Consider the following 115,343-nt stretch of genomic DNA (forward strand, 5'->3'; position numbering starts at 1 on the left):
TTGGTTTTGCCATTAATGCCCAGATTCTTGCACAAGCTATTATAAATAGGGACCAGGGCAAAACCAAAAGCAAACATTCCTAATACTAATAATGTTAATATAGTAAGGAGTTTTTTCTGTTTTTTTTCTTCAATCATCAAACCCCACCTTTATTTAATCTCAGGTGGAGTGGTAAACGTATGGTAAGGCGGTGGAGATGGCAAAGTCCATTCCAATCCATGTGACCCTTCCCAAACCCTGCTCGTCGCTACATCCTTATTAGTGCCTCTCTTTCTTACTGTTGCTATCACATTGTATAGAAACAACAATTGTGACAAGCCGAAAGCAAAAGCTGCCACTGTTACAATCATATTAAAATTGGCAAACTGCAAGGCATAGTCAGGGATTCGCCTTGGCATACCAGCCAATCCCAGAAAATGCATGGGGAAAAAGGTCAAATTAACTGAAATAACAGAAAGCCAAAAATGCCATTTACCCAAACGCTCATTGTACATGTGTCCTGTCCACTTGGGTAACCAATAATAAGTCGCTGCTATCAGAGCAAAAATAACCCCTGGCACCAGAACGTAATGGAAATGAGCCACAACAAAATAGCTGTCCTGATATTGAAAATCAGCAGGTACCAATGCCAGCATCAAGCCTGTAAATCCACCTATAGTAAATAAAAATACAAACGCTATGGCAAACAGCATTGGGGTTTCAAAGGTCATAGCACCTTTGAACATGGTACTCACCCAGTTGAATACCTTGATACCGGTCGGTACCGCAATCAGCATGGTGGTGTACATAAAGAATAATTCAGCCCCCAGAGGAATTCCTGTAGTGAACATATGGTGAGCCCAAACTATAAAGGATAATACAGCGATGCTCACAGTGGCATAAACCATGAAATGATAACCAAATAATGGTTTACGGCTGAAAGTAGGAATGATTTCTGAAATAACCCCAAAAGCTGGCAACACTAAGACATACACTTCAGGGTGACCAAAGAACCAAAACACGTGTTGAAACAGGATGGGATCTCCTCCACCTGCTGCATTAAAGAAAGAAGTGCCAAAGTGTCTATCGGCTAACATCATAGTGACAGCACCCGCCAGAACAGGCATGATGGCAATCAGAAGGAATGCTGTAATAAGCCAGGTCCAGACGAATAAGGGCATCTTCATCAAGGTCATGCCTGGGGCCCTTAAGTTTAAAATCGTGGCTATGATGTTAATTGACCCCATGATTGACGAGAGTCCCATCATATGAATGGAAAAAATCATGAAGTCAGTACTGGGTGGCGCATAAGTTGTAGAGAGAGGCGCGTACATGGTCCAGCCAAAATTTGGGCCACCACCGGCATGAAACATGGTAGAAAACAATAGACAAAAGGCAAACGGTAAAATCCAGAAGCTCCAGTTGTTTAGTCTTGGTAAAGCCATATCGGGAGCGCCTATCATCATGGGAACTTGCCAGTTTGCCATACCGGTAAACGCGGGCATGACGACACCAAACAGCATGACCAACCCATGCAATGTTGTCATTTGATTAAAGAAATTAGGATCGACAAATCGATGGCCAGGTTGAAATAACTCAAGTCTGATAACCAATGCCATTGCTCCTGCAACAAAGAAGCTTATCAATGCTAACCATAAATACAGAGTACCTATGTCTTTGTGGTTGGTTGTAAATAGCCACCTTTTGACAAATCCCATAAAGCCTTTGCCTTGTTCGGGACCATGATCTTCATGAGAATCTTCTGAATGCGCTATTGCGTATTTCATTGCAAACCTCCAGCTTTAGCTTTATTAACCATGGTAGGTTTAATATCGGTACCATGTCGCAGTGCCGCAACATCTGCGGGTTGAATTAAATCATTAGTATTATTTCCCCAGGCGTTACGCTCATACGTAACAATTGCTGCTATTTCCTCATCAGTCAATTGATCTTTATAAGACTGCATTGCTGATCCAGGAACACCATTGAGGAGTAATTCAATGTGGCGTGAAATTGGTTTTCCAACGGCAACAGAACTTCCCTTGAGGGGAGGGTACATCGGGGGCAATCCGGTACCATTAGGCTGATGACAAGCTGAACAAATGAGATCGTATTTTTGCTTGCCAAGCGTCATTAACTCATCACGGGTCATTGTTTTTTGTTCACGGGGTTTTTCTGACTTTTCAGCATAGATATCTTCTACTTTGGTTTGCTCACTAACCCATCGATCGAATTCTTCTTCACTAACTGCTTTCACAACGATAGGCATAAAACCATGATTAATCCCACAAAGCTCAGCACACTGTCCTCTGTATACACCTGGCTTTTCAATTCTGGCCCATGCCTCATGCATAAATCCCGGGATAGCGTCTCGCTTGACGCCGAGCTCAGGGACCCACCATGAGTGGACTACATCATTCGATGTCACTAAGAAGCGAATTTTTTTGTTGACTGGTACTACTAAAGGGTTGTCTACTTCGAGCAAGTACCACTGATTTTTCTTTTGCTTGTTTTCAATTTGCTCATAGGGTGTTGATAAGCTACTGAAGTAACTAATGCCCTGATCAAGATACTGATATTGCCATTTCCATTGATAGCCTACTACCTTCACCGTCACATCGGACATCTGTGTATCATCCATACGGATTAACACTCTGGTTGCTGGAACTGCAAGCCCGACAAGAATTAAAAATGGGATAATAGTCCAGATGATTTCCAATTTTGGATTATCATGAAAAGACGCTGGCTGGTACCCTTTTGATTTCCTGTGATGAATTAATGAGTAGATCATTACTCCAAAAACAACCACTCCTATTACTGCACAAACAGCCATAGCGACCATGTGAAGGTAATACATGTCGTTGCTTAAAGGAGTTACCCCTTTGTACATGTTTAACTGCCACTCATCTGCAGAAGCCCACAGCGACTGCGCAGAAGTCAAGGCACTAAATAACGCAATTAATTTACAGATATTTAACCTGTTTAACATCCCAATCCCTCATCTCTTCAAGTAGCCGGGAAACCGACTAAAGTTTAAGCTAGTTCACTTATTCTCATTTTGCTGGTAACCCTACCACAAAGAATAATTACCCTCTGTTTTAGATTGACTGACCATGTATTTGATCGCTTCAATTACCTCATCTGTCGAACAATGACTGCAACCACCATTTTTCAAATGATTTTTTCCGTTAATTGTGTTTTCGATCAAAACATCCATATTTTGTGCTATCAACGGTTTCCAAGTCGCTTTATCGCCTATTTTGGGAGCACCCAACTTACCCTCATTATGGCAAACCGCGCAATTTTCATTATAAACAGCCTTTCCACTGGCAGGGTATTTTTTAACACCACCAGACGCCAAATCTTGCCACTGAGACCGGGTTAGGGACGCGTTGAGCAAATAATCAACCGCTGAAATAATGTCATTGTCGGAACAAGTCACGCAAGCGCCTTTAACCGGCATTTGGTTATAGCCATAAATGGCATGTCGATATAAGCCAGTTAAACCGCTGTTTTTCAAGCGTGTATACCAGCTGGCTGAATCACCAATCACTGGAGCACCCATTTTATTGTCCTTATGACAAATCAAACAGGCCTTCAGATAAACTTGTCTTCCACGTGCAACGCTAGGAGGCAAATCTGAAGGAGAAACACCGAGGTATTCTTCACTCTCTACTGTCTTGAGATAAGTTGCAATAGCCAACCTGTCTTCTTCCGTCAAGTGGCTCAAGCTGTTATGATTCACTTCAGCCATAGGGCCAGCTACAGGACCCGCTTTGTTAATTAATTCGCCAGCCTTAAATACATCAGCCACCTCTTGATGGCTCGCTGATTCCAATCCATATTTGGTGATATTAGGAGCCCAATATCCATCGATAAAACTGCCTGTTAAATAATATCTGTTTTTTGCTGATCCAAATATATTCATAGGGGTATGGCACATGCTGCAATGCCCCAAAGTATCGACTATATACCTTCCACGATTCCATTCAGGGGATTTATCCGGATCATATTCAATTGAATTTTCTTCAGGGAAGAAAAATAACAGATTCCATCCCCATAGCGCAAAACGAGCACCGGGAACACCAAAAGGAAATGGCAATGATTTGTTCTTTAATTTAACCGGAGGAATGCTCATAAAATAAGCATACAGAGCACGAGCATCATCGTCCGTTATCTTGGAAAAATAAACATATGGGAATACTGGAAAATAATTTCTGCCTTTAGGATCACGACCATCTTTAAGAGCACGAATAAAATCTTTTTCTGTCCAATTTCCTATACCTGTTTCTTTATCAGGAGTAATGTTAGGGCTATAGAATAAGCCAAAAGGAGTATTAATGGGCAAACCGCCAGCAAAAGCGGGAGTACCCCCTTCAACATCGGTATGGCAGGCAATGCAATCACCCATCTTTGCCAGATACTCACCGCGTTTAATCAACTCTGCTTGCTCACCTGTAGCTGGTTTGGTCGGGGGGTATTTGGGATAAAAAGGATTCATGATTTGCTCTACGGGAGAAAACAAATCAGTTTCTGTTTTTTCGGCCTGAACTTTTTCTGCCTGTACTTTTTCAGATTGTAACTTTTCATCTTGTACTGATTCAGCTTGTACAGACTGTCCTGCAATACCCAGTGCAACAACTAGCGCCGCAATAATAGATTTTTTTATAACCAAAGAGCCCACGCTCCCTCCTATTTGTTCTTATTTTTCACGACTCTCATGAGGAGACAGAATAATTGTCGCATTGTATACTCCCCGCTTATCAAGTTGCAACGTTATTCGACCGTTTAACTTCAGCCCTGTTTAAAAATTATAATTATGGCAAATCACCTGTCACCTGTCTTATATCCCTTAATCTTTTCTCGAGATTTCATCATTTTTAAAACTTCATAAACAGAGTCAAAGCCATCATTCAAGCATGACCACTGATGGACTCCCTAAATTAACTCAGCAAAAATAAGGGATTTTGATAACACAACTAATTTATTATCAGTCCTCTACTAACAGATTAAATTCATCACTGATATAATCTTCTGATTTTCAATATAGAGGTAATTAACGTGTCTTTCAAACCTGCCGTAGAATTAGTCAAGTTGCAGCAAAATAACAGAGAAGTCGCTGTGATTGATGGTCAAAAAATACTGATTATCTGGCATGATAATCAAGTTCATGCCATCCAGTCACAGTGCCCGCATTTAAAGTTGCCGCTGGCCAAAGGAAAGATTACAGAATCCTGTTCTATCATTTGCCCTTTTCATAAAAGCGAATTTGATTTAAAAACCGGCGAAGCGAAATGCTGGTCTCCCTGGCCTCCTGTTGTTGGCAACCTTTTAGGCAAAATCTCCTCCCGGAAAAACTTAAAAATATACCCAACCCAGATAGTAAATGGACAAGTTTTGGTTGATGTAGGCTAGCCATCCCTTTGCTAACCCGTCTCTATGATTAATAGAGAAACAGTTCTAAATGAGGAAGATTTACGGTGAAAATATTTAATGCAATGTTCTCCAAGGTAAATGGAGGTCTGGAACAAGTATTTTTAAACTATATTCCTGCTTTAAGTTCTCAAGGCAATCTGGTCATTCCAATTATTCACCCCAAAGCGGAAATAAAGAACAGTTGCCCCCAAGACCATTTAATAACTGTGCATAATTTCAATCAACATGATTTTTTTGCAATTCATCGACTAAAAAAATTAATTGAAATCCACCAACCGGATTGCATCATTACCCATAGTTACAGGGCAGCCTATTTGTTCAAAAAAACCAGAACCAAAGTCCCGAAGATAGCTGTATGCCATGTCAAAGGCCACTATGACTTCGGTACTGATGCGATTATTGCTCTCACAGAACAAATGCGTCAGGATATTATCAATTCTGGGATAGAGGAACACCGGGTATTTACCATTCCTAATCTGATTCATATTCCAGGCGATATACAATATAGAGAGCCGAAAAACAACAAGATCCCGACAATTGGCGTTTGTGCCCGGTTTGCTGCTATTAAAGGGGTTGATGTCTTTATAAACGCTTTGGCAGAACTAAAAAGGAGAGGTATTGCTTTTCAAGCAAAAATTGCTGGTGACGGCAAGGAGAAGCAACAATATATCGAATTAATTCGCCATCATGACTTGGATCATGAAATCAGTTTACTTGGGTGGATTGTGGATAAAGAGTCATTTTATCAAAGCATTGATATTTTCTGTTTGCCTTCTCGAGAAGAATCTTTTGGCTTGGTTGTACTGGAAAGCATGATGCACTCCTTACCCATGGTGCTCACTCGTTTATCTGGCCCACTTGAAATTGCTGGTAACTCAGACTGTGCTCTTTTTGTTCCCCCAGAAGATCCAGTCAGCATGGCGGATGGGTTGGAACGTCTCTTGCTGGATAAAGACCTGTCAAAACAACTTGCGCTCAAAGCGTTCCAGAGAGTGCAACATTACTCCAGCACCAAAGTCGCTCCCATGCTGCATAAAGTATTGGAGAAAATATGCGACATCAATCAAGAATAAAACATCTTGCACAATATTATGATATAATCGCCTTTTTTTTTACTATCCTGATGCAATTATGTTGATTTATTTTAATGGATTACTCTTAGGGTTATCATTAATAATGGCCTTAGGGCCACAAAATGTCTTTCTTATCAGGCAAGGGGCGCGAAAAAATCATGCGGCTCTCTCAGCCGTCATTTGCTTTTTCTGCGATGTCATTTTGGTGTGCGGTAGTGTCGCTGGATTACATCAATTGCTTTTGGCACATCCAAACCTGCAAATCTGGATGGTATGGCTAGGTTCTGCTTTTTTGATTTATTATGCAATAAAAAATTTAAAAAGCGCACTGTCCAAAAACAAACAAACCGTTGAAGAAACGCACCAATCTCATACAAGAATGCAAATCATTTTATTCGCTTTGGGATTTAGCTTGCTTAATCCTCACGCTATTATTGATACCCTGGTGATTGTTGGCAGCGGCAGCAGTCAATATCCTGACCATAAACTGGCTTTTTTAGCAGGGGTAATTACTGCCAGCATGATTTGGTTCAGTTCATTAACGATGACTACTCGTTATTTTTCAAACCTCTTAACCCAAAATAAAGTATGGCAAAAAATAGAGTTTCTGAGCGGTATTTTAATGGCTTATATTGCGATGAAACTAATCACAAGCAGCTTATAAATTAAGCCATAGAGAGTTCTTATCAGAGTTTCTGGATAATAGAAAGGGCCAATCAGTGTGTCGCCAATTGACCCAGTGGAATGACACATAGCAAGTCCAACCTCGCAGAATAAATATCTCATACTCCACTAATTAATGTCAACATTTTTACCATATTTGCCAGGGCAGCAAGATTTATAGACAGTTATTTTTTAAAATAGTTATTCCCTGCTGATTTCCGAATAAGCCATTCCCATGCACAAGTCCAAACTTCGCCTTATTTGATGAGATTAGCCTCTCCCACATCACAATAAGCGCATTAAGAGACGTCAAACTCCAGGGAGCTTTCCCGAGATTCAGACCTCCAGTTACTGTTACTTCATAAGAATTAAGTAAGTCAGGAATTTCAGTCAAAGAGTTAACTAGCCCCAGGCGATAGAGGAGGGCCATGGGTACGATCGGATAGCAGGTGTAGGAATCAAGTAAAGCTTCTTCATTCATAAATTTGTCTTTAAAATTGATCTTGGCTTGAGCAATGGCTATGTTGATGGCTCTTTTAAGATGATGGTATGTGGCGATCTTAGGCAATGATGCTACGCCTTTGAGATTAATTTTTACAAACGAGTTACCTAAAATTTCAACACGTGCTTTTTGAGGAATGTTTAAGACATCAGCTGCTTTTTCCGTTGATAGTATGAGCTGACCTGAAAAATCAATATTGGGATTAGCACAGTCAACTCCCCGAAAATACTCAGTGAGAGGTTGATACCATTTTTCATGGGGCATGCTGTTCGCTGGATTAATTTTCTTCCAGGTCTTCGTGTAGTTTTCAAACAAAGCATCACGAATCCTGAAATATTCTTTCTCATCGAGTTTGTATTTTTGCAAAAAATGAGGAACCAGTTCGTTATATCCTTGAAGTGGAGTGCAATTCTCATGATAAAATTTCATGAATTCTTTCCGTTCATTAGGGTCATATCCGGTTTTCAAAAAATCCTGACCTTTAATAAGCACAATATCTGCTTTTTTGATGGAGAGAATATTACGAGCCCTCTCAATAGCTGCCATGGCGGATGCACCACTTTTAAACTCATGAGGTTTCTTTTTATCCTTCGCCCCCTGAGCCAGGCTTAAGATTTCTAAAGCTGCGACAATAAGTTTTTTCTTCCTGGCCTGATTAAGAGTATTATTAGTGTCTTGATGAGCGCCAACAGAATCAATAATCCTATCCGCTGCAATGATGAAGGTTTTCATAATTAAAATTTACCTATACACACATTTGAGTAAGCCAAAAGTACCTCGCCCTTAACTTTATTAATTCTTGGTGCCGTTGGTTTCGATGATATAGTCTACTTAACATCGATGATAAGTAAGGGCAATTTTTCTAAGCGCCTATGCTGACAGAAACTACTACGAAATGCTATTTACACAGCTTCGATTATAGGCCATTGCCTTTGCTATATCATTTTTTAGTTTAATTTATCGAAATCTTGAAGAGGTAATGTTGCTTATGGTTTGATTGCAGGTTCAGAAAATACAATCGAAACCAGGCATTCATCCTCCGGAATCAAACTGCTGCATAAATTCTTTGCGTCTAAAATTGATTGACGAGAGCTAACTACCCATTCCATAATCCTATGTGATCCCTTTGCTTGCTAGAAGAATTTATTTTTTAACCAGGATTCAACCTAAAAAAGGTATCATCAATATATTTGTGAATTATTTAGGTGAGCAACTACCAGACGGGTCTAACAGGATAGCTTTGAAGCCCGAAGCAACAATCAATATAGATAATTTAAGGGAGTAAAATAGTCATGAGAGAATTTCTTGGTATTAGATTCAATGGATGTCCTAATTTTGCAGCGATTGTTAACTTTCGTAAGAAAAAGCCTATTGTAAGCACCTGTCTTGCCGCCGCCTCACTCTTTCTTATGGCATCCACAGCGTTAGCAATGCCAAAAACATCGAATATGTCTTTGTTAAGTTCTCTTTTTATCAAGCCTAACAATTCTGATAGCAAAAATTTGGCAGCACCCTCACCATCTTGCTTCTCTCGATCAGCCTGCATTGCTGACGCTAACTTTCAGCAAGAGTTTATGGGTTTTGTGAATTTCATTCACAGTCGATATCCGTCTGCCCAAGTACCCTCTGCTGAACGGTTACAACGGCATGCCTGCAATATGCTCTCACCAGGAGGCTCACACAGCGCAGGCGATCTTGAGCCAAAACATCTTCAAGCAGTGAAAATGGAGCAATGGTTGGCAACTTATCTTAGCTACAGCTTCTGGATAACGCAGTCTGGAATGAATCCTTACCAAACATCCCCTGTTTGGTGGTGCTTTCTTGATAATTCCAGCCGTTATGTTGTAACGGATACCATCGAAGTCGATGGGGCCAGCAACATTATTGCCAATTTTGATGGTCTTGGAAAACCGGCAGCGAATGGCGGCGCAGGTTTTTACGTAAGCCAAGCACTCCTAACAGATGCTTATCCTGGAACTTCCCTGGAACCAGGATTTTACGTCGCACAGACTTACACAAATAAGGAGCTCGTGGCAATTGATTTGGCAGCACCCGGGACCACCAAACCATTAGCACAATATCAGTCGCTTATGAAAATTCAGGTGCATGAGACTTATCCACGTAGAACGATCTCTTTAATCCAGGAGACCGTAAATAGGCTTGCAACGGTTGAATGGTTAGGTTTATGCTCCTTTGCATGCACAAACTGTGCGCCTGGGACTATCTGTCCACAATCTTAAGAAAAATTCTTTTTCTAAGTTGCATTAAACCCGATGAGGTAACTCCGGTCGGGTTTAATGCAAAGAATGATTCCTTGTACTTAGATACTAAGTAATCAATAGAACAGCCAGATGACTTAAAACAACTATGTATTAGTATGTTCATGCCAATTCTAAAAATTCAAAACTGATTCATTATGGTAAAAGCTTCTTCTGTAATATTTGCAAATCAACATTGTTGTTATTTTTTTATTCAGTTAAAATGGAGCATTTTATATCAATCGGGTCACTATGTTTTACGGCGATACAGTACAAGAAACTCGACAGCTATTTTTTATCAGTTGGAATAAGTACCAGAATAAAAAAGAGCTTTCTCCATTGGAAAAAGAAATTGCCCAAGTAATTCTTGATCATCCGGAATACCATAAAGTCATTGAACAAAGTCAGTCTTTTCCTGAACATACTTATTATCCTGAATTAGGTGAAACCAATCCCTTTCTTCATATGGGACTTCACCTTGCCGTTCGCGAACAAATTGCTACCGATAGACCACAAGGTATAAGTACTATTTACACCAAGTTAATAGAAAAACATCAGGATCCCTTGATGGTTGAGCATTTAATCATGGATCAATTGGCAGAATGTTTATGGCTTTCCCAAAAAAACAATAGGCCGCCAGACGAAAATACTTATTTAATTACCTTGCAAAATTTGTAGTTTGTATCCTGGAAATACCCGCTGTTTTCATCTGTACATGGATAAAAAAAAGTATACAATTTTTAATTGGGTATCTTAATGATTATCGGTTAAGATGAACACTTTAATGATACTACCCGGCAAATATGACAAATCAAAAACAAACCACCCATTTTGGTTTTAAATCAGTAGACTGGAATGAGAAAGAAAAGAAAGTAGCAGAAGTATTTCATTCTGTTGCTAAAAATTATGATCGTATGAATGATCTGATGTCCTTGGGAATTCATCACCTCTGGAAACGCTATACCATTGAATTAAGCCACGTTCGACCTGGACAGGCCGTATTGGACTTGGCGGGGGGCAGCGGCGATTTAACCCGATTATTATCGCAAAAAGTGGGTGACTCCGGACAGGTTATTCTTACCGACATCAACGCAGCCATGCTTCATGTTGGCCGCGATCGCCTGCTTGATGAGGGATTATTTAAAAACATTCATTATGTTCAGGGTAATGCACAATGCCTCCCTTTTGCGAATAACAGTTTTCATTGTATCACTATGGGATTTGGGCTTAGAAATGTTACTGATAAAGACGAAGCGCTGCACTCCATGTATAGAGTATGCAAACCGGGAGGGAAATTAATGGTGCTTGAATTTTCAACACCTGTTTTTCCTGGATTGAAGCCGGTTTATGATTGGTATTCATTTAATATTTTGCCAAAAATCGGAAAATTTGTTGCTAACGATGAAGCCAGCTATCAATACCTTGCAGAATCAATCAGAATGCATCCTGATCAGGAAACATTAAAAGCCATGATTGAACGGGTTGGATTTGAAGATTGTCATTATCACAATTTAAGTGGCGGTATAGTCGCTCTGCATATTGCCTACAAATATTGAGTTGATCATGTTAAAAGAATACTCGCTGAAAGCATTACAAACAGCCATTAATCAGGCAATGAAGCTCGATGAGCAGATGCCGCAAAAACTTCAAAAACTTGATGGCAAAACGCTTGAAATGGTCATTACCCCTTTAAATGTTAATTTTTACATTCGGTTTAAAGGGTGTGAAATGCAATTACTCCATCGCATTGATGGGCGTCCTGATACGATAATTCACAGCAATCCGATAGGATTGATTCGCTTGAGCTTATTACCCACATCCAAAGCCCGCTCTTTATTTAATGACAAGATACGCATCTCAGGTGACATTGAATTGGGGCAACATGTAAAGAAACTGTTTGACGAAATAGATATTGATTGGGAAGGGCACCTGGCTCACTTCACAGGTGATGTGGTGGCTCATCAAATTGGCTCCTTTGTACGTAAAGGACTGCAATTTAAAAATCAATTCAGCACCTCCATGCAGCAAAATATCACTGAATTTCTTCAGGAAGAATTACGCATTTTCCCATCAAGAAATGAATTGGAAGATTTTTTTGCCGAGGTAGATGAATTAGTGTTAAGTGTTGACCGTCTTCAAGCCCATATCAATCATTTAATGAGCCATGATGAAGGTAATTAAACGATTCACCCGCCTTTTTTATAAAACTTACCTCTTCGTAAGGCATAGTTTATTGAAAGGTCTGGAGTTCAAAAACCAAATCAGTGAAAGTATGCAGTTCAATTTTGCAAAACATCAGTGTGAAGAATTGCAAGGTTTTACATCTCCAAAACTATTCGATGATTTTATTCAGGATCTGGATGGATTATCATTGCACATTGAGCGTCTGGAAGCTCGAATTCAACAACTGATGAGCTGTCATGAAATCAATTAAACAACTTATTCGTCTTATACATATCAATTATATTTTAGCCAAAAATGGTCTCGATAATGTTGTTGTGTCTATAAAATTGTTTGCTCCTTTACGTTTTATAGTTTATTTAAACCCGTGGAACTGGCTTCGTAAAGAGAAATTAACGCGTGGGGAAGCACTGCGCAAATCACTGGAGGAACTTGGCCCTATCTTCATTAAATTTGGACAAGCCCTTTCCACACGCCCAGATATCCTTCCAGAAGACATTGCAAAAGAATTAAGTAAACTGCAAGACAAAGTTCCTCCTTTCCCCAGCCATGTCGCCATGAATATCATTGAACAGGCATATAAAAAATCGGCCTATGATGTTTTTGCCCAATTTGATCCGGTCGCCCTTGCCTCCGCGTCCATGGCACAAGTGCATGCAGCGACTCTGAAGACAGGGGAAAATGTCGTTATAAAAATACTCAGGCCCAATATGCGCCGGATTATAGAGCAAGATTTAAGTATCATGTACACCATCGCCACATTAGCGGACCGCTATTGGCCAGAGGGAAAGCGCTTCAAACCCAAAGAGATAGTCAAGGAATTTGAACATACCTTACTGGACGAACTGGATTTAATGAGAGAAGCGGCAAATGCCGCTCAATTAAGAAGAAATTTCAATCAATCTCCAATGTTATATATACCTGAAATCTATTGGGACTATTGCCATAACAATATCCTGGTGATTGAACGCATTCATGGCATACCCGTGACCGATATAACCAGCCTCAGGGATCACGGCATCGATATTAAAAAACTGGCCGAGCGCGGTGTAGAAATTTTCTTTACTCAAGTCTTCCGTGATTGCTTTTTTCATGCAGACATGCACCCGGGAAATATCTTTGTCTCCTATCAAAACCCCAAAGACCCTCAGTACATTTGTGTTGATTTTGGTATCATTGGGACTCTAACAGATAATGACAAGCGTTATCTGGCTGAAAACCTGGTTGCTTTTTTTAACCGTGACTACAAGCGCGTAGCCGAATTACATGTGGAATCTGGATGGGTAGCGCGTGATACCCCAGTTGCAGAGTTTGAAAGCAGCATAAGAACCGTTTGTGAGCCTATTTTTGAAAAGCCATTAAAAGACATTTCTTTTGGGCAAGTAGTTTTCCGTTTATTCCAGGTCGCCAGAAGATTTCATATGGAAGTGCAACCCCAACTGATTTTGCTGCAAAAAACCCTGTTGGCGATAGAGGGTTTGGGCAGACAACTCTACCCCGAACTGGATTTATGGGCTACAGCAAAACCATTCCTTGAAAAATGGGTGCGCGAACAGATGGGGCCAAAAGCATTCATTAAACGTTTAAAGCAAAATCTGCCATTTTTTACGGAGCAACTCCCCCATATGCCTAAACTGATTTTTGATATACTGGAGATGAAAAAGGATCAGTTATTAACAGTCAATGAACTCTCACGCTTGCAATCTGAAAATAAAAATCAGACTATCCAATGGAAGAGTTTGGGCATGGGTGTCTTTTTCTCATTTTTATCAATAGGTGTCATTAGCTATTTTGATTTGCTGGATTATAATCATCTGACAACCATAACGATAGCTGGTTCTGTTTTAGCTGGAATTTTTGTACTCATCAACCGCAAGATAAGGAACTAACATGGGATTAAGTGGAATAAGTCCGTTATCACTCTTATTAATTCTGGCCATTATTGTAGCCTTGTTTGGCACTTCCAAATTAAAAACAATAGGCTCTGACCTTGGAGAAGCGATTAAGAATTTCCGCAAAGCCATGAATAGTGAGGAAACGAATGACACTCAAAAAGACGATCATAAACCATCATGAGTCTTGGTGAATTATTACTTATTTTCATTGTTGCTATCATTGTGTTTGGGCCATCAAAACTCCCCATGCTGGCAACCCACCTTGGCCTGTTCGTACGAAAAGTCAATCAATTAAAAGAACATGCTTCCTCCTTTTGGCAGCAACAACTCAATGAAATTCAGCTGCATGAAAACCAACGCAAGGCAGAAAAGGCTGATCAGCACTATCAACTGACAGACTCTGAAAATAAAAATTCTGATAACATGGAAAATAGACGCCCGAGCTAAATCAGCAAATGCTTGTTTGATTTAACTCGGACAAAAGAGTACTTATTCACCCTGTTGGTTTGGTGAAGTTGTAGTATCTGTTTGATTAGGTTGTACTTCAACCGATTGGATATTGGCCAGATTCTGTTGCAATTTATCAAGATCGGCTTGAGCAGCATAAACTTGAATTTGCGAATCATCTTGAAAAGTAATGACCCCTTTCACCAAATTATGCTCTGCCATCCATTGTGTATCATCAGCGGATAGTGGCGTTGAAAATGCCAAAACGATTGCCAGAACTGATGAATTGACTAATATTTTCATCATGCACTCCTTGCATACGCTTACATCCGTTATGCAGTTAAAAAATAATATACACTACAAATTATAGATTGGTTTGTTATTAAAATGCGTTTCATAGAGTGTAACTTCATGAATCTGTCCCAGAGACAAAGAAGGCGATTGAATAATAGGAAAACATTTCATATAATAAAAATACAAAATGATTGGGGTTTTTATATGGCCTTTAGCAAATCAGAAACATCCGTAGATAAATTTTCTTTAGATGACTTTCCTCCATTTTCCGCACACGATTTGGAAATGGCCTTTAGCTTAAAAAAAAAATATCGGGAATCAAAGAAATCAGCTTATCCATTTACCGGTTTTGTGTGCGATTATGAACGCCGTGAAAAGCTTTATGATTTTATTTATGGCAGTTGTCATTTACCCAAATTATTTGAAAACAATTTCAAGGTACAAATAGCCTATCTGGATAGGGAAAAATCCGGCGTACGCCATTGGTCATTAATTGAACTACAATATTCCATTGAAAAAGGCAATAATACTTTAAAAATCCTGGTACTTGACAGTTTAGGGGCACAATTGTCCTATAACACAGCACAGGTATTAGCGAATGAAGTTGGATTTGAGGATTTGCTTGAAGAAATTGAAGGACTTTCAATAAAAACCTACATCCCTGATGTTAAATTACAGCACTCGCGTGCAGGGTGCGCTACCTTTACTATGGATTGCGCCAGCATGTTGTCTGACCAGGATAAATATGAAAATATTTATGACTTTATGGATAAACAACCAGACGCCAGCAGCACAGCAAAAGTTGCAAAACTTGAGGATGATTTTCCGGTGCATTGTGCCAGCTTACCCCCTCGAATATTACGCGTCGCACAAAGCCGAGCCATCATCACGGATGATAAAGTACTGAACTCTACTTCATCTATTAATTCTAAAAAGGAAACCGTCAAGCAATCCATTCTAAAGCATTGTAGTTTTTTTGAAGACCAACCCCAAACACCAGAAAACATAAAGCGCAATGAAAGAATCATGAAAAAAGCGCTCAAATGGAGAAACACAATAGACCTGGAAATGCAGAGAAGCAGTTCAGAAAGGCTTGAAACAACCTGTGCAATCGATGATATCGAAGAATATGCCAGTAGTAGCCTGCCTTCCAAATCAATACTGCTATGATGAGATTAAATATTCCGAAACAACTAGCCAAAACGATCGACTGACTTATGGCAATAAGGGATTTTGTGATGTTTAAAATAGTAATCCTGATGATAGTCTTCAGCAGGCCAAAAGGGTTGTGCTTGCAATAATTGGGTTACAACCTGATACCCCCTTTTCTTTAATAGCTGGATCAATAACTCCGCTTCCTGTCGTTGCTCCTGATTAAAATAAAACACGGCACTTAAATATTGCTGCCCCAAATCAGGACCTTGGCCATCTGCCTGAGTGGGGTCGTGAATTTCAAAAAAACGCTTTACAATGTCATGATAACTGGTTTTAGCAGAATCGTAGACGACGCGCACAGCCTCATAATGCCCAGTAGTACCAGTGCATACTTGCTCATAAGCTGGTTCTGAAACATGGCCACCTGTATAGCCTGACTCGACTTTTAACACCCCGGGAATGCGTTTTAAATAATATTCCACCCCCCAAAAACACCCCCCGGCAAGGATGGCTTCTTCTGTATCCAGTACATCATTATCCGCGACAAAATCCAATGAAGCGGAATTAACGCAATGACGTAAGTTCTTATGAGTCATGTATTCCCCGGTGAACACATGCCCCAAGTGCGCATCGCAACGGGCGCATAATATCTCGGTGCGCTGACCATCCGCGTCCGGTTTCCTTGCCACAGCATTGGCCATTTCATCGTCAAAACTGGGCCAGCCACAGCCTGAGCTAAACTGACTCACACCGCGAAACAGTGCCAAGCCACAACGCCTGCATAAATACGTCCCATGAGTCGCAACTTGATTATAAGAGCCAGTATGAGGATATTCAGTGGCTTTATCACACACGATTCTTTTAGTAGCTGGAGTTAAGCTTGCGGTTTTATCGAGGTAGTCACTCATTTCATGCTCCTTTGAAAACTCGACTCATGGGAAAATCTTCTGAACACCCTCAGCGGCATCGGCCACAGAAACTGTCAGTGAACTGTTTAAAGGGAAAAATCCTGCCAACAGGAGCCCACCTTTGCTCTAAAATTATAGCAATATTCGCTGTTTTTGTATTGCAATTACTCCTAATGCCAACCTACTCAAATCTTTTTGGAGTAAAAAATTGTGCCAGTCAAGACTGTTTTTTTATTTTTTTTTTGTTATCATAATGAGCGTCTCATACCTTATCCATGACCTCCCTTTCTGTGGATAACTTGTCTTTATTATTCCATCTCACTACCATTTGACACCATGCTCTTTTTATAAAACCTCTTGCCCAGCAAAGGCTTATTAAATATTAATACATAAATTGCATTGATTACTTATCCCCATTTTCTGTGGATAACTCTGTGAATACACACTGGTTATACACTAAAATCCGGCACTTAAAAGGATGCTTGTTCTTTTTGCAAAGCATCATAAAAAATAATAATGAAAATACTATCTTACGCCAGCCTTTTACACCCTCAATAGGTATACTTTCATACCACTCCACCTTGATGGATTTGTGTGTTTAGATGATTTGCCTCTGCATTATGCGCTATAGTATAAACAAGCGTTAATAACAGAGAGTGCTATGGCAGATGTCATTAATCTTAATAAAAAAAGAAAAGCCAAAGTTCGTTTGGAAAAAGAAAAAAAGGCTTCTGAAAATCGCATAAAATTTGGAAGAACAAAAAAAGAAAAGCAACTAGAGAAACAAGACAATGAACGCAACGAGCGACATCTGGACGGTCACAAGCTGGATAAAAAGGAGGAAAATAAAGACAAGGAGTCTTTTGATAGAGGCTTTGATTTTTAAGACTTTAACAAATTCATAGAGAATTTGGAGAATAATGCTGATTGATTTTTTCTCAGGGACTTTAAAATAATCAGCAAGCAATTTTTTGTAGGTCGTTCAGGAGAAAATCAGCATTATTGACAACAATTTTTTTGTTGTTAAACTCCATTCCTGCTCGTCTTAGTGCTAGCCATTAGCATCATGAGCTCACGATTATATACATCATCTAGGGTGAGGTTGCTCTTTTCATTCAGTAGATAAAGGCTAAATCCTAACTTTGCATTTTGTCCAAGTTTCTTTTCAATTTCTCTTAAATCCATTTCAGGTACTCTTAACTGTTACAGAAAGTTGAGTCACCTCAGAATTTACATTACTTTTGCTCATATTATCGTCTTCTCTCTTGGGGGATTTATAGAAACCCAATAGCCTGCAAGCTTCCTTTAGTTGCGTAGATTGAAAAAGGGCTGGTATTACACGTTCTTCAAATTGCTTTTTGGTTTTTATACGTTTAGCAATTATCATTTTTATGGTATCGACAAATTCATTTTCTATTTTGGGGTAAATTTCACTAAGGAAATCATATATATATTCAGGAGTAGTAATGGGTCTTGCCTTTAGATTTGCTGCATGATCTGCCTCCAGAGCATTTCGAATAATAGACTTTAAGATCCGTTTAATCTTTGAAACTTCAGGTACAGTGTCTATTGGAGTAGGGCCAATCTTGGGTACATAATATTTAGAAGAAAAATCATAAAGAAATAATCTAACTGTAGATGATTGACCATCTTTTGCAGGCATGAAGGCCAGGTTAAAAGAATCTTGTTCATTAACTTCAAATCCTAAATATAATAACAAAGCAAGATCATCCAAGACATCTAGGAATATTTTTCTATTGATATTGATATCAAAACATTCTTCATCTGAACTGTATAATTTGTATTTTGATCCAAATCTATACCTGTTTTTTGTATCATAAATTTCGATATTTTTTTGGAGACTTAAAGTCGAAAATGAATCAGCAACCATGCATGGATAATCATAATAATTTTGGTCACCTGGGTCATATATGGAAATGTAATCTTTATTCAATGTCTGCGTACAAAGACCAAGTAATGCCATTTGATGGGAAATTGAGACTTCCTCGTCAATAATTTGCTCAAGGCGGTTGATATCATGGCATGGAATTAAAAAAACTGCTTGACTCTGTATATGATATACTCTTTTCATACCTCCATACCCCAACAACTGGCCATCTTGAATTGGCTGGTCGGTGATAAAACGCCTAGGATTTATATTTGTATTAAGCAAGTTTATTTTTTCTTTATGAAAAACAATCGGTAATGTTGTGGTTTTATCATCTTCATCTGAATCAAAAAAGCAGCGAAGTAGAGTACATTGCTTTTCAATATTTTTCGTTTTTCCCATTTATACCTCACAATAGGCAAGCAATATTGCTTATTTTTTAAATCATCTGCCCCAATATAAGACGCAACCACAATATTACTGTTCAAAATTCAACTCATTATAATTCATCTAATCTCAAATAACTCAACAACAGAAAAGCACCTTCTTCAGAAGAAGGTGCTTAGTTTCAATCCCATTAATAAGTTAATGAAGAACAACAGGAGTCGCCTTTTTCTTGTACTTTGCCTTGAGGAAGATCCATGGCTGGGTTTCTCTTAAAAAACCCAAAGGGCTGAAGCTTGGCACAAATTGTCGTGGTAGGCATGACAGGAAAATCTTCCGGTCTGGGAAAATGGGTAGAACCCAGCGTTACCCACAAGACCAGATTTTCATTGTCAATTTTCCGGTTCTGCTTAATATAAGCAGGCAAACCACAACCCCCGGAACTCTGATTGGGATAATCTCCTGCCGCGTATTTTTCTTGAGGGTCATATTGTGTTACCCATACCTGCTTACTGGCAAATCCCCCGCGCTTATAAATATAACTCTCTTCATCTGCCAGCAATAAGGGGGTTTCCGGCAACTCCAGTTTATAAGCTGGCGCAGTGCCAATGCTATTGACGCAATTGGGATTGAATATCTTCCAGGTTCTCTGGGTTTGAGCACAAGCCGAGCGGGCTGCGTCACCTTCCTGTTCAAATATTTTCTGGCTGCTGCCAAAGGCATTGCCATAAGGATTTTTTCCACCCATGGTCATAGGATAAAACTCATGTTCACTAAATGAGTTCTTTTCACCATCAACCATCATATGAAGACGGGCATTGAAAAAATGTTGATGTGTAGGGGCTGCCAGCTCAGGGGTCAATTTCCCGCCCCATTCATAAGGGGTATCAGGAAATATTGCTGCCGTTTGCACAATACCTGTCAGTTTTATCTCCAGTTTGAGGCTGCCGTCCTGGCCAAAACGCCAATAAAAACCATAATCATAGTTACCTATCGTAGTAAAAAAGCTGACAACCAGCTCACGAGCACGGCGAACCTCGAAGGTACTGTTACGAACTTCATAATGCTTCCACAGTGTGCCTGCGTCTTCTTCATGCATGCAAATCGCATTTTTAATCAATCTCGCATTGCCGGAATCATCCACCGTGGGAACGTCAAAATAATAAATATTTCCCAAACAATCACATCCGAGCTTTAATTCATTTGCCAATTTGCCAAGACCATATTCACCCGCATCAAAAGCGCTTTTCCAGTAATGACTGACGGAAGGATCCGCATAGGGGACGATCATATCCGTCACACTGGCTCGGTAAATAATTGGCCGTTCCTTCCCTTCATCCAGGTATTTGATCTGATGCAAAACCAAACCCTCGCGTGGGGTAAATCCAACATGAAATGACCAGTTTTGCCAATTGACTTCCCAACCTTCCACTTTAAAACTGGGTCCTTCTGCCTGAATAATATCCAGCGGTTTTAAATCCTTGCGTTTCTCCGGGTAAGAATCGGAATCGTAATTGATTTTTTCTTTAGGAATGGGAACGTTGCGGCCGTCATCAATAACACGCAATACCTTCTCATTGCCGAGATCTACTATCGCGACAACCCCCTCAATGGGACGGGCATAGCCATTATCCTTTAAATCATCACGATAAAAACTTATCCCTTTAACAATACGTTTTTCCCTCTCTTCCTCTTCATCGAAATAGCCCGCAGAAAACGCATCAACTTGAATTTTGTCAATTTGCTCATCATTAAGCCCACGCTTTTCCATAGCGGCTCTCCAGGTCGGATCGGCTTTAACAATTTGCTCACATTTTTGAAAATCCTCAATTAAAATAGGCGGCTTACCATAAGGCGGGGCTTCGAGGACGATCTGTTTCCATTCCACGACTTTTTTGCTGCTGAGGTTGACAACGGCTTCAAAGGTTTCATTCGTTTTTTTATTAAAAACAGAGAGAAAAGCACAGCGGTCGAAATCAGTATCGCTTGAATGCAAAACTTCTTGTTGAGGCGGTTCATAAGTCATCACCCAGGCAAATCGATAACTGTCGGACAGCTCTTTTTCTCGTTTTAAAATATCACAACTTTCTTGAATTTCCTCAAGAGTTAATGGATCTAACACATGCATATTGACATCCTTTACCTATTAAAAAACTAATATTGCTCTTTAAAAATTAACTAAAGAGACAGTGCGTTGAAATAATTAGATAGAAATAAAAATAGCGGGATATCGCTAAGAGTAGTCGGATAAGCGGTGGGCAGTATGGTATTTTTTAATCAGTGAATACAACATAAGCTTTTCAAATTAAAAGTCTGGCCTTTTAAAAGTGGTACATTATTTAACCTTCTGGTGCTCGCACCAGGGGCTGCAACCATTAAGGGTGCACTTTATATCATTCTAATCAATTTGAATCAAATAATTGTCCAGTCACTAGTCATATTGAGTCAGTCAGCAATATCAATAAAATAACCGGCCACTTTTTTAATTAACTTTTAACCATGAGTTTTTGCAAAAAATTGACTTAGTCAAGACTGTTTTTTTATTTTTTTTTTTGTTACGATGGAAATCGCTTAACATCTTAATTGCATCCCCCTTTCTGTGAATAACTATTTCCGTATTTCAATCCCATAACCAGACCCCACCAGGCTCTTTTTATAAAACCCCTTGTCCTGCAAGGACTTATCAAGTATTGATGTATAGATTGCCTTGATCACTTATCCCCATTTTCTGTAGATAACTCTGTGAATACACTCTGGTTATTCGCTAAAATACGGCACTTGAAAGGATGCTTGTTCTTTTTGCAAAGCGTTCTAAAGAATAATTAAGGGATTGGGGTTAAAATAGATACTATTTAAGTATTTTGTAATATAGGTTGCTGAATACTATAAATGCTATTTAGTTTAGGGTCTGTTGACAATTCACCTACCGCCTATGTGTCACGACTTGTTCGCGGCATCCAGTTGATGGTCAAATTAAATTTACCCTATATAATTCTTTGATTAATAAGAGAAAATTCATAATATGACGGTTTTGACACCAAATATAAACCGAGTTTGCAATGTTTAGAATAATGCTCAATGATGAGCTATAGTTCAAGCTAAGGGAGATCATGCTAAACATGGAATTTATGACAAGCCTAATCTTCGTACGATCGTTGAGGCAATGTTATATCGTATGCGTGTAGGCTATTGTTGGCGAGACCTACCGGCAGATTCTGTATGCTCGAATTCAATTTATCAACAATTAAATCGTTGACATTCAAAAAGAAAGTGATGAAATTGTTCTAAGAACCTAATCTTGAATGGGAGCTCATAGAGGGGTGAATTATTTGTACTCAGCTACATGGTACAGGTGCGTGCGATGCTAGAAACGAGACTATTAATAAATCCACAATAAAAATACAACCAAAACTCATGTGGCTGTAATTCATACCGGTTACCAATTGAACCTCCATTAACCTGAAGCAAATTACATGACTCAAAAGCTACACCGGAATTGATTTTAAGTTTACCAAAATCTTTATATATTATTGCGTTAGTTATCATTAAGATAGCTGCTAAGAAAATAAACCAATTTAATTTTTGGTCAATGCGTCGAAATAACACTTCTGAGCTTTTTAAAGGTTTTTCGATTTTAATAGATCTACTGCTTTTTTCCATTTTTATCTTTAATAAATTAAACGCTATTGCACATTAATTATGTAGATATCATACAAATTCTTAAATGGCTTAATTCCATTTAAAAGAAGTTTGTCAACCGACCTATTAAATAATAACATTGTCGGTATTACTTTACATCCACATTACATTTTTTGTCTTTATCTTAATTAAATAACCGCATCCCCCCTACTCTAGCGGTATAAAGTTTATAAACGGGAATGCTGTTAATCAGACAATATAATATATAGAAATAATCTTGTTTGATCCTATATTAAATAAGATACCTGTGCGGCAGTGAACCTAATACCAAATTACCTTCTATATCCTTGTGTCTTCTAAGCTGCCTGTGCGGCAGTGAACTCGGACAAATTCGCTCCGGACAAATCCGCATTCTTCTAAGCTGCCTGTGCGGCAGTGAACTCGGACAAATTCGCTTCGGACAAATTCGCTTCCTTCTAAGCTGCCTGTGCGGCAGTGAACTTTGATAATCTTCGTAAGGGTCGTTTTCTTGTACTTCTAAGCTGCCTGTGCGGCAGTGAACCTGCAGCAAGCGGTGCTTTAACAGCAGCTACTCTTCTAAGCTGCCTGTGCGGCAGTGAACTTTAGAGAGAATAATACTCCTGAACGTTTAGACTTCTAAGCTGCCTGTGCGGCAGTGAACTGGCTGCGGCTTCAAATACCAATTTGTATACACTTCTAAGCTGCCTGTGCGGCAGTGAACGCTCGTTTGGCTACTCCTTTGTTTCCTTTTATCTTCTAAGCTGCCTGTGCGGCAGTGAACAAATAAACTATAGCTAAATGAAACTGCTTGTTCTTCTAAGCTGCCTGTGCGGCAGTGAACCTTTACTGGTGTTGATGAGGACGTTTGGAAAGCTTCTAAGCTGCCTGTGCGGCAGTGAACTTAACCAGACCCACTGTGAGAGAAATTCGTTACTTCTAAGCTGCCTGTGCGGCAGTGAACAATTTCATTACCCATCGGCTCGAATGAGAAAACTTCTAAGCTGCCTGTGCGGCAGTGAACAAGTGTATACATTTTAGACACTACCTGTAATTCTTCTAAGCTGCCTGTGCGGCAGTGAACCATACCTGCCCACGCTAATTGTAGATGTACATCTTCTAAGCTGCCTGTGCGGCAGTGAACTAAAAAGAAATGCGCAGAGGATCAGCCTTTGCCTTCTAAGCTGCCTGTGCGGCAGTGAACTCCATATAAAATAGTGGGTCGCTTTCGCCATCCTTCTAAGCTGCCTGTGCGGCAGTGAACAACTAGTTTGAGGAACAGGCGTAACCATAATACTTCTAAGCTGCCTGTGCGGCAGTGAACGAATGAGGTTAATATGTACGATGTGGTAGATTCTTCTAAGCTGCCTGTGCGGCAGTGAACGAAGCCAGAGGGCTATTATAAAATAATTTTTTCTTCTAAGCTGCCTGTGCGGCAGTGAACATTATTTTTGTCTTTTCGCTATGCTCTTGGTACTTCTAAGCTGCCTGTGCGGCAGTGAACTTATGACGCTCAGTACGAACAATCAATTTACTCTTCTAAGCTGCCTGTGCGGCAGTGAACAGCTAGAAATTTGGATTTTGGCGTGGCTTTCTCTTCTAAGCTGCCTGTGCGGCAGTGAACATTTAAATTGAAAACTGCTAGATTATTTTGCACTTCTAAGCTGCCTGTGCGGCAGTGAACTTCCCATATTATTAATTATGGGAATTTTAATTCTTCTAAGCTGCCTGTGCGGCAGTGAACTATACCAATCAACGGAAACACTTGTTGCAGAACTTCTAAGCTGCCTGTGCGGCAGTGAACATTAAATGCTTCTAATTTAGTAACTTCCTTAACTTCTAAGCTGCCTGTGCGGCAGTGAACTTCGCAACGCCTCTAATTTCTTGGTATAACTTCTTCTAAGCTGCCTGTGCGGCAGTGAACCTGAATATTATTTTGTAAGAGTTATGAGTTCTCTTCTAAGCTGCCTGTGCGGCAGTGAACGAACAAATCCATCAAGATTGGCAAAAATAAAACTTCTAAGCTGCCTGTGCGGCAGTGAACAAATATCAGTAGGCTTTCCGATGTACTGTTTTGCTTCTAAGCTGCCTGTGCGGCAGTGAACATTCTGAGTTCCCGATTAAAAAAGGAGTTTTACTTCTAAGCTGCCTGTGCGGCAGTGAACATCTCATAACATCGTCTGGATTTTCAGCAATGCTTCTAAGCTGCCTGTGCGGCAGTGAACAGAAATTATGCTAGAAGCTATTAACAAAGATACTTCTAAGCTGCCTGTGCGGCAGTGAACTTTTATATAAATGCCACACCATTGTCGCTATTCTTCTAAGCTGCCTGTGCGGCAGTGAACATGGCTGGGTATATGGCAATGGCCGGATATCTCTTCTAAGCTGCCTGTGCGGCAGTGAACTTGTCCAGGCATATGTGACCCCAAGCCAGCTTCTTCTAAGCTGCCTGTGCGGCAGTGAACTAAGCACTAAGGCTACTGAAATGGCTATGAATCTTCTAAGCTGCCTGTGCGGCAGTGAACTGCTCAGGACTCAGGGTAGTAAGTATGGATTTCTTCTAAGCTGCCTGTGCGGCAGTGAACATTTTTTGTCTTATATTCGTATTGCCTATTTACTTCTAAGCTGCCTGTGCGGCAGTGAACGAGCCTTTCAATTTCTCTAATTTAGGCTTCGCCTTCTAAGCTGCCTGTGCGGCAGTGAACTCGATTATAAACTATAAAAAAACAGAAAAAACAGTAAGTTATATACAAACTACTCTGTCACCCAATGTATTTCAATCAAGTTATAATCATCTGATTTTAAAACAAATTTTTAAGGAACCAAAATTATTAGTATTTGGAAGTTTAGAATAGCCAAGCCTAGACTATTTTTTATTTTAATTCTATAAAAGGCTAAAATATTTGACTTAGCTAAAATTCTCTTCTTAAACTGATCAAATTCAATAGATTTGTCAATTTCTCTTTTCTAATCAAACCAAGGAACTGTAGCAGTTTTGGAAAGACCAAACTGATCAAACTCGCCAGAAATTGGTTTATCGAGCAGCTCTCCAAATTCAATATATCGGCGGTATTTTTTTCCGTTTGAATTACTAACTAGTTCAGCATATGGATAATCCAAACCATTGGAAAACATTTTAATTTTATATTGTCGAAACTCACTTTCCGTTATAGAACCACGTTTAACTAATCTCCTCATTTTGGATTGACTCATGGTAGATTGCTTGCGTGAAATAATTCGAAATTTACAATCGGTAGGAATTGGTTTAACTTGCCCTACACTACAGGTGGTGTTCGAAATATTGATCAGAATTAAATTCAGAAGCTTTTGCAAAACAGATCTTTCCCCATGAAGACGCAAAACATTTCCCAAACAAACATTGTACTTCGGAAAGCTAATTCCAATATTTTTTGAACCCAGATCGTACAAAATTTTATGTAGTTTTGTGTAAACCGTATTCAATAGAACATTCAAACGCACTTCTGAATCTGGCTTGATAAGAATATCAACATAATAATCCATACTTTTCTCCTTAACGGACATCGATACGAGAAACATATGCCAAACCCTTTTTCCCCAAGTAAAATGAGGAAACACCAGCATAATCGATCATATTTTTTAGCTCAATTGCCCTTTCAAGATTGACATCCAGGTATATATCTATTTGGCCGCTTGCTTTCCTTAAAGCGCGCTTAATTTTCCCCTCACCTTTGACATACTCCTCTCTAACATAGGGGTTACCATAGATCAATTTTTTAGGTCCGGTTGTATACTTATCCATAAAATCTTTTGCCGTAAATCCATTATTAGATATTCCGCTTATCATACCCATTTTAGATTTTACACCTGACATATCATGATGTGCCTCCAATCGATTAAGTTGAAGATAGAGTGATGAACAGTACATTGGAAGAATTTTTATCTGGCCTTTATGATCTAAAGGATTATATTTATCAAAAATTGAAGCCAGTTTTGCAGAGGCTAATTTTGCATGTTCAGTATTTTCTACAGACTTCATTTTTTTAATATACTCCAAGCGATTTAAAATGCTTATTGGATTAAGCTCAATAGTACTCTCTAGTTTTATGTTATGAAGTATGAATTGGCACAACTGATTAAAATCAAGCCAAAGAACGCCCCACAACAACTGTGAGAAGTCAGATTGGAAAATTGGATCTTTCACCTTAATCATTCCTGTAAATGCATTTCGATCCGTGTTACCACTCATATTTCTTACATAAACGATTTCCTGACATTGTATTTTTGGTCTATCCTCAAACCGAATAACTTGGACAATATCTTCAAAATAATGATTATGATTACCATAGCCCGCTCTAATCTGATAAAGTTTCCGTTGATCACCAATTAATCTATTTAGAACACCAAGCACAGTATCAAGTGTAATTTCTCTAGATTTATAGTTTTCCTCCACCTCTAATTTTGACATTGAACCTATAAAATTCCGTCCTTTTTTAGGGAGTGGCTCATTATTCGAGCCATCAAGAAAAGAGTTGCGCCAAGACGCCTCATAATCAATGGTTATTTTCATTTTCTATTCCTCTTTCGCCTCGAAATAAATAGCATATTCTTCTTCTGGTGTATGAGAAATTTGATTAGGTGAACGCTTAATTCGCATCATTTGATTACTATTATTAAAGTCAACATTAACCTCATCGACGTACATGTAAGCTTTTGCTTGGCGGATACAAAGATTTTTTATCAAATCTATAGTTGTCTCTACAAGGGCTTGTATTGCATCCTGGTTCAAAAGAATTCCAGCCTCACCAATTTCAAAAATAGTGCCCTTACGAACATAATTCGGATGGAATATTACCTTCGGGTTCAATGATGGCTTCAGAGACTGTATATATTCTTCAACGACTTTAGCTACATTATCTCCTTGAGAATCTTCAATATTCATTGCAGCACGATCAAATTTATTATCTAGTGAGATAAACTGGAGTTGCTCTACACTAATGGAACCATAGGAGATATACTGAGTATCACCAAACGTGGTTTTGGAAAAAAAAGAAGAGCTATCTCTTTTTCCCGACCTAGTAAACTGCTCAAAATTTCCATTACCCAGTTGATCAACAAAATCCTCTAATAATAAAGGGCTAGTTCGCTTATATTGACTAGCAGGTACCACATAACCTCTAATAAGACCCGTTATAGAGGCAAGTACTTTTTCAATATTTTTTTCCTCTGCATAATGCAAATCAAATGCCTGTGCTCTAAAGAGGTGATGACGAATACAATTTTGGCTGATATATAAGGGGGTTTTTCTAAAGTCAACATCAGTAGGTTCTTTCACGTGTTTATAGCCTTTTTCACTGATTTCACCTGTTAAATTGGTATATCCTCTAAGTTTAGGCATTGTGTGATTGCTCTTACCTAGCTTACTATCTTCCTGAACTTTTAAAGTAGTTGGGCCATTCCAATTGACTACCCCATGACCAAAAGCAGTTATTTTAAAATCAACGCTTTTAATGCCTGTAATTTTCTCCATAGTAGGTTTCCTCTTTTGGATTGAGTTGGTCTTAAGTTTCGGTTTTTTGAAAATGTTGTTTGAGTTTGTCAATCGACATGGCTCCTACAGGCTGTTTATCACTGATTACGTAATAGATAGCTTGTGGGTGTGCTGCATTCATTCCACCGATATGATCTAGATCCTTTGGAGTATAACTAAGATAAATTGGTGTCTCTGGAGAACGAGCCTCTTTAATTAAATCCCATTCATTGCGTGCCTGCTTGTAGCCAGTGCTGTATTTAATATTATGGTGTTTTTTTCGCATATACTGAACAAGATTATTATTATCCTCACCATAACCTCTCATACTTTCAACTGACGCAGTCAGGTGTGTTTGTAACAATGTGGAATCAAATTCCTCTCTATAGGCATAATCATTGGTAAATTCATAGTGTAGTGTTTCTGTCACCCTGCAAATAGCCATTTGTACAAAGCGATTATCGCTTCTAAGTGAGTTAGCAGATATTTTAATTACTTCATCAGTCCTTTTCGTTTTTTGTGGAATAGAGATAGGGTCAATAACTTTTTCATTGATTAAATCTACACTTTTTTTAAGAGCCTTTAGGAAGTCCTCTTTGACAGCTTTCTGTGATGCTGGGGTTGAATAAAATTCCCTATAATATTTATATAGTTGATTGATACTTACTTCACTATTATCTTTCAATTTATCTTTTAAAAACTTAAGCCAAGCTTTAGTGCTTTGCCAAATGCAAAGTTGGTTTAAAAATCTAGCGCAATGGCTCGTTTGTTTGCCCTCCTTATCAATACTTTCAGGTAATACAGTAATATAGTGATTAGCTTCTGAATTAACACCAAAGCGATCTAAGCGCCCTAGCCGCTGTAGCCAGTTTTCTGCACAAGTCAATTCCGTCAACATACGATCACAACTGATATTTAGAGATGCCTGAATAATAGGACCACTTCTAAGCACATCAAAGCGTTGGTTACCATTACGTTTAAAACTTTCAAATACCTGATTAAACCAGTATGCCTTATCCTGCTTGGTATATTTCGAATGCAGTAAAACACTGTTTTCTGTGGTGTAGTGTTTTAGATAACCAATCTGTGCATCTTGAGCTGTATTGCTAATAATAAAAGTATTACTTTGTTGATATTCAGTGATAAGAGGACTTAACGCCTCTTTTTCATTATAAGTTTTAAATTCAATTAGATAGCGCGAGCTATTAAAGCTATCGATGGCTACAATATCTTCGCCAGGAATATCAAGAAATTCTTTCAGAAAAAAGTAATGTGGTGTAGCAGAGACCAATAGGGTATTCGCTTGCGAGCCCCTTTTTTTCTTGACCTCAAGCAACTCACCAAAAAGAAGATTAAAGGCAGGCATATGAATAAGTTCATGAAATTCATCAAACACTACATGTGCCTGCATTAAATCAATTAACGCCACAACTTTATGATGTGTAATAACAGTATTCACAACCTGATCAATCGTGGTTATAACAATATCTCCAGAAAAATAAGCTTCTTCATTAGTTTCAGGTGCATCATCAAAAGTCATACCACTACTTAATATTTTCTTATATTCACCAGTAAAGATTTCAATCTGGCAATCCGGAAGATAATCTGATGCTGTTAAGTCATTCAGTAAACCAAGACAAACCTGTACTCGAGGGCAAATCCATATAATTTTTTTTGCTTCTGTGAGTAATGCCCATTCCAGAGATATTTTTGTTTTACCACATCCAGCAGGCCCCTCAAGGACACTAATGTTAGGAAGCTCATTAATTTTGGCAATTTTTTGTAAATTAGATAACTTTTTAGCTACTTCACTTTGCACACGATTTTGATCACTTGCAGGGAAACGCTTCTCAAAACCTTCGAGACAACTACGGATTCCATTAAGCAATTGACTATCTTCTTGCATGAGATTATCCACTAACTCCTTTAATGAGCCTTCAGCAAGATACTCTTCAAGATCCTCCGCAGAGCATGATGATACCAAACGATCAGCGCTAATAACTGCTGAGCGAATTAGATTATTTAGAGCGTTATGTCTTATATCATTTTTATATCTTTCTAAATCATCTAATATGTTGTCATATTTTTTGAATTTTGGCAGGCTATTATCTGTTAATACAAAGGTTTTTGCAAAATCTGGCATTAAACTTGGGATATTAAATTTACTTGCAAATATGGAAACATCTTTCAAAACTACCTTAGCTTGAAAGTAAATATCGTTAATATTCATACTACCTAATGATGCATTAAAAATGGTGAATATCTTTTCTGCATCAATAAATTTATCATCCTTTCTAAAAGGCTTAGTATGGTGCCAGTAAATTCCATGAGCAATATAGATTCGCTGATGTTTCGAAAGACTTTGTGATTCAACAAGCAATGCCTCACTTAGTAACCATGAAAGCTCGTGATGTCTTGGATAACTTTCGAAGGAGAATCTCTTAGGCGCATCAATATGTACCCCATCCTCAGGGACTATATTTTCTGAAAGTTTATTGTTTTTTTTACAAACCCAACTCTGAAACGCTGGATCTATTTTTCCAATATCATGCAATATTCCAGATATAAAAGCGGATTGTCTTAATTTGTTATCATCGACACCCATTTTTTCCAGCAAATAGTAAGCAACATAACCTACCGAAAAAAGGTGATGGCTTAGAGACTGTGCTTTAGTGTTAGCAATTAAATGACCAGTTTCAATGGGCAATTTATCCATTATGACTTCCTTTGATGTAAAATTAACAGGTACAACACCAAGATGGTTAAAAGCTTGTCTCCGACCAACCACCCAAACCAGCTCGGTTTTCGATCTTGTTCTAATCCAATGACAACAAACTGCTGTGTTTTTACTGGCAGTTTTACTCAGCAGCTTCTTAACTGCCAACAATCCTTCTTGGGTTATTACTGTCCGCCAAGTTTTATCACCGATGCGATCTGCAAAAGCATCCAAAACACGACGAGTTCTAGCAAGCGCTTTCTTTTCACATTGAGAAATGAAGACAACCATCATAGAGTGTTTTCTCCAATATTTTCTAATTCCCAGTCTGTTTTTAAAGCCACTGATTTCACTTGATTAAACATAAAATCCAGAGAATTATGATCTACAAAAGCCTGCAAACACTGCTGGCGAAACTCTTGCTCACTAGCATTTTCTTTAGCACAGATAAAAGCCCATGGTAAAATTATGGCATCTTTGATCAAATCAGCCACATCAAACACCAATGCTCCCCGTCTCGTTTTACCATGCATAACAGCAAAGCCATGAGGAATACCTAGCGACCAAAGTGTTGTTGCGCCTAACCCATAAGCAAGATAGTTACCATGGTTTAAAAATATGTTGGCCTTATCCACTGCTTCTCTTTGACGGCTAAATTTGCCATAGTTAGTTCTACTTGCAGCGTAAATGTAAAGTTGTTTTGTTAACTCCGCTTCACATTGCATAAGTTTGTTAACATCACATGCGCTTATGATTTTAGTTTCACAAATTAATAATTTTTCTTGCAAGTCATTGTAATTAAATCCTTCTGCAGCAAGATCGCGGCTTTTTTTCCATTGAGTTTTCAAATACTCAATGCGGGATAATTGAAATTGTTTTGCGGCCTGTAAGCGCTTTTTCTCATCAAACCAGAATTTCATCCACCCCTGCATATATTCCGTAGGGCGATATTCACTTTGAGGAGTAAGCCACTCTATTTCGGTAGCCATTAGCAAAGGTGTTCCTCCTCCTCCACAAAAACCGACGACTACTCCTGCTTGAGCCAACATACGCATAGCAGCTTGAGTAATAGATGTTCCCGTCCCTAGTAATAAGCATGTTGTATTAGCAATTGGAATATTCCAATATTGGTTTTCGTCTTTTTCTTCTGTAAGATAAAGTATGCGCCCATCCTTTTGCATAATTCGGCATTTTTCTAAGTAATAAATATTGGCGCGTTTTGAATGTAAAATTGCTTTTAAATCTGTTAAAATTTCCATTAAAAATCCTGGCAATTTAGTTGTAGAAATCCATTTTCTTATGAATCATGGGTCAGAATGGTGAAATTATCAAACTATTTGTCAGAAAATAAATTGTTGGGACTTTAATCTTTTTTGCATAGTAATTCATTGCAGTTAACAAAGAAAAAACCAAATTGGTAAACCCTATGTTTTCATTCTTTTAGATATTAGTTCAATTTTCATTGCTGACTCTCTTAACTACAAATTCTTCCAGCATTTTTCCTAATAATTATTTATTGATATATTTATTAAGCTTTTAATATAAACTAATTCTCATTAGATGATCTTTATTTGATCAAGTAGGCAATATTACAACAATTCTAGAGTAGATACTACTTTTCACTGATATTTTAGTTTGGTGCCAAAATAAATAAGATGAAACTTATTTTTATGAACTTTTCCAGCTTGTCCTAGCACCCTTCTTTTGGAAGGCAAAACCAACAAAGAAAGGCCAGATGAGATTTTGATGAAAAGACCGTTTGATATAATATTCATTTAAAATTCAATTTCAACTTATCAATTAAGTAAAGAGAAACTTTTATTCTTTTGTCATAACCATTTACCAGCCTAACCACCAAAATCTTTATTAGCTTAATAAGACAACATTACTTTTGATTCTAAAAATTTATCCGTTAACAGTTCTGAAAAATTAATATTCTTTAACTCAACGCTTACAAAGATACATATCTACCAGAAGACTTATCACTAAAAAATCAAATTCGTTTCAGTAGTTCAAGGCATAACTCTTGGAATCAAGCCTTTCTCTCCTCCTTTTGCAAGCTTATAACGCTTCGACAAATTTTTTAAGTAAATCTCCATTGATAACTTCCCTATAAAAATTGACCCTTACCACTTTTCTTCTTAGGTGCATTTTATTTGAGGCAACTTGGACACTCTCTGCTTGTTCAAATAAGAGCGCGTTTATTAGCAAAAATAGAACAAGAAACATGGAGTTCATTCAGGACTCCTTCAATTCTCTATAATCGCTCACAGAGCTTTAAGGTAGCCACGAATAGCCTATCGCGACTAATCAACACTTTTGTTTTCATGAATTATCTTTTTGAGAATGGCCTGTTTATTTGGCCATTGTTCAATGAAAGACTTATTCAATTGTGCACAATTTTGAGCAAGCCAGGGGCCAAATTGAATCAGAATCAAAGGAATTCTCGGTTTGATGCATTCTTCCAATTCCTTTTGTACTTCTTTTTTACATAGATTCTTGTTTTCGATGCAGTTTTTTATAATATCGTCGCTTAATTGCTGCCAGTTTTCGGGCGGGCTTACTCCTAAAAATGTTTCTGTCATAATTTGGGGCAGGATATTGTGACTAATAGAAGCAAATTTTTGGGGATTGATGTTTTCCTCGCAAAACTCATGCTGTAAAAGCTTATTGATTTGTTTTCCAATGCGCTCTGCTTGCTCCATGTTAAAACAAGGGACCAGGTTAGTAGAGTCCAATTGCGACAATGGTTTCGCAATGAGTAAGTTGCTGCTTAAAAACAGTCCTAAGTAAATGACTATCTTTATCATTTTTTATCCTTGATGTTCCATGTTCAATGCAAATACAACAAAGCCTTGCGAGTCTGTAGAAACCTAACCGATGAAGAGTGGGCGCATGATGAATTATCATCTCACAACTCTAGGCAGGGTATTTAAACCAGACAGGCAGCACTTTACACAAATACACCATGAACTTCCATAATCCCACCTGATGCTCAACTGTCCCAAACGGATCGACACTGAGTTCAGGATAGGCTATGCCTAAGCCAAATAAGCCGGGCCCTATAATGCCCACATGAGGATTGGGAGTAACGTGTTCATAATTATCAATGATCATGTTTTTACGTCTTTCAAAACCAACGGCGTAAATCACTTTGTCGCATTCTGGAAGATGGCGCGCAATATTTAATTCGCTTGGGTAGTAGCGGACAAGATTGGCAGGCAAAACACCGTCGATGTGTTTCCTCGCCCATGCGGCCGTTTCACCTTTCAGGCCTGTGTTGTCGAATAAAATCCAGTTGCCCATATTGATGGCATAACGACAAGGGGAACGATAAAAGTTGATCACTTTCTTTACCCCTAATTCGATAAGAGCGCGTAAAATCATAATGGCTGAATGAGAAGAGCCAAAAACCCCGTAAGTCTCATTCGTATCTACAAAACCGGCAAGGCGCTGCTTATCGATTGCAATTTCAAACGGTACCACATTAACGCCGGGGTAATTGAGGCTGGATGGGACAGCCCCTGTTGCTAAAATAACATTCTTAGCCTGATATTGTTGTGTATCAGAACATAAAGTCCAACAACCTCCTGAGAGAAACATGCTGTGGATGACAGCCTCTTCTGCAACAACCTGATTCAGCAGAACGGTGGTAACCCATTGCAAAGGCTCCGCAACGTCACTCAACAGGCAGGTATTATCCGGATCCAGGTTGTTTAAACGAAATTGGGCGGATGCTTTTTTATAGGAGAATGAATTTGCGGCATGCAGAAAGCTTGAGAAGAGCTTGACTGTAGTATTACTGGAAACGTGTCGCCAAAGCTGACCAAAATCGCCCACTTTAAAATGAGGATCAATCCACAATATTTCAGAAGCCGCTATGCCATAGTCCAACAGCTTGCCTACTGCAGCAATTCCGGCAGGCCCCGCGCCAACCACTGACCACTGAAAGGATTTTTGCTTCATTTTAATACCTAACGTGAGTTATGGATAAAGAGGATATAACAGCCCGTCGATACCCAGGGTACGTTCGGGCTGAGGAGATGCCTAAGCATCGTCTCGAAGCCTTGGCATGAAACATAAAATCCGATACTAGGCTTCGAGACGGCATAAATGCCTCCTCAGCCCGAGCGGTTCCAGATAACAACTGATTTTATCCATAACTCACGTTACCTATGATTTATAAAGCTTAAAAGCTTGGCGTAGGTTAACTCCACTGAACGCCTGGCCCAGTGGAGTTCATCAGTAGATATCTATGTCTCCAGCAAATAATTGCGGTGAATCATTGACCCTGGCAAATTTTATCTGCCATATAGCCAATCGCTCCGGCATAATAAATGGAGTTATTATAACGCAGTATCATCTTGTAGTTAGGAAACGCCAGGAAGGTCGGGCCACCATAAGGCTGGACAATACTGGCCTGCAAATTTTGATAGGGCAATGGTTCGCCGCTTTCAGTGCGGACACCTAATGCATTCCATTCGCTGACTGGTTTAACTATCCCTTTCCCTTCCAGTTTCATATCAAACTTAGCAGGAAGCTTCACTTGAATAGCCCAAGGCTCACCTGCTTGCCAGCCGTTTTGTTTCATGTAATTCGCTATGGAGGCAAAAACGTCGGGTTTGCTCTTCCATATGTCTTTTCGTCCATCCCCATCGTAGTCTACAGCGTATTTGACCCAGCTGGATGGTAAAAATTGAGGTTGACCAGAAGCGCCAGCCCATTCGCCCTTGAAATCAGCCAGGCTGACATGCCCGCCTTTCAGGATGTGTAAAGCGAGAAACAATTCCTTGCGGAAAAAGTCTTTACGGTTTGAATCATAGGCTAAAGTAGCCAGCGCGTTGATGACCGGGAAGTTTCCCATGTAGGAGCCGTAACTGGTTTCCATACCCCAAAAAGACACGATAAAACAAGGATTAACCCCGTATTGTTGGGCAATCTCTTCCAATATTTCCTTGTTTTTCTTGTACTCTTTCCGCCCAATCACAATTCGGTAATTGTCCGCTCTGGTATTACGATATTTCATGAACGTTAACCTGTGCTCAGGTTGTGAACGTAAAAATCCTTTTATTTTTCGACTTGGTTCATGAATGCCGGCAAACGCTTCATCAAATAAACTGGGTGGTATCCCTTGTTGTAAAGCTTCCTCCCTCACTCCTGCAACCCATTGATTCCAGCTTTGACTGGCATAGGCCATCTGGTTGAATAACATCAATGCAACGATAGTGAGCCCCCACTTTTTCATAGCTCTTCCCCTCAGTTATATTTATTGTTTGATAACATGTATTTCGCCCAGCGTTTCTTTCTCTTTAATTGTTATAAAAAACAATTTGCTCAAATCATACTGGTATTCTTAAAAGATAGCTCATTTATTAAAAATTGGCCTGTCTATTCGTAATTCTCTTGCAATACAACGACAAAGCTTGAACCAGAAAGTCAGACCCAACAATAAGTATTGTACAGAAAGTAATCTTTCATGGAAATCTATAATTAGAACCCACTCATTAGAAGAAAGTGGAGCTATAAACTAGTCTTGGCCTGCAAAGATTGTTATGGGATTTTTTCGCATCTTTTTCCATTCTATTTTTTGTCAACATGATAACTCCATTGATAACAAAATAGATTTTAGGATGCCGTATTGCAAAAAGGCAAAGAGGCCGTATGGGGTCCAGCGTCTTGAACTTACAGAGATTAAATATCATAAGTCAGGGGCTGATGTATTTGTATGTAAGTAAACTAGAATAAAAAGAAATTAGTGTTCATAGTATTACTGAGGATTTGATCCACAGGAGTTAAATATGCATATCAAAAATATATTCACATGGAGTTTAATGGGAGCAGTAGTTCTGTCTATGCCCCTATTTGCGAGCGAGCCATTTAAACTGAAATCAATTGACTCATTAATCGATAAATACATTGAGAAATATAACAATGAAGAGCTAGTTACAGGTGTGGGCGCGACTTTTTTAAGCGGAACTGAAATAATATCAACAGCTCATGGTTTTGAGAATAATAAAAGGAAAAAACGCCTTACAAACAACGCATATTTTCAAATTGGCAGTATAACCAAATCATTTACAGCCGCGTTAATCTTAAAGCTTGAGGCGGAAGGGAAATTAAACATCAACCAAACAATTGGAGATTGGTTGCCAGAATATTATGGTTGGAAAGACATTACTATAAAGCAATTACTAAATATGACAAGTACAATTCCAGGTTATGCAACAATTCCAACGCTTGCAGATTCGATTACTGATAATCCTAAAAAACAGTGGACTAGTAAAGAACTGGTAGATTTAGCATATGGATATAAACACCCCACCTCAGGTTATAATTACTCTGATACCAACTACTTAATTCTGGGTATGATTATAGAAAAAGTCACTCACGATTCCTTTCATAATCAATTACAGGAAAAAATTTTAAAGCCCTTACAATTAAAAGAGACTTATTATATTACTGATTCTTATACCCTACATTTTTTAGAAAAAATGCCGGAAAGTTACTATTATGGTAGAACAGTGGAAAACTTAAAGCATGGTCAAACGGCAACTAATGAGAATTTATCAATGGCGGGGCCTGCTGGCGCCATGGTTGCAACGACATCTGATGTTGCTAAATGGATAAGAGCTTTATTTTTATCGGATTTTTTACTGCCCAAACAGCAAATGGAGTTAAAATCACTCATTTCGATGAAAACGGGTACTCCAATCTCCCATGTTGATTCAGAAGATCCTAATGGTTTTGGTTTAGGTGTTGTTCAAGGCTATAAGCCGCAATTAGGCAAATATTGGTATTATGAGGGTGATACAATGGGATTTAGAGTCCTTTATATTTATCATCCTTGTAATGAAAAAATAGTAGTTATTGCATTAAATAGTTCACCTTTTGTCGATGAAGCAGCCGGAGATCATAGTGGTGATTTGTTGTTAGCATTGTACAAAAACGCTTTTGGTATATTGCAGAAATGTGAGTAAAATGGGGTAACATTTAGGTATAGCACCAAAACGAATTGGAAAAGTCCCCGGTTATTGAAAAAGCTGCTGGTGGTATTTCGATTGGAATATCACCTTGTGTTGTTATGGTCCCACTTTTTTTACCGGCATCTGTGGACTGAGATTCACTTTCCATTTTGACTTTATTATACGTAGCAAATTCTTGTTCAGATTTCTTTTATCAGCATTCTCAAGTTCAGCCCGCCTCTCTTCTTCGCAACCTTTCAAAAAGAGGCGAATCATGCAAGAGGGGTATAGGTTATGGCCTTAAAGTACTTGTAAATCCGGTGCAAAAAACCTATTTAGATAAAAAAACGCTTCTGGAATACCTCGTGTTTTTCATTATAAAATGAGTTTTTATAATTTGATAAAGTCGCTTCATTAAATTAACCGGTACAACCTCAAAATCTGGAGTAAGTAAGTTATGACCAATATCGATGTTCGCTGGCAACAACGGTTAAATAATTATGCAAGAGCACTTCAACAATTATCACTTGCCGTCAACCTGGCGCAAACAAGACCTTTATCCGACTTGGAAAAGCAGGGCTTAATCCAAGCCTTTGAATTTACCCATGAGCTGGCTTGGAATGTGATGAAAGATTATTTCTTTTTCCAGGGAAATTCTGCAATTACTGGTTCTCGTGATGCAACACGCGAATCATTTAACAAGGGATTAATTAAAGAAGGTGAAATCTGGATGGAAATGATTAAAAGTCGTAACCAAACCTCTCATACCTACAACCAATCCGTTGCCGATGAAATTGTCAAAAATATTATTAATTCCTACCACTCCTCTTTTCAGGCATTCCTGGAAAAAATGCAAGGTCTGAAAAAGCATGAATGAGCAATTAAACCATCTGTATGGCTTGCCCAGCCATGCTATTGAAGCATTGAAATGTGTCTTTAAAGAGTATCCTCAAATTGATAATGCGATTCTCTACGGATCTCGTGCCAAAGGAACATATCATCACGGCTCAGACATTGATCTTTGCCTTACCGGAAACTTATTAGGGATCACTGAATTACTTGCTATTGAAAATAAAATTGATGATTTACTGTTACCCTGGAAGGTTGATATATCCCTGAAACACACCATAGACAATCCCGATTTGCTTGAACACATTGAGCGAGCGGGTATCTTGTTTTATACAAAAGAATCGTAGGACTTTAGGGTCTGTTGACATTTCGCTCGCTTGAGTCGAAAAGCCTTGATTTTCGAGCACCGTAGCGGAGCATACATAGAAGTATGTGAGTAACGGAGCACAGAAAATCAAGGCTTTTCGGCCAAGATAGTAGAAATGTCAACAGACCCTAATAAACTATTCACTGCGTAAAGAAACCATCGGCTCCAGTTTCGAGGCCCGTCGGGCCGGATAAAATCCGAAAAATATTCCAGTGGCGGCGGAAACGAGAAAGCCGGCAATTGGGGGGAGTAAGTAGATAGTAAAAGTCCAGTCACTGAAATAAGCGACTATTCTGGTAAAAATCAATCCTAAAATAACTCCGAGCACACCCCCTAGCAAAGACAGCATGACAGACTCCACCAAAAACAGGGCCTGGATTTCTCTGTTTTTCGCACCCACTGCTTTGCGAATCCCAATTTCTTTCTTGCGCTCGCTGACCGAAACCAGCATCACATTCATGACACCGATGCCGCCAACCAGCAAGGATATTCCACCAATGACCGCTAACAGCAAGGTAAAAATACGGCCCTGATTTTCCATGCTGGCTATAATTTGCTTGGCGCTGCGCGGAAAAACACTGAGCTTTGGCGCCAGGGAATTAATCATTTCCTTTATTTCATTAATGACTTCATCAATGGGGCTGTCTGGCTTGAGAAGCAATACCGCATTATTGATTTTGGCGTCCTTGCTGACCAGACTCATTCCAGCCAGGGGAATAATGACAGCCTGGTTGATGTCCTCGTTAAAAAAGCCATTTTCTCTCCAACGCTCGGCAACACCGATAATGGTATACAAGGATTGCCCTATACGTAATTGCTTGCCAATGGGATCATCCAGGGTAATTTCCTTGATTTGTTGTGCCAGGCTATCGCCAATAACACAAAAATGCTCAAAAGAATCCAAAAAAGAAACAAAATGCCCCTGCGCCAAGGTCACATGAATGATATCAGCAAGGCTTTCATCGGCGCCAATCACCGCCCCTTGCATCACTTTACCATTAAAACTTAGGGTTTGGTAAGCAGTGCTGTATGGCGCGATTTTTAATACATAAGGAATACGTTCGGCTATCTGCTGCCATTGACCTATCGTTAACGAGTCGGATTCACTATGGGATTTGCTGGGCACCTTTTGATAAACGGAAACAGCCAACAAATCGGTACCCAATGCCTTGAATTGCTCCAACGCCTTCTCGGTAGCCAATTGCCCACAACTAATCAGGGCAACGACAGCAGCAGTCCCTACCAGTATTCCCAGTACAGCCAAAAGTGAGCGGAGTTTGGAGGCTGTTAAATTAACCAACGCTTGTTGACAATGATTAAGAAAGTTCATTGCCCAGACTCCGCTATAATGGCTCCATCGGCTAGAGTAATTTGGCGTTTGCATTGCGCAGCCACGTGTTCATCATGGGTCACCATGATAATAGTCCGCCCTTCCTGATGTAAGGCCAAAAACAAATTCATTACCTCAGTACCTGTTCTTGAATCCAGCGCACCGGTCGGCTCATCGGCCAGGATAACCTGTGGATCAGTCACTAACGCTCTGGCGATAGCGACTCGCTGTTGCTGACCACCAGATAATTGGGTTGGTCTGTGACGGATGTATTGGCGCATTCCCACTTTCTCCAGTGCCTGCTCCACTTTTTCTTTTATCACAGCGGGATTGACCCCTCGGTACGTCAAAGGCAAAGCTACATTTTGCAGCGCTGTAAAGCGAGGAAGCAAATTAAATTGCTGAAAAACAAAGCCAATGTTTTGATTACGTAATTCAGCCGCCTCATCATCGCTTAAACTGGCTACATTTCTATTGTTTAAAATGTAAGTTCCTGCATCCGGTTTATCTAATAAACCTATGATGTTCATCAATGTGGATTTGCCAGAACCTGATGCGCCGACAATAGCGAGTAAATCACCTTCGTATACGGTCAAAGACACTTCTTTTAATACCGTGGTACTAATGCCTTCAAGATGATAAGTTTTCACCAAATCAGAAAGTTGGATTAAAGGTTTGTCAATCATAAACCACGACATCCCCTGATTTAAGACCACTTTCAACCACTACAGAATCAGCCTGGGCAGCACCGGTAGTAATCATCCGTTTCTGAATTTTCCCCTTGGCTAATTGGACCTGAACAACGCTACTGCCTTTTTCCCTTTTAACCGCCGCTATAGGGATTAACAATTGATTATTCGATTCGACATTCAACTCTATAGAGGCACTCATACCGACTTTAATCCATGACTGTTGCTCGGGAGTTAAGGAATTAACCTCTACTACTGCAGTAAAGGAAGGTAATCCTCCAGTGCTGGTGTTCGATGCCTGTGCATTGACTGCAACCAATTTACCTTTCAACTGATGCCGGCCAAATGCAACGCCACTAATTGTGGCATCCATCCCAGGGCGAATTTTATCAATGTCTATTTCTGGAACATCAATTTCCACACTGATTCCATGCAAATCACCTATCAAGGCGATGACTTGCCCTGACTTTATGGTTGATCCTACGGTCACTCGATTGTTTTTATCCTCTCCTGATTTGGGAGGATACAACATGATCCCATCACTGGGGGCCTTCAAATGAATCAAATTATGATTTGACGTAAGAATTTTCCTCACCTTGTCAAAATCAGCCAAGCTGAGATTGGATATATTCTGAGTGTTTTTATCATCCATTTTTTCCAGCATTTCAGAAAGCTTGCGGGTGGCCTGCATTAAAGTGACGCGCGCCGTATCCAAGCCTGATTTTTCACTTAAATAATTGTTTTTAGAGATTAATCCCGAATTCCAGAGCTCTTCTGTTCCTACAAATTTTGCCTTGGCAATGGAATAACTGTCTTTCGCCTTTAAGTAATCAGTTAAGGTATCGTTATACTGTTTTTGCAATTCATTGGAATTTAAAGTTAAAACAATCTCTCCCTTTTTAACCATCTGACCATAATGGAAATGCATCGTTTCAACAACGGCTTCCATTGGACTGGTCAGGCTGCTTTCCCTCAAGGGTTGCACGGTCCCGGTAAAATGCAGGGTTTTGTGTAAGGGCTGGGGTTTCACTTCATACGTTTTTAATGACGTGGTTTGCGGCTTATCAGAGCTGCCACAAGAAACCAAAGTTAAAATAAAGAATGTTATTGAGAATATTTTCAGATAGTTGTTCATCCGCCATACCTTAATTTAATCTGCCAGTAATCCAGCGTGGTCCCTAAAATCCTTTGCAACGCGGATAACTGATTGAGATACGCAATTTTTGCTCCTATCAATCCTGACTGTGCCTGAATCAATTGATTCTGAGTATTGTTGACATCCAGGGCACTGGATATTCCTGCCTGTTGTTTTTTCTTTTCCAGAGCATAAGACTGCTCTGCCAATTTGACTTGCTTTTGTGCCAGCTCATAACGCTTGGCCAAGCTCTGAATATTATTGATGGTATTGGTTACACTGGTAATTAAAGCTCTTTTGGCTGCAATTAGATTAATTTTGTCTTTTTCCAGCTGGACTTTGGCATTAATTAATTGACTGCGCCGGCCAATATCGTTCAATGGAATGGTCAAAGTGACCCGGGCTGATTCCGTGACATTATTACCATTGTAAATGCTGCTTAAACCCGTACTGGTTCCGGTAACATCATTGACTGCTCCCCCTTGCACAGTGCCTGCCAAATCAAGCTGCCAAAGTTGCTGATTTTTTGCAACGGTATAAGCCCGCTCATCAGCGCGCAATGCCATTTTCTGTGCCAGATACTGCGTATTGTGATTCAATGCGATGGTAATGGACTCTTGCAAGTCAGGCACTATAATTTCCTTTATCGTCACATCACTGGGAACTGAAATATGCAAATCCGGATCAAGCCCAATCATTTGCAATAATTCCTGAGAAGCCAGTTTAAAATCATTTTCACCTTGTTCTACCATCAAACTCAACGATTCTATCTGATAGGATTGCTGGATATTTCCAGTAGGTTCTAATTGTCCTGCTGCAATCTTTTTTTCATTAATTTGATAGGATTTTCTCGCTTCCTCCAGTTGCAAACGCTGATTCTCTAAATTGTTACCACTTAAAATCAATGCCCTGTATGCCGTAATGACCTGGGTAATCTGATCCATCACCGATTGCTGCAAACTTAATTTATTTAACCACTCTTTATCAATCGCATCCAACAGTTTTGCTTCATTCACTGACTTGCCAAATCCTCGCAGCAAGGGCTGGGTAATGGATAAATTCAACACAGGATTATAGCTGTTGTTGGTGGAAACGTTGTTATCGATGGATAAGGACGCTTTCGTCCCTAATTTGGTTTTCAAATCCAATTCAGGACTGGCCAGGAATGAATGATTTGTCGCGCTGCCTATCCCTTCAAAAGTACTTTTCTGCACAACGCCTGAAGCACCAAGGGCATATTGCAATTCAAACTCATTATTAGCTAAACGCAATTGATAGCGTTGAATAATGCGGTCTAATTCCGCATTTTGGATATTAGGATTATAACGCAAGGCTAAAAGAATGGCTTCTCGTATCGTCAATTGATGCCTTGTTTTCTTTTTTGATGCAGGCGAGGTAGGCAACTCTATCCAATTTTTCAACATGTATTCCGGGTTGGCAATGGCTGCCTTTAACCTTTCCTCCGCCTGCTCCACTCGCTGTGCTTCAGTGGAAGGATTTTCTGTCCAGGAGTAGAGTGAATTGCCAGTATTTGAAGAAGTCTTGGCGCTTGCGGCATGAAAACCAATCAGGCCCGATAAAATAAATACCGGTAACAATGCTGTGCTTTTACTTAAAAATTTCACCTTTGTTATCGCCTGTGTTTATAAAAATGCATCTCTGTTAAGGTCATTCAAAACGGCTAACCCCATACCCAGGTACCGAAAAACGCTGCCTGTCCTGCAGGCGTAATGCCGTTAATTGCCCTCCCCAAAGACATCCGGTATCTATCGCATGAATATGTGGATCCGAGCTTCGCCCCATGAGTGCAGCCCAATGACCAAAAACGATATCCATTTCAATTTTTTTCCGGCATGGCACCGCAAACCAGGGGTACAGATGATTGGGGGCTTTGGACAGTGTCCCTTTATAACCCAACTCTAATCGTCCTTGAGCATCACAAAATCGCATCCGGGTAAAATAATTGGTAATGACTCGTAATCTATCGATCCCAGCCAAATCATCTGACCAAATATCCGGCTTATTGCCATACATCTGCGCTAAAAATTTCTTATACGAATCCCCAGAAAGCACCGCTTCCAGTTCATTAGCCAGGCTTACGGCCTTGGACAAATCCCATAAAGGGGCTATACCGGCATGACACATGACTATGTTTAGCTCAGATGACATGCAAAGAAGAGATTGCTTTCGCAACCAATGCCCAAGCTCCTCTCCATCATCAGCCAGCATAACTTCTTCAAGCGTATCATCATGCCCTTTCCAGGGTTGCCCACCGAATAATAAGCCTAATAAATGCAAATCATGATTACCCAAAGTCACCTTGGGTTTAACAGGCAAGGAATAAATAAACCGTAATACGGCCAATGAATCAGGGCCTCGGTTTACCAAGTCCCCAACAAACCATAAACAATCTTCCTTCTCATTAAAATCGATTAATTCAAGCAAACGTTGTAAAGGATCATAACAGCCCTGTACATCCCCTATTGCATAATCAGGCACCGCGTTTTGCTCCAAACGTCAATTGGGACAGATCCTGCTCAATATTCTGCCATTGGCCATTCGCTGCCAATCGTTGCAAAGGAGTTATTGCAATAGCACTTGGTTGCTGTGTGAACTGACTGGTGTATTGTGATTTATGAATTAACTCGAGTGCAGACATGGGTTCTATTTTGCCTGTATTCAAATGATGCACCTGGACAGAATTGGGCAAAGCAACCCCATATCCTGCAAAAACGACTCCGGTATACATTTGCTGAGTATGGGCCTGTTCAAAACGACTGGTTACATTGCCCCCCGCATCTCGGCTATGCAGTCCTAATGACAAAAATCCATTCTGTATGGCTTGCCAATTTTTATATTCAGGATGCTCACGGACAAACAATTGAAACATTTCAGGGCACATCAACATGCCCCCGGGAACCATAAATAATGGCGCCTTGTTCACCATAATTCGACCGTCATCCAATGATTTGATAAGCCATTGAATGAATTCTACCCCTATTGCCTGCTCTTTTTCTGTTATGGATTCCGGTACACCACCGGTAAAGGTCACCGCTCTGCCATAACGGCCGCTTCGCCTCGCTCCACTTCGTGCCATAAACGCCAGAAAATAACGCTGTATCGCAATGGCATCGGCCCGAATTAAAATAGCGCCCAAAGTACCCGCAGAACGATAATCTTCATTCAGCAAGGCTAACCAAACAGACAAAACTTCTGGATTGGAGGCAATCCAGGCAAAACCACTGGCCGGCATCAAAGTTCTGGCCAGCAACAGGTTCAGCCGGCGGCGGAACTCCACATCCGCTTCTTTTTCAAACTGGTAATCATAATAACTTCCAATTTGAATTAAGCTTTCTAATAGAGGGTTCCATTGTTTTAACAATTGACCATTGCTATCGAACAAATTAATGCGAAACTCATCAAATAATTTGCCAATGCCTTGTAAAATTGCCGCAGAGTAAAGCGCATATTGCCAAAGCTTCTGTTCCTCGGAAAGCAAGTCTGGCTGTTCCTGAACGGTAAATTCCTTGAACAGACTCAATGCAGCTTCTGTTCTATTTAAAGCATGATCGACCATACCACCAGGCTGAGAATAATAACTGTTCGCAGTTTCTGGCAAATTTTGACAATAGTTGACCAGGTTCTCGATAAGAACAGAACATAAACTCTCATAGCGAGAGGCTTCCAACCCACTCAATGCTCTCATTTTCTGGAGTAATACCTGACGTTTCTCTTCACTCAGAAACTGCTCTGCGGTCACCATGCGAATTAAATCTTTTAACGACTTGGAATGAGCAGATAAAGAGCTTTTACGCTGACGATGAAACAAGACAACCTCCACAATAACTTATCATATAATTTTACACTAATTGGAAATAAATTTCGCTAGTTGAACATATTCCGCAACGGAAATTTGTTCTGGCCTCTTGCCTCCATCAATTCCTAAATCATCGAGTTGAGATAATGAGATGATCCCTTTCAAATTATTAGTAAGAGTTTTGCGCCTCATAGCAAATGCTTTAGCAACAATATTTTCCAGTTTCTCAGTGCTTACAGACTCAAATGGTGAAACACGATAAGGTGTTAATCGAACTATTGCTGAGTCTACCTTGGGTTTGGGCTCAAAAGCTTCTGGAGGAACATCAAACAAATACTCTACCTCACAATGATACTGCAACATCACGCTTAATCGCCCATAAGCTTTTGTCCCGTGGACTGCTGCTATTCGCTCTACAACTTCTTTTTGTAACATAAAATGCATGTCATCAATACAAGTTATAAATTTCAATAAATAGATCAGCAAAGGAGTAGAGATATTATAAGGCAGATTACCCACTACCCTTAAATGGGAACCGAATTGACAAAAATCAACGGTTAATGCATCAGCAGGAATTAAATTCAATTTACCTTGAGACACTGGCAAGTGGGTTAAGTAGGTTTGTAAATCCGTATCGATTTCAATGGCTGTTAACTGATTCAGTTTTTGCAGTAATGGCTGTGTTAAAGCGCCTAGACCAGGGCCAATTTCCAGCATATTATCATCCGCCACAGGATTGATAGCTCGCAGAATCTCATTAATAATATATTTGTCTTGTAAGAAATTTTGACCAAAACGTTTACGTGGGCTATGCCTCACTTTCTATCACCTATGTTAGGATAAAATTAATTCAGTAATCTTGTTGACTGCACAAGGTATACCCCATCAGGTAAAACTTGTTAATTTTACCGTAGGTTAGTGCCAAGTGCCAGCAAACCCCGGCAATACTCATCTAATCAAATCCATCTCTCTTAATTTTACAAATTTATATAGCGTAAACTCCAGAATATGGGGTAAAATTCAACCACAATGACCAAGGTTGATATTATCTGTCAGGACTTACGAAAAATCCCAAGGTCAAGGCAAAAATGTTTTTAATGAGGGAGTTTAGATAAACTAAATGACCGAATTAAAAACTTTTTTAACAAAGAGACTGTTGGTTTTCGTAAGTCCTGTCTGTTTTTTAGTTATTTCAATCTGGAAAAAGCCTTGAACAAGTAGACTCAGTCGTATTGAATCAATTGCTTTTTCCAGGCTCAAATTTAGGAAAGTAAATAATGGCTTATAGAAAAATGCTTAAATCAAAAATTCATCGTGCCTGCGTCACGCAAGCAGACCTGGATTATGAAGGGAGTATCACTATTGCACCCGAGCTTTTAAAAGCAGCAAATATATTGCACTATGAAGCTGTTAATGTTTGGAATATCACTGCCGGAACTCGATTTGAAACCTATGCCATTACAGGCGAAAAAGGTTCAACGGATATCTGTGTCAATGGAGCGGCAGCTCATTTAGTAACCCCTGGCGATTTGGTTATCATTGCCTCTTTTACGCAAATTCTGGAAGAGGATTGCGCAGCACATGAACCTACTGTTGTTTTTGTTGATCAATTCAATCGTCTGAAAGAAATCAGACCTGAAAGAATCGGTGTTAAAAGCAGAATACCTGTCCCGGCTTGAGCTTGCCCCCATATTAATCTGATTCCTCTATACCTCTCTGAAAATCGAGTACTGTACTGTCTTCGACGTCCCGTGACTTGTCCACTGGGCGTCGATAGAGATGTGATCAAGAGGCAGCCTATAAACCGAGGTGTATCCTGTTCGTCAGGCAATGATCAAAATTAGAAAAATCAAATAGAATAGTTTATTCTATGATCTCGGTATCCAACCCCAATGAGCTTTATGTTAATTCATTTAATTGAATTACGTCGGAGAGCAATCTATACCCTTCTCTGGTTTGGCGCTTTAGCTTTATTGTTTTTTTTCATATCAGACCAACTGTTTCATATCCTGGTAAAGCCCTTATTGCAATCTTTGCCAAACCAAGAGGGCCTGATTGCCACACAAATTACTTCCTCGGTTTTCACCCCTTTAAAACTTGCTGTGGATGCAGCCTTTTTACTCACTGCTCCGTTTGCTTTATTGCAGCTTTGGCGTTTTATGCGTCCGGGACTCTACAAAAACGAGCAAGAGCAAATCAGAGGTGCAATGATTCTAAGTCTTTTGCTCTTTGTCTTTGGAACACTATTTTGCTTTTATCTTGTCCTCCCTTATATGTTCCAGTTTTTTGCCCAGGCTCTGCCGAAGGAAGTGCGACTCATGCCTGATATGGCTTACGCCATAGATTTCATTACACGCATGTTGCTTTTATTTGGTTTTTCCTTTCAGGTTCCACTCATTTGTCTTGTACTGGTAAAAATTCATTTTACTACGGTGACAACCCTTATAAAAATCAGGCCTTATGTGATAGTGGGGGCGTTTATTGTTGGTATGCTGCTCACCCCCCCTGATGTTTTTTCTCAAGTTGCATTAGCCTTGCCTCTGTGTTTGCTTTATGAAGCTGGGATTATTTTAGCCAGGATTTATGGGAAATCGCCCGTTCCCGCTTTAATTCAATAAGCTCAAGTTAAAAGAGGAACAACCGATATATTTATCATAATGCTCAAAAATGGAGCCTCTTATGAATAAAATAGCCAAGTACAATATCGGGGATCTGGTTATTCATAAACGCATCAGATACCGAGCGATCGTTATTGATGTGGATCCCATATTTCAAGCCTCAGGGAAATATAATCCCCGGGCAACTCAGCATGAATTTGCAACAAGAAACCCTTGGTACCGCCTGTTAGTCGATGACAGCAGCCAAATCACTTATGTTGAAGAATGCCAGTTGCTTCCTGACACCAGTCAGGAACCTATCAACAACCCCAATATTGATGATTATTTAATCAAAAGAAAAGGCAGTTATCAGAAAGCCATCTCATCTCACTAGCCTATGAGATGGAGATGCCAACAAGACATTGTATAGTTATTTGATTGTTAAATGACACGTTGGGCAACCTAAGTGCCTCGGCTTATCCGAGAAGCATTCAGCCTTACTTTGTGGATACCGCTGACAAGCAGCGGTAAATGAGTAGTGCAGAAACCTTGGCAACGCAGCAATACAGCGAAAGAAGCAGGTTAGACAAGAGGTCTGTTATGTAGTTCTCAACATCAACACCAGCAAAGCAATAAACCCTATTAAAATCAGGCCTAAAACACCCATCGTCATAAAGCTTTTGCTCATATTTTCCTTGCTAAATTGCTCTGGGCTCCCCTTAATGAATCGGTACAATATAAAAATAATCAAGCCTGCGCCAATAAGTCCTAAAATTTGATATAAAGTTTCCATTAATTCACTCCATTCCACTCAGTTTTTTGCGTTATCTGTTTTGGATTCAAAACGAAAGGCATCTGAAAACATCTGGGTAGGCGATAGGCCATAACCAAGCAAGGTATCACGAGTACTGTACACCATATCGAAAGGACCACTGATGACGATTTGCCAATCTCGCAAAACGTTTGCATGCCTGGCAAGAACCCGCGAAGCCAAAGTATCCTCACTTTTATCGGATAACAGCGAAAAATATTGGAAGTGGCTGGCGTGAGACCGCCAACTCCTTACCTTTTCATCCATGTATAAATCACTTTGCGATCGTGCTCCCCAAAACAACTCAAATGGCCTGCTGTCCGCATCTGCCAGTAATTGCTCAATCATGGCTTTAATTGGTGCAAATCCAGTCCCGCCAGCAATGAATAAAATGGGTTTTTGGGGATGTAATCTATCAATACTGCATTCACCCAAAGGTAACCTTAAGTGCAGAGCTCCATATTGTTTGATATGAGCCAACAACGATTGATGATAATCATTATCCTGGCTATGGCGAATATGCAACTCGTAACGATGAGAACCTAAAGGCGCATTCGCGATTGAATAACTAAACGCATCCTCTGCAAACAGGATTTGCAAATACTGCCCCGCTTGATAATCGACGTATTCATCAGGCATTAATACCAATCGCACGATGCTGTCCGTTAAAGGGGAAATGTCCTCCACCTGAGCTTGAATTATTTTATCTGTCATTATTTTAATCCTAATAAGGACCAATAACCATTTACTCTATTAAGCACATCCTCATCCATCGTAATTGGTTTACCCCATTCTCTTTGTGTTTCTCCTGGCCATTTACTGGTAGCATCCATACCCATCTTGGAACCCAGTCCTGAAACCGGAGAGGCAAAGTCCAGATAATCAATAGGCGTATTTTCTACCATGACGGTATCGCGGGCCGGATCCATGCGTGTCGTCATTGCCCATATGACATCTTGCCAATTACGCGCGTCCACATCATCATCACAAACAATGACGAACTTGGTATACATAAACTGACGCAAGAAAGACCAAACAGCCATCATAATACGTTTAGCATGTCCTGGGTATTGCTTTTTTATAGTGACTACAGCCAAACGATAAGAGCATCCCTCTGGCGGCAAATAAAAATCCACGATCTCGGGGAATTGTTTTTGCAACAAGGGAATGAACACTTCATTTAAGGCAACTCCCAAAATCGCTGGCTCATCTGGCGGCCTCCCGGTGTAAGTACTGTGGTAAATAGGTTTATCACGATGAGTAATACGCTCTACCGTAAAAACAGGAAAAGATTGGACTTCATTATAATAACCGGTGTGATCGCCATAAGGTCCTTCAGGTGCCTCATTTCCTGGCTCAAGATACCCCTCCAAAATAATTTCGCCACTGGCTGGAACATGCAAATCATTGCCAATGCATCGAGTCAACCGAGTGCGTTGCCCTCTAAGCAATCCCGCAAAAGCGTATTCAGACAAAGTATCAGGAACTGGAGTAACTGCTGCCAGTATGGTGGCTGGGTCAGCACCCAAAGTCACCGCAATCGGGAAGCGTTCTTTTGGGAATTCCCGCTGCCAGGCCAGGTAATCGAGAGCACCTCCCCGGTGGGATAACCAGCGCATGATCAATTTATTTTTACTTAATAGTTGCTGGCGATAGATACCCATGTTTTCTCTGGACTGCTGTGGGCCACGAGTAGTAACCAAACCCCAGGTAATCAAAGGAGCCACATCTCCCGGCCAACACGTTTGAATGGGCAATAACGTTAAATCCACTTCATCCTTTTCCCATACGTGAGTCTGGCACTCTGCGCCACTGACATATTTGGGCGCCATATTCAGTGCCTGTTTCAATAAAGGCAATTTGCTAAAAGCGTCTTTGAATCCTTTAGGAGGATCCGGCTCTTTTAAAGCGGCCAGTAACTTCCCCACTTCCCTTAAAGCGGCAATAGACTCTTCACCCATTCCCAAAGCAACTCGCTCCACTGTACCAAAAAGATTGGTCAGTACAGGCATGTCGTAATTGGGTGTATTGGTAAATAAAAGGGCTGGTCCTCCTGAGCGCAACACTTTATCGCTGACAACGGTCATCTCAAGATGAGGTGATACTGGATACTCAATACGTTTTAATAATTCACGTGATTCAAGTTGGGCTATGAAATCTCTCAGATCTGAATACTTCATTAATTATCTCAAAAAGAAGCTTACTGTAAACCCGTACCAGCACAGCGTAATACAGGTTATGAGCATGAATTATAAACCTGAAAATAAGGCGAATTTGGACCCCGAATTAGATTCTGCTAATTACGGGGTTACTCAATCATTTCAATTATTCCTGACGCTTCATTGCATCAAAGAATTCGGCATTTGTCTTATGATTTTTCATGCGTTCCAATAAGAATTCAATCGCATCGCATTCATCCATGGATTGCAGGATTTTACGCAATATCCAGGTACGTTGTAATTCTTCTGGGCTCAACAGGAGATCTTCACGACGGGTACCAGAGCGATTAATGTTAATCGCAGGGAACACTCTTCTCTCGGCAATATTACGGCTCAAGTGGATTTCCATATTACCAGTACCTTTAAACTCTTCGTAAATCACCTCATCCATTTTGGAACCGGTGTCTACCAGAGCGGTTGCAATAATGGTTAAACTGCCACCCTCTTCTATGTTACGTGCCGCACCATACAATCTCTTGGGTCTTTGCAGAGCATTCGCATCAACACCACCAGTCAGTACTTTACCTGATGCAGGTACAACTGTATTGTAAGCTCTGGCCAGGCGAGTGATTGAATCCAGCAAAATAACCACATCACGTTTGTGCTCAACCAGGCGTTTTGCTTTTTCTATTACCATTTCAGCAACCTGGACATGGCGATTGGCAGGCTCATCAAAAGTACTCGCAACAACCTCCCCTTTGACAGAACGTTGCATTTCAGTTACTTCTTCCGGGCGTTCATCAATAAGCAAAACAATGAGATAACATTCAGGATAATTTTTTTCTATAGAGCGAGCAATGTTTTGCAACATCAAAGTCTTACCAGCTTTCGGAGGTGACACGATCAAACCACGCTGACCGCGGCCGAAAGGAGCACATAAATCAACTACTCTTGCCGTTAGATCTTCTGTGCTGCCATTCCCCTGTTCCATGACCAGACGCTCGGTAGCAAATAGGGGAGTTAAGTTTTCAAATAAAATCTTACGCTTTGCGCTATCCGGTGTATCGTAGTTAATTTGATCGACTTTTAATAAAGCAAAATAGCGTTCGCTGTCTTTAGGTGGGCGGATTTTACCAGAAATAGTATCCCCGGAACGAAGACCAAAACGTCTGATCTGACTGGGAGAGACATAAATGTCATCAGGACCCGCCAAATAGGAGCCATCAGCAGAACGCAAGAAACCAAAACCATCAGTCAAAACTTCCAAAACACCATCGCCATGGATGTCTTCCCCTTTTAAAGCATGGGCTTTAAGGATGGCGAAAATGATGTCTTGCTTGCGCATACGGGAGGTATTTTCCACACCCATCTCTTGAGCGATATTAACGAGATCGGCAATAGGTAATTGCTTAAGTTCACTAAGATTCATACTTCTCACTTGATTTGTTGTTTAAATGAATTGAATATCCGAAGAAAAAATTATGTTAGGGAATAGCAGCTAAGGAATCCGCTGCCTATGTGGCTCACTTGTTTTAAAGTATGTCACATATAGCTACAGGCTATCACAGCTTTACAACAAGATCCAACATTTTTAAACTAAAAATAAAAAGTTATTTTGACTTTTTTGATTGCAACTTTTAAATCTTTAAGAAAAAATCCCTTTCATCGCTTAATTTTAACACAAACCCCATAAAAAAGATAAAAGCCCTGTAAATAAATTTTTACCTCAGGGCTTTTTGACTTTTCATCCCGTTACAGGTGACTTTCAACAAAAGCACTTAATTGGGATTTAGACAGCAACCCCATTTTAACTGCTTCGACCTGACCATTTTTAAAAAGAATTAAGGTTGGGATACTCATCACACCAAATTTGGCCGGGGCTTGAGGATTTTCATCAATATTGATTTTAGCAAACGTCATGTCCTTGCTATGAGTAGCTGCCACTTCTTCCAAAATAGGAGTCAATGCACGACATGGTCCACACCATTCAGCCCAAAAATCAACAAGAACAGGCTTGGATGAATTAATTACATCCTGCTCAAAGCTTGCATCGGTTACTGTTTTAATATGATCACTCATAAATAAACCTCAGTTATTAGAAATATAAAGGTCTGGCCCAAGACCAGATTTTGCTATTCGATCCAGAATTTTTCCTGCGTATCCTGTGTATTTTGTTTTAGAGCAAACGCAAGGCTTTCAAAAAGAGTAGTGTACATATAATACTACAGAAATGCTTGCAATAGAGCCATAAAACAAAAGACGCAGGTTATGCCGAGTTAGAAAGAAGTCTATTATAGATCACCTCCGACAGCTTGCAAAACACTTAACGCAGTTATTGCCGCAGTTTCCGTGCGCAATACTCTCGGTCCCAGTAATAAAGGCAAAAATCCATAGTCACTCGTCAATGTAATTTCTTCATCACTTAAGCCACCTTCAGGGCCAATAATCAAGGCAACATCAGGGGGCTGGACAGGATAATCACGCCATGTCTTTTTAAATGCTGGATGTAGAATGAACCTGAGATGTTCTTTGGCTTCTTTGACAAATTGTTCTAAATAAACTGGCTGCCGCAACTCTGGAATTTGATTACGCCCACATTGCTCGCAAGCTCCAATGACAATATTAAGCCATTGGTGCATCTTTTTTGCCATTTTTTCTTTGTCAATTTTAACCTGGCAGCGCTCGGTAATAAGAGGTGTAATGCATGCCACTCCTAGCTCAACTGATTTTTGCATCACCATTTCCATCCGGTCACCCTTGGAAATGGCTTGTGCCAAATGTATCTTTAATGGAGATTCCCTGTTCACTTCAAGGGCTGAGGCAATCCTGACGAATACCTGCTTTTTTTTGACCTTCTCAATGGATGCTGTAAACTCTTTGTTGTCCCCATTAAACAGTGTCAGTTGCTCGCCTTGCTCCATGCGCAAGACTACGCCAACATGCTGTCCCGCCTCAGGCGATAATTCCAGAAGTTGCCCCGGCTGGTATTCGCCAGGTTGATAGATACGTATTGTTCTCACAGCCAATTATCCTTGATTTTAGTAAAGGATACTATAACAAAAATTACCAATTTACGTCTGCTATGCTAGAATTTTGGCGATTGATTTTATTCTTTCCCAACTCGCTGATAAAGCAGCTAGACATAAATAAACATAATCAACAGATTAACTTTGCTAAGGAATTGATAACATGGCTAAAACACGTGTAGAAACAGACAGCATGGGTGAAATTGAAGTCCCGTCTGATAAATATTGGGGCGCCCAAACCGAACGTTCATTGCATCACTTTAATATAGGCAAAGACATTATGCCACGCGAAGTAACCCATGCCTTTGGTATCCTGAAAAAGGCAGCCGCCCTGACAAATCTTGAATTAGGCAAACTGCCAAAAGACAAAGCGGATTTGATTGTTCAGGCAGCAGAAGAAGTGAGCAAAGGACTATTGGATGAGCATTTTCCCTTGCATGTCTGGCAAACGGGAAGCGGCACACAATCGAATATGAACGCCAATGAAGTCATTTCCAATCGGGCCATTGAGCTGGCTGGCGGCACCCTGGGAAGCAAGTCCCCTATTCATCCCAATGATCACGTCAATATGTCTCAATCATCGAATGACACCTTCCCAACAGCCATGCATATTGCAGCGGCGATAGCTTTTAACGAAAAATTGTTACCTGCTGTACGCAATTTACGTCATGTTTTCGCAGCGAAAATGGACGCTTTCAAAAACATCATAAAAATTGGCAGAACCCATTTGCAAGATGCGGTTCCACTGACTTTGGGGCAAGAGTTTTCAGGTTATGTTGCCCAACTGGATGCCTGCATTCACCGTCTGGAAGAAGTCTTGCCTGAATTATATGAGCTGGCTGCCGGGGGCACTGCCGTTGGAACCGGATTGAACACCCATCCGCAATTCGCAGTCAAAGTTGCTGAACACATCGCTAAAATAACCAAACTGCCTTTTGTGACCGCTCCTAACAAATTTGCCGCTCTGGCTTCTCACGAACCTCTGGTCCATGCGCACGGTGCCATGAAAACTCTCGCCTGCGCACTCATGAAAATCGCCAATGACATACGCTGGCTCGCATCAGGACCTCGTTGCGGGATTGGTGAACTGGTTATTCCAGAAAATGAGCCCGGGTCATCCATCATGCCAGGCAAAGTCAACCCGACACAATGCGAAGCCATGACCATGGTTTGCGCTCAGGTACTGGGTAATGATACAGCCGTTGGAATTGCTGACAGCCAAGGCAATTTTGAATTAAACGTGTTTAAACCGGTTATCATATTTAACGTATTGCACTCATTAAATCTGCTTGCCGACAGCTGCCATTCCTTCCAGGAGTTTTGCGCAGAAGGAATAGAGCCTAATCAGCCAGTGATTGATTACTATTTACACCACTCCCTCATGCTGGTTACTGCTCTTAATCAACACATTGGTTATGATAAAGCGGCTAAAATCGCCAAAACCGCTCATCATGACAATATTTCATTGCAAGAAGCCGCCGTGAAACTGGGAATTTTAACCGCCGAGCAATTTGCAGAGTTTGTGAAACCGGAAAAGATGATTTCTCCTGAGCAATGAAATTGACAGGGTTAAGACATGCCGGTGGTTCTGGCATGTCTTAACCTAAGATGTAGTAGAAAATAAAATGACAACAAACAATAGTTTGAATTTTACTCAACCAAATGGGTCTGATTTTTTATATGAAGATCGATTTCGTTTTGTTTACAAGCATCCTTTAAAATAGAAGCTTTTACTATGTGTCTTGGTTGAGCTAATAACAGGAAAAATACTAATGGGTCAAAAACTAAAACAAATAAATTATAGGACTGGGCTAAAAAAATTACACCTATAGTAATGCTCATGAGGTATAAATAGGCCAAATATAAATTTATAAGCGCTGCAATTAAAGAAATTGCCAAACAGAGCAATAGTGTAGTCAATTGCCCCATATAGAACACATTAGGAGAAAGAATATTTAAATAACTGCAGTAAAAAATAATGGTAATGAAAAAAATATAGAATTTAGTTTTCCCTGAAAGTAACCAATCAACATAACGAAATTGATGTAAGAGTAGCAAAATACAATAGATAAAACTTACAATGCTAGGCATTCCCAAAATGCTATATAGTATTTCGGTAATTGAGTTGGTATTACCATAACTCAAATTAGAACATGTGCATATGATAACTATAAAAACTAGAGCGTTTCTTAATGAAGTTGCTTTTATCCTGTTAAGGATAAAATAGCATATACAGATTGAATAAAACAATTTGCTATAAATTAATGCAGTCATTTTTTCAAACTATCCAGGTAATATTTATTAAAACGTATATGAATGACCTCATTCGCATTTTTGTCATAGATAATATCAACATAACCTCTATCCACTAATGTAGAAGGGTAAGTAACACTTTTATTGTTAATTTCACCCGTATCCAAAGTAAACAGATACGAAAATATTCCGGTCGAATTCTCCATTCTGGATAACACAAGTTGGCCTTTGATATTATTTTTATGCGTTCTGTTATGGACTAAAAATACCTCTGAATTAAAATTAAATAAATTAATAGAATTATTCATATTTTTAATATTCGTTTTTTGGGGATCAAGCCATGAAAGTCCTCCTTCCTGGCAATATTGGATCCGCATCCAGTGATCTGTTTTATTAGCATTACGAAATCCAGCTAAGCAATTCAAGCTTGAAAGGGGAATGATTGATGGCTGTAATTGCCCCCCAATGTGATTGATTTGAATGCTTTCTGTATAGCTCCCTTTTTTATCAAACCGGAGCATTAAAGGATATTTGCTTTCTAATTCATGGTATGCTGGCAAAAAAAAACCACCATCTACTAATGGAAGGGGGGATGCTCTGATTAAGGTACTTAAATTAAAAAAGGGACTTAAATACAAGGTAGCTTTATAGTTGAAACTCTTCCCTTTATCTAATGACTCAAAATGATAAATTTTGCTAGCCGCCCAACCTGCAAAAGCAGTTGCAACAACAAACAAATGCAACTTGCCATTTTGATTATAAATAACAGGATTACCTAATTTTCTAATCAATTGATGGCTATTCTTGCGCAGTTTCTCTCGAGTCAGCACTATTTTGGGGGTTGACCATTTATTTCTATGGATATCATAAATAGAGCTATAAATTTTAACATCAGGTCCTCCCTCACGACTCCCAGCAAAATACATGGCGAGCAAATGACTGTCATCAACTTTAGTCAATGTAGCAGAATGTGCCTTTTTAATACCTTTTGGCATAGGTAATTTTTCTCTTATATAAACAGGATTGGCATTTGTGTTATTTTCTATCTTAAAAGGTTGAGATAATTCAAATGCGCAATTTTTAGGGGCCTTAGAAGTTAGCAAGCCAATAAAAAAAACTATTATTAACCATCCTAAATAAACCAGATGATTTTTTGATGACATCAACATTTGAAAAATATTCATTTTCATTTTGTAAAATAATATTTGGGGTTCTTTACATTTTTAGCTTATAATTTCCATCGTCTATGAACCCACCACCATTGCTCCGGATATTCCAAAATTAATTTTTCAAGCATTTGATTATAGCGAAGAGTATTTCTGTAGATAGCTTGTTCTTTATCGACATGAAATTCCCATTCTATTTCTGGATGAAATTTAATAACGTGCTTGCCGTTGTGTAGCCTATAGCCGGATACGGGGACTACTGGTGTTTGATGTTTATGGGCAAAAAAGGCCAAACTTCGGTATGTCCCAGCATGAAGGCCAAAAAACTCGACAGCGATTCCTGATTTATTTTCCAATTTCGCATGCTGATCGAGTGTAAAAAGTATTAATTCCTTGTTTCTTAAGGCTTGATTTATTTTTTTTGGCGCACTAATGCTGCTGGTAATTGTCAATCCATAGCGCATCATCCTATTAAACAATATTGATTCCAGCCATTTTATTTTAATGGGTCGTCTGATGATATTAAATTGCCCATATTGAGGCATCAGGCGAGAAAAACCTAAAGTGTAAGTTAATTCCCAATTACCTAAATGACCAGTGAGCAGAAAAACCCCTTTATTCTGACTCACAGCGCTTTCCAAATGCTCTAAACCATGAATCTCTATCTTATTAGTCAATCTTTTAGAACTTGCCCAACCCATCCAAATGAGTTCTTTTAAATTAGATGCGACATGAGAGTAAAAGGCTTTGGCTAATCTTGTTTTTTCAGCAGAGGTTGCTGTATTTTTAAAAACGAGGTCAATATTACTCAATACAATTTGCTTGCGAAGAGGCAAAATCCAGTAAAAAAGAAGCCCTGCAAAAGTCACTCGAATTTTGGACAAATGATTATTAGCCATTATTTTTCCAACGCTTGTATGACCATAACCATTGCTCAGGATAAGGCAATAACATCTCTTCTAATCTTTTATTATAAAGTTGAGTGTTTTCGACAAGGGTCTGTTTATAGTCCGGATAAACAACCGGTTTTATCTCCGGATAAATATGCACTACATGTTGCTTTTTATTGGTGCGATAAAAAGTGATTGATAACACACATGAATCATAAAGACTTGCTAAATAGGCTAGACTGAGATTAGTCTCCGTTTTCTGTCCTAAAAAGTCGGTTTTTATCTTATTTTTAATTTTCGAAGAAGGGCAAACATCGAAAGGAAAAAACACAATGGCATTGCTTTTCAAAGCCCTGCGAGTTTGACTCACTGCATTTTTATGACTAATTATTTTAAATCCGCAATTTTCAAATCGCCGCAAAAAAATGGAATCCAAAAAAGCAAAACGCAAATTTTTGCGAACACAATAAAAATCAAGATCCTTGCCATTAAATTTGTCAAGAAAGAATAAAGGTGCAAACTCCCAGTTACCAAAGTGTCCGGTGAACACTAAAGTTCCTTTTCCCTTACCTAAAGCGTTCTCTAAATGCTCAATACCAATGACTTTGATACGCTTTTCCAGAGATTTTTTACTGACCAACGCGTATAAAATAATTTCTTTGATATTGGTCATAATATGAGAATAATAAGCCATGCATAAACGTTTTTTTTCAGCAGGCGATAGGGAGAATTGAAAAACACGATCGATATTTTTTTTTGCATTACTTCTTTTGTAAGAAGAGAAAAAATAGACGCAGCGTCCCAACCAAGTCAAGGGAAGAGAATTTAAATCACGTTTCAGCTCGAACATAAAAAGAAAACTACCCTGTGTTTTGCCTAAGCACTATTCCTGACTATGAAGCCTGGTTTAGACAGGCAGTCTACAATCTAATCATTTTAAAGTAAACAGAACTTACTGATACTGACTAACTCCTGCGAATACGTTATTTGTAGCTGGATATCATTGAAGTTGTCCTTTATAATCCAGAGCGAACAAATACAATATTCAAAGATCAGGGAGTAGATACATAGATGAATAAAAAAAGCATTTTATTGATGAGCATGCTCTTGGTAAGTCCACTTAGCATGAGTGGCACAGTAGGAGAGGCGCAACAAGATGGTAAGAGATTTGTTTTTAGTGCTTCAGCAATTTATGGCTCGTTAAGTGACGGCACCTTGGATACCAGGGAATATGCTGATACCATAAAGTCTTCCGGGCTAATTAGCTCTGGCTTGTTTAATGTGGATTCCCGTTGGGGGTATTCATTAAGTGCCGGATATCTTTTTGGGCCCGAATTCAGCTATGATTTGGTATTAAGCTACACCAATATAAAAAATCACGGCTCCAGCATAACTGTCAACTCTGCACAGGGTGATCTCATGGACAACAGGCTAAGCCTGATTCTTAAAGATTTTTCAGGACTGCAAATGATTGGCTCTGCCCTTGCTGCGGTAAATTCTGATTATGATTATCAAACCGCGGATTTAATTACTCATAGGACTGTTCCAAGCAAATTTGCCAAACAGCTCCATTATACTCGCTATTACGGGGCAAAAGCCGCAGAAATAGTAAAAGAATTTACCGCTCGTTATAGTGGTGAATCTCGTTTTGGCTTCGCCCTTCCCCCTGCAATACAGCCCCTTGCGGACAATATTAATTTTCATGCGAAATATAAAGGGATTGGCCCTAAAGCGGGAGCAGGAGTCTATTGGGATGTTAATCGATTTATTACTGTAGGCGGGGATATTTCTTTCTCTGTATTGGCTGGTAATAGCAAAAGTCATTGGAACGAAAGGGTTGAAATAACCGGGGCTCAACCAATTTTGGATTTCCCCAATACGGGCGGCCGTTACGCTTATTTCCTTAATCATCCTTCCTCGCTATGGGTTTCTCCAGTTCTAGGAGCCAATTTGGTTGTGGCCTCTCATTTCAATTTGAATAATGACAGTGTAATTGGTGTTGAGGGCGGAATCGGCTCTGAGCAATACTGGTCGATGAATGAAGGGGAAAGGTATGGTCTGTCAAATGGTGGTAACAGGATAAATATTAGCGAGCGTTTTGCGGTACGTAATGTATTTATAAAAGCAAGTTATATTGTTTAGTTCAGACATAACCTGACACGACTTGCGATGAGCGCAAGTCGTGTGACTGAGTGCTTTCCCTCTATATCAAATCATTTTCCCAGAACAGATTTAAGAGTAGTATAGAGCACGTTGTAACCAGCATTTAATTTATAGTTGTAGTGGAGGTGAACCATGCAAATGAGTCAGTTGGATCATGTTCATGCGGTTAACAATTTATATATGCTCTCCCATCAAATTCATCCTACAGCTATCGTATCAGCCAACGCCAGAATTGGACGGGATGTGGTTGTAGGTCCATATTCAATTATTGAAGACAATGTCAGCATTGGACAAGGAACCGTCATTGGTTCTCATGTGTCGATAAAGTCCTGGACAGAAATAGGTGAATATAATCAGATTGAAACGGGAGCAATCATTGGAGCAATCCCGCAGGATCTGAAGTTCAGCGGAGAAAACAGCACTGCCATAATCGGTAATAATAACATTATTCGCGAATACGTTACGATCAGTAGAGGAACATCTGGGGGAGGAGGAATTACTCGAATAGGAAACAACAATGTCATAATGACTTCCGCCCATATAGCCCATGATGTTCAGATGGGTAATCATAATATCATCTCCAATGCGGTAGCCGTAGCCGGGCATGTAATCATTGACGATTGGGTAACCATAGGCGGTTTATGCGGCATACACCAATTCGTACAATTAGGACGGATGAGTATGATTGGCAGTCAAACCAGAATTACAAAAGACGTACTGCCTTTCACGTTGGTTTGCGGAAACCCAGCCAAGCGTTTTGGTATTAACATTGAAAGATTGCAACGAAATGGATACAGTTCTGTCGCAAGAATGCAAATTCAACGAGCCTACAAGATACTTTTTCATGATGGTCATCTTTTGACAAATGCCATTGAAATACTCAAGCGTGAATTCATAGACAATAATGATGTGGCTTATATTCTCAAGTTTCTTGAAAATTCCAAACGCAGCTTTTATCGCTAATTTTTTAGAGTGTGTATGTCAAATTACCAATTTACAAAACCTGCAGGACCATTTCGTTTATTCGAATTAGCTAAGATTTCTGGTGCTACACTGTATGAAGGTAAAGGAGAAACCTTTACAGTTTCTGGTTTGGCAAAACTTTCAGAAGCCACAAGCAATGATTTGGTAATGTTGCATCAAAAAAAATACGTCAAAGAATTAAAGCATACAGCTGCTCGTGTTTGTATCATCGGGCCAGACTATGTGAAATATGCCCCTGATAGCATGTATTTACTGGTGCACCCCAATCCCTACAAAGCATTTGCTTTGATTGCTCAAGCGTTTTATCCTTCTGAAAAACCACCCGGTTTCATTGCCACTTCGGCAATGATTGAGTCGAGCGCTATTATTGGCGTGAATTGTTTTATTGCTCATGGGGCTTATATTGGCAATCAGGTTAAAATTGGCAACAGATGCAAAATTGGAGTAAATACTTATATTGGCGATGCTGTAACCATAGGCGATGATTGTCTTATAGAAGACAACGTCAGCATTAGGCATGCTGTTATAGGGAATAACGTGGTCATTTATTCCGGCGCTCGTATAGGCCAGGATGGTTTTGGCTTTGCCAGTGATGCGAATGGCCATTATAAAATTCCCCATGCGGGTGGTGTCATTATTGGCAATGATGTTGAAATCGGGGCTAATACCTGCATTGACCGAGGCTCTCTGGATAATACGGTGATTGAAGATTGGTGTCGTCTGGATAATCTTGTGCAGATTGGGCATAATGTCAAGATTGGTAAAGGCTCTGTCCTAGTGGCTCAAGTTGGAATCGCCGGCAGTACAGAGCTTGGTGAACATGTCACTTTGGCAGGACAAGTTGGCGTGATTGGACACTTGAAGATTGGTAAAGGCGCCACTGTTTTAGCCAGCGGTAAAGTCTATAAAAATGTGAAATCCGGAGACAGGGTCGGCGGCCACCCAGCGGTACCAATTAGTGATTGGCAAAAACAAATCCGATTTTTAAAAACAGCGATTAAGCCAAAGAAATCCCCAAAATCCTGAGGATAGATAAAGCCGCTTTCTCATTAGCATTTTGCCTTAATGTGCAGTGAATATCAGTAAATTGTTTAATTAGTTCGTTTTGATTGGATGAGTCGAGTAAATTCAGAACTGATTCTGTAATGCTATCAACATTCGCTTTTTCCTGAACAAATTCAGGGATTAATTTTTTACCAGCCAATAAATTAGGCAACGCAATATAGGGAACTTTTACTTGCGGCGCGATAATCGCATGAGTAAGTATACCCCATTTAAAGGCAACCACCATGGGTCGTTTTAAAAGCATCGCCTCAAGTGTTGCTGTTCCGGATTTTGTTAAAACAACGTCAGAGATAGCCATGGCCTCACGAGCATTCCCTTGAATAATCTGAATTTTTAAGTGGCCATACTCGGCATGGAGTTGTTTAAAAAAAACTGGATACAAATCCTGACACGCAATCGGTACTATGAAATGCACATGAGGCCTCTCCACAGCAATTCTTTGCATTACTTCCAAAAATAAGGGCCCCATGTATTTGATTTCACCTACCCGACTACCAGGTAATACTGCCAGAATGGTGTCATCAGAATGGTAGTTATATTTTTTACGTAAAGTAGAACAACTTGGGTTTATTTCGATTAAATCAGCTAAAGGATGACCAATAAATTGTGCCGATACCCCATGTTGTCGGTAAAATGCTTCTTCAAATGGAAATAGGGTTAATACTAAATCAACTGCCTTTTTTATTAAATGCACCCGTTTTTGTCGCCATGCCCAAACTTTGGGGCTCACCAGATGAATGGTTTTAATATGCTGTTTTTTTAACCGTGCTTCAACGGATAAATTAAAGTCAGGGTAATCAATCCCAATGAATACATCTGGTGGATTAATTGTCCATTCCCTCAATAACCTTTCTCTTATTAAATACAGTTGAGGATATCGTCGCAGAACATCACTGATTCCCATCACAGAAAGCTCAGAGATATCAATCAGGGAATGGAAGCCTTCCTTAAGCATTTGAGGACCACCTACCCCCATGAATTCTACGTTGGTTAAATGCTGTTTCAGCTCACGAATTACCCCTGCTCCCAGTAAATCTCCAGATAATTCGCCGGCAACCATCGCAATTCGGGTCGGTCTTTTCATAGTCAAATTGCACCAATATAAAATTTAAATGACTCGATGTTAGCCTAAACCAATAACCATAGCCAAGCAGTATTAATCCCGCAAACGCTCAGATTGCCAATTGAGTATCAGAAAACGCTTTACAAATAATTTTTCAGCCTGGCAAAAATGTCTGCCTGGGCAAGTCCTCTTGGCAAAGATCATCTAGATCTCATTGTAAAATACCATAGCCGGGCGAGGAGCATTGTATATTTTAAGTTGTCTGACTAATTTTAAATTATTCTTGAATACGTCCCAATGAAAATCAAATAGATGAAATATCAGAGCAGTGTAGTTATTTGCAAGGAGACATTGAATCTTATCTTTACCGAAGAGTTCTCTTTCCTCTGCCAAATCAGGTTTTATAATAACCAGTTTTTCAAGCACTATTGGTGTGCTGCAATGTTGATTAGGCTTTAAATCAATATGATGCTTGGATCTTCCATTATAAGAATAGAGTGACTCCAAAGATAATAAATGTAGGGCTTCTCTACTATCGTTCCATAATTTCAAACGAGGAAATCCCGGCAATACATGAGGGATATCCTGTTTGAACTCTATGGCTGTTATATCATCTGCGGCCAATAAAGCGCCTTGTTTTATATGAAATGCAGCTGCCGTAGATTTTCCTGCCCCGGTATGGCCAGAGATGGCAAAAGCAGGTTGACCTGGGTAGCAAACTGTATTGGCATGCAAAACAATCAAATTTCTCTGCTGGAGCAGGCAGCCAAAACAGGCGCCAGTAAGAAGAATATGAATTGGTGTAGTCAGCTCGACGGATTTAATTTGGTATAAAATTGTACTTCCCCCTTCAATATAAAAGCTCCATTGGTTATCGGTAATCCATAGCTGATTTTTTAAAGACGCGTATTTGTTTCCCAAGCGACTCGCGTTTGTAGGTATATCAGGAATTTCACTGGTTTTACGAATAATGACATCTGGAACACAATAAGAAGTTTGCTCTATTTTTCCAAGTGGAATGTCACTTTGTATGTTCAATTGATATGCGCGATAGTAAAACATAAACGTCTTTATAAAAAATTGATAAATAATTAATTCATAGCAACCGTAGTGTCTTCAAGAACATTGAAATTTAACGGATACTCCTCTTTTAAATTAAACTTGCCAAAATCGATTATTTCATCCGCATAAACTATGGTACTTTCCCGGTGAGCTATTAAAATGACTGTCATGGTCTGTTTTAAAGCAGCAAGCGACTGCATAATAACAGCCTCGCTTTGGGGATCAAGTGCACTGGTTGCCTCATCGAGAATGAGCAGCGTTGGCGATGACAGTATGGCTCTGGCAATCGCCAGCTTTTGCCGCTCTCCGCCAGATAAATGCACTCCTCTGTCACCAATCATAGTATTCAATCCATTGGGCATAGACCTGACCAGGTTTTCAGCATCAACCAGGGCAAGAACTTTCCATAGCTTCTCTTCATTCACATCATTGTTTAGCCACGTGATGTTATTCCTGATTGAATCATTAAAAAGAAAAATATTTTGAGGAACATAACTAACCCATTTTTTCTTGGAAGTTGCATGTTCCACATCCATTGGAACTACGGACTGGTTAAAGAGAATTGAGCCATCATCCGGCTTCAACAAGCCCAATATTAAATCGACACTGGTGGATTTCCCAACACCAGATGGGCCTTTTATTGCAGTTATTTTATTTCGATGTATGTCAAATGAAACATTTTTTAAAATTGCTTTTTCTCCATAGGAGAAGGAAACTTGCTTTACTTTAATTAATATATCCTTAGGTAATGGTACTCGCGTATGAAAGGGTATCACATTTGATGATTCTTTATTCGATAAAAAATCATTTTTAAGGATTAAATAGTTTCGAAACAAGGGAGAAATATTCAATGCATAAGACATGCTTTGCTGCATCGTTGATATTCTTCTTATGATTTGATTGTAAACAAATAATAAAACAACCAACGTTGGAATTGAAATCTGTAACAGGGAAATGGAAATAAGAAAAATTAAAGTGAACGCGATCGCGCCGATTGCAGTATATCCAAATTTAATTTTCATCTGGTTGCTTAAAAATTTAATGTTATTGTCCATCACCTTGAATGAGATATCACGCTCTTGCTTGAGATATTCATGTGTAAGCTCATGAATTTTAGCTATTTTTATTCCTTCAAGAAAATTTGACAAATTGATTTGCCTGCTTCTGCTCAGATCAAGTTCTTGTTTTCCCATACCAGCAGAATTTGATTTTTTAAAAAAAATTGCTATCGAAATCACAGTAATTAGCGAAATGACTGTTAATCCCGTAGAAAGCATTAAACCAACAATCAAATACACCGAGTTTTTGATTATGTTATTAAATAAACTCAACGTATAAGTCGTTAAAGCAGAGATCTTCATCAACCCAACATTCAATACATACTCAGAATCTTTCAGTTTACTTTTTAGCAGGTATTCCCATCGCGCATTCACCAAGTTTTGGATTAAGCTTTCACGGCAGTATCTCTCAAAATTTTTCATAAATTTTATTTTTGTTAATTCAGCGAGATAATTGGTCATGGAGACTGAGCATATGATGAGGCAATAAACCGATAAGACAAAAGTGATTGGAATTTGGCCATCGTGCATCGGCAATTGTTGCCATAAACTGGATAACCAATTGAGATCAGAGCCGGACTTATTTTGGGCTAGCCAACCACTATAGCTTAACATTGGCACCAATGAGACCACTCCAACACCGCCCAGAAAGCTTGAAAGAATTACCATTGCTTGTGAAAACACAAGCTGGAATGGCGAATATTCATATAAAAACCTGATGAAATCGAGAAAGTCTTTATATTTTCCCGCATATTTTTTATAAAATTCAGCCATAAAACAACACTTAATTTTTTACCCAGTCTAATGCATAAGTACAAAAAATAGTATAACCCACGCCGTTTCCTCCAGTGATATAGTGTTTACCGCACCGCAACCATACGTGCCCTATGACCTCATCTCCTTCTCGCTTCATACCAAAATAAATCGTTGTGGGCATATTTTTGCGACGTAATAGCAAAAATGCTGCAACACTTTGCTGTAAACAGGCACTTTTCCATGGCAACAATCTATTTATTTTAGGAAACAGTTTTTGGCAACATTTTAGCCAATACAAATGGTCGAAGTCTTCATACAAAGTTTCGGCGTGTTTATGCCCAAACGACTTGGCATATCTGTTAAACGGATATAACCAGGTAATGATTCTTGATACTATCAGGTAATAAACAATAAGCACAGCAACATGAACTCGTGTTTTTCCCTTGCCCAATAAAACCAGAAAAAGATGGGCATATCTTATTTTCTTTATTTCAGTCAATTGTATTATCCAATTCTGCTTAAAAACTATGACAGCGAATGATTATAAATTCTTTATCTATGAACAGACTTTGATTAATTTATGTTGAACCATTTGTTGTATAAACGCTTTAATATCATTAAAGCAGGTATCGAAATCAACCTTATATATTTCCATAAGCCCAGAAACAAGTTGGCTCACCGTTTTTTTTGATTCCAACAAATTCCATATTTTGTAACCTACGGAATTAACTACCAAATAATGACTCGCTTCTTCATCAAGCAGGATCAAGTCCTCATCAACGCTGGAAAAAAACACCAAGTCATAGCGTTCTAATATTGTATTGGTTTTATATTCGAATTGATATTTGTGTTGTTGTAAATGGTTACTCATCGAGATTATCTCCAGTAAGTAATAATCAATACAGATCATTTAGGTAGTTGATAAAAAATGCTGTGCTTAAAGCTGGGACCAAATGCATATTAACGTCTTGAAAATTTCTTGATTGCGGACTAATGGGATAATTAGCAAATAAATCCAAAAGGTATTTTTTAGGATAAATTTCCCAAATGAGAGGGTGTTTCTCTGCAATATCTGCCAAAAGCCTTCCCCAGGCATGACCATATTTATTGAATTGATAGTACCAATCTGCTGCCTGTTCACCGCGATAGGGATTATGGCGGATCTCAGGGGGCACAAGCCCTTCCAGAGCATCTCTCACCAATAAGCGCCTTTTTAATTTGGGCAATCGCCTGATTTCAAAATATTTGTTACCTCCATGATAAACCCATTCAGGAAGATCATAGCAAAACTGGACCAGATCCAGGTTACTTGTTGGGTCAATCACCTCTACCCCAAACCACAAATAGATGGAACGCATGTAACTTCTTGTTTCCAACCTGTTCTTACCTCTCAGGAGAGAATAATGGGGCTCTAAAAAATTTTTTTTCATCTCATTGAGATCAGTACGATTTTTTTTCAGGTTTAGCGAGCCAGATTTTATAAATTGCTTGCCTAATTTCATATGGTATTTTAAAAGATGCCGCGTAAATTTTACACGCTGATTCAGATAGTTGCCCAATGTCACTCCCTTCCATGAAATGGATCCATTCCCCTGTTCACCATTTAAAAGAATCCTGCAGTTTTTGGCTGCTGCCATTTCCAATCCTGCCAATATCCATTCCATATTGAATACCGCTTTGAATGGCTGATCTAAATAAGGATAAAAGACTTGAAGTTTATCAAAAATACTCAAGTCTTCAGAGCTTTGATAAACTATTGTTTCAATATTGTCATAGTAACGGCATGCGCTTTGCACCCGATCTAATTCATGATATTTACATCCTTTCCGATGACTATCGCCCGACAAATATTTAGGAATCGCGGTATATGCCATAAGAGTTTTATTTTCTTTGGCAAGTTGCAAGGCAGCAATCGAAGCAATGGATGAAGAGTCTAAACCACCGCTGTAATGGGCCATGATTTCTGCGTCAGTCCGGATACTTTGTCTGATACTTTGCTGAATCTCATTTCTGAATGCACTATAGTAGTCTTCACGCGATTGGCATTGTCCTGTCTGTTGTGTCTTACGGAGGTCCCAGTATTGTTGCTCTTGTAAATTTTGGTCGCTAACAATCATATATCTGGCAGCCGTCAGTTTTTTAACCGATTTCAGGCAAGTTTCCTGACCTATTTTCTGTTTTGCCGCAAGCTTATGGAAAGCGCCATGATTCACCGCTAAGGAGTCATGAAAAACTTTGAATGTATTGAATGTATTGCTAAATATAAAGTATTTACCAGGCACAAACAGATAGTAACAGCAACAAAAATTAAAATGATCAATGGCAATAAACAGCCGTTTTTTGCGTAAGTCATAAAATACAAGGAAAAAATTCCCTGCTAAATAATTCACACATTTTTCACCCCATTTTAAATATGCCCGGGTTGCCAGGTATAAATCCGAATTTTTGGAGCTAACTCCTAACCAATTTGCCAAACTGGAATGATTAGTTAGATAAAGATCGCCGTTGGCAATTACACCCGATTCCTTATCATGATATGGAGCTGTTTGTAAGGCGCATTCGGGAGTAATAAAGCGCTGTGTGCTCGCCGTAGCATAAAAATCATTATAATAAAGTTCGCTATGATCCGCTCTCCAAACCGGGCTATTAAATTTGGCTCGTTCTAATAACTCTCGATCAAATGGTTGCCCGTCAAAACGCAGAACTCCATACAAAGCATTCATGCTATATCCTAAGATAAAAAATAACTACTAATGTTTGTGCTGCTTAATTTCCAACCAGCCAAAAATGTAACTACCGCAACAGCAAAACTAATAAATTCGTTGCCGGTAGTAGCAAGCTCCATTTCTACTCTAAGCTTTTCATTAAATGTAATAAAATTTGTTCGCCATCATACGTAATATTCTTCTTTTCGAGCGATATGTGCTTTTTGAATGGTAAATTAAAGAAATCAGGGCTTTTCTCGTTAAAGAGTTGGGTAGTAAACCTGCATTACCGCTTTCTGTAAACACACTTGGAAATATTCTCTCCGCACAATAAGTCGCCATTTGATACTCTGTCTGTATGGAAAGACTATTAACCAATTCAACAACTCTTCTGCGGTCATCCTGGCTGAGCAAGGTGGAATAACGGGCAAAATCATAAAGCCAGTGCAAAGATTCAAATCCATGATTCGCTCCATGTACAGCGACATACAGATACTCGTCAATAGGGGACAGGGTATAAAATAAATTTTTTCCCCCCACCAAAATCGGCACTTTATTGTTCCAATAAAACTCAAAAGGCTGATTGAATTTATCTTTCCATCTAAACAAACGCCAGTGGAGTTCGATTTTAATACCATATTTTTCAGCCACGTACGAAACATCCTTTAGTACTCGATGTTTCTTTAGCTTATTAACGTCATGTAAGAAACTGTATTTATCCCGAATGATTCCATTTTCAAAAAACACTTCATCTGCCTGTTCCAAGTGCTGGGGAGAAATATATAAATCGATGTCGCATGACTGACGAATCAAAGGGTCTCCAAACAATTTTTGCGAGAGTGGTAGTCCTTTCAGGTGAATAACCGGAATATTGTATTGCTGAAAAAGCTCGTTGATTTTGATGGACAAAAATAATTTCCTAATGGCCCTGTCTCTATTTTCCTTTAAAACGAGCTTAAAGTTAGCGAGTTGAGAAGCAGGAATACCATAGTGCTCCCTTAAAATGGTATAAACCGAATTGGTCAGGCGCATTCTTTGTGCTGTCTTTAGGATTTCAGGTGCTGAAAATGAAGTCAAGGCGGTTTCATTCGTGTTTAAAATATCAATAAGGTTGCCATATTCCATTAATTATCCTAAAGGCTTGATTGCTGGCGAATCTAAAAAATAGAAAAAGGGTAATTTGTACTTTACTTATAAAGAACCCTTTTCTTTTTAACCACCTGAACTGCTGCTTGAGGAAAGGCCGCTTTCACTACTGCCGTCCTGAACGTCAGCTTCCTCAGTGCTAGCGCTAACACTGTCTATTGGTATAGCACAAACCTCAGGCTGCTCCCAATTTAACTTATCCATCATCTACTCCTGTATTTCAGACTACTAAACGGCCGCCATTCTAAAATAATTTTTCAAGGCACGCAAATATCAGAAAAAATAACATTATGGTTCTAACCAAAACAAGGAGGAATTTCTCTACTGCCATCTTTGATAACTATCAAGGATCATGGCATTTCATACCTATGAGAAAATCTTTTGAACAAGTTTTAGTTATCCCTCATATAAGTTGATTATGAGGGATAATAAGTAAAACTCTTTTTATTGAATTACCGGGAGTTGGGGTGCAGCGGTTCGCTTTGGCCCAGGAGTAGATTTTTGAGAGGTATCCTTTGACGCATAGCTTTTTTGTTGCGGCTGGGATTGATTGCTAGCGGTGGTTTGTCCTCCACTGGATGGCATGCTATTTTCCTGGTAAGAATACCCTCTTTCTTGAGGGCTTGTCCCGTCAAAATAACATCCTGATACCCCTAAAGCAAAGAGCGCAATGAGGCCATATCTCCATTTTATCGTTTTGTAATTTATCATAATTAAGCTTCCTGCATTCGTTAATTAAACAAAATATCAATTGAAATGAATTATTGTAACTATTTGAAAACACTTTGGATTTTTGCCATTTTTGTAAAACAGATAGAAATCCGTTTTTTGATCTCAATTAATAAGTAATGTTTTTCTGTTTTTACAAAAATAACCAACGCCCACAATAAATATAATGTAAAAAAGGAGAAATAACCATAAAAACGAAGTATCCCTGCATTAATAAGGAGGATATCACAAATATAAACTGCCAAGATGATTTGCATTTCTTTCCAATAAACGCGAGTTATGGATCAATATAGGTCATTATCTTGTATCGTTAGGGCTGACGAGGCATTTAGGCTGTCTTGAAGCCTTGCCTGAAATTTGATGTTTGGTACCAAGGCTTCGAGACGATGCTTACGCATCTCCCCAGCCCAAACGAATATTGGATATCGACTGCTTCTTATATAATTCTTATCTATAAACCACGTTAATAAGAGAAAATAACTGGATTGTAGAAACCACCATTTTGCTATTTTACCTTATCCGCTTATAATCAACTTATTTCACCATGACAAAGGACTACCATGATTTACCCTAACATACTGGCTACTATAGGCCATACTCCCGTTGTAAAAATTAACAGACTGGGAAAAGATCTGGAATGTGAGCTGTATGCCAAATGCGAATTCTTTAATCCTGGCGGCTCTGTAAAGGATCGTATTGGCTATGAAATGGTAACAAAGGCAGAAAAGGAAGGGAGAATTAAACCAGGAGATACCTTGATCGAGCCTACTTCCGGGAATACCGGGATAGGTATAGCCTTGGCAGGCGCTGTATTAGGCTACAAAGTGATTATTACCATGCCCGAAAAAATGAGCCAGGAAAAGCAATCTGTGCTTGAGCGGCTGGGAGCCATCATTTATCGAACGCCAACAGAAGCAGCCTATAATGATCCAGACAGTCATATTTCTCTGGCTAAAAAATTACAAGCTGAAATCCCTAACTCCCATATCCTTGATCAATACGCCAACCCTAATAACCCCAATGCCCATTATTTTCGGACCGCTCAGGAAATTATTGACGACTTCGGAAAAGATTTGCATATGGTTGTTGCTGGCGTTGGGACAGGCGGAACAATTACAGGCATTGCCAAACGCCTTAAAGAATTTAACCCTGCCATCAAAATCATTGGAGCAGATCCCGAAGGCTCGATTCTCGGTGGCGGCACAGAAGTCAAATCTTATCATGTTGAAGGGATAGGTTATGACTTCTTCCCTGATGTGCTGGATAATACGTTGATTGATGCCTACATAAAAACCAATGATGCGGATTCTTTCCGTACTGCCAGACGCCTCATTAAAGAAGAAGGACTGTTAATAGGCGGCTCATGTGGAGCAGCCATGTGGGCCGCATTGCAAGCAGCCAAATCCTTAAGCAAAGGACAAAAATGTCTGGTGATTTTACCCGACTCTATTCGTAATTACATGTCCAAATTTGCCAATGATGAATGGATGAAAGAAATGGGCTTTCTTTAATTGAAAGCCATAAAAAACTATCGTATTGCTATTTCATCAAAAAATGACCGTTGACAATCCGCTTTGAAAAAATGATCCGGATTGCCAACACAATTTAACCAACAGACATGGATACTGAAGAAGGTCGATTTTCTAAATGATCGAACAATTGATCAACATCGACCTGTCTGGTACTAATCCACCCGGCCAGCGCGGAAGCCAATAACTGATTGACTCCATCCTTGTTTTCACCCGAATAATCAGGAATAACCGGTTTGTCAAAATCTTCTGATAATCTGGAAAAAAATTCTGTTGAATCAACAAAAAAACCTTTTTCTGAAGGTAAAAACTTGATGTAAATATTAATCATCCTCTGGGTTGTTATTTCGCCTAATTTAAGCATGGTTAAAAAGTTCTGATGCCATTGTTTATAGGTCTGTAATAATTTTTTATTATCAGACGCAATTAAATCAACCATATCAGCAATAGTGTCTTTCCCACTTGTATTGGAGCTTTCTACTGGTTTGGGGGGGCTTACTGCCAATTGCCCTACATAAACAAAATCAGCTTTATTTTTCACGGCAGGGAAATACCTGTTATTTTGCTGGACCTGAATGGTTATCCCGGGTTTTGCACTATTCAGATTATCCCCAACATACATTTCACGTTTCCTCAATTCTTTGCCATTTTCCACAACAGATAAAGTGATGTTTGTACCTATTACATGAGAAAGGGCTCTCAAAGCACTGGCCGGGAGAGGAGTAGATGGTTGACGTAACAATGATTTTGGCGTGTCACGGTTGAATTCAGCAAAGATATCACGATAATTGAGAGGTTTTGCATAAATCTCATCTATAGCCAATTGGCGTAATACATAAGCAAAACATTCGACAATTTCCGACTTTCGTGCCCCATTAATCAACATACTCATGCGTTCGGAGGGGGTCAAATAAGGTTGGCTGGGAATGTATTTAGGAAAATGAAAATAAAAACGCTCCAGTATTTTTTTCAAAGTATCATCATTAATACGTGGGGATCTCTTAAAATAATCAATTAAAGCAACTGCAGCCGCATGAAACTGCTCTCCGCCGACATTAATAAAGCTATGCTGTACTTGCGAACTATTATTTTCTGCTTTAAAGAACCTAGCTCTTGGCATAATGTTCTCCTATCCCAACTTATATCTTCATTCTAATCAATCCAGATTAAGGAAATATTAACAAAGTTTTTACAGTCTACTGAAATTTTTAACAAGGGGGCATTTCTCTTAACCACATCATTTTTTAAACTGCCGCCCATTTTCATGTAATGCCATTGAACTTCATTTATTTCTGCAAACTGATAACTCGTCTCAGTGGATTTTAATATAAAGAAAGTATATGCCGAGTATCTTAAATATTAAGCATAAATAATGCCAATTTTATAAGGTATTACTACACTGAGCTAAATCGAGAGTTTATAGAATTAATAACGAAAATTGAATGAGAATTTTAGGCAAAAATTGCCGTTTTCAAAATAATGTTATGGATATAATATAGTATGGAACATCATAATTCTAAATCCACAGCGAAAGAGGCAAGATGCATTAAAGGATATTATTAGCTTTCTTGTATAAACTGATTATTTTGTTTTAGGCAAAGCGCAAACACAGAAATGTTTGTAACGCGGCAATAAAATGGAAAAGGCAGCTTATGCAAGAAGTCTATTGAAGATTCTCTGACCGTGAATTTAGTAGGGAGAGGGGCATGGAGCATTATCAGGAAGATGATTTGACTCGCATTAGAGAGTTACTGAGACATACTGGTGAATTTATTGCCTATTTTGAGTTTGTCGAAGCTAAAATGATGGAGTGGCGAGAAGAAATTGAGCAACAGGCTGAGCAAGTTCTACATATGACCCAATCGCTACAAAATGAATTAACTTCAATGCAAAGCCTTATTTCCCAATCAGGAGTAAGCCATTTTAAAATAAGTGCTGAAAAAGCCTTGGCTCAAGGTGAAACGCATTTGCATTCTTTAGAAAGAACTTGTAATCAATTTACCCAAATCTTCCAACAGCAGCAAGAAAAAATCAAAAGCTTAACAGAAAACTGCATTGACAGAATCGAAAAACATACCAGTCAAGCCACTCAAACACTGACTTTGCAACTAGCTAAATATGATGTTCAACATTTTTATCGCATCGCTAACGAAAGCTGTGATCATGTTGATCGAGTTGCAAACGATGCCATAAACAAAAGCAATAAAATGCTTAATATGTTTCAATTCAAAGTAGGTCTTTTTGCCATGTTAATCACTGTACTCACTGCCTTCGTGATAGTCATTTACCTTAATGATGAAATGCCTTGGGAAATGCACCACCAGGCCATGAGCGAGCGCCAGGCCGGTAAAGTTCTCCTTCAAGCGTGGCCAAAATTAAGTCAAAAGGAAAAGGCAAAAATCTTGAATGAAGATGTTTTGAAGCAAGGATAATACTGTGCTTGACTTCATATCGTCAAAAGCGTTTTTTTTATGCCTCATTCTGTTTCTCATTCTATTTTGGTTTTGCCTTGATAAGGCAAGAAAAGAATTGCGCATTAATCGATGGCAAAAAAAGCTAAATTTAAAGCATCATACTCACATTTTTCAGATCCTGTATTGTAATGTTAATGGCTTCATGATTTCCCAAAAAAGCAGGAAGAATCGAGATGCAATAGAATATGTGTATGGGGAAATTGAATTTTTACCTTTCATCGCCTTATTATCAATGGTTAATATTGATCGTAATACTGTTTTTTATGACCTTGGCTCTGGAACTGGGAAGGCCGTTCTAGCCTGCGCTATGGTATACCCCGTCCATAAAAGTGTAGGTGTCGAATTGTTCCCCAAGTTACACCAATGTGCTTGCGAGCGTCTCCAGAAATTAGCGGCTATGGAAGGCTATGCAGAGAGTAGCAAAAAAGTCTCTTTTATATTGGGTGATTTTCTAACCGTTGATTTATCTGAGGCGACCTTAATATTTATTAATTCAAGTACCTTATTCGGTGCAACCTGGGAAGCCCTTAACACCCGTCTCAATAGCCTGCCACAACTTTCAACCGTCATTACCACTAGCAAAACCTTATCATCCAGTCGTTTTAAATTAGTTACTCACGCTAAAATACAAATGAGTTGGGGTGTGGTTTTTGCGTTCATTCATAAGAAAGAAAACTAATTTTTACTAACCAGCTTGAAAACATTGAATAATTTTTTACCCGAACTATACTTATAAAATCAAATGGGAAATTGTCAGCACCTGATGTGTCTTGGTAGCAGACATTAGACCAGTTGCTCAACTCATGGATTCTATTTTAGTGCCGGGACGCGTGCGTTTCGAGGTACAAAGCGAACAGAAGCACAGGCAAACAGGCTAAAATAAAAGAGGGTGCAATAGGTCTATTTAATACGCGACAAAACGAGGTGAGTATATGATTAAATCCGAACTCATTGAACACATCGCTGCTCGAATGACGCATCTTACTGAAAAGCAAGTAGCCGATGGCATCAACAGAATACTTGAATTAATGAGCGAAGCACTTATCCATGGCCAAAGAATAGAAATTCGTGGCTTTGGCAGCTTTTCTCTTCATTACCGACCACCGCGAAATGCTCACAATCCTAAAACAGGTGAAAAAGTAGTGACAGAGGCCAAATACAGTCCTCACTTTAAACCTGGAAAGGAGTTACGCGAGCGCGTCAATTCGTCGCGAGCCAAGTTCCCACTTTTGGATAAAGACTAAAACTCTATTTTTTTCATCCTAAGTGCGTGGTAGTGTAACCCCGGTTTGCCCCTGGTACTTACCGTTTCGATCACGATAAGAAACAGCACAAACTTCATTAGCCTCTAAAAACAGCATTTGAGCAACTCCTTCATACGCATAAATCTTGGCGGGCAGAGTGGTCGTATTGGAAAACTCGAGGGTAACATGCCCCTCCCATTCCGGTTCCAGGGGAGTAACATTCACTATAATCCCACAACGAGCATAAGTGGATTTACCCAAGCATATAGTTAATATATTGCGCGGTATGCGAAAATATTCGACGGTTCTTGCTAAAGCAAACGAGTTCGGAGGAATAATACAGACATCAGACTGAACATCTACAAAGCTATTTTCATCAAATGCCTTAGGATCAACAATCGCTGAATTAATATTCGTAAAAATCTTGAATTCATTCGAACAGCGAACATCATATCCATAACTGGATACACCATATGAAATAATCTTACCATTTTGGTTTTCTCGCACTTGACCGGCCTGAAATGGAGAAATCATCCCGTGCTCAAGGGCCATTTTCTCTATCCATCTGTCTGATTTGATTGACACGATATTCCTCTTTTCTTAAAAAGATAGATTTCTATCACAAAAGTCAATGAAACAAAAGTTTGTTTTGGGAAATTATACAGAATAAAATGATTGTAACTTCGATGAAAGCTTTTATTTTAAGAAAATGTTGATACCCAGACCTTGACGTGGAATAAAATATCTTATCACCATTTCTCTCATCCAGTGACATCGCTTTATACACTCAGGCATATTTAGGACTTATGCTACACTGCTCAAAGTCTACTTTTTCTTGCCGACCATAGAGGTTAATATATCGCCTAACTCCATTGGCATAGGGAAAATAATAGTTGAATTGTTATTAACCGCTATAGTAGCTAAAGTTTGTAGATATCTTAGCTGCATTGCCTGGGGTTGCTGAGCGAGTACTTGAGAAGCTTGTAATAACTTTTCCGAAGCTTGTAGCTCTCCCTCCGCATGGATCACCTTCGCTCTCCTGTCCCTTTCCGCTTCAGCCTGTTTGGCTATTGCCCTTATCATACTTTCATCCAAATCCACCTTCTTGATTTCAACATTTGAAACCTTAATGCCCCAGCTTTCTGTTTGGGCATCAAGAATCTTTTGCACATCACTATTGAGTTGCTCACGTTCAGCCAACATATCATCCAAATCATGCTGACCCAATACTGACCGCAATGTAGTTTGCGCCAATTGGCTGGTTGCTTCAAAATAATTTTCAACCTGGATGATTGCATTTTCAGGAACTACTACACGAAAATACACCACTGCATTGACGCGTACAGAAACGTTATCTCTTGAGATAACATCTTGACTGGGCACGTCCATGACTATGGTCCGCAAATCAACACGCACCACTTGTTGAATAATTGGGATAATGATTATCAATCCTGGACCTTTAACACGCCAAAACCGACCCAGCATAAATACCACTCCGCGCTCATATTCCCTAAACACCTTGAACATTGAAACCAGTAGCAAACCTATCGCTACCAGTAATATAACTAGAAATGGTCCCATCTCATTCTCCTTAATCATTCAATATGGAATAACCAACTAATAAACCGATTGATCTTCCTCTACTTCCAACAATAGTCCTGATGCTCGCGTGACTTTAACACATTTATTTGCCGCAATTGGAGAACTTGAATGGACATTCCAAATCTCTCCCTTAATCACAGCTTGGCCTTCCAAATTAATGTCCCCTAATGCCCTGCCTTTTGCCCCCACCAGCGTTTCCAGGCCATGTCTGATTTTTTGGTTTCGAGATTTAATTAACATCCCAAGCACCAAAACAAAAATCAATATATTCAGGGCTGCCATAGCCCAAATTGCTGACCATGCTATCTGAAAAGCCAGATGTTCCGTATCCATCAACATAATGGAACCTAAAATAAAGGAAACTGTTCCCCCTACACCTAACGCTCCAAAACTTGGAGTAAATGCCTCAGCTATGACAAATAAAATACCTAAAATGATCAAGCCCAAACCCGCGTAGTTTATAGGTAAGAGCTGCAGCGCATACAGTGCAAAAATCATTGAAACTGCGCCAACTACTCCTGGTAAAACATAACCTGGATTCACCAACTCAAAGAAAATTCCGTAAATTCCGAGCAGTAATAATAAGTAAGCCACAGTAGGGTTGGTAATGACCGATAGAAAACGAGTTCTCCAATCTGGATTGATTACGTGAATGTCCGAGCTTTCGGTATTGATAGTTATTGTCCTGTTATTTTGACTGACTTTTATTCCATGGATTTGAGACAGTAAATCATCTCTATTTTTTGCAATATAATTGATCACCCCTTTGCTAAGGGCTTCATTCGCCGTTATGGATTTACCTTCTGTCACTGCCTTTTCAGCAAAATCTGGATCGCGTCCTCTTAGTTGAGCAAGTGACCTTATTGTAGCAACAGCATCATGAGTTACCTTATTTTCCATGATTGATTTTTTTTTCTCATCTTTTTCATCTTCGCTGAATCCTGTGCCAAGACTGACGGGGCTTGCAGCCCCCATTTGAGTGCCGGGCGCCATTGCCGCTATTGTACTCGCATACATTAAATAAGTTCCTGCACTCGCAGCCCTTGCTCCAGTAGGACTTACATAAGTAACTATGGGCACATCAGAAAGTAAGAATAACTGAATAATATTTCGTGTTGAATCATATAAACCGCCTGGTGTATCGATTAAAATCACTATCAAATCAGCATCTTGAGCGCTTTTAATACCTCTTTCCAAATAATCTGCTGTAGCAGGCCCAATTGGTCCTTTTATATTCAATTCTACAATTTTTGCTGCAAATGAAGTGTTCAATCCAATTAAAAGGAACAAGGTAAGGAATATAAAAATACAACTTGTCTGCATTAATTTACTTAGTCCCTTTTGACACGTTGCTGAGGCTGGGGATTGTTTTGTTGCTTCAGAATCTGAATCCTCAGGAACTGATAAAGATAGTCTGCTTGCGAACATCATTCCTTTTAGAATTCTTTTCACTGCTGCCAATTTGCAAAAAAGATTATTGACTTTGTCCTGCCCCTCTTGCCTGACACAATCCCGGTGCATTTTTACATCCCTATAAGAGGTAGTTATAAAATAAAAGATAGCACAGGTTGAAAAAACAAGGGGAGCTGGTCACGTCAATTCAAGATCTTTACCTATTGTTGAGTTGGTCAGGATACTCACCCCCATTCGATGTAAGCAGACCTGTAAACACATCAGCTTGCAAGCGATTGAATTGTTACAAGTCCGCTATTCAGACTGGTGATGGGTTAGAAAAAAACTCCTATTTGGGCTGAAACCGTATCCGCAGATTTTCCTGTACCTAAAGTTGGAAGATTGACTAAACCTGGAGGTGCAGCACCATTAGCAAACTGAGTAAGCCCATAATCAATATCATGCCTGTACTCAATACTCTCCACTGTGTCTTTCCAAATTGAAATGTTAAATACCCCGATATAGCGTCGTTTAGGCAGATTCAGTGCTAATGCTTCTTTTGTCCACTGATAACCAACTCCGATGGAGGCTGGTCTGTTAAAAGCCATAAAAGTCATACCGAGTTCTGCTTGGGCAGCTTGGGGTCTGGCTCCTTGGCCATTAAAACTCAAGTCTTGGGGTCTAAAACTCTGTACAGCACCAACCCATTCCAAGGTCAGATTATAACGATCGTAACCAATGTGGCCATGGACATCAGCAGCTTTTGTTTTACGAACGTTTTCATTACCGTTTGTTATGGAACCAAAACCGCCAAACGTTGTCCCCACATTGGAACCTGTACTTTGCATACCACCCGCATCAGCAACAGAGCTAATGAAACCACCCCCTACCTCACCATTGATGTCATTATCAAATCCGAAAATATACCCTAAATTAACGCCTCCGACTCCTGAACGACCCAAAGTGGTATCACTTCTGTAGCCATAAACTGCGCCGAAAGGACCGGTATCAGCCTGAGACTTATAACCAAAAATGACAGGCCTTGTTTTGGTCCTCGCCAAATTCATTGTTACAGGCGCACTAACCATCGCACTGGAATAGCGGCCAAAAGGAACATAGACTTGCCCTGCTGTAAAATAAAGCGGGCTTTTATCCAAATTACCAATGTTGACAAATCCCATATTTAAATTAAATGCCGAATTATTAACCCGTGGTCCAATTGCAGGAGGGCTTTCATCATAGGCAATTGCAATATACGCCTCGACATTTTCATTCAATGCGGCAGCAACGTCCAGCTCACTTGAGCCAAGGGTGATATCACCATCAGTATTGGTTGATCGAAATGGATTATTAAATGTCGCAGCTGGCTCTGTTTTACCACTTAATGAAATGATGGGCATGTTAGGGATAGGATAGCCTATTTTTTGATAAGCCCTATATAAGCGGCGTCGTTGCTGCATTAAACGAACATCTCGGTTAATACTAGAAATGTTTACTATATAATCAGAACCATCAAACGCGGGCCTATCACCAAGGAATGGCGAGCTTACTACAGGAGTCCCTGCTATATAGGTAACCACTCGGTTATCAGCTATCAATGCCGTTGGATAAAAGCTGATTGATTCCGGATGTGCATCAGGCGCATGGACTTCGACTTTGGATGAGTGATATTTTTCTTCTATCGCAGATCCTGATTTAGCCGCCGGCTTACTCTGTGGTTCTACTGGCTTTGGTTCTGCTGGCTTTACAACAGCCTCATGCTTGTCCTGAGAGCTTTTATGACTGGCTAATTGTTTTTGTAATCGGTTGAGTTGGGCTTGTAAATCTTCTGCTTGATGCTGTAATCGTTGAATTTCACTGTTCAGCTGTTGATCTTGATCCGCATATAATGGCGATGATAAACAAGCGAGGGCCAAAATAAATTTTTTAAACTTCATGCGGGGGGTACTCCTGTTTATTATTTTTACATCCTAAACGGATAGCCTCGGGATTATAACGCGGCAATTACTCGCTGGCTATAGGATCACTCCGCTAAAATTTAAAATAAATTGATTTATTTGTATGCATTCACAGTTTGTTTCCTATAAATCAATAAATTAGACTTTTGCTTGCTTAGATTTCGAATAGATTAGTGCGATTATATTTTTGTTTGATGAAGAATTGTTTGTACTATTCTTTAAGCAGGATTTTCAAGGAAATGCGCTCGTCAATGGTGAGCGCATTTAAGCAGGAGGTTTTTTTATTAGGCATTACCAATATATTTTGCACCAATATATGGTCCATAGAGACCATAATCACTATTGGTTATAGGGTTTGCGATATTCTGCAGGAATTGAGTATGCAGAGCATTAAAATAGTTCATCACTTGGTAACCACCCTCAAGGTTTAATACTCCTTGGGTCATATTGTAAGCGTAGTTTAGTCCAAGTTTAGCCTCAAGACTGGGAACTATCGCTCTTTTGTTTGCATAGATGGAACGCACAACCGCCCCAGAAGAGCCAGTAGGTAAAGCAACATAGCCGATGTTATATTTGCCCTTACCGTATAAAACTGAAGCTGCACCATTCGCTGTTACACTCAATGCATTGGTTAAAGCATAGGCATAATCGATTCCTACAACAGGTCCTACTCCTTTATAATCAGTATTATCAAACAGGTTGACTCCGCCTAACTGAGGAAACGCACCAAAATAATAGTTTGTATTATCAATTTCAATATTGGCGTACTGTAAACCACCATAGAATCGCATATCCTTCACCAAGCCAAAATCAGCATGTTGCCCCATCACCAGGTTTACCTGCTCAAATCTGTTTTTGTATATTGCGCTAAATAACCGTGGGAACGCTAATGCAGGTGGCAATACAGCAATTCGCCCGATGAGACCACTAGGATTTGCAAAATCCGTATAGTGAGTCCAATTAAGAGTCACATCATTCCCTGTATTAAAATGATAAGAGCCTTCCAATCGGTATCCCCAATCCCAACCCTGATCATCATCATATCTTGTGGGGGCTACGTGAACTTGTCTATAGGCCATATCGGCATCATAAACTGATTTTAGATAGAGTGCCTGTACACCTAAATCCCAACGTTTTGCTTCACAGGGAACAGTGACATTACCAGGCGTACAAACAGGTCCCATAGTACCCGCTAATGCATAACCACTTGCAGCCAATCCCAATAGGGCTAAACTTGTCTTTTTCAACATATGGACTCCATTTCAAAAAAAAAGCCCATCATTTTTGTGATGGGCTCAAAAAGAACTTAATTACTTAACAAATTACACATTACCAACATACTTCAAGCCAATGTAAGGACCAGAAGCTGCGAAATCAGTTTCAAGACCATTAGTAGCAGTATTGTGCATAGCGTTGAAGTAGTTAAACCACATGTAACCAACGTCTAAAGTCAAATCGCCTTGAGCCATTGCGTAAGTGTAATCAGCACCAAGCTTGGCTTCTAACTCAGGAACGATCGCATTCTTAGAACCAGTTCTGAAGAAGATTCCATCGTAGAAATCGCTGGTACCAACCAGAATAGCAGCAGCTCCTTTAGCATAAACACCAAAGCCATTGCCAAATACGTAGTTCATGTCTAAACCAGTGCGAGGACCAAAGCCGTTGAATTTGGAGTTGAATCCGTTAAAGGCAAAGTTATTGAAATAACGGTTCACATCAGCTTCAATGCGAGCATATTGAACACCGCCATGGAAACGCATTTTCTTGTTAGCGCTGAAATCTACGAATTGACCCAGTTCAGCATTAACTGCATCCCACTTGTTGTTGTAGTTATGCCAGTTAGCAAAATCAGCCCAGTGATCACTGTCGTTATCAAAGTGATACCAGTTCACATTGATGTCATTACCAGTATTGAAGTGATAAGAGCCTTCTAATTTGAAGCCCCAATCCCACTCATGGTCAACATCATGCCAATGCTGCCAGCCACCAACTTGGGTGAAACCATTGTAGCCCCAATCAGCATCATAGATTGGTTGCAAATATAGTGCGGTGATACCAATATCCCATGCAGTTCTTTCGCAAGGAACAGTTACATTACCTGGGGTGCAAACTGGTCCCATAGTACCAGCGAACACTGCACTGCTTCCTAAAGCAAGAACAGCTACCGCTGTTTTTTTCAAATTTAACATGCTTATCTCCACTTTTTTTATTATTAATTTCCGTTCGTTACTAATTTAGCATATCAGCAACAGTACGCATTCTTCGCTCTAATCGAGAGCGTACCTGGATAAATTATCCAGCCGGACTTCTATAAAGTCAACAGTATTGCTGAAATTTCTTATCAACTTAACAAATTACACATTACCAACATACTTCAAGCCAATGTAAGGACCAGAAGCTGCGAAATCAGTTTCAAGACCATTAGTAGCAGTATTGTGCATAGCGTTGAAGTAGTTAAACCACATGTAACCAACGTCTAAAGTCAAATCGCCTTGAGCCATTGCGTAAGTGTAATCAGCACCAAGCTTGGCTTCTAACTCAGGAACGATCGCATTCTTAGAACCAGTTCTGAAGAAGATTCCATCGTAGAAATCGCTGGTACCAACCAGAATAGCAGCAGCTCCTTTAGCATAAACACCAAAGCCATTGCCAAATACGTAGTTCATGTCTAAACCAGTGCGAGGACCAAAGCCGTTGAATTTGGAGTTGAATCCGTTAAAGGCAAAGTTATTGAAATAACGGTTCACATCAGCTTCAATGCGAGCATATTGAACACCGCCATGGAAACGCATTTTCTTGTTAGCGCTGAAATCTACGAATTGACCCAGTTCAGCATTAACTGCATCCCACTTGTTGTTGTAGTTATGCCAGTTAGCAAAATCAGCCCAGTGATCACTGTCGTTATCAAAGTGATACCAGTTCACATTGATGTCATTACCAGTATTGAAGTGATAAGAGCCTTCTAATTTGAAGCCCCAATCCCACTCATGGTCAACATCATGCCAATGCTGCCAGCCACCAACTTGGGTGAAACCATTGTAGCCCCAATCAGCATCATAGATTGGTTGCAAATATAGTGCGGTGATACCAATATCCCATGCAGTTCTTTCGCAAGGAACAGTTACATTACCTGGGGTGCAAACTGGTCCCATGGTTCCAGCAAACACTGCACCGCTTCCTAAGGCGAGTACTGCCACTGCTGTTTTTTTCAAACTAAACATGCCTTGTCTCCACTTGTTTATTATTGAGTTTCCATTTTATTGATAACTCACCATTTGGAGTTGTCAATAGCACGCATCGTCGCTTAGGTTCGAAGCATGCAACGATATGAGTATCTGCAGTGATTTTAAATAAGTCAAGAAAATTTATAAAAAATTCCAATATTTTCATGATGATATAACTAAATTTGAACAGTATCATCATTTTTTTAACATTGTTGCCATGTCTCACTCAAAGGGAATTTGTTTTACGAGAAGTGGATTTCCGTAGATGAAAAGCCACCATAAAATGATGTTTTTTTAACTACAAATATTATTTTTTTATCAACGTCACAACAACGCGTCTATTAGCTGCTCTCCCCTCGTCAGTATCATTCCTGGCTATCGGTTGCAAGGCTCCAACCCATGTTATTGAGAGTTTTCTTTGAGGTACTCCTAGCCTAATCAAATAATTTTTCACAGACTCTGCTCTATATTGTGAAATGGCATTATTGTAACCTTTACGGCCGCTATCGTCAGCATGACCAATAATTTTAATGACATCAATCTGTACATCCGCATCCACGTATTGGGCAATCCGTCGTAATTGAGCTTTATCTGCATCAGATAATAACTTGCTATCTACCCCAAAATGAAACACGCTTTCTTTTACATCCTCATAGTTAAAAGGCAACAGACTACCCAGACAACGTTGATATTGTGAATACACTTTTTGAAACCGAATAGGTGAAAGTGTAACGGTAATGCGAAATCCTTCCTCTGATAAATAGTTAAAGCTTGCCTGATATCCCTGCGATAAAAACGTCAATAATTTTAAAGCGGGCTGTCGATTTAAAAATAATCCATACTCCCCCGGTTTAATAAAAGTGCGGGTTACCAGATAAGATCTGGTTAATAATGGTTTCCATACTGGGGGGCTTGCAATAACTTGAGCAGGCAAGACCCGCTGAACGAGATCCCATTTACGCAGAATGAAGTGTGGTGGCTGGGTAGCGTATTGCTCAAAGTAGCCAATACCATAATTTGGAATCGTCAATGATAAACCGCATCGAAGAGGATTACCTGTCATACGCCAGTTTTCTTCTCCCATAGGACTAGTATATTGGATAGAGGGAGCTGCAAAGACGGTGGTAGTGATGAATAAATAACTGCACGCCATTTTTTTTACTTTCTTGCACACAAAATGATCTGAAATCATTTTTTGCTCATCCCAATTGCCTAATTCATGTTATCCTCTTTTATCGGCAATAATGCAGGAATCTTTATTATGCAAACTCTGATAATTAATCGGCCTGATGATTGGCATCTCCATCTCCGGGATGAAGAGTTTCTAACTCACACCGTACAAGCATCTGCCCAACATTTTGCCCGAGCGTTAGTGATGCCTAATCTCAAACCAGCACTAACAAATTTATCTGCTATTGAGAGTTATAGAAACAGAATCATTGCAGCCATTCCCAAAGAAAACTCTTTTATTCCTTATATGACTTTTTATTTAAATGAGTCTGTTAAACCAGAAGAATTACAACAAGCCGCCTCTCTTTCTTATATAGTTGGAGCAAAACTTTATCCGGCTGGAGCGACGACAAATTCTGAAGAGGGCGCTAAATCTTTGCAATCACTCTATCCCCTTTTTGAAATATTGCAAACAAATAATTTAGTCTTGCAAATTCATGGTGAAGTCACTCATAGCGATATTTTCGAGCGTGAAGCATTATTTATTGATGAATACCTGAAACCTATTGCCAAACATTTTCCCAAATTAAGAATCGTGCTGGAGCACATATCGACTAAAACTGCCGTGGATTATGTTTCTGAAGGACCGGCTAACCTTACAGCAACAATAACTCCTCATCATTTGCTTTATAATCGCAATAAACTACTCGCAGGAGGCATTAGACCTCATTATTACTGTTTACCCATTTTAAAACATGAAAAAGACCAAAAAGCATTACAACTTGCTGCTACGAGCGGAAATCCAAAATTTTTTGCCGGCACTGACAGTGCCCCACATGCCATCAATACCAAAGAAAATGCTTGTGGATGCGCTGGTATTTATTCAGCCCCCTTTGCAGTAGCGCTCTACACACAGATCTTTGATGAACTTAACCAATTAAAAAAACTCAATGATTTTCTAAGTCGATTTGGTGCAGAGTTTTACCGACTCCCCATTAATCAACAGCAACTGGAACTAATTAAATCACCTCAAACTATCCCCAATTCGATGCCATTTGGATCAACTCATGTTGTACCTATTGCTGCTGGAGACACTATAAACTGGAGTATTAATGGTTTCTCGCAATAACATTCTAAGTAATACCATTAAAAATCGCTTTCGTGGCTTTTTACCTGTTGTTGTTGATATAGAAACAGCAGGAATAGATCCTCAAAAAAATGCCCTCCTGGAAATATGCATTGTTTTATTGGATATGGATGAGCAAGGCTTGTTAAAAAGGGAAAGCAGTTATTTTGAACATATTTTACCTTTCCCTGGTGCAGAACTGGATCAAAAATCACTAGAGTTCAACCAAATAGATCCTTATCAGCCTCTTCGTTTTGCAGTAGATGAACAAACTGCCCTTGATCGATTATTCAAACCCATCCATGACTTGCTAAAAAAAACCCGTTGCCAAAGAGCTGTTTTAGTAGGGCATAATGCCTGGTTTGATTTGTTATTCATTAAGGCGGCAATCAAAAGAACCGGAATAAAATCGCCTTTCCATGCCTTCACTTGCTTTGATACAGCAACATTAGCGGGTTTAATTTTTGGAGAAACCGTATTGGCCAAAGCAGCTCAAGCAGCCGGATTACATTTTGACAGCCAGGAAGCGCATTCTGCTATTTATGATGCGGAAAAAACGGCTGATTTGTTTTGCCTTATGATAAACAAATGGCGAATGCTGAACATCTAATATCAGAAAAACATAAACAGCCTGGATTACCTAAAACAGTAATCCAGGAGTTTGATAGAAATTTTCTTGTGTTATGCTTCACAATAAAACACAACAACAAAAGAATTCTATTTCCTTATCCTTCATATTACAAAGACTCGGAATGCTCAGACAGGTATTCTGCAACACCTTTAGGAGATGCTTTCATGCCAGCTTGTCCTTTTTGCCAGCCAGCAGGACACACTTCACCATTTTCTTCAAAGAATTGAACTGCATCTATGATACGAAGAATCTCGTCAATATTTCTACCTATCGGCAAGTCATTAACGATTTGCGAACGAACCATACCATTCGTATCAATAACAAAAGCCCCTCGGAAAGCCACACCAGCAACTGGATGTTCTACGCCATAGGATTGGCAAATACTATGAGTCATGTCAGCTGCCAAAGTAAATCTCACAGGCCCTATTCCGCCATTTTTCACAGGAGTATTCCTATAGGCATTATGTGTAAAATGTGAATCAATAGATACAGCAACCACCTCAACATTACGTCTTTTGAATTCTTCAATACGGTGATCAAGAGCAATTAACTCAGAAGGGCATACAAAAGTAAAATCCAGGGGATAAAAGAAAACTAATCCGTATTTGCCTTTCAAATGCTCGTGTAAATTGAATTTATCAACAATTTCCCCATTACCCATTACTGCAGCCACAGTAAAATCAGGTGCTTTACGCCCCACTAAAACACTCATTTTATAATCTCCATTAGCAGTGGGTAAATCCCACAATTGTTATTAAAATTATGCCGCTACTGCATCACGCAACATAGGCTCTAACTCTCCTTGCTGAAACATTTCGGCTATGATATCAGATCCCCCAATTAACTCGCCCTTCACATAAAGTTGAGGAAAGGTAGGCCAGTCAGAAAATTGGGGTAAAACTTGACGAATGTCGGGATTAGCTAGGATATCGACATAGGCAAAGTCCACTCCACAAGCCTCAATACACTGAACTGCACGAGCGGAAAACCCGCATTGAGGCATCTTGGGAGTGCCTTTCATATAGAGCATTATCGCATTTTCAGCAATTTGCTTTTTAATCTTTTCTAAAGTATCCACTATGCACCTTTTATAAAATAAAAAACCTAATTATGTCGAAAACCAGACAAGGTCGCAACTAATCATTCTATTGTGATAATCCTATCAATCTTTTTCTTATAGTGATATTTTACCTCACCTCAACGATCAATAAAATACCAATTTAGTACTAAATGTGCCAAAAATCCCCACCTTGATGAGAAATAAAATCCGCTATTTCGTAAAAGATTATTATACCAACAGAAATGTAGACATAACCAAGGTTATAAAAATATTGAATCGTCCAGTAGTGGCACATTGAATATCGTACTTATCCTGATAAACTAAACACTTTTAATCCTGGAGATTGCTATGACTTTTACCCTGCCACAATTACCTTATGCATTGGATGCACTGGCTCCCCATATTTCCAAAGAAACATTGGAGTACCATTATGGTAAACACCATAATACTTACGTTACCAACTTAAATAAATTAATTCCCGGGACAGAATTTGAATCCATGACTCTGGAAGAGATCATCATGAAAGCCAAAGGCGGCATTTTTAACAATGCAGCTCAGGTTTGGAATCACACCTTTTATTGGCACAGCATGAGCCCCAATGGTGGAGGCGAGCCAAAAGGCAGGCTAGCTGAAGCCATTAATAAGAGCTTTGGTTCTTTTGCAGCATTCAAAGAACAATTTACACAAACTGCCGCAACAACATTTGGTTCCGGGTGGGCATGGCTAGTTCAGGAGCAGTCAGGGGCTTTAAAAATCATCAGCACGAGTAATGCTGGAACACCAATGACTGAAGGATTAAAAGCCTTATTAACTTGTGACGTGTGGGAACATGCTTATTACATCGATTATAGAAATAGGCGCCCGGATTATATTGAAGCCTTTTGGTCATTAGTTAATTGGGATTTTGCGAGCAGTAATCTGAAATAAAATAACAAGCTGGATTTGTTGCAATCCTTACCGGATCATTTTATGTTTATGGAGACATCATGAGTTTAATTACAAGTTACAGCCCAATGCCTGTAAGCTTCACGCACGGAAAAGGCGTGTGGTTGTATGATGAGCAGGGGAAAAAATACCTCGATGGCTTAAGCGGGATAGCAGTTTGCGGGTTAGGTCATGCACACCCTGATGTCACCCGTACCATACAGGAGCAAGCAGCGAAGCTAATACATACTTCTAATGTCTTTCATATTAAAGAACAAGAATTATTGGCCGCCAAACTCACTTCGATGGCACGAATGGAGCAGGTTTTTTTTGCTAATTCTGGAGCAGAAGCGAATGAGGCTGCCATCAAACTTACCCGTCTGTTTGGTCATAAAAAAGGAATTGAAACGCCTTCTATTATTGTTATGGAAAAAGCATTTCATGGCCGCACTATGGCCACCTTAACTGCATCTGGCAGTCGTAAAGTTCAAGCTGGTTTTGAACCCTTGGTTCCTGGGTTTATTCGTGCTCCCTTCAATGATCTGGATGCCATTCATACTATTGCCGCCAACAGAGAGGATGTCGTTGCAGTCATGATAGAACCTATTCAGGGCGAGGGAGGAATTTATCCTGCAGAGGAAGGTTATCTACGTGCATTGGCTAACCTTTGCGAGCAGAATGACTGGATGTTAATTTTAGATGAAATACAAACAGGAAATGGCAGAACAGGTAAGCTTTATTCTTGTATGCATTACGACATACAACCCGATATTATTACCACGGCAAAAGGACTTGGAAACGGTATGCCAATTGGGGCTTGTTTAATGAGCAAGCGAGCTAAGGATTTATTTAAACCAGGGAATCATGGCTCGACTTTTGGTGGCAATCCTTTAGCATGTGCTACAGCTTTGACCGTTTTAGAAGTTATTGAACGAGATAGACTATGTGAACGAGTCACTAAAAACAGTGCTTTATTAATGGATAAATTAATTAGCAACCTGGGAGAACATCCCAACGTGAAAGCCATACGTGGTAAAGGCTACATGATAGGGATAGAATTGGACAGACCTGCAAATGACATGCGTGTTCTGGGTTTGGAAAACCAGGTCTTGTTCAATGTTACGGCTGAAACGGTAGTAAGATTATTACCTCCACTTATTATCAGTGAAGATGAAATTGATGAATTGGTCAATCGAATAACTCGAACTATTAACCAGTTCACCAATCAGTAGTGAGAAGACAACCTTCTTTCAATTGAATTGAAATAGTTTTCTCCCAGGATGTCACCCAATATGTTAAATTGATCTGGTATTTGACAACATGCTCCCCGGCTTATCTGGGAGCATGTGCGCAAGTTAAATCAAAACACAAACCTTTGCCCCTTGGCAACAAAACCTAAGAAACCATCCTTTTTGGCATTAGGCAATTTCCCTGGATTATAATGATATAGCCACATTTTTTTCTTTAAATGAGAAGGGAGTTTAACGAGCTCTGAATAGTGCGCATGTACCCCGCTTTTAGATTCTGTAGTTTCACAATCATGAAAAATAATATCTGATTCCTCATAAAAGGATATTAACTGTACCGGACAACTTTGTGTATCTGATGTAAAAAGGATGCGTGATTTATTATAGTTAAATATCAAACCAAAACTTGGCATCAACTCATATTCGCTATAGTAATGGACTGTTTGTACCAATTTAAACTTAATAGATTGCCAAACAAAACCTTCATATTGTTTTACCGGTTTAACATCAAAAAATGCACTAAGATTTGCTCTCTCGTGGGGTAAAGTGCTTAAACCACCGGATAAACTTTTATCCCATAATTCGTTAATAATTTTATCAGAAGCGATTAAACAAGGTTTGTGTGAGTGATTAGGATCAAAATAAGTGATTAGAGCAAACCATTCCAATCCGCCACAATGATCATAATGTAAGTGACTAATATAAACATTTTTTATATCTTTATAACTCAAGCCTTGATCTCGTAATGAGTATTTGATATCTGTTCCTGCATCGATTAGTAAAGTATCGTTTTCTATCTCTAAAAGCACATTGGATTGATAGTTTTCTGGCCCAATAGCAAAGGACGAGCCAGAACCTAAAAAAGTAATTTTTAGAGTCATTGTACCCCCTGCCATCACTCGCTAAAATGCCTGGGCCTTAAAACTGCTATCTTAAGGTCCTAATCCTTACATCGATCTGTTAATTTAAGACTATGTGATGATTATTGAATTGTCAAAAACAGGTAGAGTCGTTACAAAAGATTACATTCTATTTTTTAAATCATTTAAATACTGATTAATTTTCATTGCTTCATTAGTAAAAAGCCATTGAACCCCTCTATTTAATTCTCTATAAAGACTGTTTTTAGAATCAACAAATCCCACGCCAAAAAGTCGATTGGCATCTTGTAAAAATTTTAATACCCTATTAGTCAATAATAAATAATTACCCAGTACGCCGCCATAACCCTCCCTAATACTTAATTCACAAAACTTCTTAACGTTATTGTGCACTGCAACGAGCAATAAAGATTGCCTGGGGAAACAACGCAATTTTTTAAAAGTAGATTCCTGCAAAGTCAGCAAGTGAAAGTCTTTACATGGCGTTAAATTTTGCAGGGTTTGCGCCAATATCCTTTCCTCCTCAATAGCTGTTTTTAATTCAATAAATAAATGCATGGAACTTCCATACTGATACACAACTTCAGAAAGAGATGGGATCCTGAATTCCAATGCGCGCAATTCACTAAAACTCAGATCGCTAATAGCAATGTCCTTGTTCCATAATCGATTTAAAGTAGGATCATGATTGACAACAAGCACCTTGTCCTTAGTTGAGTGTACATCTAATTCAATCCCCCAACATCCAGCCTCTTTTGCGATCTGAAATGCCTCCAGGGTGTTTTCTATTACCCCCCTTGCATTATTATGAGCGCCTCTATGAGCGATTACTAACGCACTATTGATATTTTTGGATTCAGGTGTGCGCCTGGGAACTACAGCAAAATACCCATCAATTAATTTTTCTATCCATTTGAGTAACAAAGCCAATTATCCTAATATCCCAATTTTAATCATTTTATGCTGGCAAAAAATAAAAGGCAAAAACCGCTATTAGCACAAAATCGAAAAAATCGACTAAACTAGAAACTATGTGAGAATTACAATACAAGAATAAATTAGCATTTATAAAACTTGTAAATAACCTCCATTTTAAAATCAATGAGCTGAATTGAAGTTATTTAGAAGTCCTGATTTAAATTTCTTGGCTACAAATATTCACAAGGAGTGTTCTAATGGCAATCAAAGTAATAAAAAAGGGAATGGACTTACTAAGAGACCCCATACTAAACAAAGGCACCGCATTTAGCCTTCAGGAAAGAGATGAATTTGCCTTGCATGGTTTAATACCAACAACAGTAGAAACCCTTGAACAACAAGTAGTTCGCTGCCTTGACGCTTATAGTGCCAAAGAGGACCCTTTGGAGAAACACATTTACTTACGTGCCTTACAGGATCGAAATGAAGTACTTTTTTATCGTTTTATAATTGATAATCTGGTTGATATTTTGCCCATTATATACACACCAGTTGTCGGCCAAGCCTGTGAAATGTTTTCCCACATTTATCGGCAACCAAGAGGAGTATTTCTAAGTTATCCAGAGCGAGACAAGCTGGACATCATTATAAAAAACATTGCCTCGACTCGTTCAATCAAAGTGATTGTAGTCACAGATGGCGAGCGGATCTTAGGACTTGGAGATCAAGGAGCAGGTGGATTGGGAATTCCTATAGGCAAGTTATCTCTTTATACCAGTTGCGGTGGTATACATCCGTCTAATACTTTACCCATCATTCTGGATGTAGGAACCAATAATAAGGAACGCCTGGAAGATCCAGAATATATTGGGTGGAGACATACTCGGATTTCAGGTAAAGATTATGATGATTTTGTTGACCGATTCGTGCAAAGCATAAAACGCCACATGCCTCACGTACTATTACAATTCGAAGATTTTGCGCAGCAACATGCCTATCCTTTATTGGAACGATATAAAGATCAACTTTGTACTTTTAATGACGATATTCAGGGAACGGCTTCCGTTGCTGTAGCCGCCATACTGGCAGCAACTCGTGTTACTAATAATCCTTTAAAAAAACATCGAGTTGCTTTATTAGGCGCAGGATCAGCGGGTTGTGGGATCAGTGAACAATTAGTGCATGCCATGATAAACCAGGGACTTTCTGAAGAAGAAGCCAGATCACGTTTTTATTTAGTTGACAGGTATGGACTTTTACATGATGAAATGAAAGACCTATTGCCATTTCAAAAAGGATTTGTCCGTTCTTCTACCAGCCTGCAAAATTGGAAATTAGAAAAAAAAGGAGAAATCACGTTAACAGACGTTATTAACAATGCCCAACCGACCATACTCCTGGGTGTGTCTGGTCAACCTGACCAGTTCAACGAGGAAATGATTAAAACCATGCTAAGCTATTGTGAACGCCCCATCATTTTTCCTTTATCAAATCCTACGTCTCGAGCAGAAGCAATCCCGCAAGACTTGTTAAATTGGACAGCCGGTAAAGCATTAATTGCAACCGGAAGTCCCTTTGAGCCAGTTACAATTAATGGTCGTAAAATTGAGATAGCTCAATGCAATAATTCTTACATTTTCCCGGGAGTTGGTCTTGGAGTGGTTGCAGGGCAAGCTAAAAGAGTAACTAATTTAATGATGATGGCAGCAGCAGTTGCATTAAGTGAGCTAGCGCCTGCAATCAAAACCGGAGAAGGACGCTTACTTCCCGAATTAACTTCCATTAGAGAAGTAAGTCAACATATAGCGAGAGCGGTTATTTTACAGGGTATAAAAGAAGGTCACATAGAACCAATGGGTGATAATCAAATCGATGATTCTATAAAAAGAACAATGTGGACTCCACAATATGAACCATATGTTCTATAATAAACCGATGTAGAATTTTCTGGAATTTAAGTTTTAATTTTCTAGAAAGACTAAAATTTATTTGTTTATCGCAATAGAATTTACAGCATAGGGTTGAGGGAAAATCAGGTTATTGATCCCGCCTGATTCCCTCCGATTATTTTATGTAAGCTTATTATTGAATTGAGCTTAAATACAGATAGGAAAACCCTGAAACATAACTATTTTTATAAGTATAATTTTTTATCGAGCCCCTTATATGTCCATAATTACTACCAATCTCAATCGGGCAATTCATGATTTACAGCAAGGAAAACCAGTGGCTATACCAACCGAAACGGTTTACGGATTGGCAGCGCCAATAAACAATAATGCCGCCATTAGAGCCGTGTTTGAAATGAAAAACAGGCCTTTAAATCATCCTCTGATTGTGCATATTGCTTCCAATTGGGATCTGCGTGATCTCGTGGAAGAGGTGCCTGAGTATGCACGTCAGTTAGTTGACAAATTTTGGCCTGGACCATTAACCCTGGTATTCCATTGTAAAAAAGATCAAATCAATCCTCTCATTACTGGTGGTCAATCGACCATAGCGATAAGGTGCCCAGATCATCCCTTAACACAAAAATTGTTACAAAAGTTAAATATTCCTGTGGTGGCCCCCTCTGCCAATCCTTTTGGAAAAATTAGCCCGACAACCGCTTTGCACGTTAAACAATCATTTAATGATGCCGAGTTAACTATCCTGGACGGTGGACGCTGTCGTGTGGGAATTGAATCAACCATTGTAGATGCTACAAATCCTGATTCTTATCAAATTTTACGTCATGGAATAATAGATGAAAAAACGATTGCTGAAACAATTGCCATAGGTTGCTCGACCCAAAAAAACGATATTCGCGTCCCTGGTAAATTGGATAGCCATTACCAACCACAAAAAACTTTATATTATTTTGACCAATATGAAACCCTTTCCGAATTTTGCCAGAAACGCAAAGGGATTGTTTATGTCATAGCAAATAGACAGCCCCCTGGTGTCGAGATTAACCTCTTTCATCCACTGGGAATACATCCTGAAAAATCGGCCTATGACTTGTATTATCAACTAAGATTAGCTGATACATCTGATGCCATTTGTATAGCTATCGAACTACCGCCTAACACGAGTGAATGGCAAGGAGTGCGAGAAAGAATATTAAAAGCCGGCTTTCCTTATTCACAGCAATAAATCTCGAGTAATTTATACTTTTTTGATTTCGCGCAAGAGGTGTATTGACAGAACACTATAATTTGCGTAACTTAACGCCCTATGCCGAGGTGGTGGAATTGGTAGACACGCTAGCTTCAGGTGCTAGTGGGGGCAACCCCGTGGAGGTTCGAGTCCTCTTCTCGGTACCATTAATTAAGTAATGATTGCCATTGGTTTACCCAACTGAACCTTACTACCAGCCAATAATTCTTTATCCCATTGCATTTTTTCACCGTTTGCAAACAATAAAATGACCGTAGATCCCAATTTAAAATAACCCATTTCACTTCCCTGAGATATAACCTCGACCGGAAGCTGCTCACTATAATCAAAACGTTCCATTTTTTTTGATCTTTTGACATCACCATGCCAACTGGTTCCAATTGCGCCCACAATAGTAGCCCCAACCATCACCATGACCATCGGGCCAATTTTCGTTTTAAAAAAAATGGCAAGCCTTTCATTTCTCGCAAACAATTTGGGAACAATACGTGTAGTCGCTGGCTGAACAGAAAACAAAGCACCGGGAATATAAGTCATTGAAACGAGCTCCGCATCTATTGGCATATGTACCCTGTGGTAATCTTTCGGCGATAAGTATAGAGTTGCGAATTGGCCTTGTACAAATTGTTCGGCCAATTGCGCATCACAGGCTAAAAGCTCTTGTACAGAATAATATTTACCTTTAGCCTGCAATAACTGTCCTCGTTCAATCGTGCCTATTTCGCTGATACAACCATCTACTGGGCAAATGATATCTGACTGGGAAAGAGGACGGCATTCCGGCTTTAAATGACGAATAAAGAAATCATTAAAGCTGTCATAAGATTTAGGATCTTCGATAAGTGCCTCACTCATATCTACATCAAACTTATGAATAAAGCTTCGAATTAAGAAATTCTTGAAACAAGGGCTCTTAACGTCAGCAAAATACCCTGCCAAAGCAGTAATACCGTGTTTCGGAATAAGGTATTGGGGTAATGTCTTCAGTACATCACGAAACATACTTTTTACTCAAAACTAAAAAAAGAGAATAATAACCTAAAGCTTATTGTATTGTCACAATAAGACGAGTTAATTTCCTTGCCAGAGAAAATTTAAACCACCAGGCTCGTAACATTTGAATTCAAAGTAGTTTCTTGCCTATGAGATATAGGTTCCGCGTAATTTTTGACTTCTTTAAAATAATCAGCCCTATGTTCTTTGGCATTATAGCAATTAAATAGCCTGAATCCCGGTATCTTTAATTTTTCTTTGTTTTTGTTTATGTCTTTTTGTATGGCCGCGATGATTTTATCGAATAAAATATCATTCAAAGAGGAAGAATCTTTCCCATTTAAAAAAGTCATAGCAATACTTTTCGCTTGTGAGAATTTCGTACAATAACCTTCTACCTCACCTCTCCTTGATGTGGACCACCATAATTTAGCTTCATATTCTTTTATGGCAGACTCAAGCAACCCTTTAAACTTGGTTGAGGGGAGTGCGTCAATCCATTCATACATCGTTTTGTAAAATAGAGATTTACCCTCAGCATTGTATAAATGAATAAAACGTCTGTCATGTTTGGCAAAATCTACAGCCGCTTTGGTAAAAATTTCTAAATCCTTATCAAAATTACCTTCTTTAACTGCATTACGAATACTCAATAAAGGATAGGTTTGTAACATATAAGGAGTGAGGTGTTGAATAAGCAAAGTATTTAAAGCGCCTGTATCCCCTTCTCCTGCGCTTAAAATGTAAGCCAACCGGTTTTCACCGCTTTCATTTACGCTGGCTTGTAAATACTCTTTAACAGGTTGTGCCCTGTGCCGCTTTGATAACAGTTCTATAGTTGGAGCATAATGCTTATCAATTATTTCAGAGATATGATGAGTTAAATCTTCTGGGCTTAGGTTTTTTGCCCACAGGAATAAAGAATCATTAAACTGCCTGATGACATCGCAATGCGTATGCGGCAATATTTCTTTGGGAGTCGTGGCTACAGTTGCCTCCTTCATTTGCTCATCTGTAGCAACTAAATGCAATTGGAAATTGGCTCGCTCTGTGTATTGTTTTAAACCAACCGCTATGCGGTTAAACTCACTGGCAAGAGTGCTTGTATGAGCTAAACTTTGACGAATTTTCAAGTTATAACTCGTATACAATTGCACCAATTGCTCGGAAAACTCAAGATTGTCTTCCTCGGTTAAGTCCTTTCTGTCTTTCTGATAATAAGTCTTGGCTACTGCATGAAATTGAGTTGTAAATTCAACGAGCAATATTAACGCTGCCCTTAGTTTGCTGTCTTTATCTACACTAATTAATGGAGTAATTTTATCGAGTGATAATTCAGGCATCGTGCCAAACAATTCCCAGGCATTGGTTAAGGTATCATCAGTTGGCTTTTTGCCTTCTACTTCATTCAGAACAACGTGAAATGTAGAAACTTGCTGTAATAGTTTATTGGTCAGGCTATAAGAGTCATGCAACAGATCTCTGAACGTAGGCGCATAAGCGTCTCGCCACACTTGATGGTATCTTCTTCGCAACTCGTCCTCATCAAATTTGATGCTGCTGTCGTCCTTGCTAAAGATAGTGACATTCTGAGTTTTTGCCCATTCGACAATATCTTTATAAATCGAGGGTTTGTGGTAGAGTGCAGAACAAGTGGAAGGCAAAGGAACACCATAACCATTATTCTCACAACCCATATAAAAAACAACCACCCGATATAAATTATCATAATGCATTTGATATAAATTCATTATGAAATCGACGAATGGTTTTATATTGGTGTGTTCATTACATAAATGTGGAAATTCTTTCTCATACTGACTACGCAGGGCAACATCCGTTTCATCCAAAGAAGTATAGTTTAGCGTCATCTCGCCAAAAAGTTCTGTCAACCGTTTTCTTATCATTTCCGGTTGATACGTTAAAAGTATTTTCAACGCCGCAGCAAATTTTTGTTCCTGAGCCACCGATTCATGCGCAAGTTGTTCAAATTGGCCAGGATCCGGGTACATTTTGGGAATAACTAACTTAACCAGTTTTTCTTGTACAGGCAAAACCGTTGGCAAGGTTTCCTGTCCCGGATGTTTATAGGTAGGCCAATGATAGGGTTTTGAGTCTTTTACATTAGGAAATCCTTCCCAATCACGCACAGTCAAATTAACTCTTTTTTTAGGTATGCCTATGACTGGCCTCGGCTCTTTCATGTAGATGGTGAACCAATATAAAAACATATCAAAATCGATGTCCCCGGCCAAGCTCATATTATGCGGGTGACCGTCATCATCATCTAGAAACCACCTTCCCAGAAGGATTTCCATGAAATTTTTTTCAATTAAGGTTCTTGTGCTGGGAATCACTTGTTCTTTGGCGGAAGGTTCTTGAGGCACTGATTCATCTGAGAAATTAAATCCCTTAAATCCGTCAACACTGATAGATAAAGTACCTACCAGCCTATCTTCATCGTCAAATACAAGACGTTCCTCTGCCGTTCTTTTTCCCTGAAAAATTCTTTTAAATAAAGAGACAGCGACACTTATTTTCGCTAAAAGTTCCGGATAATGATTTTTAGGGTCCAGTTTTTTATAAAAGGCATTTTTAATAACGCCATTTTCAATAAAACTGACCTTGTATGTTTGATGAGAGCTATCCGAAACGGCAGTCCCTGCTGTTAGGAACTGCAATTGGCTCTCTTTCAGTGCTTTTTTGGGCAAACCCATATATCAAATCCTTTAAATCAGATCAATCCATCCTATGCCCCATATTAATCAGAAATAGTCAAGAAGTTCAAGTATAATTTTCATACAAAATAACACTTGACTAGAAACAGACTACACATCTTGCACACACAATGAGTTACAAATGAAAATTTGCCTTATTTTTGGACAGAATGATGACATCCAAATCATCGCTTCAATTAAGCATTCAGAATTATCTTATATTGCCCAAGGCAATCAAGGTTTGTTGACAGAAGCTCTATGATTAGGGCGAAATTGTAATTAACTCCGGAGAATCAATGGCAGTTAACACCTCTTTATTTAAGGTTCTTATGACTTCTCCAGATGGACTTTGGTTAAAAAACCAATAATTGCCAGTAGCGCTTTCCTTTAAATCATTAGCAAAACCCAAGGTCAGTGCTGTAATGATAATATTAGCTATAACAACTAAAACTTTATGTATGATTGACTTTATTTCAGGGTCAACAATACTTAATATTTCCTTTTCCGCACTTTTCATCTTAATGTGCAGGTCGACACCTGATTTTGTTATGCCATCATAAGCAATGCTGTAAAGTGTTTGCCTGTATTTTTCATCAGCACGCTGCCAATTTCCAACTTTATCTTTATCAAGAGATGATTTTCGTAATCGTTCATGTATGTCCTTACATTTTTCCTCCACTCTCATAATGACATACCTAAAACGGCTGGAATTGATATTGTTTTCTTCGCCTGTAAATGCAATGATTTCTTTCTTAAACCCAAGGTCTTGCATCTGCTGAACACAAATAAATCGTTCACGCAACCTCCTTGCCAAAGCCAGTAAATTGGTGTCTTTAATTTGTAAAAGTGCCTTTCCCTGGGTAACAACTCCTTTTTGAGCTCCTACATATAAAAGTTCAATTAAAGCTTTTCTATGAGAGAGCGATTCGATTTTAGCGAGCCCTGGCAAAAACAAGCGTAGCAATTGTCCTGTTTTATTGTTTTTTAGTGCCAAACGATAAGCATAATCATTGGCAACCCCTGCTTCTTTCAAGACTTTAAAGGATTTCCCTAATGCATCCAGGTCATCCAAATTCAATTGGGATAAATCAGATTTACGCAAATTATAGGCTTTAAATTGTTCGGAGTAATGATATAAAATGGATTCCTGCTGGTGTTTTTTGGGATCCAGAGCCAGTTTTTTTAGCTGTTTTATAGAAATGGTTTTTGTTTTATCTAATGCTATCAAGGTTTCAGCCAGCATTGGGTAATGGCTGGTAGCATGAACAATGTCTTGTATTTCTTTAATCGATAAACTCCCCTTGACCCAAAATATAAGACATAATTTTCTGCAATGATCATTTGCTAAAGTATTAATGAATTTTAGTTGCTCTCTCTTTTCCTGGTGGGCTAATAATTCAGGGATATCTTGAGTTAGGCCAAAATCGACGAGGGCATGAAGTGAGCGATAATACGCTTCATCAAATAAGAGCTCTTTCATCTCACTTAAAGTGAAATTTTTCTGTATTAGAAAAGGAATTAATTTGATTTGGATATCATCCCACATCAATGCGCTTAATTGCTTTATTAACTCATGATCTTGCAATAAATAACGATTTTCTTCCAAAGTATTTTCTTCATAAAATACAATAATCATTTGCAAAATACTTTTATACAGATTTTCCTCAGAGTTAAAAGGAACTGCTTCAAGCTCCTTCTTTAATCTGCTTTCTTCCGACAATAAATCTTTTTCCATTGCGGGAGTCAAACGAAGTTTGTATTGTTTTACCAACTCCTGTGCTGTGATACTCATTGGAAGTTAACCTCTTGTTCATTTACTAATTAACCCTATTTAATTGAGATAGGGTAATAAGATTATTTTTTGGATCAAAATTTGGTTATTTTGAACGATACACAAATATTATCAAAACTACAAAATGTAAATATTATAACCAATTTTGCGGCAAATGGGGATTTTTTTTAAAAATAAATTGAGTTTTATTCGATCTCTGTTTTTTAAGAATAACTTACACAACGTTAAAACACCTTGACTCGAATACGGCTGATCCATTGGTAGCTATCCTCTAATAGCTCCAGCCCAGCCCTTTGTTGAACTGAGCTTTGTCCTTTAGAGTACAGCAGCAAGCTCTCAATACTTGGAACAATTGCCTTGCCTAGCCAAAGTTCTTGAATAGAAAAACATCAATCTTCCCTAGCAATTCTCGCAGTTTCAAATAACCTGCACTATTGAAGCCAAGCAACTTTAAAACTAGCCTTTATGCATCGGACAAACTACCCCCACCTCGGCAAATGCCTCGATAACAGGTGTTTTATCCCAATGCTTATCAATGGCTGCTTGAATGACACCACATGCAGCAAAATCATAGTATGCAATAGGAGACCAATAATTCATATTGGCATCAACCATGACCTGAAAGGCTTTTTGTATAGACCAGCCTGGTTTATGTGCTAATAAATAAAATGCTTTATTAAATACTCCGCTCGTTATATGCACATCTAACGCATCCTTATATTCACTGGCGTGTCCTATAGACATTCCATCCTTGGCCGGATCATCCAAATAGCGAATAGGTTGTCCACTTTTCACAGCTTCACGTCCAATGGTCCAATCTTCACCATCCCAATACCATGGATAATCTTTACGAAGATAATCTAACAATGCCATTGCCGCCATATCAGAGAAAGATTCATTGATACCCCCAGATTGCCCTTCATACATCAATCCGGAATGCAAGGCAGTAAAATTGTGTGATAGTTCGTGCCCCAATACGCTCTGGGCAGGGGCTGTTAAAAATTCATCGCCATTACCAATTACAATTTGCTGATGTGCCAGAACTACCCCATCAAGACTGATGGTTGGTACTGCAAAAGCGTTATCCATATCACCGAGATGCGTGTAAGCTCGTATAGGCAAATCATCACCTATTGGACGATTAACACCATAAACTTTTTGGTACATGTCTAACGTTTGTTGGGCAAAATACATTGTATCGTTGACTGGAGAAAAAGCATAATTAACAGGACCGGTTCTGCCATCAGCGTAGTTTAAAAACAAATTGGTTTCATCGCATGGATAGGAAAAAGCACTTAAATTCAGTACAGATTCTGTAAATGTGGTAATTGGGAAGAACTCATATCCTATATTATTATTTTCCAAATTCATTACTTTTATGGATTCATTTTCAACACGACAGAAGCCATCTTTAACATGAACATCAAACCTCCCTAAAGAGGGGAGCCCAGGCAAGGCATTACCATGCTGAAACATTCCCTGACGATAAGGGAGAGGAAAAGCATTACCACCTAATCCCTGGCCAATTCTTTCATGACGCACCTCATCCCATTGCTTCAAAATCTCACCGCTATTGGCATCAATAAGATAATTAGGCGCATTGACAAATTTTTTTTCACTATTGGAATAGTAAGACAAATGATAGGCCAAATGAGCTTTATTTCCTTTATCTATATATATAACTTTTTTAATGTTTTTAAATTTAACCGGATCAGTTATCTTTCCAAGAATTTTTTGTTCTATATCATTCGGGCTCAATTTTCCATCAATAGAATGAATATCCTGTTCTATTCCTGTAATATTCATACCTGTTACAGTTTCTTTGGCACCATCTTTTGAATGGAAAATGACCTGATAACCCCAAACCGGAATCCCCTTGTAGGTTATTTGATAACGAGCATGCCTGGTCGAGCTGTCAGAATTATTTTGTAACTCCAGTTTATAATCACTTTGCTGCCCCTTTGCAGTTTGCAATAATCCTTGTTTCTTAAAAGGATGGGCTTGCATAAATTGCGGTAATGCTTTCGTTGATTCACCCCATACGATCGCTTGAGTTGCAGCGTTTACAGAGGAAACAACTATTGAAATGACAAATAATAAAACAATCCGTTTTTTCATAATATCATCCTGATTTTTTGTCAAAACTTCATCCTGCTACAAATTCGAGAAAAAAACAATCAGAAGACACAAATTACGATAAAATTTCATTTTTTTATATCTAGAATAACAATTTATACTCAACTTTTCATTTCAAACGATTTCTCTGATTCTGATAATATCCGATCAATTCAGACTGATAATTTAGCAAGACAATAAATTAATTTTCATTATAATAAGAAAACGAGCTGGGTCAGACATTGGTTTCACTATGAATTTCAATATTATTGGTGCTGGGCGTCTGGGTAAAAATTTAGGCATAGCAATGTCTGTTAATCAGATTGCCTCTTTAAATTCTATTTGTAACTCAAATTTAGCAAGCGCCAGGATAGCCTGTGACCAAATCGGATTTGGCAATGCAGTAGGTAAAATAGCTGACCTTTCCAAAGCAGATATTACATGGATAACCTGCAGAGACGACTCCATTTCGGACGTAGTATCGATATTGGACGATATTCAGATATTAAAAAAAGGTAGCCTGGTAATTCACTGCAGTGGAGCTCTTAATTCAAGCGTGCTTCTTCCTCTGAAAAAACAGGGCTGTTATATTGCAAGTGTGCATCCCTTGAAAGCATTCCGAGCTAATTCATTAGACTCCAATGCGTTTAAACAAGTCCATTGCGTAATAGAGGGGGATTATAAGGCGTGTCGTTGGCTTAGGTCTGCTTTTGAGAAACTGGAAGCCAGCATTATCACAATTCAACCTGAAATGAAGGCAATTTATCATGCTGCGGCAACGATTGCTTCTAATTATTTGGTGACCTTAGCTTCATATAGTGAAAAGTTACTTTTACAAGCGGGAATACAACAAGCGCAATCAAGAAAAATGATATGTGATCTCATGCGCAGTAATATTGTTAACTTGAATCAAGCAGATAGCATAATAAGTGCTTTAACAGGTCCTTTGGCAAGAGGAGATATGCAAACCATTTCCTTGCATCTTGAAGGAATAGATAATAGTGAAATCAAGAGCTTATATAAAAACATGGCGCTAGCCACCCTGCCTTTGTTAGATTTATCATTAGATAGAAAAGAAACCTTAAGAAAAACTCTTGAGAAAGAATAACGTTGCATTCAATTAACTCTAAGCTAACTCTGTGCGTTATTCTGTTTGATTTTAAGTTATCACTTAAAGGTGTTTCACGGGAAACATAAAGCCACTAACCGCCATGTTACTCTGATTGAATAACATGCAATTGAGTAACATTTTGTAAACCTCTCGGTAACCGGTTTCCTCTCCGACCCCTTTCACCTTTATAGTGAGTCAAGTCCTCACCTTTCAGAGTAAAATGCCGCTTACCCGCATGAACCGTCAGCGAATCATTCGTTGTTAAAACTTGCATATCAACTATATATTCTTCTCGTGAGACCGCTTTAGCAGCAGGAATACTGATCAATTTGTTCCCTTTTCCACGAGATAATTCGGGCAACTCCTCAAGAGAAAAAATCAGTAAACGCCCTACATTAGTCGCACAAGCCACAAATAATTGCTCTCTGTTTGGTATTAGCCTTGGCGGTAATATACGACTGTTTTCACTTAATTTGATACATGCCTTTCCATTACGATTTTTTACATATAAATCTTCAATTTTAGCGATAAAGCCGTATCCGGAATCGGTAGCTAGTAATACTTTTTGTTCAGGCTCTCCGCCAACAATTGCTTCAAATAATACTCCTTCAGCAGGATTTAATTTTCCAGTCAAAGGCTCACCTTGGCCACGTGCCGAGGGCAATGCATGTCCTGGAAGTGAATAAACCTTTCCCTCTCCATCAAAAAATAAAACTTGCTGATTAGTGCGAGCAAATGTTTGGGCTTTGAATTCATCCCCAGCTTTATAGCTGAGCTCTTTGCCATCCACATCATGACCCTTCGCAGCTCTAACCCATCCATTTTTAGACAATACAACCGTAATAGACTCATTAGGTAAAATATCCTCTTCCTTTAATGCCTGAGAGTCTTCCCTTGCAATAATGGGAGAACGGCGTGAATCACCAAATTCATCTCGATCTTTCATTATCTCTTCTTTTACCAATTCTTTTAAGAGAGAATGGCTGGCCAGTATTTTTTGTAAAGTATCACGTTCATCAGACAGGTCATCTAGTTCACCGCGCAATTTGATCTCTTCCAGTTTGGCTAAATGACGCAGTTTCATTTCCAATATTGCTTCGGCTTGTCGTTCGGTTAAGTTAAATCGTGAAATTAATCCTTGTTTTGGCTGCTCATGCTCTCTAATGATTGCTATGACTTCATCTATATTAAGATAGGCAATAAGCAATCCTTCAAGAATATGAATACGCTCCAATACCTTCTCTAATCTGAACTGAAGGCGCCTTTTTACCGTGGAAAGTCTAAAATCCAACCATTCAGTCAAAATAGTTAACAACCCCTTAACCCTTGGCTTACCATCAAGCCCAATCATATTAAAGTTAACTCGATAGCTACGTTCTAAATCCGTGGTAGCAAATAAATGAGACATTAAACTTTCTATATCTACTCGATTAGAGCGGGGGATAATAACCAAACGGGTTGGATGCTCGTGATCAGATTCATCACGTAAATCTTCAACCATCGGTAATTTTTTCTGTTGCATCTGCAGCGCGATTTGCTCCATTACCCTGGCTCCGGATACCTGATAAGGCAAAGCGGTTATAACGATGTTTTCTTTTTCTTGAATATAAATCGCTCGCATTTTAATTGAGCCATTACCGGACTCATACATAGTCCTGATTGTTTCACTTGGACTAATAATTTCTGCTTCTGTTGGGAAATCAGGACCTTTAATATATTCACAAATAGCCTTAATATCAGCTTCGGGGTTATCCAGCAGATGAATACACGCATTAGCTACTTCAGTTAAATTGTGTGGAAGAATATCTGAAGCCATACCTACAGCTATGCCAGTTGCACCATTCAATAAAATATTAGGCAAACGAGCTGGCAGTAGGGCTGGCTCTTGCAAAGTACCATCAAAATTATCTACCCAATCCACTGTCCCTTGTAGCAATTCCCCAAGTAACACATCGGCATAAAGAGATAATCTTGCTTCTGTATACCTCATTGCAGCGAATGATTTGGGATCGTCCGGGGAGCCCCAATTTCCCTGTCCATCCACAAAAGGATAACGATATGAAAAAGGCTGAGCCATTAAGACCATAGCTTCATAGCATGCGCTATCACCATGAGGATGGAATTTACCAAGAACATCCCCTACTGTTCGTGCTGATTTTTTATATTTTGCTGTAGCTTTCAGACCCAACTCAGACATAGCATAAACGATTCTACGCTGAACAGGCTTAAGTCCATCTGCGATGCTCGGTAATGCTCTGTCCAAAATGACATACATTGAGTAATCAAGATAAGCTTTTTCTGTAAACTCAGTAAGTGGTTTTCTTTCAGTCACTTCATTCATATTGGGTATTTTCTTCATGTATTAATTGCTATCCATCATCGTAGTGAATCATATAAGACAATGCAAAACAATTTTAACAGAATATTCATGCTGTTAGAATTATAATCATCGTTTATCTGTGTATAACTTTACATCCCATTTACTTCATCTTTATAGAAAAAAATTAACTTATTGATTTTTATAGATATTTATTAATTAATTTTCGTTATATATCTTTGTATCCTGTGGATAACTATGTGAATGATAATAGAATAAATAAGATAACTTGTTGTTAATTGCGAAGAATTTTTTATAAACCATGGGCTGATCTCTGCATTATGAATAAATTTTCAAATTTCAGTTGTAGTCACGTGATTTTTTTAATCACCAATTCTAGCTGATGTTGCTTTTCAACTATAACAGTGATGTACACACTGGATACCATGTGTAGGCCACTCTCAGATTACTGGAATTTTACAAAATAATAGAGGGATACAGGGGATCAGAGTTATCACACTATTTTCTTGATGAATTGCACAGAAGGTTACTGCAACAAAATTACATTTACTAACAGAGTAGAGCATGGGTTTCTTCTATCAGGAAGAAACCCATTTTGCGGAAGAGTATAAATTATTCATAGCAAAGCAGTTTCAACAGGCTTGTAACTCTTACTTCATCTTTTTCCTGGTCTTTTGAATCGCTCGTATTTGAGCAACAGCTCTGGCTAATTCTGCTGCAGCAACGGAGTAATCAATATCACCTCCTTTACTGGCTATAGCAGCTTCAGCTTTAGCTTTAGCTGCCAAAGCAGCAGCTTCATCCAGATGTTCAGCTCGCTCTGCCACGTCAGCAAGAATTGTTACACAATGAGGCTGAACTTCCAGCATTCCACCCTGCACGTAGTATATTTCCTGTGCACCACCTTGCAAAGTAATCCTAACCTCACCTGGCCTTAGTACGGTTAGTAATGGAGCATGGCCAGGAGTAATTCCAATTTCACCCAATTCTCCGGTTGCAACTACCATTTCCACCACACCAGAGAAAATTTCATGCTCTGCACTAACAATATCCAAGTGCGTTGTAATACTCATATTATCTTGCCTCATAGGGTTTTAGCTTTTGCAACAGCTTCCTCGATGCTTCCAACCATATAAAATGCTTGTTCAGGCAAATCATCATATTCACCAGCAAGAATGCCTTGGAAACCTTTGATAGTATCTTTCAGTGATACGTATTTACCAGGAGAACCGGTAAACACTTCTGCAACGAAAAATGGTTGAGATAAGAATCTTTGGATTTTACGAGCTCGAGTTACAACTCGTTTGTCTTCCTCAGACAGTTCGTCCATACCTAAAATTGCAATAATATCCTTTAATTCTTTATATCGTTGCAAAGTTTGCTGTACACGACGTGCGGTGTCGTAATGCTCTTGGCCTACAATCAAAGGATCCAGCTGACGTGATGTGGAATCAAGTGGATCAACCGCAGGATAAATACCTAATTCGGCAATTTGACGTGACAATACTACAGTGGCATCCAAATGAGCAAAAGTTGTAGCTGGCGATGGGTCAGTCAAGTCATCTGCAGGCACATAAACTGCTTGTATAGAAGTAATAGAACCTGTTTTTGTGGAGGTGATACGCTCCTGCAGCATACCCATTTCTTCCGCTAATGTCGGCTGATATCCTACTGCGGAAGGCATACGGCCTAGCAACGCAGATACTTCAACCCCGGCCAAGGTATAACGATAAATGTTATCGATAAACAAAAGAACATCTCGCCCTTCATCTCGGAATTTTTCAGCCATGGTCAAGCCAGTTAGAGCAACACGCAAACGGTTTCCTGGTGGCTCATTCATCTGGCCATAAACAAGTGATACTTTATCCAATACATTAGAGTCTTTCATCTCATGATAGAAGTCGTTTCCTTCACGGGTACGCTCACCAACCCCTGCAAACACTGAGTAACCACTATGCTCAATTGCAATGTTGCGAATTAATTCCATCATGTTAACGGTTTTACCTACACCGGCACCACCGAATAGACCTACTTTACCTCCTTTGGCAAAAGGACAAAGCAAATCAATTACTTTAATACCAGTTTCTAATAATTCCTGGCTGCCGGCTTGCTCTTCATAACTTGGTGCTTTACGATGAATAGCCCAAGTTTCCTCTGCATCGATAGGCCCAGCATCATCCACCGGACGTCCAAGAACATCCATAATGCGTCCTAATGTTTTCTTACCTACTGGCACTTGAATAGGATGGCCTGTGTTTTCGGCTTTTAACCCTCGCTTTAAACCATCGGTTGTTCCCATGGCAATAGTACGCACAACTCCATCTCCGAGTTGTTGCTGCACTTCAAAAACCAGATCGCTATCCACAAGCTTTAACGCATCATTGACTTTAGGCACGCTATCACGAGGAAATTCTACGTCAACTACCGCACCAATTACTTCTACCACAGTTCCTAAGCTCATTATATACCCTCTTTATAAAGCGGCTGCGCCACCGACAATTTCTGCCAACTCTTGAGTAATGGCTGCTTGTCGGGCTTTGTTATAAGCCAATTGAAATTCTTTAATCAAATCACCAGCATTATCCGTTGCACTTTTCATTGCAATCATCTTTGCAGCTTGTTCACAGGCAATGTTTTCTACAACAGCTTGATACACTTGTAATTCAATATATCGCTCTAAAATTTCATCTAATAATTCTTTAGCTTCGGGCTCGTAAATATAGTCCCAATGATGACCCAATGTTTTTTTATCTTCTTCTGATTTTGGTAACGGCAATAATTGTTTTACAAAAGGTTTTTGTGTCATTGTGTTAATGAATTCATTATAAACAATGTGCAAAGAATCAATGGTGCCATTGTAATAAGCATCAAGCATTATTTTTACAACACCAATAAAATCATTGATGCTCGGTGTATCACCGAGGTGATCTATGGAACCTAATATGTTACCACCGACACGTCTGAAAAAAGCCTGGCCTTTTCTGCCGATAACAGCAATATCTACTTCCTTGCCCTGCTCTTGCCAACTACGAATAGTCCGAATTGTTTCGCGAAATAGATTCGAGTTTAAACCACCACAAAGACCTCTGTCTGTGGTAACGACAATGATACCTATACGCTTAATTTCGCGCTCACTCATAAATGGGTGTCTGTACTCAGATGCAGCTCGAGCAATATGCTTTATGACTTCATAGATTTTATTCGCATAAGGTTTAGAAGCGCGCATCCTTTCTTGCGTTTTGCGCATTTTGCTTGCAGCCACCATTTCCATAGCTCGAGTAATTTTTCGAGTTTTATTAATACTCGAAATTTTTGAACGTATTTCTTTTGCTCCAGCCATCTTTCAATTCGCCTTAATTAGTTTTAGAGGCCATTACTTTGATACAATGGCCTTTGTGCCTCAAGGAGTTAACTCCTTGAGACTATACTTTACCAACTGCCTGTGTTCTTGAACTCTTCTACTGCCTTTTTCAGTTTTGCTTCGATTTCATTATCATAAGCACCAGCTTCATTAATAGCATGCAATAAAGCGGCATGAGTGCTGCGCATGTAATCGTGCAATGAAGCTTCGAACGAACTGATTTCATTTACAGGCACATCGTCCAAATATCCCTTTTCTACTACAAACAAGCTTACGCCCATTTCAGCCACTGTAAGCGGGGAGTATTGCTTTTGCTTCATCAGCTCAGTAATACGTTGGCCACGTTCCAGTTGTTTACGTGTTGCATCATCAAGATCGGAAGCAAATTGAGAGAATGCTTCTAACTCACGAAACTGTGCCAAAGCAAGACGAGTACCACCACCGAGCTTTTTCATAATTTTAGTTTGTGCAGCACCACCAACCCGTGAAACAGACAATCCAGAGTTAATTGCTGGTCTAACTCCCGAGTTAAATAAGTCAACATCGAGGAATATTTGACCATCGGTAATGGAGATTACGTTTGTTGGTACGAAGGCAGACACATCTCCCGCTTGTGTTTCGATAATCGGTAATGCCGTCAGTGAACCGGTTTTACCCTTTACTTCGCCATTAGTTAATTTTTCTACTTCATCAGCATTAATTCTTGCTGCTCTTTCCAATAGGCGAGAATGCAAGTAGAAGATATCACCAGGATATGCTTCGCGGCCTGGTGGTCGACGTAATAACAAGGAGATCTGTCTATATGCCCATGCTTGTTTAGTTAAATCATCATAAACAATCAATGCATCTTCGCCGCGCTCCATGAAGTATTCACCCATGGTACAGCCTGCGTAAGGCGCTATATATTGAAGTGCTGCTGAATCAGAGGCTCCTGCTACCACAACAATAGTATGTTCAAGAGCACCATGCTCTTCTAGTTTTCTAACAATAGATGCGACCGATGAAGCCTTTTGGCCAATTGCCACATAAACGCATTTAACACCAGTACCTTTTTGATTGATAATCGCATCAATAGCAATGGCAGTTTTTCCAGTTTGGCGGTCACCAATAATAAGCTCTCGTTGGCCTCTTCCGACAGGGATCATCGCATCGATTGCTTTTAATCCTGTTTGCACAGGCTGATCTACTGATTTACGCGTAATTACACCAGGAGCAACTTTTTCTATCGGAGACATACCGGATGAGTCTATCGGACCTTTTCCGTCAATAGGATTTCCTAACGCATCAACAACACGTCCCAAGAGACCTCTTCCAACTGGAACTTCCAGAATGCGGCCTGTGCATTTTCCTTTTTGCCCTTCAGCTAATGTGGATGAGTCGCCTAATATTACAGCACCAACAGAGTCTCTCTCAAGGTTAAGAGCCAAGCCATAGACTCCGCCTGGAAACTCTATCATTTCACCTGCCATAGCATCGGCAAGACCATGCAGTCGTACGATACCGTCTTTCAGACTAACGATAGTACCTTCATTTCGTGCTTCAGAAACCACACTAAATTGATCTATTTTCTTTCTGATTAATTCACTGATTTCAGAAGGATTTAACGCTACTTGTTCTGACATGGAAACTATCCTCTAAATTAAGCGGCCAAGCTGGTGCCAAGCATATTAAGCTTGCCCCGAACTGAACCATCGATAACTAAATCGCCTGCTCGAATTAGCGCTCCGCCAAGCAAGGAGGGATCAATACTTATTTTTAAAGAAACCTTACGTGATAATCTTTGACTTAAGGATTCGCTCAACCGTTGTTGCTGCGCTGGAGTCAATTCGGAATAACTGACCACATCAACTTCCAGTATTTTTTCTTGCTCTGCCCTATATACTTCATAAAGGGCTTTAATTTCTGGCAACAACATCAATCTTTTATTAGTTGTTAATAGCTTGATTAAATTATTCAATGCATCATTCTTCTTGAACTTTGAACCACATATCTCAATGAGAAGTTCAATTTGTTGTTCATCTGTTGATGCCGGATTAGCAATAAACTGAGAAGCTTGAGGAGTTAAAACAACTTGGGCCAACACGGCAAGGTATTCTGACCATTCACTCAGTTTATTTTCTGCTAAAGCATGTTCAAATATCGCTTTTGCGTAGGGTCTGGCTATAGTGGTACTATCAGACATTTTAAATCTCTTCAATAAGGTTATCTAACAGTTCGCTATTCGCTTTTGCATCCACTTCACGCATTAAAATTTTCTCTGCCCCAGTAATAGCCAGTTTTGCAACTTGTTTTCGCAGTTCTTCTTTGGCGTGATTTACTTGTTGAGCAATTTGTTCTTGCGCAAGTTTTGCTTGAATTTGAGCTTCGCGTTTTGCGGCCTCTTTCGCTGCTTCAATAATCTCTGATGCTCGTTTATTGGCTTTATCAATGATATCCGCAGAATGAGCCTTGGCTTGTTTTAATTCATCCTTTACACGGTGCTGAGCCAACTCCAGCTCTTTGCGCCCTCTTTCAGCAGCAGCCAATCCATCAGCAATTTTGTCTTGCCTTTCTTCGAGAGCTTTTGCTAACGGAGGCCAAACTAATTTCATAGTAAACAGTACAAACGCGGCAAAAACCAACATTTGAACTATTAATGTTAAATTAATATCCAAAGTATATTCTCCTGTAACAGTGAGGGCGCGAAGCGCCCTATTTATGTGTTATCAAGAACCCAGGCTGCTTAGGAAAGGGTTAGCAAAGGTAAAGAATAATGCAATACCTACCCCAATCATGGTTACCGCATCAAGCAAACCAGCTACAATAAACATTTTAACTTGTAACATAGGTACCATTTCGGGTTGACGAGCCGAGCCCTCAAGAAATTTACCGCCTAGCAATCCGAAACCTATGGCTGTGCCTAGTGCACCTAAACCTATCAACAAGGCAACCGCAATGACGGTCATACTTTGAACTTGTGCTATTAATTCAGCAGCTTGCATATTTTATCCCCTTTACAATGGATGATGATAATTAAATCGGTTAATGATCTTCATGGGCCAAACTTAAATAAACTATAGTCAGGACCATAAAAATAAATGCTTGCAAGGTTATCACTAATATATGGAAAATGGACCAGGCGAGCGCAAGAATAAATTGCGCCGTACCCAGTGTCATAGTACTAATTAATGATGACGTTGTTGCATTTAAGGTTAACAAGGCTATCAAAATAAATATTAATTCGCCAGCGTATAAGTTTCCAAAAAGTCGCAGTGCCAAGGAAATTGGTTTAGCTATCAGCCCTACCAACTCTAACAATAAATTAAATGGAATGAATAGTGGGTGATTGAAAGGCTGCAGGGTGAGCTCTTTAACAAAACCTTTAACGCCTTTTATTTTCAAACTGTAAAAAACTATCAGAAAAAATACGGAAAGTGACAATCCAAAAGTCAAATTCAAGTCATTAGTTGGTACAACTTTTAGGTAGTGTATACCGGCTAGCTGGGCAAGTACAGGAAGGATATCTACTGGTACGATATCCATAAAGTTCATGAGGAATACCCACATAAAGATAGTTAATGCCAATGGGCCTATTAAGTTATTTTTCCCATGAAAGCAATCTTTAACCTGATTATCAGCAAATTCGAGCATAAGTTCGGCAAAATTTTGTAACTTTCCAGGAACGCCAGTTGTTACCTTCCTTGCGGCCAGATACATAATTGCTAAAACAATTAGACCTAAGCCTATAGAAAAGAAGATTGTATCCAGGTTCAATGTCCAAAAACCACCACTTGAACCGAGTGTCATATCATTTACGTTATAGGTAAGGTACGTTAAATGATGTTTAATATAGTTTGTGCTAGATACCATTTCAGTCACTTTTTGGCCTATTCTGTTTATTGACAATAATCCATGGGGCAAACCAATGCGTCATAAGAACCAAAATGTATGATGCAAAAAACGCTGCCGGTGTGATCCTACATAATAAAAATACTAATGCAAACAGGAACATGGACAATATTATTTTTAACGCTTCACCTTTATAAAAACTATTAACTATTTGCCTCGCAGCTCTCGCACCTTGATGCTTAAACAGTTTAATAGCAAAATAAGCGTTTGGTATAATACAAACCAGTCCACCAAGCAATGCAGAACTGGCCGCATTGGCACCAAATAAAATTGCGCAAAGGGCAGCAAGGATTATAGTTACTCCTAACTGCGCCAGCCACAATCGCGTGATTCCACGCTTATTCAGCTGTTTGTTCACATATTCACCTAACTTTCACGGCGCGAATTATAAATTAAACAATTGTAATAATCAACGTTGATATTCAAATTACGAGCTATAATAGTAATGTAGGGTTTAGCATTATTCACATGTTAAGCGATTTACTAATTAACCTCGCCTAAGGATTAAAAAATGTCAGAGAAAATTCAGCATACAGCAGCCAGGCTGCAAGAAAAAATGAGCAATCGCTATAGCGATGGGCTTTCACACAAGCACAATAAAAATCACCTTTCATACAGACAACATTGCAGATCTCATCCTTGTAATCAAACGAACAATAAAGACGAAGAAAGTATTGTAAATGGCTCTACAGGGCTGTTACGCGAGTTTAATTTGAGAAAAATACGAAAACGACTGGATAAAGGTCGATTCCATTGATACAG

106 protein-coding genes, 1 tRNA gene, 1 pseudogene and 1 CRISPR repeat array (1 of these 109 only partly in view) are annotated in these 115,343 nt (G+C 39.3%); of the genes and pseudogenes, 37 read left to right on the top strand and 71 right to left on the bottom strand.

Annotated features, from left to right (window positions below):
- From OQJ02_RS14460 to OQJ02_RS14475, 4 genes are all read right to left on the bottom strand, one after another.
- On the bottom strand, positions 1–137 hold the start of the coding sequence (locus OQJ02_RS14460; protein WP_265719671.1) for a cytochrome c oxidase assembly protein. 406 nt of this gene lie to the left of the window's left edge; 137 of the gene's 543 nt are visible here — the first part of the coding sequence; it begins with the start codon at positions 135–137; its stop codon lies beyond the left edge, outside the window.
- Positions 138–149: 12 nt separating this feature from the next.
- Entirely contained in the window at positions 150–1,766 is a 1,617-nt protein-coding gene (gene ctaD / locus OQJ02_RS14465; protein WP_265719672.1) for a cytochrome c oxidase subunit I, read from the bottom strand.
- Complete coding sequence (gene coxB / locus OQJ02_RS14470; RefSeq protein WP_265719673.1) at positions 1,763–2,968, bottom strand: cytochrome c oxidase subunit II; 1,206 nt, start codon at positions 2,966–2,968, stop codon at positions 1,763–1,765. Before coxB ends, ctaD begins: the two co-directional genes overlap by 4 nt.
- Positions 2,969–3,049: 81 nt before the next feature.
- Positions 3,050–4,663, bottom strand: a complete 1,614-nt coding sequence (locus OQJ02_RS14475) for a c-type cytochrome (protein WP_265719674.1) — start codon at positions 4,661–4,663, stop codon at positions 3,050–3,052.
- A 377-nt stretch (positions 4,664–5,040) separates the two neighbouring features.
- Between OQJ02_RS14475 and OQJ02_RS14480 the strand changes: the two genes are divergently transcribed.
- The 3 genes from OQJ02_RS14480 (at position 5,041) to OQJ02_RS14490 (ending at position 7,152) form a co-directional block, all read left to right on the top strand.
- A complete protein-coding gene (locus OQJ02_RS14480) occupies positions 5,041–5,394 on the top strand; it encodes a Rieske (2Fe-2S) protein (protein ID WP_265719675.1) in 354 nt (117 codons plus the stop codon).
- 65 nt (positions 5,395–5,459) lie between these two features.
- Positions 5,460–6,488, top strand: coding sequence for a glycosyltransferase family 4 protein (locus OQJ02_RS14485; RefSeq protein WP_265719676.1), 1,029 nt, complete (start codon positions 5,460–5,462; stop codon positions 6,486–6,488).
- Between the two features lie 58 nt (positions 6,489–6,546).
- Entirely contained in the window at positions 6,547–7,152 is a 606-nt protein-coding gene (locus OQJ02_RS14490; protein ID WP_265719677.1) for a LysE/ArgO family amino acid transporter, read from the top strand.
- Between the two features lie 174 nt (positions 7,153–7,326).
- Here OQJ02_RS14490 and OQJ02_RS14495 read toward each other — a convergent pair whose 3' ends face one another.
- Positions 7,327–8,385 carry a hypothetical protein gene (locus OQJ02_RS14495; protein WP_265719678.1) on the bottom strand — a complete coding sequence of 353 codons (1,059 nt, stop codon included), beginning with the start codon at positions 8,383–8,385 and terminating at the stop codon, positions 7,327–7,329.
- A 560-nt stretch (positions 8,386–8,945) separates the two neighbouring features.
- Between OQJ02_RS14495 and OQJ02_RS14500 the strand changes: the two genes are divergently transcribed.
- The 8 genes from OQJ02_RS14500 (at position 8,946) to OQJ02_RS14535 (ending at position 14,434) form a co-directional block, all read left to right on the top strand.
- Positions 8,946–9,893: a hypothetical protein gene (locus OQJ02_RS14500; protein ID WP_265719679.1), complete on the top strand. Its 948-nt coding sequence runs from the start codon at positions 8,946–8,948 to the stop codon at positions 9,891–9,893.
- A 270-nt stretch (positions 9,894–10,163) separates the two neighbouring features.
- Positions 10,164–10,589, top strand: a complete 426-nt coding sequence (locus OQJ02_RS14505; RefSeq protein WP_265719680.1) for a DUF1841 family protein — start codon at positions 10,164–10,166, stop codon at positions 10,587–10,589.
- Positions 10,590–10,714: 125 nt separating this feature from the next.
- Positions 10,715–11,467 (top strand): bifunctional demethylmenaquinone methyltransferase/2-methoxy-6-polyprenyl-1,4-benzoquinol methylase UbiE, encoded by a 753-nt coding sequence (gene ubiE / locus OQJ02_RS14510; protein ID WP_265719681.1) that lies wholly within the window; start codon positions 10,715–10,717, stop codon positions 11,465–11,467.
- Positions 11,468–11,474: 7 nt separating this feature from the next.
- Complete coding sequence (locus OQJ02_RS14515; RefSeq protein WP_265719682.1) at positions 11,475–12,092, top strand: ubiquinone biosynthesis accessory factor UbiJ; 618 nt, start codon at positions 11,475–11,477, stop codon at positions 12,090–12,092.
- Complete coding sequence (locus tag OQJ02_RS14520) at positions 12,079–12,345, top strand: hypothetical protein (protein ID WP_265719683.1); 267 nt, start codon at positions 12,079–12,081, stop codon at positions 12,343–12,345. The genes OQJ02_RS14515 and OQJ02_RS14520 overlap by 14 nt, the downstream gene beginning before the upstream one ends.
- Positions 12,332–13,981, top strand: coding sequence for a ubiquinone biosynthesis regulatory protein kinase UbiB (ubiB, locus tag OQJ02_RS14525; RefSeq protein WP_265719684.1), 1,650 nt, complete (start codon positions 12,332–12,334; stop codon positions 13,979–13,981). The genes OQJ02_RS14520 and ubiB overlap by 14 nt, the downstream gene beginning before the upstream one ends.
- 1 nt (position 13,982) lies before the next feature.
- A complete protein-coding gene (gene tatA, locus OQJ02_RS14530) occupies positions 13,983–14,168 on the top strand; it encodes a twin-arginine translocase TatA/TatE family subunit (RefSeq protein WP_011216738.1) in 186 nt (61 codons plus the stop codon).
- Positions 14,165–14,434, top strand: a complete 270-nt coding sequence (locus tag OQJ02_RS14535) for a Sec-independent protein translocase subunit TatA/TatB (protein ID WP_265719685.1) — start codon at positions 14,165–14,167, stop codon at positions 14,432–14,434. Before tatA ends, OQJ02_RS14535 begins: the two co-directional genes overlap by 4 nt.
- 42 nt (positions 14,435–14,476) lie before the next feature.
- Here the strand turns inward: OQJ02_RS14535 and OQJ02_RS14540 are convergent, their stop codons facing one another.
- Entirely contained in the window at positions 14,477–14,737 is a 261-nt protein-coding gene (locus OQJ02_RS14540) for a hypothetical protein (RefSeq protein WP_265719686.1), read from the bottom strand.
- Positions 14,738–14,932: 195 nt separating this feature from the next.
- On the opposite strand from OQJ02_RS14540, the gene OQJ02_RS14545 reads away from it, so the two are divergent.
- A complete protein-coding gene (locus OQJ02_RS14545) occupies positions 14,933–15,898 on the top strand; it encodes a hypothetical protein (RefSeq protein ID WP_265719687.1) in 966 nt (321 codons plus the stop codon).
- A gap of 23 nt (positions 15,899–15,921) precedes the next feature.
- Here the strand turns inward: OQJ02_RS14545 and OQJ02_RS14550 are convergent, their stop codons facing one another.
- Positions 15,922–16,791, bottom strand: a complete 870-nt coding sequence (locus OQJ02_RS14550) for a bifunctional methionine sulfoxide reductase B/A protein (protein ID WP_265719688.1) — start codon at positions 16,789–16,791, stop codon at positions 15,922–15,924.
- Positions 16,792–17,452: 661 nt separating this feature from the next.
- On the opposite strand from OQJ02_RS14550, the gene OQJ02_RS14555 reads away from it, so the two are divergent.
- Positions 17,453–17,677 carry a DUF4169 family protein gene (locus OQJ02_RS14555; RefSeq protein WP_265719689.1) on the top strand — a complete coding sequence of 75 codons (225 nt, stop codon included), beginning with the start codon at positions 17,453–17,455 and terminating at the stop codon, positions 17,675–17,677.
- A gap of 300 nt (positions 17,678–17,977) precedes the next feature.
- Here the strand turns inward: OQJ02_RS14555 and OQJ02_RS14560 are convergent, their stop codons facing one another.
- On the bottom strand, positions 17,978–19,081 hold the full coding sequence (locus OQJ02_RS14560) for a hypothetical protein (RefSeq protein ID WP_265719690.1): 1,104 nt from the start codon (positions 19,079–19,081) through the stop codon (positions 17,978–17,980).
- A 175-nt stretch (positions 19,082–19,256) separates the two neighbouring features.
- Positions 19,257–21,191, bottom strand: coding sequence for a primary-amine oxidase (locus OQJ02_RS14565; RefSeq protein WP_265719691.1), 1,935 nt, complete (start codon positions 21,189–21,191; stop codon positions 19,257–19,259).
- Between the two features lie 982 nt (positions 21,192–22,173).
- Here OQJ02_RS14565 and OQJ02_RS14570 point away from each other — a divergent pair.
- Positions 22,174–22,488 (top strand): annotated as a pseudogene (locus tag OQJ02_RS14570) (transposase); the annotation flags it as partial.
- Positions 22,489–23,055: 567 nt separating this feature from the next.
- Positions 23,056–25,425: a CRISPR direct-repeat array (repeat unit 28 nt; unit sequence CTTCTAAGCTGCCTGTGCGGCAGTGAAC).
- A 262-nt stretch (positions 25,426–25,687) separates the two neighbouring features.
- Here OQJ02_RS14570 and cas6f read toward each other — a convergent pair.
- From cas6f to OQJ02_RS14615, 9 genes are all read right to left on the bottom strand, one after another.
- Positions 25,688–26,242 (bottom strand): type I-F CRISPR-associated endoribonuclease Cas6/Csy4, encoded by a 555-nt coding sequence (gene cas6f / locus OQJ02_RS14575; protein WP_265719692.1) that lies wholly within the window; start codon positions 26,240–26,242, stop codon positions 25,688–25,690.
- A gap of 10 nt (positions 26,243–26,252) precedes the next feature.
- Positions 26,253–27,269 carry a type I-Fv CRISPR-associated protein Cas5fv gene (gene cas5fv / locus OQJ02_RS14580; RefSeq protein ID WP_265719693.1) on the bottom strand — a complete coding sequence of 339 codons (1,017 nt, stop codon included), beginning with the start codon at positions 27,267–27,269 and terminating at the stop codon, positions 26,253–26,255.
- 3 nt (positions 27,270–27,272) lie between these two features.
- Positions 27,273–28,229: a type I-Fv CRISPR-associated protein Cas7fv gene (cas7fv, locus tag OQJ02_RS14585; protein ID WP_265719694.1), complete on the bottom strand. Its 957-nt coding sequence runs from the start codon at positions 28,227–28,229 to the stop codon at positions 27,273–27,275.
- A gap of 31 nt (positions 28,230–28,260) precedes the next feature.
- Positions 28,261–31,236: a CRISPR-associated helicase Cas3' gene (gene cas3 / locus OQJ02_RS14590; RefSeq protein ID WP_265719695.1), complete on the bottom strand. Its 2,976-nt coding sequence runs from the start codon at positions 31,234–31,236 to the stop codon at positions 28,261–28,263.
- A complete protein-coding gene (gene cas1f, locus OQJ02_RS14595; protein ID WP_265719696.1) occupies positions 31,236–32,204 on the bottom strand; it encodes a type I-F CRISPR-associated endonuclease Cas1f in 969 nt (322 codons plus the stop codon). The genes cas3 and cas1f overlap by 1 nt, the downstream gene beginning before the upstream one ends.
- A gap of 802 nt (positions 32,205–33,006) precedes the next feature.
- Positions 33,007–33,183: a hypothetical protein gene (locus tag OQJ02_RS14600; protein ID WP_265719697.1), complete on the bottom strand. Its 177-nt coding sequence runs from the start codon at positions 33,181–33,183 to the stop codon at positions 33,007–33,009.
- Positions 33,184–33,251: 68 nt separating this feature from the next.
- The gene (locus OQJ02_RS14605; protein ID WP_265719698.1) at positions 33,252–33,755 is read right to left on the bottom strand and encodes a hypothetical protein; all 504 of its coding nucleotides are present in this window, start codon (positions 33,753–33,755) and stop codon (positions 33,252–33,254) included.
- A 109-nt stretch (positions 33,756–33,864) separates the two neighbouring features.
- Positions 33,865–34,911 carry an FAD-dependent oxidoreductase gene (locus OQJ02_RS14610; RefSeq protein WP_265719699.1) on the bottom strand — a complete coding sequence of 349 codons (1,047 nt, stop codon included), beginning with the start codon at positions 34,909–34,911 and terminating at the stop codon, positions 33,865–33,867.
- A gap of 316 nt (positions 34,912–35,227) precedes the next feature.
- The gene (locus tag OQJ02_RS14615; RefSeq protein WP_265719700.1) at positions 35,228–36,190 is read right to left on the bottom strand and encodes a lytic murein transglycosylase; all 963 of its coding nucleotides are present in this window, start codon (positions 36,188–36,190) and stop codon (positions 35,228–35,230) included.
- Positions 36,191–36,743: 553 nt separating this feature from the next.
- Between OQJ02_RS14615 and OQJ02_RS14620 the strand changes: the two genes are divergently transcribed.
- From OQJ02_RS14620 to OQJ02_RS14630, 3 genes are all read left to right on the top strand, one after another.
- Positions 36,744–37,922 (top strand): serine hydrolase domain-containing protein, encoded by a 1,179-nt coding sequence (locus OQJ02_RS14620; RefSeq protein ID WP_265719701.1) that lies wholly within the window; start codon positions 36,744–36,746, stop codon positions 37,920–37,922.
- Positions 37,923–38,364: 442 nt separating this feature from the next.
- Positions 38,365–38,784: a nucleotidyltransferase substrate binding protein gene (locus tag OQJ02_RS14625; protein ID WP_265719702.1), complete on the top strand. Its 420-nt coding sequence runs from the start codon at positions 38,365–38,367 to the stop codon at positions 38,782–38,784.
- Positions 38,777–39,103 carry a nucleotidyltransferase family protein gene (locus tag OQJ02_RS14630; RefSeq protein WP_265719703.1) on the top strand — a complete coding sequence of 109 codons (327 nt, stop codon included), beginning with the start codon at positions 38,777–38,779 and terminating at the stop codon, positions 39,101–39,103. The genes OQJ02_RS14625 and OQJ02_RS14630 overlap by 8 nt, the downstream gene beginning before the upstream one ends.
- A 156-nt stretch (positions 39,104–39,259) precedes the next feature.
- On the opposite strand, the gene OQJ02_RS14635 is transcribed toward OQJ02_RS14630, so the two are convergent.
- Genes OQJ02_RS14635 through rsmA form a run of 7 tightly spaced genes read right to left on the bottom strand, consistent with a single transcriptional unit; the run spans position 39,260 to position 46,913 of the window.
- Positions 39,260–40,453, bottom strand: coding sequence for an ABC transporter permease (locus OQJ02_RS14635; RefSeq protein WP_265719704.1), 1,194 nt, complete (start codon positions 40,451–40,453; stop codon positions 39,260–39,262).
- On the bottom strand, positions 40,450–41,139 hold the full coding sequence (locus tag OQJ02_RS14640; RefSeq protein WP_265719705.1) for an ABC transporter ATP-binding protein: 690 nt from the start codon (positions 41,137–41,139) through the stop codon (positions 40,450–40,452). Before OQJ02_RS14640 ends, OQJ02_RS14635 begins: the two co-directional genes overlap by 4 nt.
- Complete coding sequence (locus OQJ02_RS14645; RefSeq protein WP_265719706.1) at positions 41,132–42,277, bottom strand: efflux RND transporter periplasmic adaptor subunit; 1,146 nt, start codon at positions 42,275–42,277, stop codon at positions 41,132–41,134. Before OQJ02_RS14645 ends, OQJ02_RS14640 begins: the two co-directional genes overlap by 8 nt.
- Positions 42,274–43,902, bottom strand: a complete 1,629-nt coding sequence (locus OQJ02_RS14650; RefSeq protein WP_265719707.1) for a TolC family protein — start codon at positions 43,900–43,902, stop codon at positions 42,274–42,276. Before OQJ02_RS14650 ends, OQJ02_RS14645 begins: the two co-directional genes overlap by 4 nt.
- Before the next feature lie 43 nt (positions 43,903–43,945).
- Positions 43,946–44,776, bottom strand: coding sequence for a symmetrical bis(5'-nucleosyl)-tetraphosphatase (locus tag OQJ02_RS14655; protein WP_265719708.1), 831 nt, complete (start codon positions 44,774–44,776; stop codon positions 43,946–43,948).
- Entirely contained in the window at positions 44,769–46,106 is a 1,338-nt protein-coding gene (locus OQJ02_RS14660) for a conjugal transfer nickase/helicase domain-containing protein (RefSeq protein WP_265719709.1), read from the bottom strand. Before OQJ02_RS14660 ends, OQJ02_RS14655 begins: the two co-directional genes overlap by 8 nt.
- Positions 46,107–46,142: 36 nt before the next feature.
- Positions 46,143–46,913, bottom strand: a complete 771-nt coding sequence (gene rsmA / locus OQJ02_RS14665) for a 16S rRNA (adenine(1518)-N(6)/adenine(1519)-N(6))-dimethyltransferase RsmA (protein WP_265719710.1) — start codon at positions 46,911–46,913, stop codon at positions 46,143–46,145.
- A gap of 458 nt (positions 46,914–47,371) precedes the next feature.
- Between rsmA and panD the strand changes: the two genes are divergently transcribed.
- From panD to hspQ, 3 genes are all read left to right on the top strand, one after another.
- Entirely contained in the window at positions 47,372–47,773 is a 402-nt protein-coding gene (gene panD, locus OQJ02_RS14670; RefSeq protein ID WP_265719711.1) for an aspartate 1-decarboxylase, read from the top strand.
- Between the two features lie 222 nt (positions 47,774–47,995).
- Positions 47,996–48,712, top strand: coding sequence for a twin-arginine translocase subunit TatC (gene tatC / locus OQJ02_RS14675; RefSeq protein ID WP_416209893.1), 717 nt, complete (start codon positions 47,996–47,998; stop codon positions 48,710–48,712).
- A gap of 61 nt (positions 48,713–48,773) precedes the next feature.
- Positions 48,774–49,085, top strand: coding sequence for a heat shock protein HspQ (hspQ, locus tag OQJ02_RS14680; RefSeq protein WP_265719713.1), 312 nt, complete (start codon positions 48,774–48,776; stop codon positions 49,083–49,085).
- A gap of 204 nt (positions 49,086–49,289) precedes the next feature.
- On the opposite strand, the gene OQJ02_RS14685 is transcribed toward hspQ, so the two are convergent.
- The 6 genes from OQJ02_RS14685 to OQJ02_RS14710 all read right to left on the bottom strand — a co-directional run bounded on the left by OQJ02_RS14685 (position 49,290) and on the right by OQJ02_RS14710 (position 54,687).
- The gene (locus tag OQJ02_RS14685) at positions 49,290–49,484 is read right to left on the bottom strand and encodes a hypothetical protein (protein WP_265719714.1); all 195 of its coding nucleotides are present in this window, start codon (positions 49,482–49,484) and stop codon (positions 49,290–49,292) included.
- An 18-nt stretch (positions 49,485–49,502) separates the two neighbouring features.
- Positions 49,503–50,216 carry an NAD(P)H-flavin reductase gene (locus OQJ02_RS14690; RefSeq protein ID WP_265719715.1) on the bottom strand — a complete coding sequence of 238 codons (714 nt, stop codon included), beginning with the start codon at positions 50,214–50,216 and terminating at the stop codon, positions 49,503–49,505.
- Positions 50,216–51,682 carry a 4-hydroxy-3-polyprenylbenzoate decarboxylase gene (gene ubiD / locus OQJ02_RS14695; protein ID WP_265719716.1) on the bottom strand — a complete coding sequence of 489 codons (1,467 nt, stop codon included), beginning with the start codon at positions 51,680–51,682 and terminating at the stop codon, positions 50,216–50,218. The genes OQJ02_RS14690 and ubiD overlap by 1 nt, the downstream gene beginning before the upstream one ends.
- Before the next feature lie 145 nt (positions 51,683–51,827).
- The gene (gene rho / locus OQJ02_RS14700; RefSeq protein ID WP_011216778.1) at positions 51,828–53,090 is read right to left on the bottom strand and encodes a transcription termination factor Rho; all 1,263 of its coding nucleotides are present in this window, start codon (positions 53,088–53,090) and stop codon (positions 51,828–51,830) included.
- Between the two features lie 323 nt (positions 53,091–53,413).
- Positions 53,414–53,740: a thioredoxin gene (gene trxA, locus OQJ02_RS14705; RefSeq protein ID WP_265719717.1), complete on the bottom strand. Its 327-nt coding sequence runs from the start codon at positions 53,738–53,740 to the stop codon at positions 53,414–53,416.
- A 212-nt stretch (positions 53,741–53,952) separates the two neighbouring features.
- Positions 53,953–54,687: a 16S rRNA (uracil(1498)-N(3))-methyltransferase gene (locus tag OQJ02_RS14710; protein ID WP_265719718.1), complete on the bottom strand. Its 735-nt coding sequence runs from the start codon at positions 54,685–54,687 to the stop codon at positions 53,953–53,955.
- Between the two features lie 163 nt (positions 54,688–54,850).
- On the opposite strand from OQJ02_RS14710, the gene fumC reads away from it, so the two are divergent.
- Complete coding sequence (gene fumC, locus OQJ02_RS14715) at positions 54,851–56,245, top strand: class II fumarate hydratase (protein ID WP_265719719.1); 1,395 nt, start codon at positions 54,851–54,853, stop codon at positions 56,243–56,245.
- Between the two features lie 92 nt (positions 56,246–56,337).
- Here fumC and OQJ02_RS14720 read toward each other — a convergent pair whose 3' ends face one another.
- From OQJ02_RS14720 to OQJ02_RS14735, 4 genes are all read right to left on the bottom strand, one after another.
- Positions 56,338–56,778, bottom strand: coding sequence for a hypothetical protein (locus OQJ02_RS14720; protein ID WP_223804312.1), 441 nt, complete (start codon positions 56,776–56,778; stop codon positions 56,338–56,340).
- A 179-nt stretch (positions 56,779–56,957) separates the two neighbouring features.
- Positions 56,958–58,124: a sialidase family protein gene (locus OQJ02_RS14725; protein WP_265719720.1), complete on the bottom strand. Its 1,167-nt coding sequence runs from the start codon at positions 58,122–58,124 to the stop codon at positions 56,958–56,960.
- Positions 58,125–58,168: 44 nt separating this feature from the next.
- Positions 58,169–59,005 (bottom strand): lysophospholipid acyltransferase family protein, encoded by an 837-nt coding sequence (locus OQJ02_RS14730; protein ID WP_265719721.1) that lies wholly within the window; start codon positions 59,003–59,005, stop codon positions 58,169–58,171.
- On the bottom strand, positions 58,998–59,846 hold the full coding sequence (locus OQJ02_RS14735; RefSeq protein WP_265719722.1) for a lysophospholipid acyltransferase family protein: 849 nt from the start codon (positions 59,844–59,846) through the stop codon (positions 58,998–59,000). The genes OQJ02_RS14730 and OQJ02_RS14735 overlap by 8 nt, the downstream gene beginning before the upstream one ends.
- 221 nt (positions 59,847–60,067) lie before the next feature.
- Here OQJ02_RS14735 and OQJ02_RS14740 point away from each other — a divergent pair, with 221 nt between their 5' ends.
- The 3 genes from OQJ02_RS14740 (at position 60,068) to lpxD (ending at position 63,169) form a co-directional block, all read left to right on the top strand.
- Positions 60,068–61,138 (top strand): Lpg1974 family pore-forming outer membrane protein, encoded by a 1,071-nt coding sequence (locus OQJ02_RS14740; protein WP_265719723.1) that lies wholly within the window; start codon positions 60,068–60,070, stop codon positions 61,136–61,138.
- Between the two features lie 153 nt (positions 61,139–61,291).
- The gene (gene lpxA / locus OQJ02_RS14745) at positions 61,292–62,122 is read left to right on the top strand and encodes an acyl-ACP--UDP-N-acetylglucosamine O-acyltransferase (RefSeq protein ID WP_027267950.1); all 831 of its coding nucleotides are present in this window, start codon (positions 61,292–61,294) and stop codon (positions 62,120–62,122) included.
- 15 nt (positions 62,123–62,137) lie between these two features.
- Positions 62,138–63,169, top strand: a complete 1,032-nt coding sequence (gene lpxD / locus OQJ02_RS14750) for a UDP-3-O-(3-hydroxymyristoyl)glucosamine N-acyltransferase (RefSeq protein ID WP_265719724.1) — start codon at positions 62,138–62,140, stop codon at positions 63,167–63,169.
- Here the strand turns inward: lpxD and lpxB are convergent.
- The 9 genes from lpxB to OQJ02_RS14795 all read right to left on the bottom strand — a co-directional run bounded on the left by lpxB (position 63,141) and on the right by OQJ02_RS14795 (position 71,709).
- Positions 63,141–64,292, bottom strand: a complete 1,152-nt coding sequence (gene lpxB, locus OQJ02_RS14755) for a lipid-A-disaccharide synthase (protein WP_265719725.1) — start codon at positions 64,290–64,292, stop codon at positions 63,141–63,143. The two genes, lpxD and lpxB, sit on opposite strands and share 29 nt — an antisense overlap.
- Positions 64,293–64,475: 183 nt before the next feature.
- The gene (locus OQJ02_RS14760; protein WP_265719726.1) at positions 64,476–65,333 is read right to left on the bottom strand and encodes a hypothetical protein; all 858 of its coding nucleotides are present in this window, start codon (positions 65,331–65,333) and stop codon (positions 64,476–64,478) included.
- A 29-nt stretch (positions 65,334–65,362) separates the two neighbouring features.
- Positions 65,363–67,165, bottom strand: coding sequence for an ABC transporter ATP-binding protein (locus OQJ02_RS14765; RefSeq protein WP_265719727.1), 1,803 nt, complete (start codon positions 67,163–67,165; stop codon positions 65,363–65,365).
- A gap of 10 nt (positions 67,166–67,175) precedes the next feature.
- Complete coding sequence (locus OQJ02_RS14770; RefSeq protein ID WP_027267945.1) at positions 67,176–67,646, bottom strand: lasso peptide biosynthesis B2 protein; 471 nt, start codon at positions 67,644–67,646, stop codon at positions 67,176–67,178.
- A 57-nt stretch (positions 67,647–67,703) separates the two neighbouring features.
- Positions 67,704–68,018, bottom strand: a complete 315-nt coding sequence (locus tag OQJ02_RS14775) for a PqqD family protein (RefSeq protein WP_010948633.1) — start codon at positions 68,016–68,018, stop codon at positions 67,704–67,706.
- A 25-nt stretch (positions 68,019–68,043) separates the two neighbouring features.
- Positions 68,044–69,870, bottom strand: coding sequence for an asparagine synthase-related protein (locus OQJ02_RS14780; RefSeq protein WP_265719728.1), 1,827 nt, complete (start codon positions 69,868–69,870; stop codon positions 68,044–68,046).
- A gap of 141 nt (positions 69,871–70,011) precedes the next feature.
- The gene (locus OQJ02_RS14785) at positions 70,012–70,977 is read right to left on the bottom strand and encodes a nucleotidyltransferase family protein (RefSeq protein WP_265719729.1); all 966 of its coding nucleotides are present in this window, start codon (positions 70,975–70,977) and stop codon (positions 70,012–70,014) included.
- 87 nt (positions 70,978–71,064) lie between these two features.
- Positions 71,065–71,202, bottom strand: a complete 138-nt coding sequence (locus tag OQJ02_RS14790) for a hypothetical protein (RefSeq protein ID WP_015443875.1) — start codon at positions 71,200–71,202, stop codon at positions 71,065–71,067.
- 240 nt (positions 71,203–71,442) lie between these two features.
- Positions 71,443–71,709, bottom strand: a complete 267-nt coding sequence (locus OQJ02_RS14795) for a hypothetical protein (RefSeq protein ID WP_014327031.1) — start codon at positions 71,707–71,709, stop codon at positions 71,443–71,445.
- A 578-nt stretch (positions 71,710–72,287) separates the two neighbouring features.
- Here OQJ02_RS14795 and OQJ02_RS14800 point away from each other — a divergent pair.
- The gene (locus tag OQJ02_RS14800) at positions 72,288–73,238 is read left to right on the top strand and encodes a pyridoxal-phosphate dependent enzyme (protein WP_265719730.1); all 951 of its coding nucleotides are present in this window, start codon (positions 72,288–72,290) and stop codon (positions 73,236–73,238) included.
- 94 nt (positions 73,239–73,332) lie between these two features.
- Here the strand turns inward: OQJ02_RS14800 and OQJ02_RS14805 are convergent, their stop codons facing one another.
- Positions 73,333–74,376 carry a hypothetical protein gene (locus OQJ02_RS14805; RefSeq protein ID WP_265719731.1) on the bottom strand — a complete coding sequence of 348 codons (1,044 nt, stop codon included), beginning with the start codon at positions 74,374–74,376 and terminating at the stop codon, positions 73,333–73,335.
- A gap of 586 nt (positions 74,377–74,962) precedes the next feature.
- Between OQJ02_RS14805 and OQJ02_RS14810 the strand changes: the two genes are divergently transcribed.
- The 3 genes from OQJ02_RS14810 (at position 74,963) to OQJ02_RS14820 (ending at position 76,974) form a co-directional block, all read left to right on the top strand.
- On the top strand, positions 74,963–75,688 hold the full coding sequence (locus tag OQJ02_RS14810) for a hypothetical protein (protein WP_265719732.1): 726 nt from the start codon (positions 74,963–74,965) through the stop codon (positions 75,686–75,688).
- A 4-nt stretch (positions 75,689–75,692) separates the two neighbouring features.
- Positions 75,693–76,409: a methyltransferase gene (locus tag OQJ02_RS14815; RefSeq protein ID WP_265719733.1), complete on the top strand. Its 717-nt coding sequence runs from the start codon at positions 75,693–75,695 to the stop codon at positions 76,407–76,409.
- Between the two features lie 253 nt (positions 76,410–76,662).
- On the top strand, positions 76,663–76,974 hold the full coding sequence (locus tag OQJ02_RS14820) for an integration host factor subunit beta (RefSeq protein WP_010948640.1): 312 nt from the start codon (positions 76,663–76,665) through the stop codon (positions 76,972–76,974).
- Positions 76,975–76,992: 18 nt separating this feature from the next.
- Here the strand turns inward: OQJ02_RS14820 and dcd are convergent, their stop codons facing one another.
- From dcd to OQJ02_RS14860, 8 genes are all read right to left on the bottom strand, one after another.
- Positions 76,993–77,559 carry a dCTP deaminase gene (dcd, locus tag OQJ02_RS14825; RefSeq protein WP_038839953.1) on the bottom strand — a complete coding sequence of 189 codons (567 nt, stop codon included), beginning with the start codon at positions 77,557–77,559 and terminating at the stop codon, positions 76,993–76,995.
- A 240-nt stretch (positions 77,560–77,799) separates the two neighbouring features.
- Positions 77,800–78,555 carry a slipin family protein gene (locus OQJ02_RS14830; protein ID WP_061485554.1) on the bottom strand — a complete coding sequence of 252 codons (756 nt, stop codon included), beginning with the start codon at positions 78,553–78,555 and terminating at the stop codon, positions 77,800–77,802.
- A gap of 36 nt (positions 78,556–78,591) precedes the next feature.
- The gene (locus OQJ02_RS14835) at positions 78,592–80,097 is read right to left on the bottom strand and encodes an NfeD family protein (protein WP_265719734.1); all 1,506 of its coding nucleotides are present in this window, start codon (positions 80,095–80,097) and stop codon (positions 78,592–78,594) included.
- A gap of 206 nt (positions 80,098–80,303) precedes the next feature.
- Positions 80,304–81,905, bottom strand: a complete 1,602-nt coding sequence (locus tag OQJ02_RS14840) for an LbtU family siderophore porin (RefSeq protein WP_265719735.1) — start codon at positions 81,903–81,905, stop codon at positions 80,304–80,306.
- 305 nt (positions 81,906–82,210) lie between these two features.
- Positions 82,211–83,176, bottom strand: coding sequence for an Lpg1974 family pore-forming outer membrane protein (locus OQJ02_RS14845; RefSeq protein WP_265719736.1), 966 nt, complete (start codon positions 83,174–83,176; stop codon positions 82,211–82,213).
- 72 nt (positions 83,177–83,248) lie between these two features.
- Positions 83,249–84,115 (bottom strand): Lpg1974 family pore-forming outer membrane protein, encoded by an 867-nt coding sequence (locus OQJ02_RS14850; RefSeq protein WP_265719737.1) that lies wholly within the window; start codon positions 84,113–84,115, stop codon positions 83,249–83,251.
- Positions 84,116–84,280: 165 nt separating this feature from the next.
- On the bottom strand, positions 84,281–85,147 hold the full coding sequence (locus OQJ02_RS14855) for an Lpg1974 family pore-forming outer membrane protein (RefSeq protein WP_265719738.1): 867 nt from the start codon (positions 85,145–85,147) through the stop codon (positions 84,281–84,283).
- Positions 85,148–85,457: 310 nt separating this feature from the next.
- The gene (locus tag OQJ02_RS14860) at positions 85,458–86,342 is read right to left on the bottom strand and encodes a flagellar protein MotY (RefSeq protein WP_265719739.1); all 885 of its coding nucleotides are present in this window, start codon (positions 86,340–86,342) and stop codon (positions 85,458–85,460) included.
- A gap of 69 nt (positions 86,343–86,411) precedes the next feature.
- Between OQJ02_RS14860 and pyrC the strand changes: the two genes are divergently transcribed.
- Together pyrC and rnt are read left to right on the top strand one after the other, a co-directional pair.
- The gene (gene pyrC, locus OQJ02_RS14865; protein ID WP_265719740.1) at positions 86,412–87,449 is read left to right on the top strand and encodes a dihydroorotase; all 1,038 of its coding nucleotides are present in this window, start codon (positions 86,412–86,414) and stop codon (positions 87,447–87,449) included.
- Positions 87,433–88,056 (top strand): ribonuclease T, encoded by a 624-nt coding sequence (gene rnt, locus OQJ02_RS14870; RefSeq protein WP_265719741.1) that lies wholly within the window; start codon positions 87,433–87,435, stop codon positions 88,054–88,056. Before pyrC ends, rnt begins: the two co-directional genes overlap by 17 nt.
- Positions 88,057–88,183: 127 nt before the next feature.
- Here rnt and OQJ02_RS14875 read toward each other — a convergent pair whose 3' ends face one another.
- Together OQJ02_RS14875 and grxD are read right to left on the bottom strand one after the other, a co-directional pair.
- Positions 88,184–88,789 (bottom strand): peroxiredoxin, encoded by a 606-nt coding sequence (locus OQJ02_RS14875; RefSeq protein WP_010948650.1) that lies wholly within the window; start codon positions 88,787–88,789, stop codon positions 88,184–88,186.
- 48 nt (positions 88,790–88,837) lie between these two features.
- Complete coding sequence (grxD, locus tag OQJ02_RS14880; protein ID WP_011947866.1) at positions 88,838–89,155, bottom strand: Grx4 family monothiol glutaredoxin; 318 nt, start codon at positions 89,153–89,155, stop codon at positions 88,838–88,840.
- 330 nt (positions 89,156–89,485) lie between these two features.
- Here grxD and sodB point away from each other — a divergent pair, with 330 nt between their 5' ends.
- Complete coding sequence (gene sodB, locus OQJ02_RS14885; protein WP_265719742.1) at positions 89,486–90,064, top strand: superoxide dismutase [Fe]; 579 nt, start codon at positions 89,486–89,488, stop codon at positions 90,062–90,064.
- Positions 90,065–90,123: 59 nt separating this feature from the next.
- Positions 90,124–91,293, top strand: coding sequence for an aspartate aminotransferase family protein (locus tag OQJ02_RS14890; protein ID WP_265719743.1), 1,170 nt, complete (start codon positions 90,124–90,126; stop codon positions 91,291–91,293).
- A gap of 128 nt (positions 91,294–91,421) precedes the next feature.
- Here OQJ02_RS14890 and OQJ02_RS14895 read toward each other — a convergent pair whose 3' ends face one another.
- Positions 91,422–92,189 (bottom strand): MBL fold metallo-hydrolase, encoded by a 768-nt coding sequence (locus OQJ02_RS14895; protein ID WP_265719744.1) that lies wholly within the window; start codon positions 92,187–92,189, stop codon positions 91,422–91,424.
- Between the two features lie 141 nt (positions 92,190–92,330).
- Positions 92,331–93,113, bottom strand: coding sequence for a glycerophosphodiester phosphodiesterase (locus tag OQJ02_RS14900; RefSeq protein WP_265719745.1), 783 nt, complete (start codon positions 93,111–93,113; stop codon positions 92,331–92,333).
- Between the two features lie 251 nt (positions 93,114–93,364).
- Between OQJ02_RS14900 and OQJ02_RS14905 the strand changes: the two genes are divergently transcribed.
- From OQJ02_RS14905 to OQJ02_RS14915, 3 genes are all read left to right on the top strand, one after another.
- The gene (locus tag OQJ02_RS14905; protein ID WP_265719746.1) at positions 93,365–95,035 is read left to right on the top strand and encodes an NAD-dependent malic enzyme; all 1,671 of its coding nucleotides are present in this window, start codon (positions 93,365–93,367) and stop codon (positions 95,033–95,035) included.
- Between the two features lie 238 nt (positions 95,036–95,273).
- Positions 95,274–96,242 (top strand): L-threonylcarbamoyladenylate synthase, encoded by a 969-nt coding sequence (locus OQJ02_RS14910; protein ID WP_265719747.1) that lies wholly within the window; start codon positions 95,274–95,276, stop codon positions 96,240–96,242.
- 83 nt (positions 96,243–96,325) lie between these two features.
- Positions 96,326–96,412 (top strand) — tRNA-Leu (locus tag OQJ02_RS14915).
- Between the two features lie 4 nt (positions 96,413–96,416).
- On the opposite strand, the gene asd is transcribed toward OQJ02_RS14915, so the two are convergent.
- From asd to OQJ02_RS14935, 4 genes are all read right to left on the bottom strand, one after another.
- Complete coding sequence (gene asd, locus OQJ02_RS14920) at positions 96,417–97,268, bottom strand: archaetidylserine decarboxylase (RefSeq protein ID WP_265719748.1); 852 nt, start codon at positions 97,266–97,268, stop codon at positions 96,417–96,419.
- 92 nt (positions 97,269–97,360) lie between these two features.
- Complete coding sequence (locus OQJ02_RS14925) at positions 97,361–99,976, bottom strand: lpg2975 family Dot/Icm T4SS effector (protein ID WP_265719749.1); 2,616 nt, start codon at positions 99,974–99,976, stop codon at positions 97,361–97,363.
- Positions 99,977–100,238: 262 nt separating this feature from the next.
- Positions 100,239–101,768, bottom strand: a complete 1,530-nt coding sequence (locus OQJ02_RS14930; RefSeq protein ID WP_265719750.1) for a hypothetical protein — start codon at positions 101,766–101,768, stop codon at positions 100,239–100,241.
- Between the two features lie 456 nt (positions 101,769–102,224).
- Positions 102,225–103,886 (bottom strand): M4 family metallopeptidase, encoded by a 1,662-nt coding sequence (locus OQJ02_RS14935; RefSeq protein WP_265719751.1) that lies wholly within the window; start codon positions 103,884–103,886, stop codon positions 102,225–102,227.
- 250 nt (positions 103,887–104,136) lie between these two features.
- Here OQJ02_RS14935 and OQJ02_RS14940 point away from each other — a divergent pair, with 250 nt between their 5' ends.
- The gene (locus tag OQJ02_RS14940; protein WP_265719752.1) at positions 104,137–104,991 is read left to right on the top strand and encodes a Rossmann-like and DUF2520 domain-containing protein; all 855 of its coding nucleotides are present in this window, start codon (positions 104,137–104,139) and stop codon (positions 104,989–104,991) included.
- A gap of 106 nt (positions 104,992–105,097) precedes the next feature.
- Here OQJ02_RS14940 and parC read toward each other — a convergent pair whose 3' ends face one another.
- The 10 genes from parC to OQJ02_RS14990 all read right to left on the bottom strand — a co-directional run bounded on the left by parC (position 105,098) and on the right by OQJ02_RS14990 (position 114,939).
- Positions 105,098–107,353 (bottom strand): DNA topoisomerase IV subunit A, encoded by a 2,256-nt coding sequence (gene parC / locus OQJ02_RS14945; protein WP_265719753.1) that lies wholly within the window; start codon positions 107,351–107,353, stop codon positions 105,098–105,100.
- Between the two features lie 629 nt (positions 107,354–107,982).
- A complete protein-coding gene (locus OQJ02_RS14950; protein WP_265719754.1) occupies positions 107,983–108,405 on the bottom strand; it encodes a F0F1 ATP synthase subunit epsilon in 423 nt (140 codons plus the stop codon).
- 11 nt (positions 108,406–108,416) lie between these two features.
- The gene (atpD, locus tag OQJ02_RS14955; RefSeq protein WP_010948666.1) at positions 108,417–109,793 is read right to left on the bottom strand and encodes a F0F1 ATP synthase subunit beta; all 1,377 of its coding nucleotides are present in this window, start codon (positions 109,791–109,793) and stop codon (positions 108,417–108,419) included.
- Positions 109,794–109,805: 12 nt separating this feature from the next.
- Positions 109,806–110,672, bottom strand: a complete 867-nt coding sequence (gene atpG, locus OQJ02_RS14960; RefSeq protein ID WP_265719755.1) for a F0F1 ATP synthase subunit gamma — start codon at positions 110,670–110,672, stop codon at positions 109,806–109,808.
- Between the two features lie 89 nt (positions 110,673–110,761).
- A complete protein-coding gene (gene atpA / locus OQJ02_RS14965; RefSeq protein ID WP_265719756.1) occupies positions 110,762–112,315 on the bottom strand; it encodes a F0F1 ATP synthase subunit alpha in 1,554 nt (517 codons plus the stop codon).
- 17 nt (positions 112,316–112,332) lie between these two features.
- Positions 112,333–112,875: a F0F1 ATP synthase subunit delta gene (locus tag OQJ02_RS14970; protein ID WP_265719757.1), complete on the bottom strand. Its 543-nt coding sequence runs from the start codon at positions 112,873–112,875 to the stop codon at positions 112,333–112,335.
- Position 112,876: 1 nt separating this feature from the next.
- Complete coding sequence (locus tag OQJ02_RS14975; RefSeq protein WP_010948670.1) at positions 112,877–113,347, bottom strand: F0F1 ATP synthase subunit B; 471 nt, start codon at positions 113,345–113,347, stop codon at positions 112,877–112,879.
- 51 nt (positions 113,348–113,398) lie between these two features.
- The gene (gene atpE, locus OQJ02_RS14980) at positions 113,399–113,674 is read right to left on the bottom strand and encodes a F0F1 ATP synthase subunit C (RefSeq protein ID WP_010948671.1); all 276 of its coding nucleotides are present in this window, start codon (positions 113,672–113,674) and stop codon (positions 113,399–113,401) included.
- 40 nt (positions 113,675–113,714) lie between these two features.
- Positions 113,715–114,542 carry a F0F1 ATP synthase subunit A gene (gene atpB / locus OQJ02_RS14985; RefSeq protein WP_265719848.1) on the bottom strand — a complete coding sequence of 276 codons (828 nt, stop codon included), beginning with the start codon at positions 114,540–114,542 and terminating at the stop codon, positions 113,715–113,717.
- A 1-nt stretch (position 114,543) separates the two neighbouring features.
- Positions 114,544–114,939 (bottom strand): F0F1 ATP synthase subunit I, encoded by a 396-nt coding sequence (locus OQJ02_RS14990; protein ID WP_265719758.1) that lies wholly within the window; start codon positions 114,937–114,939, stop codon positions 114,544–114,546.
- A 153-nt stretch (positions 114,940–115,092) separates the two neighbouring features.
- Between OQJ02_RS14990 and OQJ02_RS14995 the strand changes: the two genes are divergently transcribed.
- The gene (locus OQJ02_RS14995; RefSeq protein ID WP_265719759.1) at positions 115,093–115,338 is read left to right on the top strand and encodes a hypothetical protein; all 246 of its coding nucleotides are present in this window, start codon (positions 115,093–115,095) and stop codon (positions 115,336–115,338) included.
- Positions 115,339–115,343: the final 5 nt, after the last annotated feature.

Origin of the sequence: Legionella sp. PATHC032 (genome assembly GCF_026191185.1) — a bacterium.
Lineage (GTDB): Bacteria > Pseudomonadota > Gammaproteobacteria > Legionellales > Legionellaceae > Legionella.

Coding starts and splice junctions, on each gene's coding strand:
- OQJ02_RS14790 (WP_015443875.1), bottom strand. CDS start 71,202: ATGGATAAGTTAAATTGGGAGCAGCCTGAGGTTTGTGCTATACCAATA.
- pyrC (WP_265719740.1), top strand. CDS start 86,412: ATGCAAACTCTGATAATTAATCGGCCTGATGATTGGCATCTCCATCTC.
- OQJ02_RS14925 (WP_265719749.1), bottom strand. CDS start 99,976: ATGGGTTTGCCCAAAAAAGCACTGAAAGAGAGCCAATTGCAGTTCCTA.
- trxA (WP_265719717.1), bottom strand. CDS start 53,740: ATGAGTGATCATATTAAAACAGTAACCGATGCAAGCTTTGAGCAGGAT.
- OQJ02_RS14495 (WP_265719678.1), bottom strand. CDS start 8,385: ATGAAAACCTTCATCATTGCAGCGGATAGGATTATTGATTCTGTTGGC.
- atpA (WP_265719756.1), bottom strand. CDS start 112,315: ATGTCAGAACAAGTAGCGTTAAATCCTTCTGAAATCAGTGAATTAATC.
- OQJ02_RS14845 (WP_265719736.1), bottom strand. CDS start 83,176: ATGTTGAAAAAGACAAGTTTAGCCCTATTGGGATTGGCTGCAAGTGGT.
- coxB (WP_265719673.1), bottom strand. CDS start 2,968: ATGTTAAACAGGTTAAATATCTGTAAATTAATTGCGTTATTTAGTGCC.
- OQJ02_RS14725 (WP_265719720.1), bottom strand. CDS start 58,124: ATGAATATTTTTCAAATGTTGATGTCATCAAAAAATCATCTGGTTTAT.
- OQJ02_RS14935 (WP_265719751.1), bottom strand. CDS start 103,886: ATGAAAAAACGGATTGTTTTATTATTTGTCATTTCAATAGTTGTTTCC.
- OQJ02_RS14620 (WP_265719701.1), top strand. CDS start 36,744: ATGCATATCAAAAATATATTCACATGGAGTTTAATGGGAGCAGTAGTT.
- OQJ02_RS14860 (WP_265719739.1), bottom strand. CDS start 86,342: ATGATTTCAGATCATTTTGTGTGCAAGAAAGTAAAAAAAATGGCGTGC.
- OQJ02_RS14780 (WP_265719728.1), bottom strand. CDS start 69,870: ATGAATGCTTTGTATGGAGTTCTGCGTTTTGACGGGCAACCATTTGAT.
- OQJ02_RS14545 (WP_265719687.1), top strand. CDS start 14,933: ATGGCCTTTAGCAAATCAGAAACATCCGTAGATAAATTTTCTTTAGAT.
- rnt (WP_265719741.1), top strand. CDS start 87,433: ATGGTTTCTCGCAATAACATTCTAAGTAATACCATTAAAAATCGCTTT.
- OQJ02_RS14995 (WP_265719759.1), top strand. CDS start 115,093: ATGTCAGAGAAAATTCAGCATACAGCAGCCAGGCTGCAAGAAAAAATG.
- OQJ02_RS14910 (WP_265719747.1), top strand. CDS start 95,274: ATGTCCATAATTACTACCAATCTCAATCGGGCAATTCATGATTTACAG.
- hspQ (WP_265719713.1), top strand. CDS start 48,774: ATGAATAAAATAGCCAAGTACAATATCGGGGATCTGGTTATTCATAAA.
- OQJ02_RS14905 (WP_265719746.1), top strand. CDS start 93,365: ATGGCAATCAAAGTAATAAAAAAGGGAATGGACTTACTAAGAGACCCC.
- OQJ02_RS14500 (WP_265719679.1), top strand. CDS start 8,946: ATGAGAGAATTTCTTGGTATTAGATTCAATGGATGTCCTAATTTTGCA.
- OQJ02_RS14630 (WP_265719703.1), top strand. CDS start 38,777: ATGAATGAGCAATTAAACCATCTGTATGGCTTGCCCAGCCATGCTATT.
- atpE (WP_010948671.1), bottom strand. CDS start 113,674: ATGCAAGCTGCTGAATTAATAGCACAAGTTCAAAGTATGACCGTCATT.
- OQJ02_RS14505 (WP_265719680.1), top strand. CDS start 10,164: ATGTTTTACGGCGATACAGTACAAGAAACTCGACAGCTATTTTTTATC.
- OQJ02_RS14875 (WP_010948650.1), bottom strand. CDS start 88,789: ATGAGTGTTTTAGTGGGGCGTAAAGCACCTGATTTTACTGTGGCTGCA.
- OQJ02_RS14565 (WP_265719691.1), bottom strand. CDS start 21,191: ATGCATGTGTTAGATCCATTAACTCTTGAGGAAATTCAAGAAAGTTGT.
- parC (WP_265719753.1), bottom strand. CDS start 107,353: ATGAAGAAAATACCCAATATGAATGAAGTGACTGAAAGAAAACCACTT.
- lpxA (WP_027267950.1), top strand. CDS start 61,292: ATGCAAATGAGTCAGTTGGATCATGTTCATGCGGTTAACAATTTATAT.
- lpxB (WP_265719725.1), bottom strand. CDS start 64,292: ATGAAAAGACCGACCCGAATTGCGATGGTTGCCGGCGAATTATCTGGA.
- OQJ02_RS14600 (WP_265719697.1), bottom strand. CDS start 33,183: ATGAACTCCATGTTTCTTGTTCTATTTTTGCTAATAAACGCGCTCTTA.
- lpxD (WP_265719724.1), top strand. CDS start 62,138: ATGTCAAATTACCAATTTACAAAACCTGCAGGACCATTTCGTTTATTC.
- OQJ02_RS14765 (WP_265719727.1), bottom strand. CDS start 67,165: ATGGCTGAATTTTATAAAAAATATGCGGGAAAATATAAAGACTTTCTC.
- OQJ02_RS14950 (WP_265719754.1), bottom strand. CDS start 108,405: ATGAGTATTACAACGCACTTGGATATTGTTAGTGCAGAGCATGAAATT.
- tatC (WP_416209893.1), top strand. CDS start 47,996: ATGTTAATTCATTTAATTGAATTACGTCGGAGAGCAATCTATACCCTT.
- OQJ02_RS14775 (WP_010948633.1), bottom strand. CDS start 68,018: ATGAGTAACCATTTACAACAACACAAATATCAATTCGAATATAAAACC.
- OQJ02_RS14535 (WP_265719685.1), top strand. CDS start 14,165: ATGAGTCTTGGTGAATTATTACTTATTTTCATTGTTGCTATCATTGTG.
- OQJ02_RS14560 (WP_265719690.1), bottom strand. CDS start 19,081: ATGGGAAAAACGAAAAATATTGAAAAGCAATGTACTCTACTTCGCTGC.
- OQJ02_RS14930 (WP_265719750.1), bottom strand. CDS start 101,768: ATGAGTATCACAGCACAGGAGTTGGTAAAACAATACAAACTTCGTTTG.
- OQJ02_RS14735 (WP_265719722.1), bottom strand. CDS start 59,846: ATGTTCGAGCTGAAACGTGATTTAAATTCTCTTCCCTTGACTTGGTTG.
- OQJ02_RS14855 (WP_265719738.1), bottom strand. CDS start 85,147: ATGTTTAGTTTGAAAAAAACAGCAGTGGCAGTACTCGCCTTAGGAAGC.
- OQJ02_RS14850 (WP_265719737.1), bottom strand. CDS start 84,115: ATGTTAAATTTGAAAAAAACAGCGGTAGCTGTTCTTGCTTTAGGAAGC.
- fumC (WP_265719719.1), top strand. CDS start 54,851: ATGGCTAAAACACGTGTAGAAACAGACAGCATGGGTGAAATTGAAGTC.
- OQJ02_RS14520 (WP_265719683.1), top strand. CDS start 12,079: ATGAAGGTAATTAAACGATTCACCCGCCTTTTTTATAAAACTTACCTC.
- OQJ02_RS14740 (WP_265719723.1), top strand. CDS start 60,068: ATGAATAAAAAAAGCATTTTATTGATGAGCATGCTCTTGGTAAGTCCA.
- OQJ02_RS14550 (WP_265719688.1), bottom strand. CDS start 16,791: ATGAGTGACTACCTCGATAAAACCGCAAGCTTAACTCCAGCTACTAAA.
- sodB (WP_265719742.1), top strand. CDS start 89,486: ATGACTTTTACCCTGCCACAATTACCTTATGCATTGGATGCACTGGCT.
- OQJ02_RS14615 (WP_265719700.1), bottom strand. CDS start 36,190: ATGAAAAAGTGGGGGCTCACTATCGTTGCATTGATGTTATTCAACCAG.
- atpD (WP_010948666.1), bottom strand. CDS start 109,793: ATGAGCTTAGGAACTGTGGTAGAAGTAATTGGTGCGGTAGTTGACGTA.
- OQJ02_RS14810 (WP_265719732.1), top strand. CDS start 74,963: ATGGAGCATTATCAGGAAGATGATTTGACTCGCATTAGAGAGTTACTG.
- OQJ02_RS14890 (WP_265719743.1), top strand. CDS start 90,124: ATGAGTTTAATTACAAGTTACAGCCCAATGCCTGTAAGCTTCACGCAC.
- OQJ02_RS14805 (WP_265719731.1), bottom strand. CDS start 74,376: ATGCCAAGAGCTAGGTTCTTTAAAGCAGAAAATAATAGTTCGCAAGTA.
- OQJ02_RS14635 (WP_265719704.1), bottom strand. CDS start 40,453: ATGAACTTTCTTAATCATTGTCAACAAGCGTTGGTTAATTTAACAGCC.
- OQJ02_RS14730 (WP_265719721.1), bottom strand. CDS start 59,005: ATGGCTAATAATCATTTGTCCAAAATTCGAGTGACTTTTGCAGGGCTT.
- OQJ02_RS14720 (WP_223804312.1), bottom strand. CDS start 56,778: ATGCCTAGCATTGTAAGTTTTATCTATTGTATTTTGCTACTCTTACAT.
- cas1f (WP_265719696.1), bottom strand. CDS start 32,204: ATGGAAATTTTAACAGATTTAAAAGCAATTTTACATTCAAAACGCGCC.
- OQJ02_RS14830 (WP_061485554.1), bottom strand. CDS start 78,555: ATGGGACCATTTCTAGTTATATTACTGGTAGCGATAGGTTTGCTACTG.
- cas6f (WP_265719692.1), bottom strand. CDS start 26,242: ATGGATTATTATGTTGATATTCTTATCAAGCCAGATTCAGAAGTGCGT.
- OQJ02_RS14625 (WP_265719702.1), top strand. CDS start 38,365: ATGACCAATATCGATGTTCGCTGGCAACAACGGTTAAATAATTATGCA.
- OQJ02_RS14940 (WP_265719752.1), top strand. CDS start 104,137: ATGAATTTCAATATTATTGGTGCTGGGCGTCTGGGTAAAAATTTAGGC.
- OQJ02_RS14690 (WP_265719715.1), bottom strand. CDS start 50,216: ATGACAGATAAAATAATTCAAGCTCAGGTGGAGGACATTTCCCCTTTA.
- OQJ02_RS14895 (WP_265719744.1), bottom strand. CDS start 92,189: ATGACTCTAAAAATTACTTTTTTAGGTTCTGGCTCGTCCTTTGCTATT.
- OQJ02_RS14540 (WP_265719686.1), bottom strand. CDS start 14,737: ATGAAAATATTAGTCAATTCATCAGTTCTGGCAATCGTTTTGGCATTT.
- OQJ02_RS14490 (WP_265719677.1), top strand. CDS start 6,547: ATGTTGATTTATTTTAATGGATTACTCTTAGGGTTATCATTAATAATG.
- OQJ02_RS14555 (WP_265719689.1), top strand. CDS start 17,453: ATGGCAGATGTCATTAATCTTAATAAAAAAAGAAAAGCCAAAGTTCGT.
- OQJ02_RS14840 (WP_265719735.1), bottom strand. CDS start 81,905: ATGAAGTTTAAAAAATTTATTTTGGCCCTCGCTTGTTTATCATCGCCA.
- OQJ02_RS14800 (WP_265719730.1), top strand. CDS start 72,288: ATGATTTACCCTAACATACTGGCTACTATAGGCCATACTCCCGTTGTA.
- cas5fv (WP_265719693.1), bottom strand. CDS start 27,269: ATGAAAATAACCATTGATTATGAGGCGTCTTGGCGCAACTCTTTTCTT.
- atpB (WP_265719848.1), bottom strand. CDS start 114,542: ATGGTATCTAGCACAAACTATATTAAACATCATTTAACGTACCTTACC.
- OQJ02_RS14515 (WP_265719682.1), top strand. CDS start 11,475: ATGTTAAAAGAATACTCGCTGAAAGCATTACAAACAGCCATTAATCAG.
- OQJ02_RS14610 (WP_265719699.1), bottom strand. CDS start 34,911: ATGAAGCAAAAATCCTTTCAGTGGTCAGTGGTTGGCGCGGGGCCTGCC.
- ubiD (WP_265719716.1), bottom strand. CDS start 51,682: ATGAAGTATTCAGATCTGAGAGATTTCATAGCCCAACTTGAATCACGT.
- rho (WP_011216778.1), bottom strand. CDS start 53,090: ATGAATCTTAGTGAACTTAAGCAATTACCTATTGCCGATCTCGTTAAT.
- OQJ02_RS14785 (WP_265719729.1), bottom strand. CDS start 70,977: ATGGAATATGGCAACCTTATTGATATTTTAAACACGAATGAAACCGCC.
- tatA (WP_011216738.1), top strand. CDS start 13,983: ATGGGATTAAGTGGAATAAGTCCGTTATCACTCTTATTAATTCTGGCC.
- asd (WP_265719748.1), bottom strand. CDS start 97,268: ATGTTTCGTGATGTACTGAAGACATTACCCCAATACCTTATTCCGAAA.
- cas3 (WP_265719695.1), bottom strand. CDS start 31,236: ATGGTTGTCTTCATTTCTCAATGTGAAAAGAAAGCGCTTGCTAGAACT.
- ubiE (WP_265719681.1), top strand. CDS start 10,715: ATGACAAATCAAAAACAAACCACCCATTTTGGTTTTAAATCAGTAGAC.
- atpG (WP_265719755.1), bottom strand. CDS start 110,672: ATGGCTGGAGCAAAAGAAATACGTTCAAAAATTTCGAGTATTAATAAA.
- OQJ02_RS14640 (WP_265719705.1), bottom strand. CDS start 41,139: ATGATTGACAAACCTTTAATCCAACTTTCTGATTTGGTGAAAACTTAT.
- OQJ02_RS14795 (WP_014327031.1), bottom strand. CDS start 71,709: ATGATAAATTACAAAACGATAAAATGGAGATATGGCCTCATTGCGCTC.
- panD (WP_265719711.1), top strand. CDS start 47,372: ATGGCTTATAGAAAAATGCTTAAATCAAAAATTCATCGTGCCTGCGTC.
- ctaD (WP_265719672.1), bottom strand. CDS start 1,766: ATGAAATACGCAATAGCGCATTCAGAAGATTCTCATGAAGATCATGGT.
- cas7fv (WP_265719694.1), bottom strand. CDS start 28,229: ATGGAGAAAATTACAGGCATTAAAAGCGTTGATTTTAAAATAACTGCT.
- OQJ02_RS14820 (WP_010948640.1), top strand. CDS start 76,663: ATGATTAAATCCGAACTCATTGAACACATCGCTGCTCGAATGACGCAT.
- OQJ02_RS14685 (WP_265719714.1), bottom strand. CDS start 49,484: ATGGAAACTTTATATCAAATTTTAGGACTTATTGGCGCAGGCTTGATT.
- ubiB (WP_265719684.1), top strand. CDS start 12,332: ATGAAATCAATTAAACAACTTATTCGTCTTATACATATCAATTATATT.
- OQJ02_RS14645 (WP_265719706.1), bottom strand. CDS start 42,277: ATGAACAACTATCTGAAAATATTCTCAATAACATTCTTTATTTTAACT.
- OQJ02_RS14605 (WP_265719698.1), bottom strand. CDS start 33,755: ATGATAAAGATAGTCATTTACTTAGGACTGTTTTTAAGCAGCAACTTA.
- OQJ02_RS14970 (WP_265719757.1), bottom strand. CDS start 112,875: ATGTCTGATAGTACCACTATAGCCAGACCCTACGCAAAAGCGATATTT.
- OQJ02_RS14835 (WP_265719734.1), bottom strand. CDS start 80,097: ATGCACCGGGATTGTGTCAGGCAAGAGGGGCAGGACAAAGTCAATAAT.
- OQJ02_RS14760 (WP_265719726.1), bottom strand. CDS start 65,333: ATGTTTTACTATCGCGCATATCAATTGAACATACAAAGTGACATTCCA.